113 protein-coding genes (2 of these 113 running past the window's edge) are annotated in these 109415 nt (G+C 69.7%); 39 read left to right on the top strand and 74 right to left on the bottom strand.

Features of this window, described 5'->3' with window-relative positions:
• From ACVFYP_RS02105 to ACVFYP_RS02085, 5 genes are all read left to right on the top strand, one after another.
• A protein-coding gene (locus tag ACVFYP_RS02105) for a TIGR04283 family arsenosugar biosynthesis glycosyltransferase (RefSeq protein ID WP_499198468.1) crosses the window boundary here: on the top strand, positions 1-343 show its 3' portion. Its footprint begins 329 nt before the window's first position; only the last 343 of its 672 coding nucleotides appear in the window; the start codon falls outside the window, past its left edge; the stop codon is at positions 341-343.
• Positions 340-1008 (top strand): TIGR04282 family arsenosugar biosynthesis glycosyltransferase, encoded by a 669-nt coding sequence (locus ACVFYP_RS02100; RefSeq protein ID WP_499198467.1) that lies wholly within the window; start codon positions 340-342, stop codon positions 1006-1008. The genes ACVFYP_RS02105 and ACVFYP_RS02100 overlap by 4 nt, the downstream gene beginning before the upstream one ends.
• The gene (locus ACVFYP_RS02095; protein WP_499198466.1) at positions 1008-1781 is read left to right on the top strand and encodes a class I SAM-dependent methyltransferase; all 774 of its coding nucleotides are present in this window, start codon (positions 1008-1010) and stop codon (positions 1779-1781) included. Before ACVFYP_RS02100 ends, ACVFYP_RS02095 begins: the two co-directional genes overlap by 1 nt.
• Positions 1782-1833: 52 nt before the next feature.
• A complete protein-coding gene (locus ACVFYP_RS02090; RefSeq protein ID WP_499198465.1) occupies positions 1834-2214 on the top strand; it encodes a hypothetical protein in 381 nt (126 codons plus the stop codon).
• A 95-nt stretch (positions 2215-2309) separates the two neighbouring features.
• On the top strand, positions 2310-3620 hold the full coding sequence (locus ACVFYP_RS02085; protein ID WP_499198464.1) for an NtaA/DmoA family FMN-dependent monooxygenase: 1311 nt from the start codon (positions 2310-2312) through the stop codon (positions 3618-3620).
• Positions 3621-3656: 36 nt separating this feature from the next.
• On the opposite strand, the gene ACVFYP_RS02080 is transcribed toward ACVFYP_RS02085, so the two are convergent.
• From ACVFYP_RS02080 to ACVFYP_RS02070, 3 genes are read right to left on the bottom strand one after another with little or no spacing between them, the layout of a single operon-like run.
• Positions 3657-4877, bottom strand: coding sequence for a serine hydrolase domain-containing protein (locus ACVFYP_RS02080; protein WP_499198463.1), 1221 nt, complete (start codon positions 4875-4877; stop codon positions 3657-3659).
• Positions 4878-4900: 23 nt separating this feature from the next.
• The gene (locus ACVFYP_RS02075; RefSeq protein WP_499198462.1) at positions 4901-6526 is read right to left on the bottom strand and encodes a hydantoinase B/oxoprolinase family protein; all 1626 of its coding nucleotides are present in this window, start codon (positions 6524-6526) and stop codon (positions 4901-4903) included.
• Complete coding sequence (locus ACVFYP_RS02070; protein WP_499198461.1) at positions 6526-8562, bottom strand: hydantoinase/oxoprolinase family protein; 2037 nt, start codon at positions 8560-8562, stop codon at positions 6526-6528. The genes ACVFYP_RS02075 and ACVFYP_RS02070 overlap by 1 nt, the downstream gene beginning before the upstream one ends.
• A gap of 161 nt (positions 8563-8723) precedes the next feature.
• Between ACVFYP_RS02070 and mdlC the strand changes: the two genes are divergently transcribed.
• From mdlC to ACVFYP_RS02055, 3 genes are read left to right on the top strand one after another with little or no spacing between them, the layout of a single operon-like run.
• Entirely contained in the window at positions 8724-10322 is a 1599-nt protein-coding gene (mdlC, locus tag ACVFYP_RS02065) for a benzoylformate decarboxylase (RefSeq protein ID WP_499198460.1), read from the top strand.
• Positions 10323-10357: 35 nt separating this feature from the next.
• Positions 10358-11323, top strand: coding sequence for a Bug family tripartite tricarboxylate transporter substrate binding protein (locus ACVFYP_RS02060; RefSeq protein ID WP_499198459.1), 966 nt, complete (start codon positions 10358-10360; stop codon positions 11321-11323).
• Between the two features lie 23 nt (positions 11324-11346).
• The gene (locus ACVFYP_RS02055) at positions 11347-12192 is read left to right on the top strand and encodes a cytochrome c (protein ID WP_499198458.1); all 846 of its coding nucleotides are present in this window, start codon (positions 11347-11349) and stop codon (positions 12190-12192) included.
• A 45-nt stretch (positions 12193-12237) separates the two neighbouring features.
• Here the strand turns inward: ACVFYP_RS02055 and ACVFYP_RS02050 are convergent, their stop codons facing one another.
• From ACVFYP_RS02050 to ACVFYP_RS02035, 4 genes are read right to left on the bottom strand one after another with little or no spacing between them, the layout of a single operon-like run.
• Entirely contained in the window at positions 12238-13206 is a 969-nt protein-coding gene (locus ACVFYP_RS02050; protein ID WP_499198457.1) for a Bug family tripartite tricarboxylate transporter substrate binding protein, read from the bottom strand.
• Between the two features lie 37 nt (positions 13207-13243).
• Complete coding sequence (locus tag ACVFYP_RS02045; RefSeq protein WP_499198456.1) at positions 13244-14272, bottom strand: amidohydrolase family protein; 1029 nt, start codon at positions 14270-14272, stop codon at positions 13244-13246.
• Positions 14269-14844, bottom strand: a complete 576-nt coding sequence (locus ACVFYP_RS02040; protein WP_499198455.1) for a carboxymuconolactone decarboxylase family protein — start codon at positions 14842-14844, stop codon at positions 14269-14271. The genes ACVFYP_RS02045 and ACVFYP_RS02040 overlap by 4 nt, the downstream gene beginning before the upstream one ends.
• A gap of 13 nt (positions 14845-14857) precedes the next feature.
• Positions 14858-15625, bottom strand: coding sequence for an IclR family transcriptional regulator (locus ACVFYP_RS02035; protein WP_499198454.1), 768 nt, complete (start codon positions 15623-15625; stop codon positions 14858-14860).
• A gap of 100 nt (positions 15626-15725) precedes the next feature.
• On the opposite strand from ACVFYP_RS02035, the gene ACVFYP_RS02030 reads away from it, so the two are divergent.
• Complete coding sequence (locus ACVFYP_RS02030) at positions 15726-16718, top strand: Bug family tripartite tricarboxylate transporter substrate binding protein (RefSeq protein WP_499198453.1); 993 nt, start codon at positions 15726-15728, stop codon at positions 16716-16718.
• Positions 16719-16750: 32 nt separating this feature from the next.
• Positions 16751-17551, top strand: coding sequence for an SDR family NAD(P)-dependent oxidoreductase (locus ACVFYP_RS02025; RefSeq protein ID WP_499198452.1), 801 nt, complete (start codon positions 16751-16753; stop codon positions 17549-17551).
• Positions 17552-17597: 46 nt separating this feature from the next.
• Here ACVFYP_RS02025 and ACVFYP_RS02020 read toward each other — a convergent pair whose 3' ends face one another.
• From ACVFYP_RS02020 to ACVFYP_RS02010, 3 genes are all read right to left on the bottom strand, one after another.
• Positions 17598-19700 carry an HWE histidine kinase domain-containing protein gene (locus ACVFYP_RS02020; protein ID WP_499198451.1) on the bottom strand — a complete coding sequence of 701 codons (2103 nt, stop codon included), beginning with the start codon at positions 19698-19700 and terminating at the stop codon, positions 17598-17600.
• A 115-nt stretch (positions 19701-19815) separates the two neighbouring features.
• Entirely contained in the window at positions 19816-20778 is a 963-nt protein-coding gene (locus tag ACVFYP_RS02015) for an ornithine cyclodeaminase family protein (protein WP_499198450.1), read from the bottom strand.
• Positions 20769-21509 (bottom strand): maleate cis-trans isomerase family protein, encoded by a 741-nt coding sequence (locus ACVFYP_RS02010; RefSeq protein WP_499198449.1) that lies wholly within the window; start codon positions 21507-21509, stop codon positions 20769-20771. The genes ACVFYP_RS02015 and ACVFYP_RS02010 overlap by 10 nt, the downstream gene beginning before the upstream one ends.
• A 103-nt stretch (positions 21510-21612) precedes the next feature.
• Between ACVFYP_RS02010 and ACVFYP_RS02005 the strand changes: the two genes are divergently transcribed.
• The 4 genes from ACVFYP_RS02005 (at position 21613) to ACVFYP_RS01990 (ending at position 25016) form a co-directional block, all read left to right on the top strand.
• Entirely contained in the window at positions 21613-22257 is a 645-nt protein-coding gene (locus ACVFYP_RS02005) for a GntR family transcriptional regulator (RefSeq protein ID WP_499198448.1), read from the top strand.
• Complete coding sequence (locus ACVFYP_RS02000; protein ID WP_499198447.1) at positions 22257-23576, top strand: dihydroorotase; 1320 nt, start codon at positions 22257-22259, stop codon at positions 23574-23576. Before ACVFYP_RS02005 ends, ACVFYP_RS02000 begins: the two co-directional genes overlap by 1 nt.
• A gap of 61 nt (positions 23577-23637) precedes the next feature.
• On the top strand, positions 23638-24669 hold the full coding sequence (locus ACVFYP_RS01995; RefSeq protein WP_499198446.1) for a Vgb family protein: 1032 nt from the start codon (positions 23638-23640) through the stop codon (positions 24667-24669).
• Positions 24666-25016, top strand: a complete 351-nt coding sequence (locus ACVFYP_RS01990) for a c-type cytochrome (protein ID WP_499198445.1) — start codon at positions 24666-24668, stop codon at positions 25014-25016. Before ACVFYP_RS01995 ends, ACVFYP_RS01990 begins: the two co-directional genes overlap by 4 nt.
• On the opposite strand, the gene ACVFYP_RS01985 is transcribed toward ACVFYP_RS01990, so the two are convergent.
• The 20 genes from ACVFYP_RS01985 to ACVFYP_RS01890 form a co-directional block, all read right to left on the bottom strand.
• A complete protein-coding gene (locus ACVFYP_RS01985; protein ID WP_499198444.1) occupies positions 25001-26482 on the bottom strand; it encodes a carboxypeptidase M32 in 1482 nt (493 codons plus the stop codon). The two genes, ACVFYP_RS01990 and ACVFYP_RS01985, sit on opposite strands and share 16 nt — an antisense overlap.
• Positions 26479-27147 carry an SURF1 family protein gene (locus tag ACVFYP_RS01980; protein ID WP_499198443.1) on the bottom strand — a complete coding sequence of 223 codons (669 nt, stop codon included), beginning with the start codon at positions 27145-27147 and terminating at the stop codon, positions 26479-26481. Before ACVFYP_RS01980 ends, ACVFYP_RS01985 begins: the two co-directional genes overlap by 4 nt.
• A 2-nt stretch (positions 27148-27149) precedes the next feature.
• Positions 27150-27524 (bottom strand): DUF983 domain-containing protein, encoded by a 375-nt coding sequence (locus tag ACVFYP_RS01975; RefSeq protein WP_499198442.1) that lies wholly within the window; start codon positions 27522-27524, stop codon positions 27150-27152.
• 8 nt (positions 27525-27532) lie between these two features.
• Complete coding sequence (locus ACVFYP_RS01970) at positions 27533-28369, bottom strand: cytochrome c oxidase subunit 3 (RefSeq protein ID WP_499198441.1); 837 nt, start codon at positions 28367-28369, stop codon at positions 27533-27535.
• 90 nt (positions 28370-28459) lie between these two features.
• On the bottom strand, positions 28460-29077 hold the full coding sequence (locus tag ACVFYP_RS01965; RefSeq protein WP_499198440.1) for a cytochrome c oxidase assembly protein: 618 nt from the start codon (positions 29075-29077) through the stop codon (positions 28460-28462).
• 1 nt (position 29078) lies between these two features.
• Entirely contained in the window at positions 29079-29207 is a 129-nt protein-coding gene (locus ACVFYP_RS01960; protein WP_499198439.1) for a cytochrome c oxidase system small membrane protein, read from the bottom strand.
• Positions 29204-30145 carry a heme o synthase gene (locus ACVFYP_RS01955; RefSeq protein WP_499198438.1) on the bottom strand — a complete coding sequence of 314 codons (942 nt, stop codon included), beginning with the start codon at positions 30143-30145 and terminating at the stop codon, positions 29204-29206. The genes ACVFYP_RS01960 and ACVFYP_RS01955 overlap by 4 nt, the downstream gene beginning before the upstream one ends.
• 6 nt (positions 30146-30151) lie before the next feature.
• Entirely contained in the window at positions 30152-31756 is a 1605-nt protein-coding gene (gene ctaD, locus ACVFYP_RS01950) for a cytochrome c oxidase subunit I (protein ID WP_499198437.1), read from the bottom strand.
• Between the two features lie 39 nt (positions 31757-31795).
• Positions 31796-32722: a cytochrome c oxidase subunit II gene (gene coxB / locus ACVFYP_RS01945; RefSeq protein WP_499198436.1), complete on the bottom strand. Its 927-nt coding sequence runs from the start codon at positions 32720-32722 to the stop codon at positions 31796-31798.
• A gap of 380 nt (positions 32723-33102) precedes the next feature.
• Complete coding sequence (locus tag ACVFYP_RS01940; protein ID WP_499198435.1) at positions 33103-33795, bottom strand: class I SAM-dependent methyltransferase; 693 nt, start codon at positions 33793-33795, stop codon at positions 33103-33105.
• Positions 33796-33885: 90 nt separating this feature from the next.
• A complete protein-coding gene (locus ACVFYP_RS01935) occupies positions 33886-34758 on the bottom strand; it encodes a DMT family transporter (protein WP_499198434.1) in 873 nt (290 codons plus the stop codon).
• A gap of 98 nt (positions 34759-34856) precedes the next feature.
• Positions 34857-35342, bottom strand: coding sequence for a GcrA family cell cycle regulator (locus ACVFYP_RS01930; RefSeq protein WP_499198433.1), 486 nt, complete (start codon positions 35340-35342; stop codon positions 34857-34859).
• A gap of 135 nt (positions 35343-35477) precedes the next feature.
• Positions 35478-36443, bottom strand: a complete 966-nt coding sequence (locus ACVFYP_RS01925) for an acetamidase/formamidase family protein (protein WP_499198432.1) — start codon at positions 36441-36443, stop codon at positions 35478-35480.
• An 82-nt stretch (positions 36444-36525) separates the two neighbouring features.
• A complete protein-coding gene (locus tag ACVFYP_RS01920; RefSeq protein ID WP_499198431.1) occupies positions 36526-37218 on the bottom strand; it encodes a hypothetical protein in 693 nt (230 codons plus the stop codon).
• 29 nt (positions 37219-37247) lie between these two features.
• Positions 37248-38237 (bottom strand): magnesium/cobalt transporter CorA, encoded by a 990-nt coding sequence (gene corA, locus ACVFYP_RS01915; RefSeq protein WP_499198430.1) that lies wholly within the window; start codon positions 38235-38237, stop codon positions 37248-37250.
• A gap of 58 nt (positions 38238-38295) precedes the next feature.
• On the bottom strand, positions 38296-38976 hold the full coding sequence (gene mtnC / locus ACVFYP_RS01910) for an acireductone synthase (RefSeq protein ID WP_499198429.1): 681 nt from the start codon (positions 38974-38976) through the stop codon (positions 38296-38298).
• Positions 38973-39512: a 1,2-dihydroxy-3-keto-5-methylthiopentene dioxygenase gene (locus tag ACVFYP_RS01905; protein ID WP_499198428.1), complete on the bottom strand. Its 540-nt coding sequence runs from the start codon at positions 39510-39512 to the stop codon at positions 38973-38975. Before ACVFYP_RS01905 ends, mtnC begins: the two co-directional genes overlap by 4 nt.
• On the bottom strand, positions 39509-40111 hold the full coding sequence (locus ACVFYP_RS01900) for a methylthioribulose 1-phosphate dehydratase (protein WP_499198427.1): 603 nt from the start codon (positions 40109-40111) through the stop codon (positions 39509-39511). The genes ACVFYP_RS01905 and ACVFYP_RS01900 overlap by 4 nt, the downstream gene beginning before the upstream one ends.
• Entirely contained in the window at positions 40108-42105 is a 1998-nt protein-coding gene (locus tag ACVFYP_RS01895; RefSeq protein WP_499198426.1) for a TRAP transporter permease, read from the bottom strand. The genes ACVFYP_RS01900 and ACVFYP_RS01895 overlap by 4 nt, the downstream gene beginning before the upstream one ends.
• Positions 42106-42272: 167 nt before the next feature.
• Complete coding sequence (locus ACVFYP_RS01890; RefSeq protein ID WP_499198425.1) at positions 42273-42542, bottom strand: twin-arginine translocase TatA/TatE family subunit; 270 nt, start codon at positions 42540-42542, stop codon at positions 42273-42275.
• 423 nt (positions 42543-42965) lie between these two features.
• Between ACVFYP_RS01890 and ACVFYP_RS01885 the strand changes: the two genes are divergently transcribed.
• Entirely contained in the window at positions 42966-44006 is a 1041-nt protein-coding gene (locus ACVFYP_RS01885; RefSeq protein WP_499198424.1) for a TerC family protein, read from the top strand.
• 95 nt (positions 44007-44101) lie between these two features.
• On the opposite strand, the gene ACVFYP_RS01880 is transcribed toward ACVFYP_RS01885, so the two are convergent.
• The 7 genes from ACVFYP_RS01880 to ACVFYP_RS01850 all read right to left on the bottom strand — a co-directional run bounded on the left by ACVFYP_RS01880 (position 44102) and on the right by ACVFYP_RS01850 (position 50596).
• Entirely contained in the window at positions 44102-45025 is a 924-nt protein-coding gene (locus ACVFYP_RS01880) for a manganese catalase family protein (protein WP_499198423.1), read from the bottom strand.
• Between the two features lie 137 nt (positions 45026-45162).
• A complete protein-coding gene (locus ACVFYP_RS01875) occupies positions 45163-46140 on the bottom strand; it encodes a Bug family tripartite tricarboxylate transporter substrate binding protein (RefSeq protein ID WP_499198422.1) in 978 nt (325 codons plus the stop codon).
• A gap of 57 nt (positions 46141-46197) precedes the next feature.
• Positions 46198-46701 carry a CHAP domain-containing protein gene (locus ACVFYP_RS01870; protein WP_499198421.1) on the bottom strand — a complete coding sequence of 168 codons (504 nt, stop codon included), beginning with the start codon at positions 46699-46701 and terminating at the stop codon, positions 46198-46200.
• Between the two features lie 64 nt (positions 46702-46765).
• On the bottom strand, positions 46766-47116 hold the full coding sequence (locus tag ACVFYP_RS01865; RefSeq protein ID WP_499198420.1) for an ASCH domain-containing protein: 351 nt from the start codon (positions 47114-47116) through the stop codon (positions 46766-46768).
• Positions 47117-47125: 9 nt separating this feature from the next.
• Complete coding sequence (locus ACVFYP_RS01860) at positions 47126-48040, bottom strand: hydroxymethylglutaryl-CoA lyase (RefSeq protein WP_499198419.1); 915 nt, start codon at positions 48038-48040, stop codon at positions 47126-47128.
• Complete coding sequence (locus tag ACVFYP_RS01855; protein WP_499198418.1) at positions 48033-49232, bottom strand: CaiB/BaiF CoA transferase family protein; 1200 nt, start codon at positions 49230-49232, stop codon at positions 48033-48035. Before ACVFYP_RS01855 ends, ACVFYP_RS01860 begins: the two co-directional genes overlap by 8 nt.
• 236 nt (positions 49233-49468) lie before the next feature.
• Positions 49469-50596, bottom strand: coding sequence for a YbfB/YjiJ family MFS transporter (locus ACVFYP_RS01850; protein WP_499198417.1), 1128 nt, complete (start codon positions 50594-50596; stop codon positions 49469-49471).
• A gap of 211 nt (positions 50597-50807) precedes the next feature.
• Here ACVFYP_RS01850 and ACVFYP_RS01845 point away from each other — a divergent pair, with 211 nt between their 5' ends.
• On the top strand, positions 50808-51320 hold the full coding sequence (locus ACVFYP_RS01845) for a TspO/MBR family protein (RefSeq protein WP_499198416.1): 513 nt from the start codon (positions 50808-50810) through the stop codon (positions 51318-51320).
• Between the two features lie 133 nt (positions 51321-51453).
• Here ACVFYP_RS01845 and ACVFYP_RS01840 read toward each other — a convergent pair whose 3' ends face one another.
• From ACVFYP_RS01840 to ACVFYP_RS01790, 11 genes are all read right to left on the bottom strand, one after another.
• Positions 51454-52278, bottom strand: a complete 825-nt coding sequence (locus ACVFYP_RS01840; protein ID WP_499198415.1) for an LOG family protein — start codon at positions 52276-52278, stop codon at positions 51454-51456.
• A gap of 92 nt (positions 52279-52370) precedes the next feature.
• Positions 52371-53249, bottom strand: coding sequence for an amidohydrolase family protein (locus ACVFYP_RS01835; protein ID WP_499198414.1), 879 nt, complete (start codon positions 53247-53249; stop codon positions 52371-52373).
• A complete protein-coding gene (locus ACVFYP_RS01830; protein ID WP_499198413.1) occupies positions 53246-54220 on the bottom strand; it encodes a Bug family tripartite tricarboxylate transporter substrate binding protein in 975 nt (324 codons plus the stop codon). The genes ACVFYP_RS01835 and ACVFYP_RS01830 overlap by 4 nt, the downstream gene beginning before the upstream one ends.
• 7 nt (positions 54221-54227) lie before the next feature.
• Positions 54228-55217 (bottom strand): Bug family tripartite tricarboxylate transporter substrate binding protein, encoded by a 990-nt coding sequence (locus tag ACVFYP_RS01825; RefSeq protein ID WP_499198412.1) that lies wholly within the window; start codon positions 55215-55217, stop codon positions 54228-54230.
• On the bottom strand, positions 55214-56437 hold the full coding sequence (locus ACVFYP_RS01820) for a CaiB/BaiF CoA transferase family protein (RefSeq protein WP_499198411.1): 1224 nt from the start codon (positions 56435-56437) through the stop codon (positions 55214-55216). Before ACVFYP_RS01820 ends, ACVFYP_RS01825 begins: the two co-directional genes overlap by 4 nt.
• Positions 56437-57282 (bottom strand): HTD2 family dehydratase, encoded by an 846-nt coding sequence (locus tag ACVFYP_RS01815; RefSeq protein ID WP_499198410.1) that lies wholly within the window; start codon positions 57280-57282, stop codon positions 56437-56439. The genes ACVFYP_RS01820 and ACVFYP_RS01815 overlap by 1 nt, the downstream gene beginning before the upstream one ends.
• A gap of 10 nt (positions 57283-57292) precedes the next feature.
• A complete protein-coding gene (locus tag ACVFYP_RS01810; protein ID WP_499198409.1) occupies positions 57293-58009 on the bottom strand; it encodes a PIG-L deacetylase family protein in 717 nt (238 codons plus the stop codon).
• Positions 58010-58186: 177 nt separating this feature from the next.
• Positions 58187-59101 carry a LysR family transcriptional regulator gene (locus tag ACVFYP_RS01805; protein ID WP_499198408.1) on the bottom strand — a complete coding sequence of 305 codons (915 nt, stop codon included), beginning with the start codon at positions 59099-59101 and terminating at the stop codon, positions 58187-58189.
• A 1-nt stretch (position 59102) separates the two neighbouring features.
• The gene (locus tag ACVFYP_RS01800; RefSeq protein ID WP_499198407.1) at positions 59103-59432 is read right to left on the bottom strand and encodes a non-heme iron oxygenase ferredoxin subunit; all 330 of its coding nucleotides are present in this window, start codon (positions 59430-59432) and stop codon (positions 59103-59105) included.
• Positions 59432-60361, bottom strand: coding sequence for a dihydroorotate dehydrogenase (locus ACVFYP_RS01795; RefSeq protein WP_499198406.1), 930 nt, complete (start codon positions 60359-60361; stop codon positions 59432-59434). Before ACVFYP_RS01795 ends, ACVFYP_RS01800 begins: the two co-directional genes overlap by 1 nt.
• The gene (locus tag ACVFYP_RS01790; protein ID WP_499198405.1) at positions 60355-61176 is read right to left on the bottom strand and encodes a dihydroorotate dehydrogenase electron transfer subunit; all 822 of its coding nucleotides are present in this window, start codon (positions 61174-61176) and stop codon (positions 60355-60357) included. Before ACVFYP_RS01790 ends, ACVFYP_RS01795 begins: the two co-directional genes overlap by 7 nt.
• A gap of 173 nt (positions 61177-61349) precedes the next feature.
• Here ACVFYP_RS01790 and ACVFYP_RS01785 point away from each other — a divergent pair, with 173 nt between their 5' ends.
• Complete coding sequence (locus ACVFYP_RS01785) at positions 61350-63710, top strand: ATP-binding protein (protein ID WP_499198404.1); 2361 nt, start codon at positions 61350-61352, stop codon at positions 63708-63710.
• Positions 63711-63713: 3 nt separating this feature from the next.
• On the opposite strand, the gene ACVFYP_RS01780 is transcribed toward ACVFYP_RS01785, so the two are convergent.
• Positions 63714-64736 carry a hypothetical protein gene (locus ACVFYP_RS01780; protein WP_499198403.1) on the bottom strand — a complete coding sequence of 341 codons (1023 nt, stop codon included), beginning with the start codon at positions 64734-64736 and terminating at the stop codon, positions 63714-63716.
• A 122-nt stretch (positions 64737-64858) separates the two neighbouring features.
• Here ACVFYP_RS01780 and ACVFYP_RS01775 point away from each other — a divergent pair, with 122 nt between their 5' ends.
• Complete coding sequence (locus tag ACVFYP_RS01775) at positions 64859-66160, top strand: Zn-dependent hydrolase (protein ID WP_499198402.1); 1302 nt, start codon at positions 64859-64861, stop codon at positions 66158-66160.
• On the top strand, positions 66157-66834 hold the full coding sequence (locus ACVFYP_RS01770; protein WP_499198401.1) for an orotate phosphoribosyltransferase: 678 nt from the start codon (positions 66157-66159) through the stop codon (positions 66832-66834). The genes ACVFYP_RS01775 and ACVFYP_RS01770 overlap by 4 nt, the downstream gene beginning before the upstream one ends.
• A gap of 1 nt (position 66835) precedes the next feature.
• On the opposite strand, the gene ACVFYP_RS01765 is transcribed toward ACVFYP_RS01770, so the two are convergent.
• From ACVFYP_RS01765 to ACVFYP_RS01730, 8 genes are all read right to left on the bottom strand, one after another.
• Complete coding sequence (locus ACVFYP_RS01765; protein WP_499198400.1) at positions 66836-67288, bottom strand: Pvc16 family protein; 453 nt, start codon at positions 67286-67288, stop codon at positions 66836-66838.
• 145 nt (positions 67289-67433) lie between these two features.
• Positions 67434-69014, bottom strand: coding sequence for an ABC transporter substrate-binding protein (locus ACVFYP_RS01760; protein WP_499198399.1), 1581 nt, complete (start codon positions 69012-69014; stop codon positions 67434-67436).
• Positions 69015-69103: 89 nt separating this feature from the next.
• The gene (locus ACVFYP_RS01755) at positions 69104-70930 is read right to left on the bottom strand and encodes a CocE/NonD family hydrolase (protein ID WP_499198398.1); all 1827 of its coding nucleotides are present in this window, start codon (positions 70928-70930) and stop codon (positions 69104-69106) included.
• 2 nt (positions 70931-70932) lie between these two features.
• Positions 70933-72492, bottom strand: coding sequence for an ABC transporter substrate-binding protein (locus ACVFYP_RS01750; protein WP_499198397.1), 1560 nt, complete (start codon positions 72490-72492; stop codon positions 70933-70935).
• A gap of 82 nt (positions 72493-72574) precedes the next feature.
• Positions 72575-73546 (bottom strand): Bug family tripartite tricarboxylate transporter substrate binding protein, encoded by a 972-nt coding sequence (locus ACVFYP_RS01745; RefSeq protein ID WP_499198396.1) that lies wholly within the window; start codon positions 73544-73546, stop codon positions 72575-72577.
• Between the two features lie 63 nt (positions 73547-73609).
• Entirely contained in the window at positions 73610-74458 is an 849-nt protein-coding gene (locus ACVFYP_RS01740; protein ID WP_499198395.1) for an IclR family transcriptional regulator, read from the bottom strand.
• Between the two features lie 117 nt (positions 74459-74575).
• Entirely contained in the window at positions 74576-75247 is a 672-nt protein-coding gene (locus tag ACVFYP_RS01735) for an SDR family NAD(P)-dependent oxidoreductase (protein ID WP_499198394.1), read from the bottom strand.
• Positions 75247-76020, bottom strand: coding sequence for an enoyl-CoA hydratase/isomerase family protein (locus ACVFYP_RS01730; protein WP_499198393.1), 774 nt, complete (start codon positions 76018-76020; stop codon positions 75247-75249). The genes ACVFYP_RS01735 and ACVFYP_RS01730 overlap by 1 nt, the downstream gene beginning before the upstream one ends.
• Positions 76021-76081: 61 nt before the next feature.
• On the opposite strand from ACVFYP_RS01730, the gene ACVFYP_RS01725 reads away from it, so the two are divergent.
• Complete coding sequence (locus tag ACVFYP_RS01725) at positions 76082-77545, top strand: class I adenylate-forming enzyme family protein (RefSeq protein ID WP_499198392.1); 1464 nt, start codon at positions 76082-76084, stop codon at positions 77543-77545.
• Here ACVFYP_RS01725 and ACVFYP_RS01720 read toward each other — a convergent pair.
• From ACVFYP_RS01720 to ACVFYP_RS01710, 3 genes are read right to left on the bottom strand one after another with little or no spacing between them, the layout of a single operon-like run.
• Positions 77542-78570 (bottom strand): membrane dipeptidase, encoded by a 1029-nt coding sequence (locus tag ACVFYP_RS01720; RefSeq protein ID WP_499198391.1) that lies wholly within the window; start codon positions 78568-78570, stop codon positions 77542-77544. The genes ACVFYP_RS01725 and ACVFYP_RS01720 overlap by 4 nt on opposite strands.
• Positions 78567-79163 carry a 2-hydroxychromene-2-carboxylate isomerase gene (locus tag ACVFYP_RS01715; protein ID WP_499198390.1) on the bottom strand — a complete coding sequence of 199 codons (597 nt, stop codon included), beginning with the start codon at positions 79161-79163 and terminating at the stop codon, positions 78567-78569. The genes ACVFYP_RS01720 and ACVFYP_RS01715 overlap by 4 nt, the downstream gene beginning before the upstream one ends.
• Complete coding sequence (locus ACVFYP_RS01710) at positions 79150-80589, bottom strand: NAD(P)-binding domain-containing protein (RefSeq protein ID WP_499198389.1); 1440 nt, start codon at positions 80587-80589, stop codon at positions 79150-79152. The genes ACVFYP_RS01715 and ACVFYP_RS01710 overlap by 14 nt, the downstream gene beginning before the upstream one ends.
• 209 nt (positions 80590-80798) lie before the next feature.
• On the opposite strand from ACVFYP_RS01710, the gene ACVFYP_RS01705 reads away from it, so the two are divergent.
• The 4 genes from ACVFYP_RS01705 to ACVFYP_RS01690 are packed head-to-tail and all read left to right on the top strand — an operon-like array spanning position 80799 to position 84906.
• Positions 80799-82199, top strand: coding sequence for a xylulokinase (locus ACVFYP_RS01705; RefSeq protein WP_499198388.1), 1401 nt, complete (start codon positions 80799-80801; stop codon positions 82197-82199).
• Between the two features lie 46 nt (positions 82200-82245).
• A complete protein-coding gene (locus tag ACVFYP_RS01700; RefSeq protein WP_499198387.1) occupies positions 82246-83211 on the top strand; it encodes an ABC transporter permease in 966 nt (321 codons plus the stop codon).
• A gap of 2 nt (positions 83212-83213) precedes the next feature.
• A complete protein-coding gene (locus ACVFYP_RS01695; protein ID WP_499198386.1) occupies positions 83214-84161 on the top strand; it encodes a sugar ABC transporter substrate-binding protein in 948 nt (315 codons plus the stop codon).
• A gap of 1 nt (position 84162) precedes the next feature.
• Positions 84163-84906, top strand: a complete 744-nt coding sequence (locus ACVFYP_RS01690) for an ATP-binding cassette domain-containing protein (RefSeq protein WP_499198385.1) — start codon at positions 84163-84165, stop codon at positions 84904-84906.
• Between the two features lie 13 nt (positions 84907-84919).
• On the opposite strand, the gene ACVFYP_RS01685 is transcribed toward ACVFYP_RS01690, so the two are convergent.
• The 7 genes from ACVFYP_RS01685 to ACVFYP_RS01655 form a co-directional block, all read right to left on the bottom strand.
• Complete coding sequence (locus ACVFYP_RS01685; RefSeq protein ID WP_499198384.1) at positions 84920-85894, bottom strand: ABC transporter ATP-binding protein; 975 nt, start codon at positions 85892-85894, stop codon at positions 84920-84922.
• Positions 85891-86883 (bottom strand): ABC transporter ATP-binding protein, encoded by a 993-nt coding sequence (locus ACVFYP_RS01680; RefSeq protein ID WP_499198383.1) that lies wholly within the window; start codon positions 86881-86883, stop codon positions 85891-85893. The genes ACVFYP_RS01685 and ACVFYP_RS01680 overlap by 4 nt, the downstream gene beginning before the upstream one ends.
• Entirely contained in the window at positions 86880-87806 is a 927-nt protein-coding gene (locus ACVFYP_RS01675) for an ABC transporter permease (RefSeq protein ID WP_499198382.1), read from the bottom strand. The genes ACVFYP_RS01680 and ACVFYP_RS01675 overlap by 4 nt, the downstream gene beginning before the upstream one ends.
• A complete protein-coding gene (locus ACVFYP_RS01670; RefSeq protein ID WP_499198381.1) occupies positions 87772-88731 on the bottom strand; it encodes an ABC transporter permease in 960 nt (319 codons plus the stop codon). The genes ACVFYP_RS01675 and ACVFYP_RS01670 overlap by 35 nt, the downstream gene beginning before the upstream one ends.
• A gap of 10 nt (positions 88732-88741) precedes the next feature.
• Positions 88742-90538: a peptide ABC transporter substrate-binding protein gene (locus ACVFYP_RS01665; protein ID WP_499198380.1), complete on the bottom strand. Its 1797-nt coding sequence runs from the start codon at positions 90536-90538 to the stop codon at positions 88742-88744.
• Positions 90539-90676: 138 nt separating this feature from the next.
• Positions 90677-91876: a M20 aminoacylase family protein gene (locus ACVFYP_RS01660; RefSeq protein WP_499198379.1), complete on the bottom strand. Its 1200-nt coding sequence runs from the start codon at positions 91874-91876 to the stop codon at positions 90677-90679.
• Between the two features lie 63 nt (positions 91877-91939).
• On the bottom strand, positions 91940-94213 hold the full coding sequence (locus ACVFYP_RS01655) for a xanthine dehydrogenase family protein molybdopterin-binding subunit (protein ID WP_499198378.1): 2274 nt from the start codon (positions 94211-94213) through the stop codon (positions 91940-91942).
• A 151-nt stretch (positions 94214-94364) separates the two neighbouring features.
• Here ACVFYP_RS01655 and ACVFYP_RS01650 point away from each other — a divergent pair, with 151 nt between their 5' ends.
• The 4 genes from ACVFYP_RS01650 to metW all read left to right on the top strand — a co-directional run bounded on the left by ACVFYP_RS01650 (position 94365) and on the right by metW (position 97184).
• Positions 94365-94577, top strand: coding sequence for a YMGG-like glycine zipper-containing protein (locus ACVFYP_RS01650; protein WP_499198377.1), 213 nt, complete (start codon positions 94365-94367; stop codon positions 94575-94577).
• 57 nt (positions 94578-94634) lie between these two features.
• Positions 94635-95462 (top strand): 23S rRNA (adenine(2030)-N(6))-methyltransferase RlmJ, encoded by an 828-nt coding sequence (locus ACVFYP_RS01645; protein ID WP_499199526.1) that lies wholly within the window; start codon positions 94635-94637, stop codon positions 95460-95462.
• An 8-nt stretch (positions 95463-95470) separates the two neighbouring features.
• Entirely contained in the window at positions 95471-96466 is a 996-nt protein-coding gene (locus tag ACVFYP_RS01640) for an NAD(P)H-dependent glycerol-3-phosphate dehydrogenase (RefSeq protein WP_499198376.1), read from the top strand.
• A gap of 118 nt (positions 96467-96584) precedes the next feature.
• Positions 96585-97184 carry a methionine biosynthesis protein MetW gene (metW, locus tag ACVFYP_RS01635; protein ID WP_499199525.1) on the top strand — a complete coding sequence of 200 codons (600 nt, stop codon included), beginning with the start codon at positions 96585-96587 and terminating at the stop codon, positions 97182-97184.
• Between the two features lie 12 nt (positions 97185-97196).
• On the opposite strand, the gene ACVFYP_RS01630 is transcribed toward metW, so the two are convergent.
• Complete coding sequence (locus tag ACVFYP_RS01630; RefSeq protein WP_499198375.1) at positions 97197-97373, bottom strand: hypothetical protein; 177 nt, start codon at positions 97371-97373, stop codon at positions 97197-97199.
• 298 nt (positions 97374-97671) lie between these two features.
• Here ACVFYP_RS01630 and phbB point away from each other — a divergent pair, with 298 nt between their 5' ends.
• From phbB to yddG, 4 genes are read left to right on the top strand one after another with little or no spacing between them, the layout of a single operon-like run.
• The gene (gene phbB, locus ACVFYP_RS01625; protein ID WP_499198374.1) at positions 97672-98394 is read left to right on the top strand and encodes an acetoacetyl-CoA reductase; all 723 of its coding nucleotides are present in this window, start codon (positions 97672-97674) and stop codon (positions 98392-98394) included.
• Positions 98395-98406: 12 nt separating this feature from the next.
• A complete protein-coding gene (locus ACVFYP_RS01620) occupies positions 98407-99051 on the top strand; it encodes a YciI family protein (RefSeq protein ID WP_499198373.1) in 645 nt (214 codons plus the stop codon).
• A complete protein-coding gene (locus tag ACVFYP_RS01615) occupies positions 99044-99415 on the top strand; it encodes a carboxymuconolactone decarboxylase family protein (RefSeq protein ID WP_499198372.1) in 372 nt (123 codons plus the stop codon). Before ACVFYP_RS01620 ends, ACVFYP_RS01615 begins: the two co-directional genes overlap by 8 nt.
• 26 nt (positions 99416-99441) lie before the next feature.
• Complete coding sequence (yddG, locus tag ACVFYP_RS01610) at positions 99442-100287, top strand: aromatic amino acid exporter YddG (protein ID WP_499198371.1); 846 nt, start codon at positions 99442-99444, stop codon at positions 100285-100287.
• 18 nt (positions 100288-100305) lie between these two features.
• Here the strand turns inward: yddG and ACVFYP_RS01605 are convergent, their stop codons facing one another.
• The 4 genes from ACVFYP_RS01605 to ACVFYP_RS01590 form a co-directional block, all read right to left on the bottom strand.
• On the bottom strand, positions 100306-100842 hold the full coding sequence (locus tag ACVFYP_RS01605) for a DUF4142 domain-containing protein (RefSeq protein ID WP_499198370.1): 537 nt from the start codon (positions 100840-100842) through the stop codon (positions 100306-100308).
• A gap of 86 nt (positions 100843-100928) precedes the next feature.
• Positions 100929-101222, bottom strand: a complete 294-nt coding sequence (locus ACVFYP_RS01600; protein WP_499198369.1) for a PGPGW domain-containing protein — start codon at positions 101220-101222, stop codon at positions 100929-100931.
• A 52-nt stretch (positions 101223-101274) separates the two neighbouring features.
• Positions 101275-101475 carry a hypothetical protein gene (locus tag ACVFYP_RS01595; protein WP_499198368.1) on the bottom strand — a complete coding sequence of 67 codons (201 nt, stop codon included), beginning with the start codon at positions 101473-101475 and terminating at the stop codon, positions 101275-101277.
• A 118-nt stretch (positions 101476-101593) separates the two neighbouring features.
• Positions 101594-102649: a LacI family DNA-binding transcriptional regulator gene (locus ACVFYP_RS01590; RefSeq protein WP_499198367.1), complete on the bottom strand. Its 1056-nt coding sequence runs from the start codon at positions 102647-102649 to the stop codon at positions 101594-101596.
• 116 nt (positions 102650-102765) lie between these two features.
• Here ACVFYP_RS01590 and ACVFYP_RS01585 point away from each other — a divergent pair, with 116 nt between their 5' ends.
• The 7 genes from ACVFYP_RS01585 (at position 102766) to ACVFYP_RS01555 (ending at position 108756) form a co-directional block, all read left to right on the top strand.
• Positions 102766-103809: a quinone oxidoreductase family protein gene (locus ACVFYP_RS01585; protein WP_499198366.1), complete on the top strand. Its 1044-nt coding sequence runs from the start codon at positions 102766-102768 to the stop codon at positions 103807-103809.
• Positions 103810-103823: 14 nt separating this feature from the next.
• Entirely contained in the window at positions 103824-104672 is an 849-nt protein-coding gene (locus tag ACVFYP_RS01580; protein ID WP_499198365.1) for a dioxygenase family protein, read from the top strand.
• On the top strand, positions 104672-104980 hold the full coding sequence (locus tag ACVFYP_RS01575) for a YciI family protein (protein WP_499198364.1): 309 nt from the start codon (positions 104672-104674) through the stop codon (positions 104978-104980). The genes ACVFYP_RS01580 and ACVFYP_RS01575 overlap by 1 nt, the downstream gene beginning before the upstream one ends.
• Before the next feature lie 5 nt (positions 104981-104985).
• The gene (locus ACVFYP_RS01570; protein ID WP_499198363.1) at positions 104986-105876 is read left to right on the top strand and encodes a beta-keto acid cleavage family enzyme; all 891 of its coding nucleotides are present in this window, start codon (positions 104986-104988) and stop codon (positions 105874-105876) included.
• Positions 105873-106619, top strand: a complete 747-nt coding sequence (locus ACVFYP_RS01565; protein ID WP_499198362.1) for an SDR family NAD(P)-dependent oxidoreductase — start codon at positions 105873-105875, stop codon at positions 106617-106619. Before ACVFYP_RS01570 ends, ACVFYP_RS01565 begins: the two co-directional genes overlap by 4 nt.
• Positions 106620-106769: 150 nt before the next feature.
• Positions 106770-107765 carry a tripartite tricarboxylate transporter substrate-binding protein gene (locus tag ACVFYP_RS01560; protein WP_499198361.1) on the top strand — a complete coding sequence of 332 codons (996 nt, stop codon included), beginning with the start codon at positions 106770-106772 and terminating at the stop codon, positions 107763-107765.
• 34 nt (positions 107766-107799) lie between these two features.
• Complete coding sequence (locus tag ACVFYP_RS01555) at positions 107800-108756, top strand: ABC transporter substrate-binding protein (protein WP_499198360.1); 957 nt, start codon at positions 107800-107802, stop codon at positions 108754-108756.
• 39 nt (positions 108757-108795) lie between these two features.
• Here the strand turns inward: ACVFYP_RS01555 and ACVFYP_RS01550 are convergent, their stop codons facing one another.
• Positions 108796-109005, bottom strand: a complete 210-nt coding sequence (locus ACVFYP_RS01550) for a hypothetical protein (RefSeq protein ID WP_499198359.1) — start codon at positions 109003-109005, stop codon at positions 108796-108798.
• A gap of 37 nt (positions 109006-109042) precedes the next feature.
• Positions 109043-109415: the final stretch of a multidrug effflux MFS transporter gene (locus tag ACVFYP_RS01545; RefSeq protein ID WP_499198358.1), read on the bottom strand. 776 nt of this gene lie beyond the right edge of the window; only the last 373 of its 1149 coding nucleotides appear in the window; the start codon falls outside the window, past its right edge; its stop codon occupies positions 109043-109045.

Below are 109415 nucleotides of genomic sequence, written 5' to 3'. Positions count from 1 at the left end.
TGCCGCGCCCCAGGCCCGCCGGCTGGAACGCGCCGTTGCCTGGCGCTGCCGGGTGCTGGGCCTGCCCTATGGCGACCAGGGCCTGCTGATCCATCGTGACTTGCTGGACCAGATCGGCGGCATGCGCCCGCTGCCGCTGATGGAGGATGTCGATCTGGTGCGGCGCATCGGCCGCGCCCGGCTGGTCGCGATGCCCGTCGATGCCATCACCTCCGCAGCGCGTTGGCGGCGCGATGGCTGGCTGGCGCGCTCCGCCCGCAACCTCACCTGCCTCGCCCTCTTCTACGCCGGGCTTCCGACGGGCATGATCGCCCGGATTTATGCGGGCCGGGGGCGCGGATGAGGGGTGACACGCTGCTGGTCTTCGCACGCGCGCCAAGGCTGGGCGCGGTGAAGCGGCGCTTGGCGAAGGGCATCGGCGCCATGGCGGCCCTGCGATTCTACCGCGGCCAGCTTGCCGCGCTGCTTGCCGCCGTCGGGCGCGACCGCCGCTGGCGGACGGAGCTGGTGGTGACTCCAGCCCGGGGTGGCGCGCGCTGGCCCGGCCATATGGCACGTTCCGCCCAGGCCAAGGGCGATCTCGGACAGCGCATGCAACGCGCCATGGCGCCGCATCGGCGGGTGGTGCTGGTGGGCAGCGATATTCCCGGCATCGGCACAGCGGATATCGCCGCTGCCTTCGCCGCCCTTGGCCGCGCCCAGGCGGTGTTCGGACCGGCGGAGGATGGCGGCTACTGGCTGGTCGGCTTCGGCCCACGCCGCCCGGCAAAGCCCTTCGCGGCGGTGCGCTGGTCCTCCGACCAGGCGCTGGCCGATACCCTGGCCAATTTCCATGGTCGCCGCATCGCCTTGCTGCGCACGCTGCGGGATGTGGACACGGCGGAGGATCTGGCCTGGCTGCGGGGCGATCAGGCCGCGGCGCCGCCCGACGCCCTGTCCCGCCTGACCGCCGCCCCCAAGCGCCGCGTGAAGCGCCCCACCCGCCCCGGCCGAAAGCCCCCCCGCTGATGACCCGCCCGAACTGGAGCGCGACCAGCGCCGATTACGCCCGCCATCGCCAGGGCTTCCCCCCGCGCCTCTATGACCTGCTGTGCCAGCAGGGTCTGCTGCGCCCCGGCATCGCCGCACTCGACCTCGGCACCGGCACCGGCACCCTGGCGCGAGGCCTTGCCGCGCGAGGCGCCACCACGCTGGGCCTCGACCCCGCCGCCGGCCAGGTCGCCGCGGCGCGCCGGATGGCGCAGGCCGAGGGCCTCGCCGATCGCGCCCGTTTCGAGGAAGGCATCGCCGAACGCACCGACCAGCCCGCTGCCGCCTACGACCTCGTCACCGCCGGCCAGGCCTGGCACTGGTTCGACCGCGGGCTGGCGGCGGCGGAGGCGATGCGGGTGCTGAAGCCCGGCGGCGCGCTGCTGATCTGCCACTTCGACTGGATCCCCCTGCCCGGCAATGTCGCCCATGCCACGGAATTCCTGATCGAGGCGCATAACCCGCATTGGCGCATGGGCCGCGGCACCGGCTTCTACCCGGCCTGGGCCACGGACCTCGCCTTGGCCGGTTTCCAGGACATCGGCTTCGCCGGGTTCGACCATGCCGCGCTGTACAGCCGCGAGGACTGGATCGGCCGCATCCGCGCCTCCGCCGGCGTCGGCGGCGCGCTGGGCGGAGAGGCGGTGGCGCGATTCGAGGCGGAGCTGACGGCGATGCTCGATGCGCGCTTCCCGCAGGACCCCTTGGAGGTGCCGCACCGCGTCTTCGCCATCTGGGGCCAGAAGCGCTAACGCCCTGGCAATGCCTGCCGGCGCAGCCTTCCGAAAAACGGAGGATGCGTCCATGCCTGACAGCGATCCCGGCCGCCCCGAACTGGCGCGGGAGATACGCCAATCCATCGCCCGCCACCTGGCGGAGCTGCACCGGCTGCACATCGCCTTGGCCGCCGATAGCCGCGCGCTGAAGCGCCTGACCACCGAGGGCCATGCCCTGTCGGAAATCGAGATCGCGGCGGAGATGCTGGAGCACTACATGGCCGCCAGCGGCGCCTTCCTGGAGAATATGCGCGGCCGCTTCGAGAGCCGCCTCGGCCTGCTGCGGCGCGGCGATCCGGTGGGGGTGGAACCCGTTCCGGGGCAAGGGGCGGTCGGGCACGGCCCCTTCTGGTACGCCTTTTCCCGACTCTGCGCCGCGCTGCGCCGGGCCGAGCGTGGCGTGCTGTGAGGGTGGAACGGCGGGGCTGCATCCCTGGCACGGAACCTGCTTAGTCTTGCTCCCGACACCGGCGCTCAGGCCGGTCCGTGATTCGGGAACATCGCATGGCCAAGCCCTTTCACCTCGCCTGGTTCCTCCAGGGCTCCAGCGTGCAGGCCTGGGGTGAGGCATGGACCGGGCATATCGGCACAAGCTGGATGCAGCCGCAGCTTTTCCTCGACATGGCGCGCAGCCTGGAACGCGCCTGCTTCGACTACATCCTGCTCGAAGACAGCTCCTATGTCGGCGAGAGCTTCAACGGCTCGACCGAGGTCTATCTGACCCACGGCCTGTCCGTGCCGCGCCAGGACCCCTCGGTGGTCGCGGCGCTGATGACGCAGGTGACCTCCCATATCGGCATCGTCCCGACCTTCGGCACCTTCGCCTATCCGCCCTATCTGCTGGCGCGGCTGATGGCGACGCTGGACCAGGTCTCGGCCGGGCGGGCGGGGTGGAACGCCGTCACCGGCAGTTCCGACATCGCCGCGATGAACTTCGGCTTGCCCGGCATGCCGGAACACGACCTGCGCTACGACATGGCCGATGAATACATGGCGGTGGTGCGCGGTCTTTGGGAATCCTGGGAGCCGGGGGCGATCATCGCCGACCGCGCTTCCGGCGTGCTGGTGGATCCCACCAAGGTCCATGCGGTGAACTTCGAGGGCAAGCACTTCAAGACGCGCGGCCCACTGAATTCCGGCCCCGCGCCGCAGGGCCGCCCGGTGATCGCACAGGCCGGAGGCAGCGCCCGCGGGCGTCGCTTCGCCGCGGCACATGCCGATACTATCGTGGTGAATGCGAAGGGCATCCCGGCCATGCGCGCCTATCGCGACGATGTCCGGCGCATGATGGTGGCCTGCGGCCGCGATCCGGACAGTTGCAAGGTGCTCTACCTGGTCAACCCGATCCTCGGCGAGACGGAGGAGGAGGCGCTGGAGCGCAAGGCGCGGCGGCAGGCGAAGGCCGAGGCGACGCTGATCCAGCGCCTGGCGCATTTCGGCAAGGTGACCAATATCGACTTCGGCCGCTTCGACCTCGACAAACCCTTGCCGGATGATGTGACAACCAACGGCCACCAGCAGAACCTGGCGCAGTTCCGCGAAAAGGCGGCGGGGCGCTCAATCCGGCAGACCATGTCGGACAACGCCACCGAATTGTCGGTCGAGCTGTGCGGCACCGTCGATTCGGTCGCCGCCCGGATGGGCGAGGTGATGCAGGAGGTCGGCGGCGACGGCTTCCTGCTCTCCATGCCCAATGTCAGCCGCCGCATCCTGGCGGAGATCGAGGACGGGCTGGTGCCCGCCTTGCAGGATCGCGGCCTTGTGCGCCGCGCCTATGAGCACGAGGGATTCCGCGACAACCTGCTGGCCTTCTGAGCCGGCCTCCGCCGGGAAAGACGGCCGTGATCGCCTTCAGTCGATCACGGCCTGATAGCTCAGCACCCGCAATTCCCGCCGCAATGGCCAGGTGGAGGAGGGCATGAGCTGGGTCAGCAGGATCACCGCCATATCCTCCGCCGGGTCCACCCAGAAGGCGGTGCTGGCGGCGCCGCCCCAGGCGCATTCGCCCGGCGTGCCGAGGATCTGCGCCCGCGCCGGGTCGAGCGTGACGGAGAAGCCCAGGCCGAAGCCGATGCCCTCCGCCGTGCTTTCGGACCAGCGCGGCTGGCCCATCGCCGCCATGTCGCCGCGCAGATGGTTCGACATCATCAGCTCGACCGTCTTGCGGCCCAGATAGCGCGTGCCGTCGAGCTCGCCCTTGTTCAGCAGCATGCGGCAGAAGCGCAGATAATCCGCCGCCGTGGAAACCAGCCCGCCGCCGCCCGAATGCACTTTTCGGGGCGACAGATAGCGGCTGGTGCTGGGGTCATCGATCAGCTTCAGACTGCGGTCGCTAGCCAGCGCGTAGTTCGCGGCGAAGCGCGCGCCCTGCCCCTCCCGCACATGGAAATCCGTGTCCACCATGCCGAGCGGATCGATCAGCCTTTCCTTGAGGAAGGTCGCGAAAGGCTGGCCGGAAATCACTTCGACCAGATAGCCCAGCACATCGGTGGACACCGAGTAATTCCACTCCGTCCCCGGCTCCGCGATCAGCGGCAGTTTTGCGAGTGCCTCCGTCACCTCGCCCAGCGAGGTTTCGGCGCTGCCATAGTCGATGCCCTGGTCGCGATACATCGCATCGACCGCGGTCGCTTGCATGAACCCATAGGTCAGGCCCGATGTATGCGTGAGCAAATCCCGGAAGGTGATGCCGCGCATGGCCGGCACCGTATCCACCTTGCCGCGTGCGCCGCCGGTGCAGACACGCTGGCCAGCAAAATACGGCAGGAAGCGGCTGATCGGATCGTCGAGCTGAAAGCGCCCCTCCTCATACAGCATCATGATCGCGGTGCTGGTGAGCGGCTTGGTCATGGAATAGATGCGATGGATCGTCTCCGGCGTCATCTCCGCGCCGCGCAGATCCGCCTTGCCGCTGCTGCCGCAATGCGCCACCTGACCGCGGCGCATCACCAGCGTGGTGGCGCCGGCGATCTTGCCATCGGCGACCAACGCGTCCCGCCAGGAATCGATGCGCGCCAGCCGCGCCGTGGAAAGCCCGACCGATTCCGGATTTCCGATGCTGATGCCACCCATGGCGCGCTCTCCTGCTGTCCCGCTCACAGATAGCCCATTCGGCGATCGCGTGAAGAGGCCTCCGGGTCGCGTGCCTCCACGGGGCCAAAGCCGCCGCCGCCGCTGGTCTCCAGCCGCACCACATCGCCCTTGCGCAGCGGCAGGTTGTCGGTCTTTGGCGGGATCGGTGATTCCAGGCCGTCGCGGCGCAGCACCAGCGCGCCCTTCGCCGCTTCGCCTCCGCCGGCCAGGCCATAGGGCGCGTGGTCGAAGCGGTCCATATTCGCGGTGAAGAAGCAGCCGGCGCTGTCGATGCGCCATTCGCGCAGCAGCCCCAGCCCGCCACGGAACTGCCCGGACCCGCCGCTGCCGCGCCGCAAGCCGTAGCGCAGCACGGTCAACGGCATCTGCGCCTCGATCATCTCGATCGGGATATTGGCGTTGTTGTGCATGCCGGAGGCATAGGCGTTCACACCATCCTTCACCGGATGCGCGCCCGACCCGCCGATCTCGATCTCCACCAGCACTTCCCGCGCCCCACTCTCCTGCACCGTCTGGAAGGTGGTGACGTAGCTGTTGCCGTAATAGGCGGCGGGAATGAGATCCGGCACAGCCTGGTGCAGCGCGCCCATCATGGCGTTCAGCAGGCGGTGCGTGACCGCGATGCGATGCGCGACCGGCGCGGGATGGCGCGCATTCACCACCAGCCCTTCGGGCGCCACCACGGTGATCGGGCGGTAGCAGCCGGCGCTCATATGCAGGGATGAATCGGCACAGCACATCAGCGCGAACATCACCGCCGCATTGGTGCTGGCCAGCGTCGCATTGGTCGGCCCCGCCACCTGCGGACCGCAGCCCGAGAGGTCGACCAGCGCCGTCTCCCCGGTGATGGTTAGCGTCACATGCAGGCGGATGCGCTCGCCGATGGCGATGCCGTCGTCGTCGAGGAAATCCTCGAATTCATAGACGCCGTCCGGCATGCGCCCGATGGCGGCGCGCATGCCCGCCTCGCTCATGTCCAGGATGCGCGCGCCGGCTTCCACCACCGCGGCCGCGCCGAAGCGCGTCGCCAGTCGCGACAGGGCGGCGGCGCCGACTTCCAGGCTCGCGAGCTGGGAGGACAGATCGCCCAGCAGTAGATCCGGCTTGCGGACATTCTGGCGGATCATCGCCCAGATGCCCTCATTGCGGCGCCCGGCCTCGATGATCTTTACGGGCGGAATCCGCAGGCCTTCCTGGAAGATTTCCGTGGCTTTCGCCGCGTAGCTGCCGGCCACCAGCCCGCCCACATCGATGTGGTGGCACAGCGTGCCGACGAAGGCGATCCGCATTCCGTCATGGAAGACCGGCCGGAAGGCCAGGATGTCCGGCAGGTGCTGGCCGCCGCAATAAGGGTCGTTGAAGATGACGACGTCACCCTCATGCCAATCCTCCGCCGGCACGTGGTCCGCCAGCAGCGTCCGCAGCGCATGCGTCATCGAATTGAGATGGCCGGGGATGCGCGCGGACTGCGCCAGGTTGCGCCCCTCCGCGTCGAAGACGGCTGTGGAGTAGTCCAGCAATTCGCGCACGATGGTGCTGCGGCTGGTGCGCCAGATGGTGATGTCCATCTCCGCCGCCGCCGCATTCAGCGCGTTGCGGATCACCTCGATTTCGATCGGACCCAACATCACGCCATCCTCCGCGCGATGATCGCGCCTTCGGGGTCGAGGGAAGCCTGCCAATGGCGGGCGATGACATGCGTCGCAAAAGCTTCCTCGATGATAGCGGGGCCTTCCAGCACATCGCCCAGCCGCAGCGCATCCCGCCGCCACACCGGCCAATCACTGGCCGCACCGCCCTGCCAGATACGGCGCGTGCCGGGCGTGGTGGCGGCATCCGGTGCCTCCGGTGCCGCTTCTGCCGGTTTGTCGAGGCGGCCGATGGCGGTGGCGCGCAGGGTGACGATCTCCACCGGATCGCCTTCCGCGGCGTAGGAGAAGCGGGCGCGGTGCGCGGTGTGGAAGCGCGCCACCAGCGGCGCCAGCGCCGGTGCCTCCGGCCAGGGCACCAGCAATTCGAAGGCCTGGCCGCGATAGCGCAGGTCTGCGGCAATCTCGACCGCGCGCCGATCCTCCGGCACCTCATCCGCCGCCAGCCGCGCCATGCCGTCGGCCCGCAGCGAGGCGACGGCCTCCGCCAGCAGCAGGGCCTGCGATTCAGCCGCCGCGTATAGCCGCGACCGCGCGATATCCTGCGCCAGGTCGGAGAACAGGATGCCGTAGGCCGATAGCGTGCCCGGCTCCCGCGGGAAGATCACCTCGGTGATGCCGAGTTCGTCGGCCACTTCCGTCGCATGCAATCCACCGGCCCCGCCGAAGGACAACAGGGAAAATTCGCGCGGATCGAGCCCTTTCTCGAACAGCGAAAGCCGCACGGCCGCGGCGAGCTGCGCATTGGTGACGCGCAGCACACCCTCCGCCGCTTCCTCCGTGCCCAACCCGAGCGGTGCGCCGATGCGCGTTTCCATCGCGTCCCGCGCCGCCGCCAGGTCCAGCGTCATCGCGCCGCCGAGAAAGAAATCCGGATCGAAGCGGCCGAGCACCGCATTGGCATCCGTCACCGTGGGTTCCACGCCGCCGCGCCCGTAGCAGACCGGCCCCGGCCTGGCGCCGGCGCTGCGCGGCCCGGCCGTCAGCCTGCCCGCCGCATCGACGGCGGAGATGGAGCCACCGCCGGCGCCGATGGTGCGCATTTCCACCATCGGCAGCCGCACCGGCAGCCCGCCCACCTCGCCCTGCGTCACCAGCCCGATGCGATGGTCCTGCACCACGCTGACATCGAAGCTGGTGCCGCCCATATCCACCGCGACGAGATTGGGCCGCGAGAGCCTGCGCGAAAGCCGCTCCGCCGCCAGCGCGCCGCCGGAGGGGCCGGAGAGCAGCAGCCGCGCCGGCTGTTCCGCCGCATGGCGCAGGCTGCACATGCCGCCATTCGACTGCACCAGGAAGATGCGCGGCTGGAAGCCACCCTCCCCCAGCCGCGACTCCAACCGGTCGAGATAGCGCCGTACCACCGGCATCAGCAGCGCGTTCAGCACGGTGGTGGAAAGCCGTTCGTATTCGCGGATTTCCGGGCTGACTTCGGAGGACAGGCTGATCGGCACGCCCGGCAACGCCTCCGCCACGGCATCCCGCAGCGCCAGTTCATGGGCGGGATTGGCATAGGCATGCAGCAGGCCGATGGCGACCGCTTCGGGTGCGGCCGCGCGCAGCCGCGCCATCACCGCGCCGAGGCCATCCAGCTTCTGTTCCACGCTGCCATCGGCGCGCAGCCGTTCGGCCACGCCGAAGCGCATGTCGCGTTCGATCAGGCAGGGAAAGGGGTCAGGCGCCAGGCCGTAGATATCGCGGCGGACGTGGCGCGTGATCTCCAGGACATCCTCGAAGCCTGCGGTGGTCAGCAGCACGCCGCGCGCCAGCTTGCGTTCCAGCACGGCATTGGTGGCGATGGTCGTGCCGTGCAGCAGCAGCCCCACCTCGGCCAGCGAAAAGCCGAAGCGCGCCGCCGCCTCCCGCACCCCGGTCAGCAGGCCCTCGGAGGGATCGGCGGGGGTTGTGGGGGTCTTCCAGGCCTGGATGCGGCCCTGACGGGCATCGAGGATCTGCAGATCGGTGAAGGTGCCGCCGATATCGACGGCGATGCGCACGGGCTTCGCGGCGCTCATGCGCGTGGTTGTTCCATCTGCGGGAAAACGGATTTCGGCATGGGCATTCTCCGGCTGCGGCGCGATGGAACACGAGGATGGCACCCGGATGGAAGCCCCCATGCCTGCGCTTGCCGTCGAAGGGCGGCGCCACCTATGCTTTTTCCAACAGGGGAAACGGAATGAACGGCATGACCACGGTGCGCCAGGCGGTGCTGGACCTGTTGCGGTCGCTTGGCGTCACCACGGTCTTCGGCAATCCGGGCTCCACCGAGATGCCCTTCCTCGACCGCTTCCCGGGTGATTTCCGCTACATCCTCGGCCTGCAGGAATCCTGCGTTGTCGGCATGGCGGACGGCTATGCGCGCGCCAGCGGCCAGGCGGCCTTCGTCAATCTGCATTCGGCGGCGGGCGTGGGGCATGCGCTGGGCAATGTCTTCACCGCGCATCGCAACCAGGCACCACTGGTGATCACCGCCGGCCAGCAGGTGCGCGCTTTGCTGCCGAACCAGCCCTTTCTGGGCGCGACGGATGCGGCGCAATTTCCCAAACCCTACGTAAAATTCAGCATCGAGCCGGCGCGGGCCGAGGATGTGCCGGCCGCCATCGCCCAGGCGCATCGCATCGCCCTGCGCCGGCCCTGCGGCCCCACCTTCGTCTCCATCCCCGCCGATGACTGGGGCCGGCCCTGCGCGCCGCTGGTGCCGCGTATCCTATCGCCGGACAGCGCCCCTGACCCGGCGCTGGTCGCCGAAGCGGCGAAGGCCATCGCGGCGTCGCGCCGGCCCGTGCTGGTGGCGGGGCCGGAGGTGGATCAGGAAGGCATGGGCGAGGCCTTCGTCGCCCTGGCGGAGGCGATCGGCGCGCCGGTGCTGACCAGCCCCTTCGCAAGCCGCATCGCCTTCCCCGAGGATCATCGGCTTTTTGCCGGCTTCCTGGCCGCCGCGCCGCAGGCGGTTTCCGACGCGCTGGCGCCTTATGACTGCGTGCTGGTGGTGGGCGCGCCGGTCTTCACCTTCCATGTCGCCGGCGAGGCCACGATCTTTGGGCGCGGCGTGCCGATCTTTCACCTGACCGCGGATGATGCCACCGCCGCCAGCGCGCCCGCCGGCACCAGCATTCTGGGCAGCCTGCGTTTCTCGGTCCCGGCCCTGACGGCGGCCTTGCCGGCGATGCACCGCGTGCCGCCGCCGCCCCGCATGGCCGCGACACCACCTTTGCCGGCTGACCCCATCCCCGCCGCCTGGCTGCTGCACCGCCTGCACCTCGCCATGCCCAAGGACGCGATTCTGGTGGAGGAGGCGCCGTCGCATCGGCCGGCCATGCAGGCGCAGATGCCGCGCAGCCAGTGGGGCAGCTTCTTCACCATGGCCAGCGGCGGGCTGGGCTACGGCCTGCCGGCGGCGGTGGGGGTGGCGCTGGCGAAGCCGGACCAGCGCGTGGTCTGCCTGATCGGCGACGGCTCCATGATGTACAGCCCCCAGGCGCTGTGGACCGCCGTGCAGCACGGGCTGCGCCTGACCACTGTCGTCATCAACAATGGCGGCTACGGCGCCATGCGCTCCATCGGCCAGGCCATGCAGGTGCGCGACATCCCCGGCATCGACCTGCCGGGCCTCGACTTCGTCCGCATCGCGCAAGGCATGGGCTGCCCCGGCCTGCGCGTCACCGACCCGGCGATGCTCGACGCCGCGCTGCACGAGGCCTGCCAGGCCGAAGGACCCATGCTGGTGGAGGTCGTCGTCGATGCGGCGATCCCCACCCTGTACCACAAGGCCTGACAAACGGGCCGGGACATTAGGGAGAGAGAATGCCCATGCCCATCGTCACCCGCCGCTTCACCCTGACCGCCGGGGCACTGCTCGCCACGCCGGCCCTTGCCCAGTCCTGGCCCTCGCGCCCGGTGCGCATCGTCGTGCCCTTCCCGCCCGGCGGGCTGGTGGACACGCTGGCCCGCGCCTTGGCGCCGCGCCTCTCCGAACGCTTCGGCCAGCCCTTCGTGGTGGAGAACCGGGCCGGCGCCGGTGGCAATATCGGCGCGGATGCCGTGGCGAAATCCGCGCCGGATGGGCACACGCTGCTGGCCAGCTCGCTCGGGCCGGTGGCGGTGAACCAGTACATCTACCGCTCCATGCCCTTCGACACGCAGACCGCCTTCGCGCCCATCGTGCTGCTGATCAGCACGCCGAAGGTGCTGTGTGTCGGCCCCGCACGGCCGTGGCAGGATGTGACGGCGCTGGTCGCGGCGGCGAAGGCCGCGCCGGGCACGCTGACGGGTGGTTCCGCCGGCCCGGGCACCAGCCTGCATCTGGCGCTGGAGCTGTTCAAGCAGACCACCGGCACGGATATCCAGCACATCCCTTATCGCGGCGCCGCGCAGGCGATCACGGATCTCGTCGGCGGGCAGATCGACCTCGTCATCGACAACCTGCCCAATATCCTGGGCCAGATCACCGGCGGGCAGGTGCGCGCCCTGGCTGCCGCCACGCCGCAGCGCCTGCCGCAATTGCCGCAGGTGCCGACCATGGCGGAGGCCGGCATCGACTTCGTCTTCGGCACCGCCTTCGGGCTGGTGGCGCCGGCCGGCACGGATGATGGCATCGTCCAGCGCCTGTCGGTCACGGTGACGGAGGCGCTGCGCGATCCGGCCATCGGCGGCCGCCTGGCGCAGCAGGGCGCCATACTGGGTGGCGGCTCGCCCGCCGATTTCGCCGCGCTGATCGCGCGGGAGAAGACCACACTGGAACCGGTGATCCGCGCCGCCGGCATTCGCGCCGAATAGGCGTGGCAGGAGAGACACGACCCATGCCCGCATACCGTCCCTGGCGGCCCGCTTTGGGCCTGATCCTGGCTTTCGCCTTCACCGCGCCAGGCGCCTTCGCCGCCCAGCTCATCCTCCATGACGGCACGCGTCAGGTGGAGATCGACACCCCCGCGCTGCTGGCGCGACCCGATCGGGTTGAGGTCGCGATCGAACGCGACCAGGCCTATGGCGGTGCCACGCGCTACCAGGCGGTGCCGCTGGCCGCGCTGCTGGAGAGCTTCCCGGCGGAGGATCCCGGCGGCACGCTGGAAGCCGCGGCGACAGATGGCTTTGCCGCGCAGATCCCGCTCTCCCTTGTGCGCAGCGCCGGCCCGGATGCCGCGCGCGGCTGGCTGGCGATCGAGACGCCGGAGGCCGCCTGGCCATCGCTGCCCGGCAAGCCGGTCAGTGCCGGGCCGTTCTACATCGTCTGGGAAAGGCCCTCGCTCTCCGGCGTTTCGCCGGAATACTGGGCTTATCAGCTGGCGGCGCTGCGCTATGTCGCCTCGCCGGCCCGGCGCTGGCCGCAGATGACGGTGGATGCCGCGCTGCCGGCGGATCATCCGGCACGGCTCGGGCAGGCCGCCTATACCGCCATCTGCCTGTCCTGCCACCGCATCAACGGCGCGGGTTCGGCCGAGATGGGCCCCGACCTGAACCAGCCGATGAGCCCGGTGGAGTATTTTCGAACCCCGGCGCTCCGCCGCTACATCCGCGACCCGGCCAGCCTCCGCAGTTGGCCTGACCAGAAGATGCCGGGTTTTACGGTCGAGCAGCTCAGCGAGGCGCAGCTCGACGGCCTGATCGCCTATTTCGAGCATATGGCGGCGCGCCGCCCGGCCCGATGAAGCAGGATGGCCGGACCCCATGGGGTCCGGCCATTTGAGAAAGAATCACTCGGCCTTGATGTTGTTGGCGCGGATGACCTCCGCCCACTTCTCCAGCTCCCGCCGCATGAAGGCACCGAATTCCGCGCGGCTGTTGCCACCCGGGATCGCGCCCTGGCCATCCAGCTGGCGACGCACTTCCGGGTCGTTCAACGCACCGGCCAGGGCGCCATGCAGCGCCACCAAAATCGGCTCCGGCGTGCGGGCCGGCGCCACGAAGCCGTGCCAGTTGCTGGCATCGACCGCCGGCAGTCCGACCTCGCGCATCGTCGGCACATCCGGAAGCCAGGACAGGCGCTCCGCCGTGCCCACCGCCAGCGCCCGCATGGTGCCGCCACGGATATGGCCGAGCAGCACGGGCAGGTCAGCGAAGCCGAGCTGCACCTCATTGGTCAGGATCGCCGTGGAGAGCGCGCCGCCGGAGCGGTAGGAGATATGGACGATGTCCAGCCCCGCCGCCGCGCGCAGCTGCTCCGCCGCCAGATGCGGCATGCTGCCCGACCCGGTGGAGCCGAAATTCAGCGCGCCGGGCCGCGCCTTGGCGGCCGCGATCAGGTCCTGGATGGTCTGGAAGCCGGTTGCCACGGGCACCACCAGCGGTTCCGGCACCAGCACGCCGAGGGTCAACGGCGCCAGATCGGTCAGCGGGTTGTAGGGTGTGCCCCGGTCGAGGCTCGGTGAAATGGCCAGGCCGCCGGCGCTGCCCATGCCGAAGATATAGCCATCCGGCGCGGCGCGGGCGATGACATCCAGGCCGGTCACGCCGCCGGCGCCGGCGCGGTTGTCCACGATCACCGGCTGGCCGAGGGTGGCGGAGAGCTTCGGCACCAGGATGCGGGCGACGATGTCGCTGGGGCCGCCGGCGCCGAAGGGCACGACCAGGCGGATCGGCCGGTCGGGCCAGGAGGACTGTGCCATGGCGGGCAGCACGGTGAGCGCGCCAAGCAGCGCGCCGAGGGCGAGACGTCGGATCATTGTTTTCCTCCTTGGTGGTGGCGTCGAAACGTCGTTGTCAGTCGAAATGGGGCAGGCGGTAGAAGCGGGCGGCACTGCGCCAGAACAGGTCGGCCTTGGCCTCCGCCGAAGCGCCCTGCGCCAGGCGCTTGAAGGCGTTCCAGCCGGCGGCATAGCCGAAGCCACCCTTGTCGACGGGGAAGTTGCTCTCGAACATGCAGCGATCCGTGCCGAAGCTCTCGATGCAGGCTTCCATCCAGGGCCGCCAGGCCTCGGCGAGCTGGGTGGAGGAAGGCGCGATCGCGCCGGCCTCGAAGCCGAAGCCCGGCTGCCGCATGCCGAGCCCGCCCAGCTTGACCATCACATTCGGGCAGGTGGCGAGATCGCGCATATGGCGCGACCATTCGGCGAAGACCTCATCCCGCTTCCCGGCATAGCGGCCAATCCCCAGGATGCCGCCACAATGGTCAAGGACGATCGGCGTCCCGGGAAAGGCGCGGGCCAGCGCCGTCAGGCGCGGGATCTGCGGGAAGAACATCCAGGCGTCGTAGCTGAGGCCGAGCGGCGCCAGCTGCGCAAAGCCGGCGCGGAATTCGGGGGAATCGAGCATGTCCTCCGCCGGCTGATAGGCCGGGTTCAGCATCGCCGGGTCGGGGTCCCAGGTGGCGATATGGCGGATGCCGCGAAAGCGATCACCGCCGGCGCGGATATGCGCCTCCAGCACTGGCCGCACCGCGGCACCGAGCCGCAGATCCGCGAAACCCACGATGCCGGCGCAGACCCGCACATCGCCATAGCCACCGCTGGCGCACATGGCGGCGACGCCATTGGCGAATTCGGTCTCCCCCACCGGCTGCATCTCCACCGGCCCGTCCGCACGGTGCATGGCGCGGGCCTGGATGAAGACGGTGGCGCGCACGTCGTGGCCGCTGCGGATATCGGCCAGCATCTCATCCAGCAGATAGCGCCAGCCCGGCCGGTCCCACAGGTGATGATGCGGATCGATGATGAGCTGGCCCGGGTCGAGGATCTCCTCCTTCCGCGCCGCCAGCCAGTCCTCCCGGACCGAAAGGTAGTGCGTGCTCATGGCCAGGCCGCCGCTTCCGGCTCCTCGCCGAGTTCCGGCGCCAGCGCATCGGGCAGGCCGATCTCGAAGGCGTTCAGCGTCAGCGCGACCATGGAGTAGTAGCCGACCAGCGCCACCAGCTCGACCATGCCGCGCTCGCCCAGCACCTGGGTGCCGTGGTCGTGCAACGCCTGCGGCAGGCGCGCGCTGCCGACCAGGATGCGCGCCACGTCGTAGACGGCGCGTTCGCGGTCATCGGCCAGCGCGGGTTCGCGGCGCGCGGCGATGGCGGCGATCACCTCCGGATCCATGCCGGCCTTCAGGCCTTCGCGCTTATGCGCCATCCATTCGTAGTGAGAGGTCCAGTGCCGCGCGGTGACCAGGATGGCGAGCTCGCTCAGCTTCGGCTCCAGCGTCGTCTGGTAGCGCAGCAGCTCGCCCAGCTTCTGGCCGCGGCGCGCCAGTTCCGGGTTGCGGATCCAGGCGAACATCGGCGCCGGCACGCGGCCGCGCAGGCCGGAGACGACCTCGGCGCAAACCTCCGCCTGTTCGGGCGTGCGGTCGGCTTCCGCCGGAAGTGTCAGTCGGGCCATGGTGTTTCCTCCTTCAGACAAGTTCGCGGATCGGCGTCGGGTCGCCGCCGAGCGCCGCCGTCACCGCCAACGCCTCCCGCACCACCAGCGCGGTGCAGAGCGCCTCGGCGGCGGTGTTGAAGCGATAGAGCGGCAGGGTGATGCCGATGGAACCGGCGAGCAGGCCGCCCGCCCCCAGCACAGGCGCGGCGATGGCGGCCACATCCTGCAGCCGCTCTCCCCGGCTGATGATCGGCAGGCGCGGACGCTGGTCCGGCGGCACGTCCAGCGCCAGCAGCGCGCGGCCATGCCCGCCGATGCCCAGCGGCTGCGCCTCCCCCACACGCGCAAAGTCGCGCACGGGATGCGGGCTTTCCAGGCGGAACAGGCAGCGTCGCCGGTCGCCGTCGCGGACGAAGAAGGTGGCGCTCTCGCCGCTTTCGGCGCGCAGCCGTTCCAGCGCCGGGCGCACATGGTCATCGAGCCGCAGGTTGCGCCGGAAGCGCTCCCCCAGCAGCAGCAGCGTGGCGCCCAGCACATAGCCGCCGGTCGGCAGCCGCTTGACGAAGCCATGGCTTTCCAGCGTGCCGAGCAGGCGCAGCGCCGTGGTCAGGTGCAGCCCGCTGCGCCGCGCCAGATCCGCCAGCGGCAGCGCCCCCTCCTCCTCCCGGAACGCATCGAGCAGGGCCAAAGCGCGGTCCACGGCGCGCACATTGCCCTCCAGCCCCGCCACTTCGGGCGGCGCTTCGACAGGGCTCGCACGGCGAGGCCGGGGCGTGGCGGTGTCCTTGGGCTTCCTCATTGGGCGGACCTTACCGGATACATCCACAGCATGGAAGTGTATTGCACTCTGTGGAGAACAGGGTTATCGCCGCCGCAACAGCAACAGGCCGGAGGACGCCATGCAGCCCATTTCCCGCCGCCTTGCCTTGGGCGCTGCCGCCAGCCTGTTGGCCGCGCCGGCCCTGAACCGGCAGGCCAACGCCCAGCCCGCCTGGCCGAACCGCCCCATCACCCTTCTGGTCCCCTTCGCCCCTGGCGGCGCCTCCGACATCGCCGCGCGGGCGATCAATGTCCGGCTCTCCGAACGCCTGGGCCAGTCCGTGGTGGTGGAGAACCGGCCGGGCGCCAATGGCCAGCTCGCGGCGCGGCAGCTGATGCGCGCGGCGCCGGATGGGCACACGCTGATGGTCGGCTCGATCGGTGTCTTCGCGCTGAACGCGGTGCTGTATCGCAATGCCGGCTACGACCCGCTGACGGATTTCAGCCCGGTGACGCTGGCCGTCACCACGCCGAACGTGCTGGTGGTGAACCCCGAGGTCGCGCCGGTGCACACGCTGGCGGAGCTGATCGCCTGGATGAAGGCGAAGCGCGGCGATGTGTTCCACGCCACCAGCGGCATCGGCTCCTCCCCGCATCTGACCATGGAGCTTTTCACCCAGCTGACGGGGACGGAGGCGACGCATGTTCCCTCCCGCGGCGGTGCCACGGCGGTGCTGGACCAGCTCGCCGGCCGCGTGCAGGTGTCCTTCCAGGGCCTCGGCACCATCATCGGCCCGGTGCGCGACGGCAAGCTGCGCGCCATCCTGGTCACCGCCGATCAGCGCAGCAAGCTGCTGCCGGATGTGCCGACCGCCGCCGAGGCCGGACTGCCCGATTTCAACGTCAGCTCCTGGCAGGCGGCGATGGGCCCGGCCGGCATTCCGGCGCCGCTGCTGGACCGCATCAGCACGGAAATGGCGGCGGTGCTGAAGGACCCCACCAATGCGGCGATCCTGGAGGAGGCCGGCTACAGCGTGGTCGCCAACAGCCCCGCCGAATACGCCGCCTTCCAGCGCGCCGAGATCGATCGCTGGCGCCGCGTCGCCCGCGCCGCGAACATCTCGCTCGATTGATTCCCCTTCCCCTCATATCGGAGTTCCCCCGCATGTCCGCTCGCTTCACCGGCAAGATCGTCCTCGTCACCGGCGCCGGTTCCGTCGGCACCGGCTGGGGCAATGGCCGCGCCATCGCGGTCGGCTTCGCGCGGGAGGGTGCGACGGTGATCGGCCTTGATCGCGACCTGGAATCAATGGTGGAAACCGCCGCGCGCGTGGCGGAGGTGGATGGCCGCTTCCAGCCGCTGCAATGCGATGTGACCAGCAGCGACGCCATCGCGAAGCTTGTCACCGGCATCGCCGCCGAGCATGGCCGCATCGACATCCTTGTGAACAATGTCGGCGGCTCCGCCGCTGGCGGCCCGGTGGAGATGGCGGAGGAGGTCTGGGACGCGCAGATCGACCACAATCTGAAAAGCGTGTTCCTGACCTGCAAGCATGTGATTCCGGTGATGGAAGCCGGCGGCGGCGGCGCCATCGTCAACCTCGCCTCCACCTCTGGCATCCGCTGGACGGGCGCGGCGCAGGTTGCCTATGCGGCGTCGAAGGCCGGCGTCATCCAGTTCTCTCGCGTCGTCGCCATCCAATACGCAACGCGAGGCATCCGCGCGAACACCGTGGTGCCGGGGCAGATGCACACGCCGATGGTGGAGGTGCGCCTCGCCGGCCAGCGTGCCGGCGGCGATGTGGAGGCGCTGATCAAGCAGCGCGTTGCCCGCATCCCGCTGGGCTTCGCCGGCGACGGCCGCGACACAGCCAATGCCGTGCTGTTCCTGGCCTCCGACGAAGCGCGCTTCATCACCGGGACGGAGCTGGTGGTGGATGGCGGCATGTCCGTGCGCTGCGGCTGACGCCCATCCGGGCGCTCGGACCGGTCATTCGACCGGTCCGCTGATATCAGGCCTTCGCCTGCACCCGCTTCAGCGGCAGCCAGGCCTGCCAGCGCAGACCCTCCGCCGGCCAGTCGGCGGCCAGCCGGCCGCCCAGTTGCCGCACCACCGTCGCCTCGATCAGGCTGGTGCCGAAGCCGCGACGGCCTGGCACGGCCACGGCCGTCCCGCCGGCCTCCTCCCAGTTCAGATGCAGGACCGGACCGGCGGCGTCCTCCTCCACCTTCCAGCCGATGGTGACCCTGCCTTGCGGGCATGCCAAGGCGCCATATTTGGCGGCGTTGGTGGCCAGTTCGTGGAAGGTCATGGACAGCGCCTGCACCGCGGGCGGCGCCAGGGACAGGGCCGGCCCGTCATAATGCGCGGCGGGGCCTGCGGCGCCCAGGAACGGCCCCAGCTCCCCCTCCACCACCGATCGCAGTTCCGCGCCGCCCCACTGCCCCTGCGCCAATAGCGTATGCGCCCGCGCCAGGGCCATCACCCGGCCCTCGATCGCCTGGGCAAAGGCGGCGGGGTCGTCGCGCGGGGTCAGGCGCAGCGCGGATTGCACCACGGCCAGCGCATTCTTGGCGCGGTGGTCGACCTCCCGCGCCAGCAGCGCCTGGCGTTCCTCCGCATCCCGCCGCGCCGTCACATCCTGCGCGGTGCCGATCATGCGCAGCGCCGCGCCGGTGGCCGGGTCCCGCTCAGCGGCGCGGGCGTAGCATTCCACCCAGCGCCACTGGCCGTCGGGCCGCTGGAAGCGATAGGTCATCTTGGCGCGTTCCGCGGCACCGGAGCGCACGCTGTCCAGCGCCGCCTCCAGCCCGTCCCGGTCCTGCGGATGCACATGGTCGCGCCAGGCCGGATAGGGGCCGAAGGCGCCCTGGCCGGAGAGCCCGAAAATCTCCAGCATCCGCGCATCCCGGACCACGCGCTGGTCGCGCAGATCCACCTCCCAGGTCGCCAGCTCCGCGGCCTCCAGCGCCAGGCGCTGGCGTTGCGCGCCGTCGCGCAATTCCATCTCCGAAGCGATCACCGCCTGGCGCAGCCGCTCGAACTCCCGCACCGTGGCGGCCGGCACCTCGACGGCGCTGGGCTGCAGGCCCCCCGTCGCCACCCCTTCGACCCGCGCCAGCAGCGCCTCCACCGGCCTCAGCAGGCGGCGGGACAGGGCGACGGCCAGGGCGAGGCCCAGCAGCAGCGCCAGGGCGCCGCCCCCGGCCAGCGCCGTCAGGGCGGCGCGCCGCCCCTGGTCGAAGCTGGCCTCCGGTTCATTCACCCAGACCATCCAGCCAGGGGCGGCGGACAGGCGATGGAAGGCGGTACGGATTGGCGCACCGTCCGAAAGGGCTCTGCCACGCAGCAGGCCGCCCTGGCCCAGCTGGCCATCCTCCGGCCGCGGTGGGCGACGCTGGCCGACCAGCCGCGCCTGATCCCGGGAATGAGCAACGATGGTCCCACCGCCATCGGTCAGGGCCGCGGCGCCGGGGCCGCCTTCCATCGGGCCGGCCAGCAGCGCCGACAGGCGTTCCGGCAACAAGGGCATGCCGGTGACGCGCCAGACCGCATTGTCGCGCCAGATCGGCACCAGGACGAAGGCGGCCGCCTGGCCCGACACGCGCCCGATGGCGAGGTCGGCGATGACGGGGCGGCCGGTGACGAAGACCTCCTCCACCCAGCGCCCGCCACCACCCGCCCCGATCGCGCCGCCCGGCCCGGGCAGTGGTACGGCGGTGGCGGCGACGGTGTTGAGCACCGGCCGCCCGCCGCGATCGAACACGGCCACCCAGCCACCGAAGGCTCCGCCGGTCTTGCGCGCCAGATCCTCGAAGGCGGCATCGGCCTGCCCGGCGCCGGGCGTGGCCGCCAGCACGGTCAGCGCGGCGCGGTAGCCGGCGATGTGGCTGTCAATGGTGGCGGCCAGGGCCTGGGCGGTATCGATCAGCCGCGCCTGGTTGGCGGCTTCCCGACCGCGCAGAGCCTCCCACGACACGGCCGCGCCGAAGGCCAGGGCCGGCAACAGCACCGCCAGGACGAGTGCCACCAGGTGGAAGCGCAGGCCGCGCAGCCGTTTCAGCGGCCTGGGAGCGTCCGGCCCGCCCTCGCCTGTCTCGCGTTGGATCTGCATCAGGTCACAATATGAGAGGTTGCGTCATGTGGCGCCACTACACGCCACAGGATACCCTGTTACTCGCAACGAACGATGCAGTCCCCCCCCAAATGCGGCGTCGATGGCCGGCGGGTCAGAGGCGAATGCGGCATCCCCTCGGATCGAAATGGAGCGCGGCGAAATCCGGCAGCGCCAGCGCATCCTCCGCCAGGCAGATATCCTGCGCGGCATTGCCGAGGGATTTGAACACTGTGACCTCGCCCGCATCCTGCCGCCCGCGCAACCGGCCTTCCAGCGCCGCGCCGATCTCGCCCAGCACGCGCGCTTGATCCAGTGCGCCATTCGCCAAAGGCTGCACGAGGTCGCCGGCGCGGGCCAGGCAGGCGGCCTCGCTGTCGCACCAGAACAGGCCGGAGCGTGCCAGATCGTCATCCGCCTCCCGCGTCTCCGGCCGGAAGGCGCCGCCGAGATTGACATGGGTGCCGGGTCGCAGCGCCGCCCCGGGAAAGACCGGGGTGTCCGAATTGGTCACGGTGGTGACGATATCGGCCTCCGCCACCAGGGCCGGATCGGTCACCGCCTCCGCCACCATGCCCTCCGCCCGCAGCGCGGCGGCCAGGGCCTCCGCCCGGGTGGCGCTACGACCGATGACGAGGGTGCGGGTGATCGGCCGCACCTTCGCCACCAGCCGCGCGCAGGGCCCCGCCAACCGGCCGGCGCCGAAGACGACCTGAGTGCGGGACTCCGGCCGCGCCAAAAGCCGTGTCGCCACGGCGATGCCGCCGGCGGTGCGCCAGTCCGTGAGGAAGTCGGCCGACAGCAGACCGAGCGGCGCCAGGCTTTCACTGTCGAACAGCAGCACCATGGCGGTGCTGGCACTGCCCCGCGTGGCGATCACCTTCAGGCCAAAGACCCGCCCGGGCAGATAGCCGGGCATGGCGAAGACCACGCCGGTGCCATCCGGCCGCGCAATCTCCGACCGCACCGGCACCAGGATCTCGCCACGCGACAGGGCGATGAAGGCGCGCTGGCTGCTTTCCACGGCGAGTTCCGGCGTCAGCAGGCGCCGCAACTCGGCCTCCGACATCAGGCGCATCGCGGCATCCCCAGCAGCTTGCCCAGGCCCGGCAGGGGCGTGGCATGGCCGGCCAGGCGCAAGGCCTGCCACAGCAGCGCGCTGTTGGAGGTCACCACGGGGATGCCCAGCTCCGCCTCCAGCGCCGCGATGCTGGCGAAGCTGGGCAGGTCGGTGGCCAGCAGCACGACGGCCTCCGCCCCCTCCCGCGCCAGGCCGCGCACGAAATCCCGCAGCCGGTCCGGCCGCACCTCCGGCACCTCCCGCATCGCCAGGATGTCGAGCGTGGCGTGGCCGGTCAGGTCGAAACCCTGGGCCTGGAAGAAGGGTGGCGTCAGGGCATGGATCGCGGCCGGATAAGGCGTGCCGAGGGCGATTTGGCGCGCGCCCAGCGCCTCCAGCGCCGCTTCCATTGCGGTCCAGGCGGAGGCGCAGGCAACGCCGGTGATGGCCTGCACGGCGGTGGTGCGGTGCGTGTTCCAGCCTGGCTCCATGATGAAGGTGGTGACCATGTCCGCCAGCAGGATCACGTCCACGCCCGTCGCGGCGAGTTCCGCGACGGCGCGGTCCATCTCGCCTTCCATGCTTCGAACCGCTTCCGCCGTCAGGTCGCCGCGCGCCAGGATCCGCGTGGCATAGAGGGCGGTGCCGGGCGGCAGGACCGACCAGAATTCAGGCTCGATGACCGAGTTGTTCGCCGGCACGACCAGACCGATGCGCCCTGGCGGGCCGAATTGCGGGGGGGTGGGCATCGGGCGCGGAGGGCCTCATACTGGATCCAAGAATCCACTAGAGGCGGTCACCCGCGGAGCGTCAAGGCGGGCACCGCGCGCAGCCGGAAGGACGCAGCTTCAGATGCCCAGCGAATCCGCCCAGGACCTGTGCCTGAGCTATCTGCGGGAGGAAATCCTCTCCGGCCGCCTGCCCCCCGGCACCCGCATCCGCCCCGAACAGATCGCCCTCCATCTCGGCCTCAGCCGCATGCCGGTGCGGGAGGCGTTGCACCAATTGGACGCGGAAGGGCTGGTGACGCTGCGCCCGAATCGCGGCGCGCTGGTCACCGAGTTGAACCGCCGCGACCTGCTGGAAATCTTCGAGATGCGCGCCTTGCTGGAGGGCCTCTGCGCCCGCCACGCCGCGCGCGAGGCCACCGCGGCGGATATCGAAGAGCTGGATGCCGAGGCGCAGGCGATGCGCCGCGTGGCGCGCGACCCGGCACGCTGGGTGGAGCGGCACGAGGCCTTCCACGACCGGCTGTGCACGCTCGGCGACCGCCCGCGCGCGGCGACGGAGGCGCGGCGGCTGCGGCTTCTGGTGCGGCCCTTGCTGCGCGGCTATGCGGCGGTGGAGCGCGACCCCGAAACGCTGGGCCATGAGCATGAGGTGATTGTCGACGCGCTGCGCGACCGCGATGCGCGGCGGGCGGAAAAGCTGGCGGTGCTGCATGTGCAGGCCAATGCCGAGGCGCTGCTCGGCCTGATCCCCGCCTCCAGCGGCTGATGATCGATAGGCTGATCCTGGGCGGCCGTATCGCCACGGCCGATGGCCTGGTCGAGGCCGGGCTGGCGCTGCGCGACGGCCGGGTCGTGGCCTGGCTCGCGCCCGGCGAAACGGTGGCGGCGGCGGAGGTGATCCAGGCCGAGGGTCTGGTGCTGCTGCCCGGGCTGATCGACGCCCATGTGCATTTCCGCGACCCCGGCCTCACCCATAAGGAGGATTTTTCCAGCGGCAGCGCCGCCGCCGCGCTGGGCGGCGTGACGACGGCGCTGGTGATGCCCACGGATGTGCCCGCCACGCTGACGGGGGATGATCTGCGCGCCAAGGCGGCGCTGGTGCCGGGACGGTCCTGGATCGATATCGGGCTGCAAGGCGCGGCGGTGGTGCCGGGCGAGGTGGCGGGGCTCGCCGCCGCCGGCGCCGTCTCCATCGAGGTGTTTCTCGGCGATATCGCGCCGCATCTGAAGCTGCGCGACGATGCGGCGCTGGCCGGCATCCTGGCGGAGGCCGCCGCCGCCGGACTGACGGTCGGCGTCAGCCCCGCCGATGACGTGGTGATCGGCCCGGCCGAGGCGGAGGCCCGACGATCGGGCGGCGACCCCCTCGCCTTCTACCGATCCCGCCCACCTGGAAGCGAGGCGCGTGGCACGGCGCGGGCGCTGGCCCTGGCGCGTGGCGCGATGCATCTGCGCCAGATCTCCTGCCGCGACTCGCTGGCCCTGCTGCGGGCCGCCCGCGCCGTCGGCCGCGACGTCACCGCCGAAACCACGCCGCACTACCTGCTGCTGGAGGAGGAGGAGATTCGTCGCCAGGGGCCCTTCGCCAAAATCCTGCCGCCGCTGCGGCAGGCGGCGGATCGCGCGGCGCTCTGGGCCGCGCTGCGGGATGGCGCTGTGGACATGGTGGCCACCGACCATGCGCCGCATACCGAGGCGGAAAAGATGGCGGATATCTGGGCGGCGCCGGGCGGCTTTCCCGGCGTGCAGACGCTGCTGCCGCTGATGCTGCAGGCGGTGGCGGAAGGCGCGATCGGCTGGGGCGAGCTGGTGCGGCTGTGCTGCGAGGCGCCGGCCCGGCGCTTTGGCCTGGCCCCGCGCAAGGGGTCCCTGTCGGTCGGCGCCGAGGCGGATATCGTGCTGGTGGACCCGGCGCGGCCCGGCGAAATCCGCGATGCCGACCAGGCCAGCCGCGCCGGTCGCACCCCCTTCGCCGGCCGCGCCATCACCGGCTGGCCCGTCGCCACCTTCCTGCGCGGCACCTGCATCATGCGCGAGGGTCTGCTTCAGGGCAGGCCGCTCGGCCGTGTGGTGGCGCCGGGCTGACCGGCTGTTTGAACGAAAGGCTTGCCAGCCTTCGCATTCCTCCCAAGATGACCATCGGTTCATGAGGGAGGATGCGATGTACCGCCGCCACCTGCTCAGCCTTGCCTCGGCCAGCCTGGCCGCACCCGCCTTGCTACAGACCCGCGCCGCACAGGCCAGCACGCCAGTGCCGCCGGGCTATCGTGTGACCTGGTTCGACGCCAAGGCCCCCGGCGTGACGGAGCGCGTCGGCTCCCGTGACATCACCGCCGTGGGCGATGGCACCTATTGGTTCTGCGGCCAGCGCAACGGCACGCTGAACCGGCTGGACCCGCGCAGCGGCGCGATCCGGGAGGTGAAACTCGGCCCCGGCGCCCGCCCGCATGGCGTCATCACCGGCCCGGACGGCGCCGCCTGGGTGACCGAGGGTGGGCAGAACGCCATCGCCCGCGTCGATCCGGCCGACCATCGCGTGCAGCTCTGGAAGCTTCCGGAGCGCTTCGCCAATGGCAACCTGAACACCGGCGTCTTCGACGGCCACGGGACCTATTGGTTCACCGGCCAGAACGGCATCTACGGCCGCTTCCAGCCCGCCAGTGAAAAGCTGGATGTCTGGGAGGCGCCACGCGGCCGCGGCCCCTATGGCATCACCCGCACGCCGCAGGGCACCATCTGGTACGTCTCCCTGGCCGGCAACCACCTGGCGCAGATCGAGGATCTGGAGACCGCCCGGGTCCGCATCGTCGAGCCGCCGACCCCCAACCAAGGCGCCCGCCGGGTCTGGACCGACAGCCAGGGGCGACTGTGGATCAGTGAATGGAACAGCGGCAACGTCTCCCTGCACGATCCGCGCGATGGGTCCTGGCGGGCTTGGCGCCTGCCGGGCGAAAGGCCACGCGCCTATTCGGTCTATGTCGATCCGGCCGACAAGGTCTGGCTGACCGACTTCCCGGCCAATGCCGTGGTCCGCTTTGACCCAGCCACCGAAACCTTCCTGTCCTTCCCCTCAGACCGGCCGGGCGCCAATGTCCGGCAGATGGATGGCGTGGCAGGCGAGGCCTGGGGCGGGGAGAGCGGCACGGACCGCATCGTCCGGATCGAATACGGGCTTTGAGGGGGTTGATGGTGCTGGCGCTGGCCCTGTCCAGCCCAGCGCTGGCGCAGGACGGACGCGCGGTGTTCGAGACCCACTGCGCCTCCTGCCACGCGGTGGAACGCGGGGCGGAGGCCGGGCCGGGGCCGAACCTCGCTGGCGTCATGGGGCGGCGCATCGGCGGCGATGCCGCCTTCGGCTATTCGCCGGCGCTGGAACAGGCCGGCCGAAGCTGGGATCGCGCGTTGCTGCTACGCTTCCTGGCCGATCCGGAGGAGGTGTTTCCCGGAACCTGGATGGGCGCCAACAGCCTCTCCAACCCCGCCGAACGGGCGGCGGTGGCTGATTTCCTTCAGTCGGTCAGGTAGCGCGCCGTCAGATGGGCGGTGAAATCCGCCGGGTCCAGCGGCTTTCCGGTGGCCGCGCGCAACAGATCCTGGAAGCCGAGGCGGGCGCCCTGGCCATGCACATGGGTGCCGAGCCAGCGCATCATCGGCGCCATGTCGCCGCGGGCGAGCTGCGCATCCAGCCCCGGCTCGGCCCGGCGTAGCGCCGCCATCAGCTGGGCTGCGGCCATGGCGCCCAGGGTATAGCTGGGGAAATAGCCGAAGGCGCCGTCATGCCAGTGGATATCCTGCAGGCAGCCCAGACCGTCATGCGGCGGGATGATGCCCAGCGCCTGGGACAGGCCGGCATTCCAGGCCTCCGGCAGCTCTGCGACCTGAAGGCGGTCCTCGATCAGCGCGCGTTCCAGCTTGAAACGCAGGATGACATGGGCCGGGTAAGTCATTTCATCCGCATCGACACGGATGAACCCCCGTTCCACCCGCCGCCACAGCTTTGCGAGATTCGCGGCGGCGTAGGGAGCCGCGTCGCCACCGGCCAGGGCGTGCAGGCGGGTGCCGAGAAACTGCAAAAAGGCGTCGGAGCGGCAGGCCTGCATCTCGACGATCAGGGACTGCGATTCATGCGCGGCCATCCCTGCCGCCTCCCCCACCGGCTGGCGGGCGAAGGTCTCGGGCAGGCCGCGCTCATACATCGCATGGCCAGTTTCATGCAGCACGCCGAGCAGCGCCTTGGCGACGTTGGATTCGTCGTAGAAGGTGGTGATGCGGACATCGGTCGGCGTACCGCCGCAGAAGGGATGCAAGCTTTCATCCAGCCGCGCATGGGCGAAATCGAGGCCCACCACCTGCGCCATGGCCCGGCACAGCTCCCGCTGCGCCGCCACCGGAAAGGGTCCCGGCAAGGGCAGTGCCGAGCCACGCTTCGCCTGGATCGCCTCCGCCTTCGGCAGCGCCTCCGCCAGCCAGGATTCGTAAGCCGCGAAGACCGGCTCGACATCGGCGGCGGTGACGCCGCGCTGATAGCCATCCATCAGCGCGTCATAGGGAGTCATGCCGAGCGCCTCGCCCAGCGCCTGGGCGACCTCCCGTTGCAGCTTCACCACCTCGGTCAAAGCCGGGCGGACCAGGGCGAAGTCGGCGGCGGCCTTGGCCTGGCGCCAGATCTTCTCGCAGGCCGAATTGGCGCGCTCCACCGCTTCCACCAGATCGGTTGGCAGGGCGGTGGCACGGCGGTGGGCGTGGCGCATCAGCTCCAGATTGGCCTGGCCCCACGCGTCCTCGGCTGTCGCATCGGAGAGATCCAGCGCCACATCGGGCGCCACCAGCAGGTCATGCCGCAGGCCCGCCAGCGCCGCCAATTGCTCGCCCCGCGCCGCGCCGCCACCCGGCGGCATCATGGCGCTGGCATCCCAATGCAGCATGCCAGCGGCCTCCCCCAGGGCGCCGATCCGGGTGAAGCGGGCGGTGAGGCGTTGATAGGCGGTCATGCGGGATCCTTCAGGCGGCGCCGGGCCCAGACGGCGAAGACGCCGAGCAGGGACAGCGCCAAGCCATACCAGGTGATGGCGTAGCCGAGATGGCTGTTGGTCGGGCGCGGCAGGCTGCGCGCCGGGTCGGGCAGGCCATTGGCGGTGCCGAGCGCCACCAGTCCAAAGGGCGCCACCTGTTCCAGGCCCAGCGCCGCGCCGATATCCGCCGGCACGAAGCTGTAGAAGCGACGGCCCGCGGTGTCGTTCTGCGCCGCGAAGGGGCCGGCTGTTTCGCCGGGACGGATATAGCCTTCCAGCGTCACCAGGCCTTCCGGGCGGCGGACTGGCTGGGCGCCTTCCAAAGGCACCCAGCCGCGATCCACCAGCAGGGCCGGCGCGCCGTCGCGCAGCAGCGGCACCAGAAGGTGACTGCCCAGCACCGGCCCGCGCACTTCCAGCCCCAGCAGCGCCTCCCGCGCATGATCCAGGCGGCCGGTGACGGCGACCTTGCTGTAGGGGGCGGGATTTGCGGTCAGGGGGATGGCGGGGCCGGCCTCGGCGGCGGCGATATCGGCCAGAAGCTGCGTCTTCCAGCGCAGCCGGTCCATCTGCCAGGTGCCCAGGGACAGCAGGATGGCCAGCGCCGGCAGCACGACCAGCAAAGGCAGAAGAAGGCGTCGCATCCTCAGCCCCGGCGCTGCCGCCAGGTCAGCGCGATCAGCGCCGCCTTGGCGAAGCGCATGGTCAGGATGGAGGCGGGGATCAGCAAGGCGGGCCAGAGCAGGGCATGCACCCAAAGTGGGGGCTCCAGCCGGAATTCCACCAGGAAGGCGCCGATCATGGTCAGCGCACCGAGCACGAAGATGCCCAGCACGGCCGGCCCATCGCCCGAATCCTGCGCCGAGAGATCCAGCCCGCACTCGCCGCAGGCCGGAACGATAGTCAGGAGCCCGGCGAAAAGCTTCCCCTGGCCACAGCGCGGGCAGCGGCCAAGGCCGGCAGCCCTCCAGAACGGCGCGACCCCGCCCGCGGCTGCGGACGGGGTCGGATCAGGCGTCATGGTCGGTCTCAGTGATGCGCGATCTCGCCGGCGCCCCACCAGTAGATGCTCACGAACAGGAACAGCCACACCACGTCGACGAAGTGCCAGTACCAGGCCGCCGCCTCGAAGCCGAAGTGCTTCTGCGGGGTGAACTGGCCGCGGATGGCGCGGATCAGGCAGACCGCCAGGAAGATGGTGCCGACCATCACGTGGAAGCCGTGGAAGCCGGTGGCGAGGAAGAAGGTGGAGGGATAGACGCCGCCGGTGAAGGCGAAGGGCGCCTCGATGTATTCCACCACCTGGAAGAAGGTGAAGAACATGCCGAGGAACACGGTCAGCGCCAGGCCGGTGATCAGGCTCTTGCGGTCATTCTCCAGAAGCGCGTGATGCGCCCAGGTCACCGTGCAGCCGGACAGCAGCAGGATCATGGTGTTCAGCAGCGGCAGGTGGAACGGGTCGAAGGTATAGGTGCCGGCCGGCGGCCAGACCGCGGTGGCGGCGGCACTGCCCGAGACGTGGTCCGGGAACAGGGCGAAGTGGAAGAAGGCCCAGAAGAAGGCGACGAAGAACATCACCTCCGAGGCGATGAACAGGATCATGCCATAGCGCAGGCCGAGCCGGACCACCGACGAATGCAGGCCGGCGGTGTTGCTTTCCTTCAGGATGTCGCGCCACCAGAAGAACATGGTGGCCAGCACGCCGGCCAGGCCGAGGCCCAGCATCCACCAGCTGTTGTAATGCGCCACCAGGACGATGCCCAACACCAGCGCGCCGCCGGCGAAGGCGCCGGCCAGCGGCCAAGGGGACGGGTCCACCAGATGGTAGGGGTGCTTGTAGGTCGGGTGGCCGGAGTCGCTTGCCATGATCGTCCTGGTATCCGTTCGGTCTGCCCGCATCCTGGCGGCTGCGTGCCAATCAATCCTCAAAGCCCCCGGCTTTTCAAGCCGGGAGGATCAAGGGGTGGAGGTGGTCCGGCGCCCGACATGCGCACCGGCATTGGCCAGGGCGCCGCTGCGTTCGGCGTCGCTCAGGCTGCGGAAGAAGGTGTAGCTGACGGTGATGGTCCGGATGTCGCGCGTATTCGGGTCCTGCGCGATGGCCGGGTCGATCCAGAAGGCCAGCGGCATGTCCACGCGCTGCCCGGGGGTCAGCGTCTGCTCCTCAAAGCAGAAACAGGCGGTCTTGTGGAAATACTTGCCCACCACTTCCGGGGTCACGTTGTAGGTGGAAATGCCGGTGGAGGGACGGCCGCCGGTGCTCTCGGCATTGTAGAAGGCCACACCCTCCTCCCCCACCCGCAGGCGGAGGGAGGGGACCGCCGGCTCGAACCGCCAGGGCAGGTTGGGCTGGGTATTGGCGTTGAAGCGGATGGTCATCACCTGCTCCCCGGCGCCGGGCGCCGCGGCGCTGCCGATCATCGGCGTGCCGTTGAAGCCGGTGACACGGCAGAACAGGTCATAGAGCGGCACGGCCGCGAAGCTGACGCCGACCATGCCGGCGACGCCGGTAAAGGCGGCGATGGCGGTGCGGCGGTTGCGTCGGGCCAGGGCGGCCTTGCGGTCCTCAGCCATGTCAGCCCCCCATCAGCCGGACGGCGGCGATGAAGTAGAACAGCACGACTAGGCCCAGCAGCGCCGCCAGCAGCGCCCAGTTGCGGCCACGGCGCCGCTTCTCAAAGGCCAGCTTCTGCTCCGGCGTCATCCGAGCACCAGACGGTCGATCGCGAGCGCGCCGAACAGGATGAACAGATACATCAGCGAAAAGGCGAAGGTGCGCCGCGCCGCCGCATCCTGAACCAGGCTGCGGCCTGTCTCATCCTGCGCTTCGCGCCAGGTGCGGATGGCATGATACAGGAAGCCGCCACCCAGCGCGGCGGCCACCGCGGCGTAGGCCGGGCCGGCGAAGCCGACGAACCAGGGCGACAGGCTCGCGATGGCCAGCACCACCGTATAGATCAGGATCTGCTTGCGGGTTTCCCGCGCGCCTTCCACCACCGGCAGCATGGGCACGCCGGCGCGGGCGTAATCGCCATGCGCCCAGAGCGACAGCGCCCAGAAATGCGGGGGCGTCCAGGCGAAGACGATGGTGAACATCAGCCAGGGCACCAGCGTCACGTCGCCGGTCACGGCGGCCCAGCCGATGATCGGCGGGAAGGCGCCGGCGGCGCCGCCGATGACGATATTCTGGCTGGTCCGGCGCTTCAGCCAAGCCGTGTAGACGACGACATAGAACAGGATGGAAAAGGCCAGCCAGCCGGCCGCCACCCAGTTGGTCGCCAGCCCCATGATGGCGACCGAGGCCACCGCCAGCACCACGCCGAAGCCCAGCGCCCCATTCGGCGCGATGCGCCCAGCCGGAATCGGCCGGCGCTGGGTGCGCCGCATCAGCGCATCGATGTCGCGATCGTACCACATGTTCAACGCGCCGGCCGCGCCCGCGCCGATGGTGATGCACAGCACCGCCGTCAGCCCCAGCACCGGGTGGATATGCCCCGGCGCCACCAGCAACCCAATCAGCCCCGTGAAGACCACAAGGGTCAGCACCCGCGGCTTGAGCAGCGCGACCCAGTCCCGCACCTCCGACAGATCACTGTCGGAGGAGACGACATCGGTGGCGACAGGGGCGGTCGTGCTGCTCATTTACTCTTACCGGACCCTCGGAAGTTCGTCGAAGGAGTGGAAGGGCGGCGGGCTGCTGACCTGCCACTCCAGCGTCGTCGCACCCTCGCCCCACGGGTTCGCCGGAACCTTCGCGCCGCGCGTGAAGGTCACGTAGATCACGTAGAAGAACATCAGGAAGGCGGCGACCGAGATGTAGGAACCGATCGAGACGATCATGTTCCAGCCCGCAAAAGCGTCCGGATAATCCGGGTAGCGGCGCGGCATGCCCTGGTTGCCCAGGAAGTGCATCGGGAAGAAGGTCAGGTTCACGCCGACGAAGGTGAGCCAGAAATGGATCTTGCCCAGCATCTCCGGATACTGGCGGCCGGACATCTTGCCGAGCCAGTAGTAGATTCCGCAGTAGATGCCGAACACCGCGCCGAGCGACAGCACGTAGTGGAAGTGCGCCACCACGTAATAGGTGTTGTGCAGGATCTGCGTCAGGCCCGCATTGGCCAGCACCACGCCGGTGACGCCACCCATGGTGAACAGGAAGATGAAGCCGATGGCGAAGAGCATCGGCGTGTCGAACTTCAGCGAGCCGCCCCACATGGTGGCGATCCAGGAGAAGATCTTGATGCCGGTCGGCACGGCGATGACCATCGTCGCCGCCATGAAGTAGGCACGCGTGTCGACGTCGATGCCCGACTGGAACATGTGGTGCGCCCAGACGATGAAGCCCACCACGCCGATCGCGACCATGGCGTAGGCCATGCCGAGATAGCCGAAGATCGGCTTGCGGCTGAAGGTGGACACGACATGGGAGACGATGCCGAAGGCCGGCAGGATCATGATGTAGACTTCGGGGTGACCGAAGAACCAGAACAGATGCTGGAACAGCACCGGGTCGCCGCCGCCAGCCGGGTCGAAGAAGGCCGTGCCGAAGTTGCGGTCAGTGATCAGCATGGTGATCGCACCGGCCAGCACCGGCACCGCCAGCAGCAGCAGGAAGGCGGTGACCAGCATCGACCACACGAACAGCGGCATCTTGTGCAGGGTCATGCCCGGCGCGCGCATGTTGAAGATGGTGGTGATGAAGTTCGCCGCGCCGAGGATGGAGGAGGCGCCGGCCAGATGCAGGCCGAACAGCGCCAGGTCCATCGCCGGGCCGGTCTGGTAGGTGTCATCCGACAGCGGCGGATAGATGGTCCAGCCCGCGCCCGCGCCGCCGCCGATGAACAGCGAGGAGCCGAGCAGCAGGAAGGCCGGCACCAGCAGCCAGAAGCTGATGTTGTTCATGCGCGGGAAGGCCATGTCCGGCGCGCCGATCATCAGCGGCACGAACCAGTTGCCGAAGCCACCGATCAGCGCCGGCATGATGACGAAGAACACCATGATCAGGCCATGCGCCGAGACATAGGCATTCCACATCTGGCCATCGGCGAAGATCTGCATGCCGGGCTGCTGCAGCTCGATCCGCATCAGCAGCGACAGGCCGATGCCGACCAGCGCCGCGATCAGCGAGAAGCCGATATAGAGGGTGCCGATATCCTTGTGGTTGGTGGAGAACAGCCACCGGTTCACGAAGTTCGGCTTGTGGTCGTGATGGTCATGGCCATCGTCGTGGGGCGCGTGGGTCGCGGTCGCCATCGGGGTGTATCCGCTTCTGGTGTTGGCTTCAGACCCGCCTTAGCGGCGGGCCTGGGCGACGATCATCTGGGCCTGCGCCGCATCGGCGCCAGGGGCGGCAATGGCCGGGGCCGCATCAGGCGCGGCGGCCAGAGCGCGCGGCGCGCCCGGCGGCAGGCCCTGGGCGAAGCGCGTGCGCGCCTCGGCGGCCCAGGCCTCGAATTCCGCCTGCGGCACGGCGCGCACCACGATCGGCATGAACCAGTGGTTCACACCGCAGATCTGGTTGCACTGGCCATAGAAGGTGCCCGGCCGGTCGGCGCGCATCCAGGTCTCCAGCGTGCGGCCGGGGATGGAGTAGCGCTGCACGCCGAGCGACGGGATGAAGAAGGAATGGATCACATCCTGGCCGGTGCTGAGGATGCGGACATTGGCGCCCACCGGGATCACCAGGGGGTTGTCGACTTCGAGGTTGCGCATCTGGCCAGCGGCCAGGTCCGCGGTCTGCACCGGGTAGCTGTCGAAGGTGAAGCTGCCGTTGTCGGGGTAGCCGTAGTGCCAGTACCACTGACGGCCCTGCACATTGATGGTCAGATCCGCATCCACCGTCCGGTCCTGATAGTAGATCAGGCGGAAGGAGGGGATCGCGATGACCACCAGGATCAGCACCGGCACCACCGTCCAGGCGATTTCCAGCACCGTGTTGTGGCTGGTGCGCGACGGGTTCGGATTGGACTCCGCGCGGAACCTCCAGACCACATAGGCCAGAAGCAGCGCCACGAAGATCGTGATGGCCACGATGATCCAGAAGACCAGCGTGTTGAAGGACGAAATCGCGTCCTTGATCGGTCCACCGGACTGCTGAAGGCCCATGCCCCAGGGCACCGGCGCGCCGACCATGCCGGCATCCTGCGCCAAGGCCATGCCCGGCGCGCCAAGGGCCACAACCGCGGCCGCCAGCAGCGCCATTCCCAGCAGGCCGGACATCCGACCCGTCATTTCCCGAAACGCACCGATCACGTGCCGCATCCTGTCATCTCGTCAGCGCACCGCGTCGCACGCTGAAACTGCCGCCGACCAGGGGGCGGCCCGCCCGCCCCAGGCCCCAAGCGCGCCTCTTCTGCCGCCGCCGCGGCAGGTCGCGTTGCGGGCGGGACCATAGTGGTGCCTCCCGCGCCGCACAAGTGACGCGCTTGGCCTTCCGCGAACGCGCCTGCTATTTGCGCATTGGGAAGGTTAACAAATTTGCCAACCAACCGTGACCAACAGGTCACGTTATGGGCCGGTCAGCCAGCATATCGGTGCTTAGTCCGACGCCGCCACCCTTACACCACCGAAGGCCCGCGACCCAAGTCCTCCCGGACCATTCAGGCCGCGACGGCGAGGTCCGCCTGGGGCTGGTTGCGCACGCGCACCAGGGTGAACAGCCCGCCCGGCTTGCAGGGCTCCATCGCCTCCACCTGCACCAGCGCCGGGTCCAGCAGGTCGTGCAGCGCGAAGTCCGGGTGCCAGCCCAGCAGGCGCGACAGCGGCGCCATGGCGCGCTCCACCCACCAGCGGGGCCCGTCCTCCGCCGCGAAGTGATTGACGAACAGTAGATGCCCGCCCGGCCGCACCACGCGCGACATCTCGGTGAACAGCCGCTTCGCATCCGGCACCACGCTGGCGGTGAACATCGCCACGGCGATGTCGAAGGCGCCATCGGCGAAGGCCATGTGCTCGGCGTCCATCTCCGCCAGGCCAACGACCTGGCCGAGTCGCTCGGCCCGCACCCGCTCCGCCGCCTTCTCCAGCATCTCCCGCGACAGGTCGATGCCGACGACGCGCTTGTCGCCGCGGTAGCGCGGCAAGGCGAGGCCGGTGCCCACACCCACCTCCAGCACCCGCGTGCCCGGCAGGCGATTCACCTCCGCCACCGCGCGCTTGCGGCCGAAGGCGGAGACGCCGCCGAAGACCGTGTCATAGACGCCGGCCCAGCGCCGGTAGGCGTCCCGCACGCCGGCGGCGTCGAGCGCCGCGCGGGGGTGGTCGCGATCAGGAGCATCAGTGCGGATGGTCATGCCAGGCCGTTTGCAGGAATGCTCATGGGGCTAGTCCCTTCGAGGCGGTTTAGGCAAGCCCGATGATGCAACGCTTTTGCAATCGTCATGTCACCCACCCGTCTTTCCCCGCCGTTCCGGCAGCGCCACCAGCACGCCACCCACCGCGATGATGGCGGCGCCGAGCGCGGTCCAGCCATCCGGCCAATCGCCGAAGACCAGCACCCCCGCCACCCCGGCCCAGAGCAGTTGCACATAGGACATGGGCGCGAGGACGGAGGCCGGGGTGCGGGCGAAGGCCAGGACAAGGATGCTGTGCCCCGCCGCCCCCAGCAGCCCGAGCGCCGCGAAAAGCGGCCAGTCCCAGGCCGCCGGAGCCTGCCAGACGAAGGGCTGCACGAGGCCGGTCACCACCAGCGCCGCGATCGAAGTATGGACGAAGGTGGTGTGCGGATCGTCCACCGCCGCCAGCTTGCGCGTCAGAAGCTGGTAGGCGGTATTGGCCACCGCAGTGACCAGCGGCAGCAGCATGGCCCAGTGCAGGGCCTGCCCGGTCAGGAAGGGCGGGCGCAGCGCCACCATGACGCCGGCGAATCCGATGCCGACGCCGATCCAGCGGCGCAGGGAGACCTTCTCCCCCAGCCAGAGCGAGGCCAGGGCCACAGTCATCACTGGGGCCGCGAAGGCCACTGCCGTGGCATCGGCGAGAGGGATATGGATCAGCGCCACGGCGATCGCCGCATTGGCGGTGGCTAGGCAGAGGCTGCGCAGGGTCTGCAGCCCGGGCGCGCGGCTGCGGAACGGCACCCGCCCCGTCATCAGCTTCAACGTGACCATCACCAGCACGGTGTGGAAGCAGAAGCGCACGAACATCAGCTGCGGCACCGGATGGCTCGCCACCAGCACCTTCAGCAGCGCGTCCATGGTGACGAACAAGGCGAGCGCCACGAGTTGCAGCAGCACGCCTTGGAGGGATCGTGACATATCCGATCCTATGCCACAGCCATGGCCGTAGCGGCACCTGTGACCAAGGCTTGCCCGCCCCGCAAGCCGGGCGGGGCGGTGTCACAGTCGCGGGATCGTCAGGCCGCGTCTTCGCGCCGGTCGCGGGCCTTCACATAAGCCACCGCGGCATGCTGCGAGCAGTAGGGCTTTCCGGACAGCGCCTCGGCCGTGCAGAAGCGGAAATCGGGCGTGCCGGGCTCGCCAATCGGCCAGCAGCAGCTGCGCGTGGACCCCAGGCGCGGGAAAGCCCGCACCACGGAGCTGGTCGCGGCGACCGGCGGCGGGGGTGGGGCCGGGCTGGCGGGGACGGCCGACGCGGCCGGTGCCAGGGTCGAGCGCGACACCACGCCCACCGGGCGCGGCAACCGCGGCGCCGAAGCCACAGGCCGTTCCGTCGCCGCCTCGCGCCGGATCGGGCTTGGCCGCGCCGGCAGGTTCAGGCGATGCGCCTTACCCACCACGGCATTCTTCGAAACGCCCATGCGGCGACCGATTTCGGCCGTCGAATGTCCTTCCGCCCAGAGCGCCCGAAGCCGCTCAATGGCCTCCGCCGTCCAATCCATGTGCTCTCTCCGAGCCCCCGCTGACACAACATACGGTAGGGCAACGCAGGGGGCGACCACAAGTTGTAGAATGGCGCCCGGCGCATGATTCCTGTGGACAGAGTCGGGATTGCGCTTCGCGTTTTTAACCTTCGATCAAAAAAGCAGCCCCTTCTTCAGGAGGCCGTGCACACCTTTCTCGCCGTTCACCGTCTGTGTCACCCGGAAGTCCACCGCGAGCGAACAGAGCTGATAGGCATCGGCGGCGGAGACATTCATCCGCGCCACGATGAAGCCGATCATCTCCCGCAACGCCTGCTTCATGGCAAGGTCGAGGTCCTCATTCAGCCCCATCGAGACGAAATGCGTCTTCGTCTCGGCGCGGGGGAAGCGCAGCGCGGGGTCGGCGGCGCCACCGCCCTTTTCCAGGGTCAGGCGGAAATGCCCGGTCAGGCACATCTCCAACGCATTGATGCAGACCTCGCCATCGCCCTGCACGCCATGGCCGTCACCCGCCGAGAAATTGCCGCCCGGGACATGCACGGGCAGCCACAGCGTGGTGCCGGCGGTCAGTTCCTTGTTGTCCAGGTTGCCGCCATGCGCGCGCGGCTCCTTGGTGCTGATCGCGCCCCAGGCGGGCGGCGGGGCCAGACCCATCACGCCGAAGAAGGGGCTGAGCGGCAGCGTCACGCCGGGGCCGACCGGCACCCGCCCCGTCATCGCCGCCTTGTCGACCGGGATATGCAGCATGCGGTGGTAGGGGAAATCCTCCGGCAGCGTGCCGCCCAGCGGGCGGAAGCCGCAAAAGCCCCAGTCGCAGCCCAGATCGATCTGCTCGATGTCGATTCGCAGCGCATCGCCGGGCTCGGCGCCGGCCACCGCCACCGGGCCGGTCAGGATATGCGGGCCGAGGCGCGGCGGCTTGGCGGCATGGATGGCGGCGAGCGCCGGCGGCGGCACCAGCCCGGTCTCCGGCTTCGGCATGACTTCCGGCGCGCCGGAGACGCATTCCAGCACCACAAGGTCGCCACTGGCGATGGTGGCCACGGGGGCGAAGCTGGCATCGAAGGCGCCCCAGCGGATGGTCTCGGGCGTGGCGGCGATGCGGTGGGTCTGGGGCATGGGGCGGACCTCGGCTGGGTGTGGCGCAGTGCAGCAAGGCGCGGGCCGGCGGTCAACGCATCCGGCCCGGATTAGGGGTGGATCAATGCTCCCGCAGGCGCTGGCTCAGCCGGCGCTGGTCGGCCGGGCAGACCCGGCCAAGCCGGCGATATTCGGCCGGCGTGTCGATCGCATCATGCCCCGCCTCCCGCGCCGCGCGCAGCCGGGCCAGCACCGGCTCCACGGCATCGCTCAGATCCTCCTGCAATTGCAGGGCGGCGGCGCCGGCATCCGGCGCCTGGGCCTGGGCGCGCGCGGCCCAGGCGCGGGCGGTGGCGCGCAGCCCCTCCGCCGCTTCCCGCAGGGTGCGGCGGTTGACCTCCGCATGGCGGCGCTCATGCGCCAGCACCTCCCGCGCCAAGCAGCCGCGGGGGGGAATTTCCCGCGCCAGGCGGATGCTGTGTTCGGCATGCAGCAGGCTGAGCCGGACCTCGGAGGGCAGGCCGCAGACCGGGCCATTGCCCGCGCCCTGGCTGCGGACGGTGATTTCGCTGCGCCATTCCACCCGGGACAGGGTCAGGCCGAGATGGTGCAGCACCATCCCCTGGCTGTAGGCCTCCTCCGGCAGATCGGCCAGGCGGCGCAGCGCATCGGCGCTGACCGGGTTCAGCACGCGCGGCTCGGGGTCGGAGATGGTGACGCGCACGGAGGGCGTGCCGCGCGGTGGGCAGGCCACCGGCGCGGGGGTGGGCGGTGGCAATGTCTGGGCCTGCCCCTGCCCCACGGCCAGCAGCAACAGCAGCGCGAGGAGCAGGGCGGGCAGGATCAGAACCAGCCCTTCCGCTTGAAATAGACGATGGGCAGCAAAGCGGAGATCACCATCAGCACCAGGGCGGCCGGATAACCCCAGGCCTGGCCAAGTTCCGGCATGTACTGAAAGTTCATGCCGTAGATGCTGGCGATCAACGTCGGCGGCATCAGCGCCACGGAAGCGACGGTGAAGGTCTTGATGATATTGCTCTGCTCGACGTTGACGATGCCGAGCACCGCGTCCAGCAGGAACTGCGCCTTGTCGTTCAGCACTTTCGCATGATCCACAAGGCTTCGCACATCCCGAACCAACGTCTTGATGAGGACCTGGTTCTCCTTGCGCACCGCATGGGATTTCTCAGCGCCGACGAAGGTGAGGATGCGCGACATGCCGAGCAGGGTTTCGGAAGCACGGGTCGTCACCTCACCCACCAGGCCGAGGGTGATCAACGTCTCCCGCAGATGGTCGCCACCCAGCGAGGCCTTGCTGCCGGTCTTGGCCCGTGCGCCCCGAAAAGTGGCGGAGGAGGCGCGGTCCATATCGGCGCCCAGCCGTTCCAGGATATCCGCCAGCCGGTCCACGATCTGCTCGAACAGATGCAGCATCACCCCATCCGGCGTGGAAACCAGCACCGGGTTGCGCTGGCAGCGCAGGGCGAAGACCGAGAAGGCCTTGGGCGTGGCGTAGCGCACGGTGACAAGGGTGTGGTTGCTGAGCACGAAGGTGATCGGGGTGGAGCCGTAATCCCCACCATCGACGCCATAGAGGAAGTTGGCGGTGAGAAACAACGCCTCCTCCTCCCGGTACAGGCGGGAGGAGCTTTCGATCTCCTGCATCTCCTCCCGGGTCGGGATTTCGAGTCGCAGAGCCTCCTGGACCGCCCGCTCCTCCTCCGGAGTCGGGTTCAGCAGGTCGATCCAGACTGCCTCAGCGATCCGTTCCGGCGACAGAACCCCGTCGCGCAGCGCGAGGCGTCCGTCGAGGACGGCATAGCTCGTCATCATGTTGATTGTCTCCCGCGCCCCGGGGGCCTCGGCATCTAGCCTGCCCGGCCGGGGGCTGTCACGCAGGCAGGGGCAGGCCGAAGCCTTTGGCGACGCCCGGAAAATCGGTGGCTTGCGGATGTCGCCCACAGGCCACAGTGCCGTCCCCCGCCCGCACAAGCTGGCAGGTGCCGAGGCCGGCGGCGGCGGCGGCATCCAGCTCCTCCGCCACGTCGGACAGGAACAGGATCTCGGCCGGCGGCAGCCCCAGCTGGCCGGCGATGGCGGTGTAGGATCCCGCCTCGCGCTTGCCGCCCACCCTTGTGTCGAAGAAGTCGGTAAACAGGGGCAGCAGGTCGCCCGCCTCCGAATGGCCGAACAGCAGTTTCTGGGCGCCGACGGAGCCGGAGGAATAGACCGCGAGCGCCACACCCGCCGCGTGCCAGGCGTGCAGGCAGGCCGCGACATCGGGCCAGAGATGGCCGCGCAGCCGGCCATCCCGGAAGCCGGCTTCCCAGATAAGGCCCTGCAGCGCCTTCAACGGCGTGACCTTGGCATCCGCCGCCATCCAGCCGCGCAGGGTGGCCGCCCGGTCCGGCCCGGGCACCTCCGCCAGGATCGCCGCCACCTCCGGCTCCGCACCGCGGGCGGCCAGGAAGGCGTCCAGCTCGGCCTCGGCGAAGGGAAACAGGCTGTCCTTGACGAAGGCGATGGCGCTGGTGGTGCCTTCGATATCCGTCAGCACCAAGCGCGGTGTCATGCGGTGGCGGCCGGGAAGCGGGTCGCCATGTCGGTGCCGGTGTAGTGTGGCGTCCAGCCGGAGGTGTCGGTGAAGACGCGCAGCACGGCGAAATTCGGGTTCTCACCCGCATCGAACCAATGCTTGCTGTCGGCCGGCACGGAAATCAGGTCGCCCGCCGTGCAATGCGCGTCGAAGACCTTGCCATCCACATGCAGCACGAAGTTGCCGGAGCCGGCATGGAAGAAGCGCACCTCATCCTCGGTATGGATGTGCTCCGACAGGAACTTGGCGCGCATCGCGTCCTTCTGGGGATGGTCGGGCGTCAGCTTGATGACATCGGCCGTGCCGGCGCCTGTCTCGCCCATGAAGGTGTCGAGTCGCGGGCGATAGGCCTCCAGCACCGCCTCCGCCGGGGCATTGGCGGGCAGATCGGCCAGCGGCCAGCGCTCGAAACGCACACCGATGGCGGACAGCGTTGTGGCGATCTCCGTGGGGTCCTCGGTGACCTGGATCTGCGCGTCGGTCGCGGCATCCCAGACGGTCAGACGGCTCATCGCAGGCTCCTTTCTTCCAGCGCGCATCGCAGCATGAATTCCAGCCCCTCCATGCGTGCCAGGGCGGAAGGCATGTCGGGCGCCCATACATAGGAACCGTGGCCTTGGATCAAGTAGCCCGGCGGGATGGCAGACATGCCGTCCCAGAGCGCATCCAACCCACGCTGCATGCGGGCAATGTCCTGGTCATTCGGCACCACCGGCACGGCCACCTCCGCGTCATGCGTCGGCAGCCCCGGAAACACCTTCAGCAGCTCGTAGCCCGCCAAGGTCAGGCTGTTGCCGGCGAGACGGGACAGCACGGTATTGGCGATGGAATGGCCGTGAAGCACGGCCCCGGCCTCGGGGAAGCGCCGGTAGATGCCGCAATGCAGAAGCGTCTCGGCGGAGCTTCGCTTCGCCGGGTCCTCCGCCACGCCGTCGAGGTCCACCACCATCACGTCGTCGGTGGTCAGAAATCCCTTGTGGCGGCCGGAAATCGTGACGGCGAGCCGCCTTGCATCCAGCCTGACGGAAAAATTGCCCGCCGTCGCCGGCACCCAGCCCAGCGCATCCAGCCGCCGGCCGGCGGCGACGATCGCCTCCGCCGCCATCCTCATGCCGTGCGCGCCTCGGGAAAGGCGCGGTGCTGCCAGGCCAGAAGGCCGATGCCGACGGCGAGGCCGCCGAGGTCAGTCAGCCCCTCCGGCACCATCAGCGCCAGGCCGGCCGCGCCCGCGACCAGGCGCAGCGGCAGCGTCAGCCGGCCATTCAGCATCCAGCCCTCCGTCGCGCAGGCCAGCAGGAAGACGCCACAGCCGGCGGTGGCCACCGATTGCAGGATCACCACCAGATCCCCCTGCGCCAGCAGCGCCGGAGAGAGCCAGAACATGAAGGGCACGATGAAGGTCGCGAGCCCCAGCTTCAGCGCGATCATGCTCGTCTTCCACATATCGGCGCCCGCCATGGAGGCGGCGGCGAAGGAGGCCAGGGCCACCGGCGGCGTGATCGCCGACAGGATGGCGAAGTAGAAGATGAACATATGCGCCACCAGGGCCGGCACGCCGATATTGATCAGCCCCGGCGCCACCACCGCCGCCGCGATCGCATAGGCCGCCGTGGTCGGCACCCCCATGCCGAGGATGATCGCCACCACCATGGCAAACAGCATGGCCAGGAATTCCGAGGAGGCGGCGATCTCCAGCAGCATATTGGCAAAGCGCCCGCCGACGCCGGTCAGCCCGATGACACCCGCCACCAGCCCGGCCGCGGCGCAGACGGCGATGAGCTGCATCACCTCCTTCGCCGATCCCGACAGGGCACGCTCGATCGCCTGCACCAGCTCGACCAGCGAGCCCGCCACGCCGGTGACAAGCCCTTCCCGTTGCAGCACCAGCCGGTGCACCAGGCTGGTGACGAACATGATGCCGATGGTGGCCGCGATGCCCGTGGCCGCGGCGCGGAAGGGCGAATAGCCCATCACCAGCATGGCAATCATCAGGATCAGCGGCGCGGCCATATAGGCGTGGCGGGCGAGATAGGCCCAGCGCGGCAGCTCGTCCCGCCGCAGGCCCATGATGCCGGCCTTGCGGGCGTTCAGGTCGCAATGGATGTAGTTGGCCAAATAGAACAACAGCGCCGGGATCAGCCCGGCCAGCGCGATCTCGGTGTAGGGAATGCCCAGCACCTCGGCCATGATGAAGGCGCCGGCGCCCATCACCGGGGGGGTGATCTGCCCGCCGGTGGAGCTGGTGGCCTCCACCGCCGCCGCCGTTTCCCGCGAATAGCCGACGCGGCGCATCATCGGAATGGTGAAGGTGCCGGAGGCCACGACATTGGCCACCGCGCTGCCGGAGATGGCGCCGAACAGGATGCCGGAGACAACGGTGACCTTGGCCGGGCCGCCGCGCAGCCGCCCGACCAGGGCGAGCGCGAAGTCGTTGAAGTACTCGCCGGCGCGGGAGGCCTGGAGGAAGGCGGCGAAGGTGACGAACAGGATGATGAAGGTCGCCGAGACCTGCACGATGGTCCCCAGCACCCCGTTATTGTTGAACAGCTCCACCACCGCCTGATCCCAGGCGACGCCCTGGTGGTACAGGATGCCGGGCATCCAGGGGCCGACGAAGCAATAGGCGATGAAGACCACGGCGATCAGCGGCATGATGAAGCCGGCGGTGCGGCGGGCGAATTCCAGCACCAGCAGGATGCCCAGCACGCCCACCGCCAGGTCCTGCCAGTTCGGTCCCATGAAGGACCGCATCTCGATCCCATCCGCATCGAGGATGTAGTGCAGCGGCACCAGCAGGCAGGCCGCCATCAGCAGCCAGTCGTGCCACGGCACGCTTGTGCCGGCGCCACCGGCGACGGAGCGGGGGGCGAATAGCGCGAAGCCCAGGGCGGCGCCGAGGAAGACATGCGCGGCCCGCGCCACCGTGGGGTCGATCGGCGCCACCAACAGGATCCACAGGTGCCAGGACACGAAGGCGACCGCCGCGGCCCGCCAGCCATAGCCCTGCCAGCCGGCCAGATCCCGTCGCGCGGAGGCGAATTCCATGTCGTCGATTTGGGTCACGGTCGCACCGCGCCCATCGCCGTCCATTGCCGGCTGGTTCATTCTGGAAGCCCCCCAAACGCAACGCGCCGGCCCCGTTTTCCAGGGTCGGCGCGCGACCCCACCTTATGGCGGGGCACGTCCAATACGCCTCGAAGCTAGTCCGGAGGCGCTTCCAGATCAACCAAGCGTGCGGCGCGCTTCCCGAGGAAGCGGCCGCGCCGCCTGATTCAGGCTGCCGGGCGAGAGGGGTTGGCCGTCTGCGCCGTGTTCGGCTGACCTGCCGGGGCGGCGATGGTGCCGGCCGGAGGCACCGGAGTCTGGCTGGCCGGATCGGCTGCCATCGAGGCGTCCTTCACCTCATCCTCCTTCATGTTCGCCTTGAAGGACTTGATGCCCTTGGCGAGGTCCCCCATCAGCCCGCTGATCTTCCCGCTGCCGAACAGCAGCAGGACGACAAGCAGAACGACAAGCCAATGCCAGATGCTGAACGAACCCATAGCGACGCCTCGATCCCGTGAGCGGCCCACCTTCGCAGGCGGCCGGATTGCCTCGTGGGCGGAGAGTAGTCCGCCCTTGCGTCTTCCGCAAACCGCAGATGGCCCGCCCGGATGGCGGAGACAACCGGGGGGGAAGCGGATTTCCCGCCGGGCGGCCCGATTCTGCATTCGCGCCAGATGGCCAAATTATTTCCGGACGTCCATCTGAAGGGGGTTGAAGCCTCGGGAGTGTCCCCTTACCTCGCCCCTTGATCCGGGCCCCTCTGGCGGCTCGGGCGGCGTCATGCCGCCCCCGCGATGTCGGATCGCCAGAGCCTGCCACGACCCCGGCCCGGATCGTGACACCCGTCGCCGGGGTGCCCTTGTGAACCCGTACCCCCTTCCGGGGGGCGCTGGTTCCGCATGACCCGGAGCGAAAAATTCATGGACTTTCTTCTGTTGGAATGGGTCGGCAAGCCGATCTGGATGTGGCTTGGCTTCCTGACCATCGTCTTCGGCCTGCTCGCCTTCGACCTTGGTGTCCTCCACAAGGAGGACAAGGAAATGGGCATCAGCGAGAGCCTGTGGCTTTCGGCCTTCTATATCGGCTTCGCCACGCTGTATGGCGGCGCCATCTGGTGGGCCTATGAAGCCGGCCATATCGCGACCGAGGACGGCACCCATGCCGGGGTGACCTATTTCACCGGCTTCTTCATCGAGAAGGCGCTGTCGATCGACAATGTCTTCGTCATCAGCCTGATCTTCGGCTTCTTCGCCATCCCCCGGAAGTACCAGTACCGCGCGCTCGTCTGGGGCATCATCGCGGTGATCGTACTGCGTGGCCTGATGATCGGCATCGGCGCGGCGCTGGTGCAGGAATATGACTGGCTGCTGTTCATCTTCGGCGCCTTCCTGATCGGCACCGGCATCAAGATGATGGTGGTGCCGGAAGGCGATGCCGATATCTCGAAGAACCCGGTGGTGCGCTTCCTGAAGCGCCACATGCGGGTGACGGATGAGTTGCACGACGAGAAGTTCTTCGTCCGCAAGCCGGACCCGAAGACGGGCAAGATCGTCGCCTGGGCCACGCCGCTGTTCCTGGCGCTGGTCGTCATCAACCTGGCCGACCTGGTCTTCGCGGTGGACAGCGTGCCGGCGATCTTCGCCATCACGACCGACACCTTCATCGTCTACACCGCCAATATCATGGCGATCCTGGGCCTGCGCGCCCTGTACTTCGCGCTGTCGGCCATGGTGCACCGCTTCCACTACCTGAAATACGCGCTGGCGATGGTGCTGGTCTTCATCGGCGCGAAGATCTTCTGGAACCAGATCTTCGGGAAGGTGGACCCGGCCATCTCGCTGGGCGTGACCGCGGCGCTGATCGCGGGCGGCGTGATCTACTCGCTCTACAAGACACGCAATGCACCGCCGGCGGAGAATGCCCTGGTGGCGGAGAAGGAAGCGATCGCGCGGGAGGGCTGACCCACAAAAAAGGCCGGCGCCCTGAGGGGCGCCGGCCTGATCTTCGCCAACTGGTGAGACCTGCACCCACCGAAGGCGGGTGAGGTCCGCACAGATCAGATCTTGGCGGTGAGCTTCTTCGCGATCTCGAACATCTCTTCCGGCGCGTAGTCCGGCGTGAAGGCAGAGGGCACGCCGGTCAGCTGGTGGATCTTGCCACCCTCCGGCATGCCGGAGACGACCTCCAGCTCACCCGGCGGATCGCCCGGCAGCGCCATCTCGCCATTGCCCCAGATCCCGGCGATCTCGGAATAGTCGTTCGGGCTGAAGCGGTAGAGCCGGCGATGTGACCCCTCATCCAGGTACTTCTGGCATTCGGGGATATTGCCCAGCGGGATGTTCGGCGTCGGCAGCATCTTGTGGATGTCCACGCCGGTGATGTTCTTCAGCGCCAGCGCATAGGCATGGGCATGGACCGAGCCGCGCACCAGAAGATAGCCGCAGACTTCCCGCGCGGTCGGGTCCTTCACCGTCTCATAGACCCGCAGCTTGTGCAACCGCGCGCCGCATTCCAGGTGGAAGTTGTGCAGCAGGTCCACCACCACGTTGCCCGTGGTGGTCACCATGTCGGCGTTCCAGGACATGGAGTTGCTGTTCACCGGCATGGAGCCGCCGCCATTCGACGCGAAGCTGGCGAAGGACCGGATATCCGTCATATCCGCGAAAGGCGCGCCGGAGATGTCGCCGCCATCGCCCGTATCATCGGCCTCGCTGTCCGGGCCGTTGTTCAGCATGGCAACGCCGTTGCTGACCAGCTCCACATGCCCCAGCTCCTCCGCCGTGATGGCGGCGACCAGGCTGTAGAAGGGGCGCAGCTTGGACTTGCTGCGGAAGTTGAAGCTCTGGAACAGGTAGTTCCCGAGGGTGGACATCTCGCCATACTTGCCGCCGAGCAGTTCCTGCAGCGCAGCGCCCTCATTCGGGTTCTGCAGCTTGGGCGGGGGCAATTCGATTTGCAGCTTGTCGACGCGCAAAAACATGGGACGTTCTCCGGGCTGGTCTGCCGGTTGGAACGGCGCCCGGGGCAACGGAGTTCAGGACCGATCTGCGTCGGTCCTACACCTCTGCGTGGTTCCGGGACCGGTTGGCGATGCCGGCCCGGATCGGTTGCAGAACCTTATCCTTCCATGCGGAGGCCAAGCTGGCGGATCATGCCGCCCCAGCGATCGGTCTCCTCCGCCAGGAAGGCCGCAGCCTCCTCCGGCGTGCTGGCCATCACCTCGAAGCCCGCCCCTTCCAGCCGCTGGCGCGCCGCCGGTTCGCGCAGGCCCTTCTGCACCTCCGCCGCCAGGCGCAGGATGCGGTCCTGCGGTGTGGCGGCCGGGGCGACCAGGATCTGCCAGCCATAGGATTCGGCGTTGCGCATCCCCTGCTCCGCCAGGGTCGGCACATCCGGCGTCAGGTGGAAGCGGTTGGCGGAGGTGACGGCCAGCGCGCGGATGCTGCCATCCCGCACCTGGCCCATCACCGCCGCGGTGGTGACGACCATAGCCTGGATGCGCCCGGCGACGAGGTCCAGCGTCGCATCGGGGAAGCCACGATAGGGCACATGCAGCATCTCCAGCCCCCCGGCCTTGTTCGCCAGATCGACCATGCCGAGATGCCCGCCGGAGCCGGCACCAACCGTGCCATAGGCGATCTTGCCCGGATTGGCGCGGACATGCGCCACGAAGCTGGCGAGGTCCGTGGCCGGCAGGTCCTTGTTCACCACCAGGAATTGCGGCCCGCGCACCAGCAGGGAGATCGCCTTCAGATCCCGCAGAGGGTCATAGGGCAGGTTGGGGAACAGCGCCGGGGCGGTGGAGAGCGGGCCGTTGATCGACAGGCCGATGGTGTGCCCATCCGTCGCCTTGGCCATGGCATCGGTGCCGATATTCCCGCCGGCCCCAGCGCGATTGTCCACCACCACCGGCTGGCCGAGCGCCGTCGCCAGATGCGCGGCGGTGACTCGGCCGGTGAGGTCTGGGCTCGATCCCGCCGGGAAGGGCACGATGAAGCGCAGCGGTCGCTCCGGCCAGTTCCCCTGGGCCCGGGCAGACAGGATGGGGGCGGTCGCCAGGGCAGCGACTATCAGGCCGCGGCGGGTCGTGTTCATGGTTTCCTCCGGAATCTTGCGAAACAGAATGCCTGCTGGGCGGGCCGGAGAGAAGTCTCAGCCGCCGGCGAAGCGGGTCGTGGCGTGGACAAAGCCCTGCGCCGGGAAGGCGGTGCTGCCGAGCGCATTGATCGGCGGATACCAGACCCGCACGCGCGTCCAATCATTGCCTGGCGACACATCGACCACGCGCTGGTCGGTCATGATCCGCCCCCGCGCCGCGCCGGTCGCCCAATTGGCATGGTCCACCAGGATGTCCCTTGGGCCGAGCACGCGAGACACGACGGCGACATGGCCAGTGCGCATGCGTGGCGTGCGGCCGATGACCAGCACGCTGCCCGGCCGCGGTGCTGCGCCCCGGTCATACCGCCCGGCCGCCGCATCCCACCACTGCCAGGCATCGCCCGAAAGCCCGATGCCCGACCGTGCGCGGGCATAGGGCACGCAGGATATCGGCTCCCCGAGATGCGGCCGCAGCGGCGCGACCACCGCGGGCGCGGTACGGGAGGTGCCGCAGGCCGCCAGGGCAAACAGCAGCAGCATGGCAAGGACGGGGCGCATCGCATTGAAACTAGCAGGATGCCCTTATCGAATCGAGCCTGAAGCGACGCGGCCTGGGGTGGGATCAGGGCCGGAAATCCACCTCATAGATCCGCCGCGCCGCGCGCAGTCGCCGGCCAGGGGCAAGCGGCCTCACATCCGTCAGCTCCCAGGCCAGCCAGCCTTCCTCGAAGGAGGTGGCGCAGGCGGCCGCCATGTCGGCGGGGGTGAAGGGGCGAATGGCGTTCACGCGGACCAGGGCAACGGCGACGCCATCCGCGTCTTCCTCCCCCTCCCCGGTCAGAAAGCGGCCATTCTCGACGATAAGCAAATCGTCGGATGGGCGCAGTTCCGGCACCCAACGCCGCACCTCGAGCGTCTTCAGCCCGGCGGCAATCCGACTGCCGCCGGGCCGGACGATGGAGAGCGCGCGCATCCGCGGACGCTACGCCGCCCGTCGCGCCGCCGGCACCGCCCGCATCCGCCCGCCCGGCAAAGCGCCGGGAATGGCCGCGGCGAAATCCGCAGCCTCCAGCAGCCCCGGCCAATCCACCCCGGTCGCCACGCCCATTCGGGAAAACAGCCAGGCTACATCCTCCGTCGCCACATTGCCCGTGGCCCCCGGCGCGAAGGGGCAGCCGCCGAGGCCGCCGGCCGCACTGTCGAAGACGCGGCAGCCGGCCTCCCAGGCCGCGGCGCAATTCGCCACGCCCATGCCGTAGGTGTCATGGCCGTGGAAGGCGAAGCGCGGCTTGCCATCCGGGTCGGGCCAGCTGCGGATCGCATGGGCAAAGACGCGGCGCACCTGGTCCGGCGCGGCATTGCCGGTGGTGTCGCAGATGCTGATCTCGATCTCCTGGTCCAGCGCCTGCACCCGCTCCACCCAATCCAGCGCATCCTCCTCCGGCACCACGCCCTCAAAGGGGCAGTGGAAGGCGCAGGACAGGTTGAACCGCACCTTCATCCCCGCCGCGCGTGCGTCACCCACGATGCCGGACAGATCGACAAAGCTGTCCATGCGGCTGCGATTCACATTGGCCTTGTTGTGGCTTTCGGTGACGGACATGAAAACGCCGACGCGATGCGCACCCGCCGCCTTCGCCATCTCGAAGCCCCGCCGGTTCGGGGCCAGCACGGTGCATTCCAGCCCGGGCAGTTCGAGCGCCGCCGCCAGCACCGCCCCGGTATCGGCCATCTGCGGGATCGCCTTCGGGCTGACGAAGGATCCGATTTCCATCCGCCGCAGCCCGGCGGCGTAGAGCTTCCGGACTAATTCGATCTTGGTCGCGGTCGGCACGAAGGGGCCGATGGATTGCAGCCCGTCGCGCGGCGCGACTTCCGAGATCACGGCGCTATGCATCACGGGCTTCTCCCAACAATTCGCCAAAGACATGGTCGTTGTGCGCGCCCACGGCGGGTGCCGTCCAGCGCACCATGTCGCGCGGGGGCACGCCGTCGAAGCGGAAAGGCGCGGCGGGGTGCAGCAGGGTGGTGCCGATCAGCGGGTCCTCCACCTCCATCACCGTCTGACGCGCGCGGAAATGCGGATCCTCAGCGCAGTCGCGGATGTCATACAGGCGGGAGCAGGGAATGTCGGCCGCCTCCAGCACCGCCTCCGCCTCCGCCGCCGGCAGGGTGCGGGTCCAGCGTCCGATTTCCGCGTCGATCTCCGCCATGTTCGCGCAGCGGCCGCGATTGTCGGCGAAGCGGGGGTCCGCCCCCATCGCCGGGTTGCCGATGGCATCGCACAGCCGCTTGAAAATCGGGTCCGAATTGCCGCCGATGCACAGCCACTTCCCATCGGCGCAGAGATAGGTGTTGGTCGGCGCCGCGGTCAGGATTGCGGAGCCGGCCGGCTGACGGATCGCCCCGGTCAGCCCGTATTCCGGCAGCATCCCCTCCATCAGGCTGAACACCGCGCCCACCAGGTCCACATCGATGATGCGGCCCTTGGCCTCCGGATCGCCCTTGATGCCCCAGCAGGCGCTGGTCACGGCCAGCGCCGCATACATCCCCGCCAGGTCATCGCTGATCGAAACCCCGCAGCGCGGCGGCGGGTGGTCCGTCACGCCCGGCGTCGCCGTCAGGTGCCGCAATCCGCCCATCGCCTCCCCGATCGAGCCGAAGGCGGGCTTGTCGCGATAGGGTCCATCCTGGCCGAAGCCGGAGACGCGGGCGATGACCAGGCGCGGATTCGCCTGGTGCAGCACCTCCGGCCCCAGCCCGATGCGCTCCAGGAAGCCCGGCCGGAAATTCTCCACCAGCGCATCGGCGCGCGCCACCAGCTTCAGGATGCGCTCGCGGCCCTTGGGCGATTTCAGGTCGATCACCACCGACAGCTTGTTGCGGCCATGGATGCTGAACCAGACGGGATGCCCATTGTGACGGCTGCCCCAGCCACGGATCGGGTCGCCCTCCGGCGGTTCGATCTTGATGACCTCCGCACCCAGGTCCGCCAGCAGCCGCGTGGCGAAGGGCCCGGCGATGTAATGGCCCAGCTCAATCACCTTCAGCCCGCTGAGTGGCAGCCCCGCCGAACCATTCCCCGCCATGCCTGCTTCTCCCGATCCTGCCAAAGGGGCTTACGGCAGGGCCGCGCGCGCGAAAAGACCGCGCAACCCGCCCGGATGGAAACCACTGCGAAACCATTTGGGGTGCATAACGTCCCTGGGGTTGCCGAGCTTCCGCACCCCGTCTCTCCCTCTGGATGCCGGCCGCCTCCCCCCGATCCCGCCGGCATCCCCAACTCGGCGGAGTCCCTTTCCCCAGGGGCTCCGCCTTTTCTTTTTCAGCGCCTTGCCAGGGATATCGCGAGCGCGGCGAAGGACAGCAGCAGACAGGCGCCGAAGACGGCGGCGTGGCTGTCGCCTGTCGCGGCGAACAGCGCGGCCAGGGCGAAGGCGACACCGGCCTGGGTCACCGCATAGCCGGCCGTGGCGCGGATCCACACCACCCCCGCCTGCGCACCCGCCACCTCCCGCGCCGCGGCGAGCGTCACCGCCGTCGCGCCGATCCCCGCAAAACCGCCGAGCGGCGCGGCCAGCAGCAGCGCCGGCCACCAGGGCAGCAGCGCCGCCGCCAGCGCCACCACCTGCACGCCGAGCCAGATCGGCAGCGCCCGACGGCCGCCGATCCGCCCGGCGACCCGCCCGCCCAGCAGCGTCCCCGCCACCGCGCCCAGCCCGAACAGGACCCAGACGAGGGAGGCCGCCTCCACCACCAGGCCGCGTCCGCGCACGGCGAGGTCCGCCAGATAGACCATCGGCGCCACCATCCCGGCCCCCGACAGGCCGTAGGCCAGCAGCAGCCGCCAGGCGGGCGGCACCGCCTGCGCCACTTCGGCGGGCGCCAGCGCCGGCGGCCTCGGCCAGAAGGGCCGCGCGCCGAGCCAGAGCAGCCCGACCACTACGGCCAGTCCCGCCCAGGCAAAGGCCAGGCCGCCGAGCAGCAGCAGCGGTACCAGCAGCCCCACCGCCACCACGCCGCTGCCGGCGCCCGACATCACCACACCGCCCGCCATGCCGCGGGCCTCCGGCGCCACGCTGGCCTGTACCGCCGGCCCGACCAGCGCCATCAGCACGCCGCCCGCCGCGCCCGCCAGGCCGCGCCACAGCACGAACCACCACAGCCCGCCCTGGAGGGCACAGGCGGCGAAGGCGAGCAGGGCCAGCGCCATGCCGGCATCCAGCGCCCGCGGCACGCCGATCCGCGCCGCCAGCCCGCGCCCGCCGAGCACCCCCAGCAGATAGCCCGCGAGATTGGCCGCCCCGAGCAGCCCGGCGCCGCCGCCATCCACCCAGCCGGCACCGACCATGGCCGGGAACAGCGGCACATAGGCGAATCGCGCCAGCCCGATCCCGGCCAGCACCGCCGTGGCGCCGGCCAAAGCGGGCGGCCAGAAGCGCGTGCCCGTCACCCAGCGGAGCCTGTGGCGAATCCATCAGGACAGGTCGTCATGCGGCGGGCTCCGAGGCGCGGGGGACGTGATCCGGCGGCGAACTTATACCCTGGCCCGGTGTTTCACAGGCCCCGACCCAAGCCTGCGATGGACAGGGCGGGCGGAGGCGTTCATCTAGGATGTCGCCCCTTCCAAATGGGGCAAGCCGGCCAAACCACATGAGGAAGCCATGGACTGGTCCTTGATCCTTGGCGCCCTGGGCTGCCTCGCCATCTGTTTCGCGGCGGCCTCGACCGGCGCGTTGTTCAGCCCCGGCGACTGGTATGAGGGGCTGCGCAAGCCGTCCTGGAACCCGCCAAACTGGCTGTTCCCGATCGCCTGGTCCCTGCTCTACCTGATGATCGCCGCCGCCGGCTTTCTGGTCTGGCGCGCCGATGGCCTTGGCCTGCCGATCGCGGTCTGGGCGGTGCAATTGCTGCTGAACGCCGGCTGGTCGGCGGTGTTCTTCGGGCTGCGCCGGCTGGGCTGGGCAACGGTGGAAGCGGCGGCGCTGTTCCTGTCCATCCTCGCCTGCATCCTGCTCTTCGCGCCGATCTCCACCACGGCGGCCTGGCTGATGGCGCCCTATCTGCTCTGGGTCGGCTTCGCGACGTTCCTGAGCTTCACCATGTGGCGGCTGAACCCCGGCCCGCATCCGGTGATCCGGCGGGCCGAGCTGGGCCAGCGCCCGAAGCGGGCTTAAGCTCACCTCAGTCGCCGGCGCGGGCTGAGGCCGCTTGGCTCGCCACATTGGCGGCGGCGCCCATTCGGGCGCCCGGCCCGCGATGCGGGCCGCGGATCTCAGCAGGAAGGCTCGGAGGCAGGGGCGCTGGTCCCTACGGCCTTGGCACCTGGGCAGGCGGAGTGTGCGCGCGCAGGCCACGGCGCACCAGCGCGGCCCAGCCTTCCTCCGGTTCATCGACGATCTCGAACAGATCGAGATCCGCCTCGGCGATCATGCCGTGCTCGACCAGCGCCTCGAAATTCACCACCTGCCGCCAGTAGTCGCCGCCGAACAGCACGATGGGCAAAGCCGGTGCCTTGCGCGACTGCACCAGGGTCAGCAGCTCGAACAGCTCATCGAAGGTGCCGAAGCCGCCCGGAAATACCGCCAGGGCATTGGCGCGCATCGCCAGGTGCATCTTGCGCATGGCGAAGTAGTGGAAGCGGAAGGTCAGCGCCGGGGTGGACCATTCATTCGGCGCCTGTTCATGCGGCAGGGTGATGTTGAAGCCGATGGAGGGCGCGCCGACCTCCGCCGCGCCACGATTGGCCGCGGCCATGATGCCCGGGCCGCCGCCGGTGGCGATCACATTGTCCCGTGGCGCGCCGCTTTCGGCCAAGGCGCCGCCGCGCAGGCTGACGATGCGGGCGAAGGCGCGTGCCTTCTCGTAATGCGCCGCCAGCGCCACCTGCCGCCGCGCCAGCTTTTGGGCGTCCTCCGTGTCAGCGGCCTCCAGCGCGCGGGCTGCCGTCTGCGCGTCCGGCACGCGGGCGCTGCCGAAGACGACCACCGTGGAGCGCACGCCCCAGTCGCGCAGCGCCAGCTCCGCCTTCAGATATTCCATGCCGAAACGCGCCGCGCGCATCTCGTCGCGCAGCAGGAAGTCCATGTCCTCCACCGCCAGCAGCGTGCTGGGATGGGGCTTCTTCGTGACCATGGTTTTCGCAGTCCAGATTCAAAAAGGGCGGGGCCGGCCATGTTTCGCCCGCCCCGCCCCCTTCGCAACGCCCGCCGTACCAAAAGTTCCGGTCAGTCGGCCCAGTAGAGCCGGGTTGGATTGTCCACCGTCACCTGGCGGATCAGCGCAGGATCGTCCGTCATGGCGCCCAGCAGGTCCACCAGGTCGCCGTCATTCGGCATGTCGCCCGCGATATTCGGATGCGGCCAGTCGGTGCCCCAGAGGCAGCGATCCGGCGCGGCGGCCAGCAGCGCCTGGGCGAAGGGCACGGCATCGAGGAAGGGCGCGCCGGCCGAGGAAATCCGCTCCGAGCCGCAGATCTTCACCCAGGCCAGCGGGTTCTTCATCAGCTCCAGCAACTGCCGGAAGGCCGGCTGGTCCACACCCTCCTTCGCCTTCACCCGCGCCATGTGATCGATGACGAAGGGGATTCGGATGGAGGAAATGGTGTCGGCCAGAGGCACGATGTCCTGCGCATCCAGATGCAGCACGACATGCCAGCCGAGCGCCTCGGCCTGTGCCAGGACGCGCTGGAAGAAGGCCATGTCCGGCATGCCGCCCAGGTGCCGGACAAAATTGAAGCGCACGCCGCGGATGCCGCCCGCATGCAGCCGGGCCAGCTCCGCATCCGTCACCCCCGGCTCCACCACCGCGACGCCGCGCATGGTGCCGCCGGAGCGGGCGATGCCGTCCAGCGTCACCGTCATGTCGCTGCCGTGGCAGGAGGCATGAACGATGACGGCGCGGGAGACGCCGAGCTTGCGGTGCAGCGCCACCAACCCCTCGAACGGCGCGTCGGGGGGCGTATAGGCACGGTCCTCGGCATAGGGGAAAACCGCGCCGGGGCCGAAGACGTGGCAGTGGCTGTCACAGGCGCCGGGTGGCAGCACCAGGCGCGGGGTGCGGGTATCGGGGTCCGGGCCTTTGCAGGTCGGGATTTCTTTTTTCACTGGCGCGGGATTCCTGCCTTCTCGATGACTTCGGTCCAGCGCGCGGTGTCGGCGCGCAGCAGCTCGCCCATGGCCTGGGCCGTGCCGCCGCGCGGCTCGACCCCCACCTCGGTCAGCGTCGCGCGCAGGTCCGCGCTGCCCAGCGCCTCGTTCACCGCGGCGTTGATGGCGGCGATGGCCTCGGGCGGCGTGCCGGTGCGCGCCATCAGCGCATTCCAGGAGGCGACGTCGTAATCCGGCACGCCGGCCTCCGTCAGCGTCGGCACATTCGGCAGGTTCTGCGCCCGGGTGGCGGAGGTCACGGCCAGCACGCGCAGCGCGCCGGCCTGGATCTGGCCCATGATGGGGCCGGTGATCTCGAAGGCCGCATCGACATCGCCGCGGATCAGCGCCGTGGTCAATGCCGGCGTCGCCGGATAGGCGATGGTCTCGAAGCGCGTGTCGGAGCGGATTTTGAACAGCTCCGCCGACAGGTTCTGGGTGCTGCCGGCGGTGATGCTGCCGATGTTCAACCGCCCGGGATTGGCCCGAAGCCGCGCCAGCAGGCCGGCGATGTCGCGATCAGGCGAATTCGGCGCCACCAGCACCGCGATCGGGAAGGCGCCCATGGTGACGACCGGTGCGAAATCCGCGATCGGGTCGAAGGGCAATTGCCGGAACAGCGCCTTGCTGATCGCCGTGCCGTTGGACGCGACGAGCAGCGTGTGCCCATCCGCCGGCGCCGCCATCAATTGCTGCCCGGCGACGATGCCGCCGGCGCCGGGGCGGTTGTCGATCACCGCCGGCTGGCCCAGCCGTTCGGAGATGCGCTGCGCGACGGCGCGGGCCGTCAGATCCGCGACGCCGCCGGGGCCGAAGGGCACGACGATGCGGATCGGGCGGCTGGGGGACCAGGCGGCTTGCGCGCGGGCGGTGCCGATCGCGGGCAAGGCCAGCGCCGCGCCCAGCAGGGCGCGACGGGTGCTGTGCATCACGGCGCTATTCATTCGTCACATTGGCGCGGCGGATCACCTCGCCCCAGCGGTCCCGCTCGGAGATGATCATGTCGCGGAACTGCTCCGGCGTGCCGGGCGCGGCATCGGCACCCTCGGCGGCCAGGCGCGGCTGCAGCTTCGCGCCACGCAGCGCGGTGGCGCTGGCGGCGTTCAGACGGTCGATGATCGGGCGCGGCGTGCCGGCAGGGGCGACCAGCCCATACCACTGCACCGCGTCGAAACCTGTCACGCCCTGCTCATCCAGCGTCGGAATATCCGAAGCACTGGACAGGCGCTGGAGCGAGGACACACCGATGGCGCGCAACAACCCGCTGCGCACCGGCGGCAGGATCGGCGGGCCGCCGGTCATCGTCATGTCGATCTGGCCGGCGATCAGGTCGTTCATCATGGGGCCGGTGCCGCGATAGGGCACATGGGTCAGCTCGATGCCGGTCGCCAGGCAGAAGGCGACGACCGCGGTATGGGCGGCGGAGCCGTTGCCGCCGGAGCCATAGGTGATGGCGCCGGGATTGGCCTTCGCCCGTGCGATCAGTTCCTGCGCCGTGGTGATGGGCAGCTTGCGCGTGTTCACCGCCAGGATGTTCGCGACATTCGCCACCAGCACGATCGGCGCGAAGGAGGTCACGGTGTCGAAGGACAGGTTGCGGTACAGCGCCGGGTTCACCGCCAGCGTGCCGATATGGCCCATCATCAGCGTGTAGCCGTCCGGCGTCGCACGGGCGACGATCTCGCTGCCCAGCGTGCCACCGGCACCGGCGCGGTTTTCCACCACGAAGGGCTGGCCGAAGGTCTCCTGCAACTCGGCGCCGAGCGCGCGGGCCAGGATGTCGGTGCTGCCGCCAGGGGTGAACGGCACCACCAGCCGCACGGGGCGCTCCGGGTAGTTGCCCTGGGCACGCAGGATGCCGGGGGCGGCGAGCAGGCCGGCGCTGGCGCCGAGAAGCGTGCGCCGGGCGAGGGTCTTCGGGGTCATTCCTGGTCCTCCAATTGTTTCAGCGCGCCTTCGCGCGCCAGTTCGGTGATTTCTTGGGCCGAGAGTCCGGCCTCCGCCAGCACGTCACGCCCCGCCGCGCCCAGCCGCTGGGCGGCGGGCAAGGCGGGAGCCATGCCGCCCGACAGGATATTGGGCGCACCGATGGCGAAGGTGGCGCCCTCGGTCGGATGCTCCTCCTCCCGCACCAGGCCGGTCGCGCGCAGATGCGGGTCGGTCAGCAGGGATTCGAGGGTGTTGTAGGGCATCGCCGGCACGTCGTGCTGGGTGAACAGCTCCAGCCATTCGGCGGTGGGCCGGCCGACCAGCGCAGTGGCGCGCAGCGCGAAATAGTCCTTGGTATGGGCCGTGCGCGCCGCGACCGTGCCGAAGCGCGGGTCCTCGATCAGCTCCGGCCGGCCGATGGCGCGGAAGAAGCCATGCGCCTGGCCATCGGTATTGGCGGAGACGCAGACAAACCCGTCCGCCGTCTTCAGCGGCCGCGCCTCCGGGCTCAGCACGCGCTGGTCGCCGGGCGGGCCGAGGGCCGGCCGGAAGGACATCGGGCCGAGATGTTCCTGCAGCACGAAGGCCGCCATGTTCTCGAACATCGGGATTTCGAGGCTTTCGCCGCGCCCCGTCTTCTCCCGCCGGTAGAGGGCGAAACCGATCTGCTGGGCGGCGATCAGCCCGCAGACATGGTCGGCCACCAGCATCGGCACGTAGCGAGGTTCGCCGGTGGAAGCCTCGAAACAGCCGGCGATGCCGGAGACGCCCTGGATTACCGTGTCGTAGGCCGGCTTGCCGGCATAGGGGCCGTCGGTCCGGAAGCCGACGATCGAGCAATGGATCAGCTTCGGCAGTTTTTCCGCCAGGGTCGCCGCATCCACGCCAAGACGCTTCTGCGCATCCGGGCGAATATTGGTGACAAGGATGTCGCAGCGGGCGGCGATGCGCGCCAGCACCGCCTTGGCACGAGGGTGCTTCAGGTCGAGGCAGATGGAGCGCTTGCCGCGGTTGAAGTTCAGGAACTTGCCGGCCATGCCGGTCGTGCGGCCCTTGCCGCCCAGCTTGCGCAGCAGGTCGCCTTCCGGGCTTTCCAGCTTGATGACCTCCGCCCCCTGCTCCGCCAGCACGCCGGTGCAGACCGGGCCGACGACGACGGAGGACAGGTCCAGCACACGCAGTCCCGCGAGCGGCCCGGCATTGGGGGATGCGGCCATCAGATGAACCTCGCCTGGATGCGCAGCGCCATGGCGCCGCTTTCGTCCTCCGCCCAGAGAAGCTGTCCGCCCTCGCCATCCGGCGCCGCGCCGGCCAGCCGGGCGGGGCGGCCGCAGCTCAGCGGGCGCAGCGTGCGGATGTCGGTGCTGTGCAGCCGGGCGCCGGCGGGCGCGTGGCGCAACCCGGCCTCCAGCAGCATCATGGTGGTCAGCCCGCCATTCACGACCAGGCCGGGATAACCTTCCTCGGCGCGCGCATAATCCACGTCGTAATGGATGCGGTGGCCGTTGAAGCAGAGCGCCGAATAGCGGAACAGCAGCACCGGATCGGGCCTGAAATCCTCACGCCAGATGGCTTCGGGCAGCGGCGCCGCCTCGGCCTTGGCGGCGGCCTCGCCGGTCGCCGCCTCGCGATAGGCGATGTCCTGCTCCTCCACCGCCACGATCCCGTCCGGACCGGACATGCTGTGGCGGACCGTCACGAAGACCAGCCGGCCGGTGCGGCCCTGCTTGGGCGTGATGGCGGTGATCTCCGACCGCCGGACCAGCGCGGCGCCGATCCGCACCGGCTTGCCATAGGTGATGCGGCGCCCGGCCAGCATGCGGCGCGGCAGATCCACCGGCGGCAGGAAATCACCCTTGGCCGGATGGCCATCCGGGCCAAGCTGCGATTGCGGCTGGGCATCGTCGAACAGGATGGCCAGCCAATGCGGCGGCACCTCCGCCCCGATGGCCAAGGCCGGCGGGGCCCGGTCCAGCATCGCGGCCAGACGGCGCGCGGCGGGGGCCGTCATCTGGTCCTCCACCTCGCGCCAGTGGCCGACCCATTCCTGCAACGCCTGCATGGTCAGACGCTCAGACCAGTTCTTCGAGGGCCTGCGGGAACAGGCGCATATAGGCCTCCCCATGCACCATCGGCTTGCCGGAATTGCGGCCGCCCTGCATGCCGCGATTCAGCGCCACCCGCTCATAATAGGCCCAGAGGTGCTTCTGCGCCGGCAGGCACTGGAAGGCCTTGAACTTGGTCTCCCACACCTCGGAGATGTTCAGCAGCACATCCGGCTTGAAGTCGCATTGTTCGGGCTGATGCGGCTCGAACAGGAACATGGCGGGGGCGGAGTAGGTGTAGTCGGCCTGCGGCTTGTGGCCCATCGCCTGGGCGATGACGCGCGCCTGCTGCGCGAAATGCGCCGCCTCGGGGTGGTCGAAATTGTAGGGGTCCTTCAGCGCATGGCTCAGGACGAAGCTGGGATTCAATTCGCGGAAAATGTCGATGGCGCGGTCGAGCATCTCCGGCGTGTTGCCCAGCGGGTAGTCGCCGGCATCCATGAACTCGATCTCGGCGCCGAGCACCGCCGCCGCCGCCTCGGCCTCCGCCTTGCGGCCGGCCTTCACGCCTTCCAGCGTCGCGCCCTTTTCCTTCCAGGCGAACTGGCTCTCGCCACGCTCGCCATAGGACATGCAGAGGATCTTCATGCGGTAGCCGCGCTTGGCATGCAGCGCGATGGCGCCGCCAGCGCGCCAGACGAAATCGCCCGGATGGGCGGTGATGACGAGACCGGACTTGGACATGCGATTCCTCGGGATGGCGCGATTTCGCCGGAGAATGCCCGCGCCGCGCCCATGCGACAAATGGAAAGAATGGCGCGACTATGCTGTTTTATGCACATGCTTGACCCTCAAGCGCCGGGCGCCCCCTCCGGGGGCTTGGCCGCTCGCCCGCCTTGGCAGGCGCAGGGTGTGCACATTTCAGGAGGCGATGCGGTCCTTCGGCCGCGCCCGGAAATGCCGGCGCAGCAGTGCCAGCAGCGCCTCCGCCACGGGCGACAGTGGCACCCCGCGGCGGGACACGACACCGAGGCGGCGGATCACCCCGGGATCGCGCAGCGGCACCGCCACCACACCGGGCGATCCGCTGGCATCCACCGCCAGGCGCGGCACCACGGCCAGGGCGAGGCCGGATTCCACCATGCTGATGGCGGTGGCCAGGTGCTGCACCTCATACCGCCAGTCCATCGCATCCCGCCGCGCGCCCAGCGCCTCATCCAACAGGGCGCGATTGCCGGTATGCGGCGCGACACGGACCAGCGGCTGACCCTCCAGCTCCGACCAGGCGAGGTGCGGGCGGGCGGCGAAGACATGGCCCACCGGGCAGGCGACGACGAAGGCCTCTGTCATCAGCGGCACGATATCCAGGTCCCAGCGATTGGCCGAGACGATGGTGATGCCGAATTCTGCCTCCCCCCGCGCCACGCGCTCGGCGATCTCGCTGGCCGAATTGTCGAAGACCTTCACCGTCACGCCGGGATGGGCGCGGGCGAAATCGACCAGAAGGCGCGGGATATGGTGCACGGCGATGGTCGGCAGGCAGCCGATGGTCACGCTCTGCTCCCGCCGCCCGGCCCCCGCGCGCAGCTCCGCCAGCGCAGCCACCAGCGTGTCCACCGGCCCGCGCGCCCGGCCCGCGAGTTCCAGCCCGGCCGGCGTCAGTGTCACCTGCCTGGTGCTGCGCGCCAGCAGGCGGCAGCCCAGCGCATCCTCGAACTTGCGGATGCGGTGGGACAGGCCCGTCTGCGACAGGTTGAGATGCGCCGCCGCCTTGCGGAAGGAGCCGCGCTCGGCGATCGACAGGAAGGCTTCCAGCCCCAGGAAATCGACGGCCATCTCAGTCCGCCACCCGGCCCAGCTCGGGGTCGATCCAGATGGCGCCGTCCCGCAGCACCGCGTCCCAGACCTGCACCGCCTCCCGGCACGGCAGGCGGGTGGCGCGGCCGGTGCGGATGTCGAAGCGGCCGCGATGGGCCTCGCAGACCACCTCCCCGCCCTCCACCGGGCTCAGGCCGAGATGGCCGGGGCCATGGGTGCAGGCATTGGCCATCACGAAGAAGGCGCCATCGAGCCGGAAGACGGCGAAGTCGCCGATCTCCGTCTCCACCCGCCGCCCCTCCCCTTCCGGCACCTCCGCCTGGGCACAGAGCCGCAATGCCTCCGCCATCACTCCGCCGCCGGCCGCAGCCGCCCCGGCAGGGCCAGCCCGGTCAGGTCCGACACGCGCGCAAAACCGCGCCGGGCGCAAAAGGCCGAAAGACCGTCGAGCACGGCCAGCAAGGCGGTGGGGCTGACAAAGCTGGCGGTGCCGACCTGCACCGCGCTGGCGCCGGCCATCAGGAATTCCACCGCATCCTCCGCCGTGGTGATGCCGCCCACTCCGATCACGGGAATCCGCACCGCCTGGGCGCATTGCCAGACCAGACGCAGCGCGATCGGCTTGAAGGCAGGCCCCGAGAACCCGCCCATCCCGGCACCCAGCTTCGGCGCCATACGGTCGATGTCGATGGCGAGCCCCAGAATGGTATTGGCCACCACCACCGCATCCGCCCCCGCCGCCTCCACCGCGCGGGCCACGGCGGCGATATCGGCGGTATTGGGCGACAGCTTGGCCCAGATCGGCAGGGCGCAGGCAGCGCGCATGGCGGCAATGGCCGCACCCGCCGTCTCCGGATGCATGGCGAAGGCGCGGCCATCCTCCTCCAGATTCGGGCAGGAGATATTGGCCTCGATCGCCGCCACCCCGGGGGTTGCCGCCAGCCGCGCCGCGGCTTCTGAGAAGGCGGCCACGGTATCGGCCGAGAGGCTGACCACCAGCGGCGCGGCGATGCGGCGCCATTCCGGCATGGCGTGTTCGATGAAATGCGGCAGCCCCTTGCCGGGAATCCCGATGGAATTCAGCACCCCGGCCTCCGTCTCGCAGAGCCGCGGCAGGGCATTCCCCTCCCGGTACTGGGGCGTGACGGATTTGGTGACCAGCGCGCCGAGCCGGTTCAGGTCGAAGACCTGCGCCAGTTCCGGCCCGAAGGTGCCAGAGGCCGGCATCACCGGATTGGCCAGCGTCATCCCGCCGATGCGGACGGCCAGATCTACCATGCCAGCGCCGCCTGCAGGTCGAAGACCGGCCCCTCGGCGCAGACCCGCAGATTCACCACCTGGCCATCCGGCGCCCGGATCTGCCGCACGCAGCAGAAACACATGCCCAGCCCGCAGCCCATCTGCTGTTCCAGCGCGATCTGGCCGGGAATGCCGTATTCGGCCGCCAGCCGCTGCAACAGCAGGAACAGCCGGTTGGACCCGCAGGTGAAGACCGCGTCCGGCCGCGTCGGACCCTCGAAGGCTTTCCGCAGCAGGGCCTCCATCGCCGGCACCGCGCTCGACCTGTCGCTGTCGAAGACGGCGGTGATGGCGGCACCGGATTCGCCCACGAATTCCGCCGCCATCAGATCCTCCGGCGCCTGCGCCGAGAGCACCGCCTGCACCGCGATGCCCTGGGCGGCTGCGGCCTCCGTCAGCGGCGCGAGGGTGGCGAGGCCGACGCCGCGCGCCAGGATCAGGATGCGCCGCCAGGCCGGGTCCAGGGTGAATCCCTGCCCCAATGGCCCGACCACGGACAGCTGGTCCCCCGGCCGCAGCGCCGCCAGCGCCGTGGTCCCACGCCCCTTCACATGCAGCAGGAAGCCCAGCTCCCGGCCCGGCCCGCAGCGCCAGATGCTCATCGGCCGCCGCAGATAGGGGCCGTTGCCCGCCCCGTCCCGGCACAGCAGATGAAAAAACTGCCCGGGACGGCTGGCCGCCGACAGGGCTGGCGCGTTGAGCATCAGCCGATGATAACGCCGCCCGACCGGCGCGCTCTCCAGCACCGGCAGTGCTGCCTCCGTTACGGGAAAGCCAGTCGGGCCGAGATCCATGCCTGTCCCATCCATTTGCAGCCCGGATGTTCGGGCCGACGTGGGCGAAGTCAAGCAAGAGGGAGGCCGCATGCCACCGGCATGGATGACGCGGCTTCCCATTATCGGCATCCTGGCGGTCCCGAGGGTCGGTCCGGTCCCGACTGGTCGGGATGGGTTGTGGAAAGGTGATGATGGCCGGGACGATGCAAGCGGAACCGACACGGCCGCATACGCCGCTGGCGGCGGCCTTCGCCCGGATCGAGCGCCTGGCGCGCGCCGTGCCGGGGGTGGAGGAGGCTCGCATCCTGCTGCGGCAGGACAGTTTCGACACCGCCGGCCCCGGCATCACCGAGGATGTCCCGCTGTGCCTGCCGGATGGCACCCGGCTGGGCACGCTGCGCCTGCGCCATGCTGCGCCGCTGATGGCGGCACAGCGGGCCGCCATCGCCGATCTGGCCGCCATCGCGATGGATGCGCTGGACCTGCAGGCCGAAGTCGCCACCCGGCAGCGCGAATTGGACCAGCTGGCCCTGCGCGAGCGGCTGCTGCGCCTGGTGGCCGATGCGCCCAGCCTGGCCCAGGCGCTGGACGCCACCATGGCGGCGCTGCGCGAGGCCACTGACAGCGTTCTGTGCCTGTGCTTCCGCATCGCCCAGGACGGCGAACATCTGCAACTCGTCGCCGGCCAGGCCAGCACGCCGGAGCTGACCGAGGCCTATCTCGACCACCTCCGCCACACCGTGGTGCGCATCGACAACTCCCTGGCGGGGCTGGTCGCCAGCAGTGGCGAGCAGCAGGTCATCCGCGCCATCGATGCGGCGGTGCAGCGCCGCTTCCCGAACATCAGCCTTTCGGTCCGATCAGGAATCAAATCCCAGATCATCACCCCGGTATCACTCGGCCCGGAACGCTTCGCCTTCAGCGTCGGCTTCGCCACCGAACGCGCCGAGTTGGAAGACATCGCCGGCATGCTGCTGGGCCTGGCCGGCAGCCTGCGGCCGCTGCTGCGCCGCCTGCACGATGCCGAGGAAATCGCGCTGAGCGAGGAAAGGCTGCGCCTGGTGGCGCGCGCCACCGGCGAGGTCATCTGGGACTGGGACCTGGCGGAGGACAGGCTGAGCTGGGGCGAAGGCCTGGAAGCGCGATTCGGCCACGTCCTGCCGCCCGGCCCCTGCGAGACGGGATGGTGGGAGGCACGGATTGCGCCGGAGGACAGGGATCGTGTGGTCGCCACAAGGCGCGCAGTGGCGCGGTCCGGCGACACGCTCTGGTCGGCGGAATACCAGTTCCGCAAGGCGGATGGCGGGCTGGCCCTGGTGGCCGATCGCGGCTTCGTCATCCGCGACCCGTCCGGCCGGTCGCGGCGCATGGTGGGCAGCATGCTGGACATCACCCAGCGGCGGCAGATGGAAGACCAGCTTCGGCAGTCGCAGCGCCTGGACGCCATCGGCCGGCTGACCGGTGGCGTGGCGCATGACTTCAACAACCTGCTGGCGGTCATCATCGGCAATGCGGAGCTGTTGCAGGAGCAGCCCGGGCTGGATGCCGAACTCCGGCACGGAATCGACGTGATCCATGCCGCCGCCGAACGCGGGGCGGAGCTGACCAGCCGGCTGCTCAGCTTCGCCCGGCTGCATCCGATCGCGCCCCGCAGCACCGATGTGAACCGGCTGCTGGCGCAGATGCAGCCCCTGCTGCGCCGGCTGTTCGCGGCGCAGATCCAGCTGGAGCTGGTACTGCCCGAGGCGCCGCTGCCGGTGGTGATCGACGGGCCGCAACTGGAGAATGCGATCCTCAACCTCTGCATCAATGCGCGCGACGCCATGCCCGAAGGCGGCACGCTGCGCATCGAGGCCAGGCCAGTGCCCGCCGGCAATGCCGCACCGCCCCTGCCGCCGGGGGAGCATGTGGCCATCACCGTCAGCGACACCGGCGCCGGCATGAGCGAGGAGGTCGCCGCCCGCGCCTTCGAACCCTTCTTCACCACCAAAGCCTTCGGCAAGGGCAGCGGCCTTGGGCTCAGCATGGTCTTCGGTTTCATCAGCCAGTCGAATGGCCATGTCACCCTGGCCTCCGCACCCGGCCAGGGCACCCGGGTGACTCTGCACCTGCCGCGCGCCAGCGAGCCCGCGGAAACCGAGGCCCAGGCGCCATCGCAAACCGCATCCGCCGCGCCGGCCAGCGCCTGTATCCTGCTGGTGGAAGACGGCCCGGCGCTGCGCCAGACCGCGACGGCGCAGCTGCAGCGGTTGGGTTATGAGGTGCTGGCGGCGGAGGATGGGGACAGCGCGCTGGCGCTGCTGGAATCCCGCCCCGGGGTCGATCTGCTGTTCACCGATATCGTCATGCCGGGTCGGCTGAACGGCTATCAACTGGCCCGACTGGCGACGGCGCGGCAGCCGGGGCTGCGGGTGCTGTTCACCTCCGGCCATCACGACCAGGCGCTGACCCATCACGCTGGCCACGACTTCGCCGCGCCGCTTCTGTCCAAGCCCTACCGTTTCGCGGAGCTTGCCGAACAAGTCCGCAAGGTGCTGGACGCGGCGAGCTAAGCCTTACCGCATCAGGCTGCGGTTGCGGCGCGGGGTCGGGCCGCGGAAGCGCGCCGGCGGGGCCTCCCCCAGCGGGAAGCGGAGGCCGAGCCGGCGCAGGCGGGCCTTGCGCCAGGCGATGGCGGCCAGCGCCAGGTCGCCGATCGCCAGCCCCTGCACCAGCGCCAGCAGATTGGCGGCAGGGTCCTCGCGGCCCGGTGCCAGCCCCGCCGCCAACAGCCCCAAATCCGGCCCGGCGCGTTCCGCCAGCGCCGCGGCGCTGGTGGCGCCGGCGGCGATCCAGGCGGCGGCATTGCCGTTGGGATGGCTGAGGTCGGCGGCGTCGGAGACGACCGACTGCGCCCAGCCCAGCACATCCGGCGCCAGATCGGCCTGCCCCAGCGCGATGACGGTGGCGCCGGGGCGGAGATCGGCGGCGGCGACCACCGGGGACGCGGCGCTGGACAGGGTGATGACCAGTTCCGCCTGCCGCGCCGCCTCGGCGGGGCTGGCAGCCGGGGTCAGGGCCAAGCCGTCCTGGCCCTTGGCGCAGAATTCAGCCACAGCCTCCGCGCGCCTGGCCGCCACATGCAGCGTGGTCAGGCCCGGCAGGGCCAGCGCCAGCACGGCGGGCAGATGGGCCGCGATGCGGCCGGCGCCGATCACCGCGGCGCTGGTGATGCCGGCCGGGGCCAGAAGCTTGGCGGCCAAGGCGGCGGTGGCGGCGGTGCGCAGCGACCGCAGCCACCGCGCCTCGATCAGCGCCAGCGGGCGGCCTTCCAGATCGGCCAGCCAGAACCAGTCCCGGGCGGCCTCCCCTTCCGACATCAGCCGGAAACCGGCCAGCCCGGATTCAGGCAGCACGGCACCCTTTACCCGGAACGTCGCCACCGGCGTCGCCAGGGACAGGGTGGCGGGGGTGGAGAGCACCTGCCGTGCGGCGCCGTATTCCTTCCAGGCCTCCGACACGGCATCCAGCGCCTCCTCCGCGGTCACCAGGCCATCGGCCTCACCCGTGCGGAGGATAAGAAAGTCGAGATTGTCCATGCGGCGCCCGGCCCGTTGTCGGGGCGGATGGTGGGGTGGCGGCGCGCCGATGCCAAGGGGCGCTGCCGCAGGCCTTACCCGTGCCGCTTGCGCGGCTTACGCCGCTGGGCGAGCCTGCGGCGATGGATCTGCCCGGCGCTCCCCCTCTGCCCCGAATCGCCCCCGACCTCGCCGAACTCGCCAGCCGGCTTTTTGCGGAGATGCGCGCCACCGATCATGACGGCACCGGCATCACCCGCGAAACCTATGGCCCGGCCGAAACCCTGGCGATGCGGCGGATCGAGGCGGTGGCGCGGGAGGCGGGGCTGGAGATCACCTGGGACGCCGCCGGCAATCTGCACATCACCCTGCCCGGCACCGACCCCACTTTGCCCGCCGCCGCCTGCGGCTCCCACCTCGACAGCGTGCCGCAGGGCGGCAATTTCGATGGCGCGGCGGGGGTGATCGCGGGGCTGCTGGCCCTGCTCGGCGCCCAGCGGGCCGGGCCAAGGGCGCGCAGCCTGAAGCTGCTGGTGCTGCGGGGGGAGGAAAGCGCCTGGTATGGTCGGCCCTATCTCGGCTCCTCCGCCCTGTTCGGCAGCTTCGATCCGACCTGGCTCGACCTGCCCTGCCTTCAGGACCCGTCCCTGAAACTGCGCGACGCCATGGCGCGGGAGGGGGTGGATGTCGCCACCGTCGCCGCCCGGCAACAGCTGCTGGACCCCCGGAGCCTGTCGCATTTCGTGGAACTGCATATCGAACAGGGGCCGGTGATGGTGGCGCGCGGCGTGCCGGTCGGCCTCGTCTCCGGCATCCGCGGCAATTTCCGGCACCCGGCGGCGCGCTGCCTGGGGGAGGCCGCACATTCCGGCGCGGTGCCGCGCTGGCTGCGGCGGGATGCGGTGCTGGGGGCGGCCGACCTCGCCATGCGGCTCGACGCCACCTGGCGCACCCTGCTGGAACGCGGCGAGGACCTGGTGATGACTTTTGGGATTTTCACCACGGACCCGCGCGAACACGCCATGACGCGGGTGCCCGGTGAAGTGCGTTTCACCCTGGAATACCGCAGCGAAAGCGAGCGCACGCTGGAGGATTTCCGGCAGCTTGCCGAGGCCGAGGCCAGCGAGATCGCGCGGGAACGCCGCGTGCGGATCGAATTGGGCGCGGCCGTGCGCACGCCACCCGCCGTGATGGATGCGCGGCTGCTGGAGCTGGCGCGGCACATCTGCACCGAAGGCGGCATGCCGCACGAAGTGCTGGCCAGCGGCGCGGGCCATGACGCCGCGATCTTCGCCAATGCCGGCGTGTCCAGCGCCATGGTCTTCGTGCGCAACGAGCACGGCAGCCACAACCCGCATGAGGCGATGGAGATGGCCGATTTTCTCGAAGGCGCCGCGGTGCTGCAGGCCATCCTGCTGCAAGGCGCGGAGGTGTTGCGCGCATGACCCCGGACCCCGAGATCGGCCGCCGCACCGCGCGCATCCTGCTCGACACCGGCAGCATCCTGCTGCGGCCGGATCGGCCCTTCATGCTGTCCTCCGGCTGGGCCAGCCCGGCCTATCTCGACATGCCGCGGGCACTCTCCTTCCCGCTGGCGCGACGGGCGCTGCTGGCGGGGGCGGAGGACCGCATTCTGGCGGAAGTCGGCTTCGACGGCTTCGACGCGGTGGCGGCAACGGAGCAGGGCGGCATCGCCATCGGTGCCATGCTGGCCGAGCGCTTTCATCTGCCTTTCGTCACCGTGCGCAAGCGTGCCCAGGGATTCGGGGCCGATGCCCATATCGAGGGCGCCCTGAAGCCCGGCGCGCGCACCCTGCTGGTCAGCGACGTCACCACGGACGGCCGCAGCAAGGCCGGCTACAGCCGCGCCTTGACCCGCGCCGGGGCGGAGGTCACGCAGATCTTCGTGCTGTTCAAATGGGGCATTTTTGACCGCGTGGTGACCGACATCGCGGATGTCGGCGCGCGGTTGTTCGCGCTGGCGACCTGGGAAGACGTGCTGCCGGAGGCCGAGGCGCGCGGCGCGCTGCCGCCCGCGACCCTGGCGGAGCTGCGGCGCTACCTGGCCGATCCCTTCGCCTGGTCGGCGGCGCATGGCGGGCTGGCAGCGCCAGGCTGAGTCAGCCCTTCACCTCCACGCCGGAGACCGCGATCAGCGCGCCGCAGCGCAGCGTCTCCCGCAGCGCGGTCCAGGCCATGGCCATCTCCGCCAGCGGCGCGGACAGCAGCGACACGTTGAGCCGGGCGCCGGACGGCGTCTCCAGAACCGGGTTGCCATGCAGCACGGCCAGCGCCGCGCCGAGGGCGGTCTGCGCCGCCATTTCCTCCCCGTCCTCCGCCGTCAGCAGATAGACCAGTTCCAGCCCCAGATCGGGCCGGGCGGCGCGGGTGCCCTGCGGATCGAAGCCGAGCGGGCGGTTGGCGTGGCGCGCATCGGGCCGCAGATGCAGCAGCCGCAGCGCGATCCCCTCCGCCCCCTCCGCCGGGGAGAGCATGACCGGATGCGACGGCTCCAGCCGGTCGCGCAGCAGCGCGACCAACGCGGCGGAGGCCTCGGCAATCGCCCCGCTCATCGGACGCCCGTTTGGTCGTGGCCGGTCATCGCCTGGTCTCCCGCTGTGTCACGCCATGCTGCGGCCGGCCGGCCGGCCCGGCAAGCGCGCAGCAAAAAGGCCCGCCCTTGTGAGGGCGGGCCTTCGCGGATGGCGCAAGCGTCGATCAGCGCCGCATGCGGACGTGGCGCAGTTCGAGATCCTCATTCGACCGCAGCGGCAGTTCCGCCACCGTGTCGCGCACCGCAAAAATCTGCGGCTCCTGGTGCAGCGGGATCATCGGCAGCAGTTCCTGGAACCGCGCCCAGTACTGGCCGGACAGGTCCTGGCGCTTTGCCTGGTCGGTCTCCACTGCGATCTGGCGCAGCAGTTCCGCCATGCGGTCGTCCTGGAAACCGCCCCAGTTGAACGACCCCTCGCCCAGCAATTCGCGCCCCGGATTGGTGATGTCGAAATTCCCGGGCGTCCAGCCGAGCATGTAGAACATGTATTCCTTGTTCGCGCCGCGCTGGAGGAAGCGGGTGAAGGGAATGCTGTCCAGCCGCGCCTGGATGCCGACGCGCTGCAACATGCCGATCACGGCCTGGCAGATCGCCTCGTCATTCACGTAGCGGTTGTTGGGGCAGCTCAGCGTGATGGGGAAGCCATTCGGGAAGCCGGCTTCCGTCAGCAGGCGTCGCGCGGCCGCCGCATCGAAGGGTAGGCGCTGGTTCTGCGATTCGACGAAACCGCTGATCGCGGTGCCCACCGGCAGGCCGGCGGCGATGGTGGAATTGCGCAGGATCACGCGGGTGATCGTGCCCATGTCGATCGCCTGGTACATGGCCCGGCGGACGCGCACGTCGCGCAGCGGGTTCGGCGTGCCGGGCGCATCCGCATTCTCGGCACGGTTCACGTCGAAGGCGAAGTAGATGCTGCGCGCCGTCGGCCCCTGGATCAGGCGGAGGCCGGGCGCCTGGGAGATGCGCTGCACATCCTGCAACGGCACATGGTACATCGCGTCCAGCTCCCGCGACAGGATCGCGGCGACGCGGGTCGGCGGGCTGGCCACCGGGCGGAAGACGGCGCGGGTGATGCCGTGCTGGGCGTTGTCCCACCAGCCCGGATTCGGCACCAGCACGGTGCGCTCATCGGCCAGGCGTTCCGTCACCCGGAAGGGGCCGGTGCCGTTGGCGTTGAGCTGGACGAAGGTGCTGGTGGCGCCCGGCTGGCCGGCACGGGCCACGGCCATGGCGTTGTTCGCCTCGATCCAGGCCTTGGAGGTGATGAAGAACAGCGTCAGATCCTGCAACAGGATCGGATTCGGGCCGCGCGTCTCGAATTCCACCGTGTGGTCGTCGATGGCGCGCACCGCGGCCACGGACTGCACGACATAGGCCATGTCGTTCTGCTTCACGCGCTCCGCCGCATGCACCACATCGGCGGCCGTGAAGGCCTCCCCGCCATGGAACTTCACGTTGCGGCGCAGGTGGAAGCGCCAGGTGGTGGGGGAGGTCATCTCCCAGCGTTCGGCCAGGGCCGGGGAGAGGGAGCCATCCGGCTCGCGCCGCACCAGGGGCTCATAGACGTTGGATTTCATGGCGTTGGTCACGCCATGATTGTTGGCATGCGGGTCCAGGCCGAGGATGTCGTTGGCGGTGGCCCAGGTGAAGGTGCTGGCCTGGGCCGGCGCGCCGCCGAGCAGCGCGCCCAGCGCCAGCGCGCCGATGGCGCCGCGCAGCGTCATGCGAGTTGATTTAAGCAACATTGTGCCTTTGTCCCTGTCTTTGGCAGGGCGGCAGGATGCGCAAGGCGCTGGCATTCTGTCCAGCGCATCGCGGCATCCCCGGCCGGGCATCACCCCGCTTCGGGTGGCGCCAGCGGCAGCAGCAGGGCGGAGGGGCGGCTGGCGTCGCAGAACAGGCTGTTCACCGCCACCCGCATCCGCCGCGCCGCCCCCTCCGGCTCCCCGGTCTGGGGGTTCACGTCGTAATGGGGGAACTCGCTGGAGGCGATGTCCAGGCGGATTCGATGGCCGGCCAGGAAGCGGTTGGCGGTGGGGAACAGCTCCACGGTGATCCGCGTCGGCTCCCCCGCCACCATGGGGCGCGGCGCCGCCGGGTCGTCGCGGTAGCGGCAGCGCAGGATGCCCTCGCAGAGGTTCATGGCGAAACCCTGGGGGTAGTCGGCGCTGGCCGGATGCACATCGACCAGCTTCGCCGTGATGTCGGTGTCCGGCGCGTCGGTGGCGATCCACAGCTCCGCTGTCACCGGACCGATCACCTCCACATCGGCCTCCAGCGGCGGGGTTTGGAACACCAGCACATCGGCGCGGGAAGCGAGCGGCAGATAGGGCGGGCGGCAGCCGAAATGTCCCTCCCGTTCCCGCTGATCCATCGGCCCGCCGGTGATGACGGGCTCCATGGAGGTGATGGCGCCGCCGATGGTCGGCACCGGATGGCGCGGGTCCGAATCCCATTCGAGCGGCGGCGCCTCGGCGGCGGGCGGCGCCTCCGCCAGCCGGCCATCTGCATGCAGGTGAAACCGCGCCATGCGGGTGCCCGCAAAAGGCCAGTCGCTGCCGCTGCGCCAGCGCCCGCCATGCTCCAGCAGGCCCGCCGCGTTGCGCCGGCCGCTGCCGCCACCCATGACGAAGACGCGCACCGCCGGCTCGTCCTGCACGCCGTTGTCCTGGCCTTTCAGCCAGCGGTCGAAGAAGCGCAGCCGGAAGGCGCGCCAGTCGCCGGCCCAGGAATCGATGGTGGCCTCCGGCCCGAACTCCACCTCACCAAAGGCCGTCTGCGAGCGGTTGCCATGGGTCCAGGGCCCGAGAATCAGTGATGGTGCCCCACGGCCATGCTGCCGCAATCCGCAAAAATTCTCGGTCGCGGTGCGCGGATAGGGATCGTACCAGGACGACATATGCACGCTCGGCACCGCCGCGTAGCGGTCATGCCAACCCATCGCGAAAATGCCAAGGCGCTGCCAGTAGTCGTCGCGGGCGCCGTGTTCCCATTGCTCGAACAGGTAGTCCTCATAATCCGGCGCGTGGCGCACCGGGGAATGGCCGCGCTTCCAGGGGAAGCGGTGGAACCAGGTGACCAGATCCTCCGCCTTCAGCGCGGCTGCGCGGACGGGATCGGCCTTGGTCTCCGGCGCCAGCAGCGCCTGGTTGAAGGCCCAGCTCGCCTGCTTCAGCTCGAAAGCGCCACCCCGGCGGATGCCGCCCTGCCAGGCGTCCGAAAAACCGCCGGAATCCAGGATCTGGGCGGCGAGGCCCGGCGGGTCCAGGCAGCCCAGCGCGGCCTGGGTATGGGCGGCATAGCTGAGGCCCATGGTGCCGATACGGCCATTGCAGAAGGGCTGCGCCACGATCCAGGCGCAGCAGTCATAGCCGTCCTCGCCATCGGACAGGTATTTGACGAATTCACCCTCGCTGCCGTAGCGGCCGCGGCAATCCTGGTAGACCACGGCATAGCCGTGCTGGACGAAATACGCGGCAATCACCTCCCGCCGCTGTGGCGTCGGGTCGGCTTCCGTGCGTTCCGATCGGGACACTTCGCGCTTGCCATAGGGCGTGCGTTCCAGGATCACGGGCCAGGGGCCGTCGCCCTCCGGCAGATAGACATCCGTGGCCAGCCGCACGCCGTCGCGGCAGGTGACCATGAATTCCTCGCGGCGCATGTTCACTGCCTCGGCCGCAGGAAGGGGGCGTAGACCGCCTCCTCCACGCCGCCCTCATAGGTGAAGTTGGCGCGATGCGCCCAGACATTGTTGGGCACATGCAGGGGGATGATCGCCGTGTCCTGCTCGAAGGCCAGCCGCTGCGCCCGGCGCAGCATCGCGTCGCGCTGCGGCACATCGACCACGTTGCGCGTCTCATTCATCAGCGCGTCGAATTCCGCGCTGGCATAGCGGCCGCGATTGAGCCCGCCGAGGCCACGCGCCGCATCGAAGCTGTGCAGCACCTGGGACATGCCCAGCCAGGCATCGCCCGTGGTATGGCCGAAGCCGATCAGAAACACCGAAAATTCGCGCCGCCCGGCGCGGGTGAAGAAGACGTTGGAGGGCATCACCTCCACCCGCGCATCCAGCCCGATCCGCGCCCAGAACTGCGCCACGGCCTGCGATGTCTTGTCATCCTCGACATAGCGGTTGTTGGGCGAATGCAACGTGATGCGGAAGCCGTCTGGATAGCCCGCCTCCGCCAGCAGCCGGCGCGCCGCGGCGGCGTCGAAGGCCGGTGGGGCGAGGTCCGGATCGTAGCCGATCTGCCCTTCCACCGCGATCTGGCCGGTGGCGCTGGCGGCGCCGGAAATCACGCGATCCACGATCAGCGGCCGGTTGATGGCGATGGACAGCGCACGGCGCACGCGCGGGTCGCGCAGCGGATTGCGGGCCAGCGGGCTGCCATCCTTCGCCGTGATGAAGGGCGTCACCTCATTGCCCTGGTCCAGGCCCAGATAGATGAAGCGGGAGGAGGCGGCGCTGGTCACGCCGATCCCCGCCCGCGCCCGCAGCCGCGCGATCTCCCCAGGTGGCACCGCATCGATCAGATCCACATCGCCGGCCAGCAGCGCCGCCATGCGCGCAGCGTCATTGGACACTGGGCGGATGCTGACACGCTCGAAGGCCGGGGCCTCGCCCCAATAGGTCGGGTTGCGCTCCAGGCGGAGCTGCGACCCGGGCTGCCATTCGACGAAGCGGAAGGGACCGGAGCCGGTATTGACCCGCCCCGCATTGAAATCCTGCGTCGTTGCCGTGGCGGCGGCCCGGGCGGAGACGATCCAGGCGGTCATGCCGTTCAGCGGCACGGAGGGATCGGGCCCGCGCGAGCGCAGGCGGATGGTGCGCGCATCCACCACCTCGATCGCCGTCAGGCTGCCGGCCAGGCGAATCTGCGGCGCCGGGCTGTTCGGCACGCGCGGCATGCGTTCCAGGGAGAAGCGGATATCCTCCGCCGTCACCGGGCTGCCATCCTGGAAGCGCGCATCCGGGCGGATGCGGAATTCCCAAACATCAGGCTCCGGATTGGAGAATTCGGTCAGACCCGCCACCGGCCGCATGAAGCGGTCGGAGGCGACCAGCGGGTCGAAGACATGCCGCGCGATGGCATGGTTGGCACCGACCACGGCGAAATGCGGATCGAGCGAGGAGGTCTCGGTCTGGATCGCAATCCGCGCCTCCTGCCCCAAGGCGGGGAACGACAGCGCGGCACTGGCGAGCAGCAGGGCAAGACGGCGCATTGGGGGGTGGACTCCGTGACCAGGCGGCGAGCCTAGCCGCCCCCACCCCCGCTGTGCAGCCTGCCCGTGGCGTGATGCGCGATCAGACGGGTTCGTAGTTGACGCTGCGCAGCAATTCGCTGGCGCGGGTGATTTCCCGCCCAATGAAGGCGCGGGTGTCGGCGATGCTTTCCGTCACCGGCTCCAGCACCTGCTGGGTCAGACGCTGCACGATGGCGGGCTCGCGCATCGTTTCCTGCATCAGGGCATTCACCCGGCCGCAGATCTCGGCCGAGGTGCCCTTCGGCGCCCAGGCGCCGTACCAGGACTGGAATTCGTAGCCGGGCAGCCCGGCCTCCGCCATGGTCGGCAGGTCCGGCGCCAGAGTGGACCGGCGCGGCGCGGCGATGCCCAGGGCACGGATGCGGCCATCCGTGGTCGCCGGCAGCAGCGCGAAGGTCGGGTCGATCAGCAGCTGCGCATTGCCGCTCATCAGATCCGTCAGCGCCGGCTGCGTGCCGCGATAGGAGACCATGTTGAGATCGGCGCCGGTGCGGCGGTTGAATTCGATGGTCGCCAGATGCCCGGCGGAACCGAGCGAGGAGATGGCGATGTTCCAGGCGGCCGGGTTGGCCTTCGCGGCCGCCACCACCTCCGTCACATTGCGTTCCTGCCGGTTGCCGCTGATCACCATCACCAGCGGCGCCTGGGCGGTACGGGCCATCACCTCCAGATCCGTCATCGGATCGAAGGTCGCGCCCTTCAGCACCAGCGGCATCACCGCCGTGTTGAAGGCGGAGGCGAGGATGGTGAAGCCATCCGGCGCGGCGGAGAGCACGGCCTGGGTGCCAACCAGCCCGGCGCCGCCGGTGCGGTTTTCGGCCACCGCTGTGGCGCCCAGCTTTTCCGAGAGCTTCTGGGCGAGAAGCCGCGCCAGTGCGTCATTGGCCGCACCAGGCGGCCAGGGGCAGATCACGCGGATCGGGCGGCCATGCGGCCAACTGCCCTGGGCCTGGACGGCAGGGGCGGCCAGAAGGCCCAGCCCCGCGAGCTTCATCATCGAACGGCGTTGCATGGATGTGTCCTCCTCCGGTCTGTCAGCCGCTCGCCCCTTTGGGCTTGAAGCGGGTCGGCGTGGTTACGATCGGCCGCGCACGGCGATGGCGCCGAGCGACAGCCGCACCCCCTCCGCCAGTTCCCGCGCGATGCGCAGGGCGGCGGGGGCGGCTTCGGCGACGAAGGCGTCGATGGGCTGGCGGCTGGCGGCGATGGTCAGGCTGATGCCGGCGATGGGCGCGCCGCGCGCATCCAGCACCGGCGCGGCGACGGTGCGCAGCCCATAGGCATTCTCGCCATCCGAAACCGCGATGCCCCGCGCCCGCACCTGCGCCAGCCGGTCCTGCAGCGCCGGCAGATCGACCAGCGTGCGCTCGGAGAGCATGACGCGCGGCACCGCCTCCAACTGCGCGAGCTGGGCGTCCGGCGGCAGGAAGGCGAGCATCGCCTGGCCCAAGGCGGTGGCATAGGCGCCGATGCGGCTGCCTGGGCGGCGCACGATGCCCTGGCGTTCCAGCCCGGCCTCGACCCGCGCCAGATAGACCACCTCCCCCCGTTCCAGCACGCCGAGGGAGGCCGCATCGGCGGCGCCCGGCACCACCTCCCGCAGCAGGGCCGTGGCATGGCCGGGCAGATCGTCGGCGGAGAGCGCAGCGAAGCCCAGCTCCAGACATTTCAGGGTCAGGCGAAAGCGGCGGCTGTCCGGCACGGGGCGCAGATAGCCGAGGTCGACCAGGGTATGGACCAGGCGATAGGCGGTGCCGCGATCCAGCCCGCCGCGGGCGGCGACCTCGGCCAGGGTCAGCTCGGTGGCCTCGGCGGTGAAGGCGCGCAGCACGGCGAAGACCTTGGCGGCGGATTGCACCTGGTTCTTCGGATTGTCGACGGCCCTGGGCCGCGCTGCCGCGATCGACTTTGCCGCAAGCCCCATCTGCCGCCGTACCCCCTCACCGACGCTTATCGTATTCCGAACTTTTGTTCGGAGTATCCGGGCGAGGATGCCGCCACGCGCCCCGCGCTGTCAATCGCCCCGTCGCACGGCGGGCAATTACAAGGAGGCACCGCCACAGATCATGATCTGCTGCCCGGTGATGGCCGCCGCCTCCTCCCCCAGCAGGAAGGCGGCCAGGGCGGCGACCTCCGCCGGCGCGATATAACGGCCGATCGGTGGGGTGCGCGGTGTGTGATGGGCGCGGGCGGGGTCGCGCAGCATCGGCGTGTCGGTGACGCCGGGGGCCACCACATTCACCGTGATTCCGCGCGGCGCCAGCTCCGCCGCCCAGGACCGCGCCATGCCGACCACGGCCGCCTTGGTCGCGGCATATTGGCTGCGCCCGGCGGAGCCGCCGGAGGTGCGGCTGCCCACCAGCACCACCCGCCCGCCGGCAGCCATGCGCGGCACCAGCACATCGGCCAGCTGCGCCGCGACATCCACATGCAGGCGCCAGAGCAGCGCGCCGATCTCCGCCTGCAATTCGCCCAAGGCGGCGGCGCGCATCATGCCGGCGGCATGCACCAGCGCGGTGGGCTGCAAGCCTTCCAGCGCCGCCGGCAGGGCGGCGGCATCCAGCAGGTCCACGCTGCGATGGGTGTAATGGGGATGCTGCCAATCCGGTGCACCGCGGCTGAGGCCGGTCACCTGCCAATCATCCCGCAGCAAGCGCTGGGCGATGGCTTCCCCGATACCGGAACTGGCGCCGGTGACGATGGCGTGGCGCATCAGGCTTTGTCCTTTTCCAGAAAGCGCTGCATCACCTTCTGCGATTCGCCGTCGCTGAAGGCCTGGCGATGCAAAGCGCGGGCGGCGGCGAAGGTCTCGTCGAAGCCGGGCTGCGTCGCCTCCCGGAACCTTTGTTTGTTCAGGCGGAAGGCGAGCTTCGGCTTGGCGGCGAGTTCCTGCGCGATGCGCAGCGCCGTGGCGCGCACCTGATCCGCCGGCACCAGGTGGTGCAGCAGGCCGAGACGGTGGCATTCCTCCGCCTCCGCCATGCGGCCGGTCAGCACCATCTCGATGGCGCGCGACAGGCCGAGCATTTCGCGGATGATCCAGAAGCCGGTGGCGCTGACGATGCCGGAATTGATCTCCGGCTGGCCCATCTTCGACCCCGCATGACCGACGCGGATGTCGCATAGCAGCGCGACCTGGAAGGCGGAGCCGGCGGCGAGCCCGTTCAGCGCACAGACCAGCGGCTTCTGGAAGGCGCGTATGGCGCCATAGAGGGCACGCCATTCCTCGATCCAGTCCTCGGCCCGGTCGCCGTCGAAGGTCTTGCCTTCATTCAGGTCCTGGCCGGCGCAGAAGGCGCGTTCGCCGGCGCCGGTCAGCACCACGGCCTGCACCGCGTCATCCGCCGCCGCATCGGCCAGAAGTTCCAGCAGGCAGGCGCGCATCGGCGCGTCCCAGGCATTCAGGCGCTTCGGGCGATTCAGGGTGATGATGCGGATGCCCGCTTCCGTGCTGGCCAGCACATGGTCTTCGACGGTCTCGGACATGTTGCTCCTGCCTCTGCGCGGCGTTACCCCATCGGATAGCCGCAAACGAAGGGCGATCAAAGTGGCCGAGGGCTTTTTGGAAGTGCTGCGCCGCGAAGTGGCGGCCGAGCCGGACCGGATCTTCGCGCGCGACGGCGCGGCGCAGCTGACACTGGCGGCACTGGATGCACGGAGCGATGCGCTGGCGCACGCATTCCGATCACGCGGCATGATGCGCGGCGATCGGGTGGCGGCGGTGCTGCCGAATGCGCTGCGCTCCCTGCCCCTCGCCTATGCACTGGCCAAGGCGGGCATCGCCTGGGTGCCGCTGAACCCGCAATTGGTCGGCAATGGGCTGCGCCATGTGCTGGCGCTGACGCGACCGAAGATGATCCTCTCCGACACACCACTCGACACGACCGCTGAGGTTCTGCCGCTGGCGGCGCTGGAAGCGCCGACGGGCGCACACTTTGCGGAGCCTGTGCCGGAGCCGGCGGAGGATTTTGCCATCTGCACCACCTCCGGCACCACCGGCCCGCCCAAGGGTGTGCGCGTGTCGCACCGCATGCTGCGTCTGGCCGGCGAAGGCGTGATGCTGGTGGCGGATGCGCGGGATGGCGACGTGTTCTTCATGTGGGAGCCGCTGCACCATATCGGCGGCGCGCAGATGCTGGTGGCGCCGCTGCTGCGCCGCGTGTCGCTGCATCTGGTGCCGCGCTTCAGCGCCAGCCGCTTCTGGGACGAGGTGACGGCGGCCGGCGCGACGCATATCCATTATCTCGGTGGCATTCTGCAGATCCTGCTGAAGCAGGACCCTTCGCCGAAGGAGCGTATGCATGGGGTCCGCATCGCCTGGGGCGGCGGCTGCCCGGCGGAGCTCTGGCCGCAGGTGCAGGCACGCTTCGGTGTGAGCTTGCGCGAATGCTATGGCATGACGGAGGCTTCTTCCTTCTCCACCTTCAACGCGGATGGCGTGCCAGGATCGGTCGGCCGCGCCATGCCCTGGTTCGACGTCTCCATCTGTGACGCGGCAGGGAAGGCGCTGCCGCCCGGTGTGCGCGGCGAGATCGTGGTGCGCGCGAAGGAATCCTTGGCGCTGACGCAGGGCTATCTCGACAACCCCGCGGCGACCGCAAAGGCGTTGCGTGAGGGTGCGCTGTACACGGGCGATTCCGGCAGCCTCGACACCAACAAAAATCTGTTCTTCCACGGGCGCATGACCGACAGCGTGCGGGTGCGCGGCGAGAATGTCTCGGCCTGGGAGGTGGAGGCGGTGGCCGCGCAGCATCCCGATGTCGCGGACTGCGCCATGATCGGCGTCGCCGCCGACATCGGCGAGCAGGAGATCAAGCTGTTCCTGCAAGCGCGGGAGGGCGCCGCTATGGACCTGGCCGAAGTCTGTGCCTGGCTGGCGCCGCGCCTCGCCCGCCACCAGCGGCCACGCTACCTGGCCGTGGTCCAAAGCTTCCCGCGCACGCCGAGCCAGCGCATCCAGAAATTCGCGCTGCCGACCGGGGTGGAAGACTGTTTCGACGCGGGGCGCTAGCCGCCCCAGACGCGCTCCAGCAGCCGCAGCCAGTTGCCGCCCAGCAGCTTCAGGATGGTCTCCTCCGACCATCCGCGCCGGACCATCGCCGCGGTGATGTGCGGCATCTCGTGAATGCGGCGGATGCCGAGCGGCTTGCTGATCTTGGCATTGGCGTATTCGGTCAGCTCCCGCGCATGGCCTTTGTCGCGGCTGGCATAGATCTGGTAGGGGCCCGGGCGCGGGTGGTCCAGGCTGAAGTCGCAGCCGAGGCCCACATGATCTTCTCCCACCAAGGCGATCACATGCGCCATCGCGTCGATATAGTCCTCGACGGTGGAGTCATTGCCGCGCGCCAGGCCTGGCGAGAACAGGCTGATGCCGATAAGCCCACCGCGCGCGGCGCAGGCCTCCAGCAGCGCATCGGTCTTGTTGCGCGCCACATCATGCAGCGCGCGCGGCAGCACATGGCTGATGCAGACGGGCGCATGCGAATGAGCGATGGTGTCGAAGGCCGTCTTCTCCCCGACATGGGACAGGTCACACAGCACCCCGGCGCGGTTCATCTCATGCACCACCTCGCGCCCGAATCCCGTCAGCCCGCTATCCTGCAGTTCGAGATAGCCGGCCCCGGAGTAGTTCTGGGTGTTGTAGGTCAGCTGCATGATGCCGACGCCGAGATCCCGAAAGATCCCGATATCCTGCAACCGGTCCTCGATGGGGGAGGTGTTCTGCCAGCCGATGCTGATGCCGGTGCGGCCTTCCGCCTTCGCGGCGTGGATATCCGCCACCGTCTTCACCGGCCGCAACAGATCTGCATTCTCCTCCAGCATCCGCCGCCAGGCGAGGATGTTGTCGAGGCCGCCGCGAAGATCCTCCCAAAGCACGGAGGCCGCATTCACCGCAGTGACACCGCCCGCCGCCATCTCGGAGAAGATGGTGCGCGACCAGTTGCAGGTGGACAGCCCGTCGAAGACGACGGCGCGCGCATGCAGCGCCTTCGCGCGCGCCATGATCTCGGGGTCTTCATGCGCGAGGCCAGTCATGCGGACAGCGCCCGGTCGAGGAAGTCCAGCCGGTCCTGGCCCCAGAACAGCTCGTCGCGGAACACATAGGTCGGCGTGCCGAAGATCTTTCGCGACTCCGCCTCGGCCAGGTTCGCGTTCCAGGCGGCGACGTGTTGCGGCAAAGCGGGCTCACGCATCAGGGGCACACCGGCCTCGCCCACCGTCGCGCGCGCGATGGCGCGCAGCGTGTCCAGATCGGCGATGTCGCGATCCTCGGCCCAGAGCGCGCGCTGCACGGCGAAGCAGAATCCTTGCGCATCCAGCCCCGCTTCCTGCACCGCGATCACCGCCTGTGCCGCCGTCTCGATGGTGCGGCAGGGGTAGAATTTCGGCGTGAGCTGCAAGGGCATCCCCAAAAACTTGCGCCAGCGATCCAGCTCCAGCGCGTGATAGTCCTGCCGCGCCTGCGCCCGTGTGCGCAGCGGGATGCCGCCATTGGCCTCGATCACCTTGATTGGCCGCAGCACCAGCTTCGCGCCATGCTTCTGGGCGATCTGATACAGCTGCGGCGCGCCGAGATAGGCCCAAGGGGAGGAAATGCCGAAGAAGGCGAGGATTTCAGGCGGCTGCATCTTCGATCTTTCCCGCAAAGGGCGTCCACTCATCGCCGAGCAATTCCGGCGTGTCATAGGCTTCGAACGTCGCATAGATGCGCGCGCGGTCTTCGACGAACAGGCTGCGCACCATCGCCTCCGCGAGCCTGCGCGCGCCATCGCTGACGGAGGGGATACCGCTTGTCAGCTTGCCGTGGGTCAGCACCGCCGGGAAGGCGAAGCAGACGATGCGCTCCAGCCCCGGGCAGGCGCCGGGCGCGCGTTGCTGGAATTCGAAACCCGGGGCGAGATCGGGGGAAGTGCCGAGCATCGCATCGGCCTCCGCCGCCGGTGGCGTGTAGCTGTCCGACCAGCGGCGGATGTGCGGCGCGATACGGCGCAGCTCCGGCCGGCGCGCCGGGTCGATGTCAAAGCCCGTGGCCAGGATGAGAAAATCCAGGGTGAGCTCGAAGCGGGGCGTCACCACGCGCAGCGCGTCGTCGTCCGCGCGCGCGGACAGGATTGGGCTGGCGAAGTGAAACCGTGCATTCGCATGCCGCGACACGCGCTGCACGCTCGGGCGCGGCGCCGGCAGTTGCGCGGCATTGGCCAGCCGGAAGAAGCGCCACTTGTCGTCCATCGGCAGGCCGAGAAAGCCATGCGCCATGCCCTTGCTGCCGATGCCGGTGAACTTGTCCACGCGCGGCATTTCCGCCCGGCGGATCAGCAGATCGACGCTCGCCGCCCCCGCCTCTAGCGCGCTCGCCGCATTGTCCATGGCCGAGGCACCGGCGCCGACCACGCCAACGCGCTTGCCGGCCAGCGCCGCCATGTCGATCTCGTCGGAGGAATGTGACCAGAGATGGCGCGGCAGGTCGCGCAGCACGGCGGGCACGCCTGGCCCGCCCATGCCATCGATGCCGGTGGCCAGCACCACGCGCCGCGCCAGGATCGGCGCGCCCTCTGCCAACTCGATCCGCACAGGCGCCGTGCCATCGGGGATGATGTCGGTCACCGCCACACCATTGCGCACCGGCAGGTCCAGCACGCGACGGTACCAGACCATGTAGTCCATCCACTGGCCGCGCGGGATGCGGACCATGGCGTTCCAGGCCTCGGCGCCGAACTGCGCCTCATACCAGGCACGGAAGGTGAGCGACGGAACGCCCAGCGCGGGTCCCGCCACCTCCTTCGCCGTGCGCAGGGTGCGCATGCGCGCGGTGGTCACCCAGGGCCCTTCCCGCCCCGCCGGCGCGCGGTCCAGCACCAGCAGCCGCGTGACGCCGAGGAAGCGCAGGGCTGCGGCGGCGCAGAGGCCGGACAGGCCGGCGCCGATCACCACCACATCCAGCACGCCGGGCGGTGGCTCCGGCACCCAGGCCTTCGGCGGCAGGTTCAGCAGGGCAAGGTCGCGGGCCAGTTGCGCTTCCAGCGCCGCCAGGCCTGGGGGAGAGGCGTCGGTCATGGCGGAAAGTTTAGGCCAGCGCTGCGTCGGATGGAACTGCTTCGTCCGGCGCGAAGAAAGGAAAATACATCCTCATATGGCGATGTAAGTGGCATTTAATGCCACGATCTGCCCGATCTATAGGCCAATACATCCCCGACCGTGGGGCTGCGCGACACGCGCTGCCACGGCTTGTGCGCCCGCCACCGCCGGTCGATGGTCGCGCCGCCATGCCAGATTCCTGCATCCTCGCCTTCGACCTCGGCGGTTCCTCGCTGCGCGCCGCGCTGGTCGGGCGCGACGGCGCCCTGCTGGCGCGACACGACCAGAAGCAGCGCCTGGGGGTGGAGGCCGATGCCGAGGCCTGGTGGCACGACGTGCAGCAGGCCACCGCGGCGCTACGTGTGCAGGATGCTGCGGCCTTCGCCCGGATCGCCGCCATCGCCATCAGCGCCATCACCCGCAGCCTGGTGCCGGTGGATGCGGCGGGCCGCCCCACGCACAGGGCGCTGCTGTTCGGCGATACCCGCGCGGCCGAAACCCTGCCCGCGCTGCTGGCCCAGCTGCCGGCCGACCATCCGGAGCGGCCGCATATCAACGCCTTCCACCCGCTTGCCCGCCTGGCCTGGCTGCGCCAGACGGCGCCGGAGGCACTGGCGCGCAGCGTGGCGATTCTCGAGCCCAAGGATTTCCTCAACCTGCGCCTGACCGGGCGCGTCGCCTCAGACCGCGTGTCCTCCGCCAGGCTCGCCGCCGCCGCCGCCGCGCTGCTGCCGCGGCTGGGCCTGCCCGAAACCCTGCTGCCGCCGCTGCTGGCGCCCAGCGCCATCCTCGGCCCGCTGCTGCCCGGCGCGCTTCCCGGTCTCGGGCCGGTCCCGGTGCTGGCCATGGGCAATGACAGCTGGGCCGCCGTCGCGGGCCTCGGCGCCCTGCGGGATGGGGAGGCCTATTGCATCTCCGGCACCACGGAGGTGCTGGGCCTGCTGCATCAGGCACCGGCCACGGCCCCGGGCCTGCTGACGGTGGATTGGGACGGACTGTTCCAGATCGGCGGCCCCAGCCAACACGGAGCCGATGCGCTGGCCTGGCTGGCCGGGCTGGGTGTGGAGGTCGGGCGCGGCGACCCGCCGCCGGGCGACCCCATTCCTCTGCTGTTCCTGCCGACGCTGGCCGGGGAACGCGTGCCGCATTGGGACCCCGATCTGCGCGGTGCCTTTCTGGGGCTGCGCCGTGACCACTCAGCCCCTGACATGGCCCGCGCCGTGATGCAGGGCATCGCCTTCAACAACCGCACGGTGCTGTTGCGGGCGGAGGCGGCGGCCGGCCGCCAGGCGCGTGCACTGCGGCTCGGCGGAGGCGGCGCCACGCCGGGCTGGGCGCAGATCCGCGCCGATGTGCTGGGGCGGGACGTGCTGCTGCCCGCCACCGCCGAGCCCGGCCTGCTCGGCGCCGCCATCGTCGCCTTCGCCGCGCTGGAAGGCACCGGCCTGACGGCGATGCAGGACCAGCTCGCCCAGCCCGCCGCGCGCTTCCGGCCGGACCCGGCGCGGCACGCCACGGCCACGCGCCTGCATGCCATCTTCCAGGCGGCGGAGGCGGCCGTCGCGCCCATCTCGCGCCTGCTGGCTTGACGCGGCCGCCCCACCGCTGAGGATGGCGCCGATTCACGAGGGCGGGATGTCAGGGTTTCTCACACGCTATGGCGCGGCGATCGCGGGGCTTCTTGTCTTCGCCGGCTTCGCCCTCGCCTCCCCGGTCTTCCTCACCCCCGGCAACATGGCCGTGGTGTTCAAGGAGACGGCCTTTCTCGGCATTCTAGCGATTGGCTTCACCCTGGCGCTGACCACGGCCGAGATCGACCTGTCGGTGGCCGAGGTCGCCTCGCTGGCCGCCGTGGTGACCGGGGCGCTGGTGCATGGCGGTCACGCACCCTGGGTCGCGATGGGCGCCGGGCTGGCGGTGGGCACGGCCTGTGGCGCGGCCAATGGCATCGCCGTGACGGTGCTGCGGGTGCCGTCCCTGATCGCGACGCTGGGCACGGCGGCCATCGCCAAGGGGTTCGGCTTCATGCTGACCCAGGGCGTCGCCTTCGTCGGTCGCTGGCCCACCAGCTTCACCGGCCTGGCGCGGGGCAGCATGATGGGCCTGCCGAACCTGATCTGGTGGCTGGGCGGCGTCGGACTGGCGGCCTGGGTGCTGGTGAAATGGACCCGCCTCGGCGCGCATCTGGTCGCGACCGGGGAGGCTGATGAGGCCGCGCGGCTGGCCGGCATCCGGACCCTGTCGATGAAGCGCCTGGCGCTGACGCTGGCCGGCGCCTGTGCCGGGCTGACGGCCGTGCTGCTGGCCTCATCTCTGTCCTCCGCCGCGCCGGGCATGGCCAACGACCATTTCCTCTATGCCATCGCCGCGGTGCTGCTGGGCATGTGCATGTTCGAGCCAGGGCGGCCGAACATCCCGGGCACGATCTTCGCGGCGCTGACGCTGAAGGTGCTGGGCAATGGGCTGGTGCTGCTGGGCGCCGAATACTACTGGCAGGACATCGTGCTGGGCGCGATCATCCTCGCTTCCGTGGCCCTCTCGGCCGCCGGCATGGGCCGCGCGCCCTTCGTGAAGAAGCTGAATTTCCGGACGGGGAAATGACCATGACCGAGACAACACGCCGCGGCGTCCTGCTGGCCGGCGCCAGCCTGCTCGCCGCGCCCGCCTTGGCCCAGGCCAGCACGGATATCGCCATCGTCGGCTTCCAGATGAGCAGCGAGACCCATGCCCGCGCCGCCAATGCCGCCGCCACCGCCGCCCGCGCCAAGGGCTGGACCGCCACGGTGCTGAACAGCGAGGGCGCCCTGCCCCGCCATGCCGAACAGCTCGACACGCTGATCCAGCGTCGCCCGAAGGCGATCATCGTCGCCATGGGCAAGCCGGTGGAGGCGGAAGCGCAGTTCCAGCGCGCCAAGGCCGCCGGCATCCCGGTCATCACCATCATGGCAGGTGCCTCCCCGCACACCGTCTTCGATATTCAGGTGAACGAGTACAAGGTCGGCGCCGATGCGGCGCTCTGGCTGCTGGGGGAGTTGGGCTATCAGGGCAATATCCTGACCCAGCGCTTCGAGGGCAATGTCGGCACCCGCATCCGCGGCAAGGTGCTGGATGCCGTGTTGTCGGAGAATACCGGCGTGCGCGTTCTGGCCACCCACACCATGGCGCGCACCGCATCCTGGCGCGACGATGTCCGCCAGGGTTTTTCGGGCCTGCTGCTGCGCCATGCGGCGAATACCCAGGGCATCTGGGCGAGCTTCGACGGCCAGGCCTTCGTCATCGACGACCTGCTGCAGGCGCGAGGCGTGAAGAAGGGGCAGGTGAAGTTCGTCTCGATCGACGGCGGCGCCGAGACCTATCGCCGCATCGCCGATCCCGAGAGCACGCTGATGGCCACCGTCACCATCCCCTTCGAGGAGATGGGCAACAAGGCGGTGGAGGCGGTGGACCGGATTGTCCTGAAAAACGAACCGAAGGGGGTGATGGCCTCCGGCCCCTACCTGTTCCTCGATTCCGTGCTGGTGGACGGCAACAACGTGCAGCGCTTCCTCTGACATGGCGCTGCTGTCCCTCCGCGGCATCGGCATGCGCTACGGCGCCGTGCAGGCGCTGACCGGCATCGACCTGGATGTGACGGAGGGCGAGGTGCTGGCGCTGTGCGGCGACAATGGCGCCGGCAAGTCCAGCCTGGTGAAGATCCTCTCGGGCGCGCAGGCGCCAAGCGAGGGGAGCATGGTGCTGGATGGCGACGCCACGCGCTTCCGCGGGCCGCAGGACGCCCTGCGGCGCGGCGTCGCCACCATCTACCAGGACCTGGCCGTCGCGCCGCGCCTGTCGATCTGGCAGAACGTCTTTCTGGGATCCGAACTGACGCGGCCCCCCTTCGGCCTGCTCGACAAGCGGCGCATGGCGGAAGCGAGCCGGGGCTATCTGGCGCGGCTGGCGGTGACGATCGCCGATATGGACACGCCGGTGGAACGCCTCTCAGGCGGGCAGCGGCAGGCGGTGGCGATCTGCCGGGCGCTGCGCTGGGACGCGCGCATCATCATCATGGACGAGCCCACCGCCGCGCTCGGCGTGAAGGAGACGGCGCAGGTGCTGGACCTGATCTGCCGCCTGCATGCGGAAGGCCGCACCGTCATCCTGGTCAGCCACGCCATGGGCGATGTGGTGGCCGTGGCGCAGCGGGTGGTGGTTCTGAAGGGCGGGCGTAAGGTCGCCGACCGGCCGGTGGCGGATGGCGGCGGCCGGCTAGAGGCGGCGGACCTCGCCCAGATGATCATCCGCGGCAATGGCTGAGAGGCGCTATCCCTCAGCCTCGCAGATGGCAGGCGACGCGATGGCCCGGCGCGACCTCCCGCAATTCCGGCACCTGCGTCTGGCAGGGCTCCGCCTTCGCGATCGGGCAGCGTGTGTGAAAATGGCAGCCGCTTGGTGGGTTCAGCGGGCTCGGCACATCGCCCTTCAGCATGATGCGCTGGCGCTTCACCGTCGGGTCCGGAATCGGCACGGCGCTGAGCAGCGCTTCGGTATAGGGATGCAGCGGGTTGGTGTAGAGGTCCCGCGCCGAGGCGATCTCCACGATCCGGCCGAGATACATCACCGCCACCCGGTCGCTGGTGTGTTCCACCACCGACAGGTCATGCGCGATGAACAGATAGGTCAGGCCGAATTTCGCCTGGAGATCCTCCAGCAGGTTCACCACCTGCGCCTGGATCGAGACATCCAGGGCCGAGACGGGCTCGTCGCAGACCACCAGCTTCGGCGAGACGGCGAGCGCGCGGGCGATGCCGATGCGCTGCCGCTGGCCGCCCGAGAATTCATGCGGGAAGCGGCGCATCTGGTCGGCGTTCAGCCCCACCGTCTCCAGCAGCTCCACCACCCGGTCTTCCCGTTCCTGCCGCGTGCGGCCGAGATTGTGGATGATCAGCGCCTCGCCAATGATCGCCCCCACCGTCATGCGCGGATTGAGGCTGGCAAAAGGGTCCTGGAAGATGATCTGCATATCGCGCCGCAGCCGCCCGAGCTGCTGGCGATCCATCGCCGTCACTTCCTGGCCTTCGAACCACACGGAGCCCGCGCTGGGTTCCATCAGCCGCAGGATCAGCCGCCCCGTGGTGGATTTGCCGCAGCCGGATTCGCCGACCAGGCCAAGCGTTTCGCCCGGCGCGATGTCGAAGCTGACGCCGGAGACGGCGTGCACCTCCTCGACCTTCCTGCCAAACAATCCTCCGCGCACGGAAAAACGCTTCTCCAGATCCTGCACGCGCAGCAGCGGCTCGGTCATGAGCGGACTTCCGGATACAGGATGCAGGCCACCTTGTGGCCGGGTGCCACCTCCCGCAATGGCGGTTCCGCCGCGGTGCATTCGGGCATCGCGTGGCGGCAGCGCGCGGCGAAGCGGCAGCCGGTGGGCGGGTTGAGCAGGGAGGGCACAGTGCCCGGAATCGCCTCCAGCCGCGCATGGCTGATGGCGGCGCGGTCGATGCGGGGGATGGAGCGGATCAACCCCTGGGTATAGGGATGCATCGGCGTGGCGAACAACGCGCCGACCGGCGCTTCCTCCACCACCTTGCCCGCATACATCACCACCACGCGCTGCGCGACTTCGGCGACCACGCCCATGGCGTGCGTGATCAGCAGCACCGCCATGCCCAGACGCTGCTTCATCTCCGCCAGCAGTTCCAGGATCTGCGCCTGGATCGTCACATCCAGCGCCGTGGTCGGCTCATCCGCGATCAGCAGTTTCGGGCCGCAGGACAGCGCCATGCCGATCATCACGCGCTGACGCATGCCGCCCGAGAACTGGTGCGGATAGTCATGCACTCGGCGCTGCGGGTTCGGGATATTGACCAGCCGCAGCATCTCCGCCGCCCGGTCCATGGCGGCGCGGCGGGACAGGCCTTCGTGCTGGCGCACCGCCTCCGCGATCTGATGGCCCACCGTGTAGACGGGGTTCAGGCTGGTCATCGGTTCCTGGAAGACGAAGCCGATTTCCTTGGAACGGATCTTCTGCATCGCCTCCGAGGGCAGCGGCACCAGGTCCCGCCCCTCGAACATCACCTGGCCGGCGGCGATCTTCCCCGGCGGCATGTCGATCAGCTTCAGCACGGTCTTGGCGGTAACGGTCTTGCCGCAGCCGGATTCGCCGACGATGCAGACCGTCTCCCCGCGATCGACGCCGATATCGATGCCGTCCACTGCGCGCACCCAGCCATCATCGGTGCGAAAATGCACCTTCAGGCCCTGGATTTCGAGAAGGCGCTGACCGGTCACTGGACGCGCCTCGGGTCGAGCGCGTCGCGCAGCCCGTCGCCGACGAAGTTGATGCTGACCACGGCAAGAAAGATGGCGAGCCCTGGGAACAGCGCCCAATGCGGTGCGAAATCCAGATTGTCCTTGGCGTCGAACAATAGCCGCCCCCAGGTCGGTACATCCGGCGGAAAGCCCAGGCCGAGGAAGGACAGCGTGCTTTCGGCGATGATCGCGCCGGCGACATCGATGGTGGCGGCGACAATCACCGGCCCCAGCGCATTGGGCAGGATATGGCGCAGCACCAGCCGCAGCCGGCTGGCCCCCAAGGCACGCGCGGCCTCCACGAACTCCTTCTCCCGCAGGGAGAAGAACTGCGCGCGCACAAGCCGGGCGACAGGCATCCAGTTGAAGATGCCGATCACCGCGACGACCAGGATGAAGACCCCCATCTCCAGCCCGACGATGCTGGTGAGGGATTCGCGGAACAGGTAGATGATCAGCAGCAGCAGCGGCAGTTGCGGCAGGGACAGGAACAGGTCGGTCAGCCACATCAGCGCCGCATCCAGCTTGCCCCCCGCCATGCCGGCGACGCTGCCGACCAGCACGCCAAGTCCGACCGCGACCAGCATGGCGGTGAAGCCCACCGCCAGCGAGATGCGCCCGCCATAAAGGATGCGCGCCAGCAGGTCCTGGCCGAGATCATCCGTGCCCAGCGGATGCGCCCAGGAGGGGCTTTCGAGACGGGCCGTGAAGTCGATCTCGTCGATCGGCAGCGTCCAGATCAGCGGGCCGAACAGCACGGCGAAGACCAGGATGAACAGCACCACCGCGCTGACCACCGCAAGCCTGTGCTTGCGGAAGCGGCGCCACGCCTCGCCCCATGGACCGATATGGGGCTTCCGGGCGGGGCTAGCGGTAGCTGATACGGGGATCGAGCCAGCCATACAGAATATCCGCCACCAGGTTGAAGAAGATGACCAGGATCGCGAAGACGAAGGTGACGGCCATGATCACCGGCGTGTCGTTCGACAGGATCGAGGTGACGAGCAGCGAGCCGATGCCGGGGATGCGGAAGATCTGTTCCGTCACGATGGCGCCGCCAAAGACCGCAGGCATCTGCAAAGCCACCAGCGTGACCACCGGGATCATGGCGTTGCGCACGACATGCAGGATGGTGACGCGCGATTCCGGCAGGCCCTTGGCGCGCGCCGTGGTCACATGGTCCAGACGGATCACATCCAGCACCGCGGAGCGCACATAGCGCGTCCAGGCCGCGCCCTGGAACAGGCCCAGCACCATGATCGGCATGATGGTCTGGCGCAGCATCTGCCACCACCAGTTCAGGCCCGTCGCCTCGATATCCGTGCGGAAGACGAAGGGCAGCCAGTCCAGATGGATGGAGAACAGCAGGATCATCAGCAGCCCGGTGAAGAAAGTGGGCAGCGAGAAGCCGATGAAGGCCAGTGTATTGGCCACCTGGTCGAAGATCGAATAGGGCCGCGTCGCCGCATAGACGCCGACCGGCAGCGCGATGCACAGCGCCACGATCTGCGCCAGGCCGATCACCGCGATGGTGGTCGGCAGGCGTTGCAGAATCAGCTGGTCCACCGGGATGCGGCTGACGAAGGAATAGCCCCATTCGCCGCGCAGCATCGCCGTCAGCCAGGACAGGTAGCGTTCATGGATCGGGTCATCCAGCCCGAGGCTGGCGCGCAGATGCGCGCGCACATCTGGCGGGATGGCGGGGTTGGATGCCAGCTCCTCGAAGGGATCGCCCGGCGCGAGCGCCAGGATGGTAAAAAGGATCACGCTGATCCCGAGCAGGCTCGGGATCGCGATCAGAAGGCGACGGGTGAGGTAGTTGCCCACGCGAGGAAGATCAGGTCTCGCGCCACCAATCGCTGAGCAGCCATGTGGTGCCGTCCCAGCCGCTCAGCACATGCCGCAGGTTGTTCAGGCTGGCGCTGACGAGGGGCCGCTTCACCAGCGGGATAACGTGGTTGCTGGAGACAACGATGTCGTTCATGCGGATGAACAGCGCGGCGCGCTTCACGGGGTCCAGCTCGCCCTGCGATTCGCGGAAGATGCGGTCATACTCCTCCGACCGGAAGCGAAGGATGTTGCGGCCCTGCCAGTTATTGGCCTTGGACGACGCCTCCCAGGACACGTACTGGTTCATGAAGCGCTCGGGATCCGCCTGCGGCATCGTCGTCGTGTACATCTGCATGTCAGCGAAGAACTTGACGTAGGTGTCCGGGTTCGCGACGTCGGAGGAGAAGAACACCGAGGCGGTCACGGACTTCAGCTCCAGGTCGATGCCGGCGCGCTGGGCCGCCTGCTTGTAGACCGCCTGGGTGCGCTGACGCGGCGCATTGACCGAGCTCTGGTAGATGAAGCGCAGCCGCACGCCGTCCTTGGCGCGGATGCCGTCCCGCCCGCGCACCCAGCCGGCGGCGTCCAGGATTTCGTTCGCCTTGGCGATGCTGAATTCCCAGCGCATGTTGGGGGAGGTGAAGCGCGGCGGCGCATTCAGGAAGTTCGCCGTCGCCGGGCCACCACGGCCGTAGATGAACTGCTCCAGCGCGTTGCGGTCGATCAGCAGCGCCATCGCCTCGCGCACCTTGGGGTCGCGGAAGGCCGGGTGTTCGGACTTGACCGAGGCGCGCTCGCCATCAACTTCCCGGTGCGGATCGGTGGTGTTGAGCTGCACGAACTCGATATTGGCGCCTTCGACAATGTTCACCTTGCCGCGGCCCGCGGCTTCCAGACGCTTCAGGATCTCGTCTTCCACCTGAAGGTTCCAGGCATAGTCGAAATCCGCCGTCTGCATCACCGCCCGCGCGGCGGAGACCGCATCGCCGCCGCCCTTGATTTCCAGCGTGTCGAAATAGGGGCGATTGTTCTGGTGATAGTTCGGGTTCAGCTCCGCCCGCAGATTGTCGCCGGGCGCGAAGGAGACGAATTTATAGGCGCTGGTGCCCACCGGCCGCAGGTTCGTCGGCGCATCCCGCGCATTGGACCCGGCGTAATCCTTGAACAGATGCTTCGGGATCAACTGCCCGATGGAGGCGACGAAAGCGTCCGCCCAGAAGGGTGAGGGCTGGGCGAATTCGACCCGCACCGTGTGGTCATCCACCTTCACGACATTGACGTCGCGATAGGAGCCGGAGGAGACCGCGGCGACAGCCGGGCTCTTCGCATATTCCCAGTTGAAGATGACATCGTCGGCCGAGAAGTCCTGGCCGTCATGCCACTTCACGCCGCGCTTCAGCTTCCAGGTGACGGAGCGGCCATCGGCCGACAGCCCGCCATTATCAGTGGAGGGAATCTCCGCAGCGAGGATCGGGTGCAGCGTGCCATCGGCGGCCCAGCCGGCCAGCGGTTCATAGAAGACGCGGCTGGCGTCCGAATTGGTGGTGCCGGACCCGAAATGCGGGTTCAGCAGCGTCGCCGCCTGCCAGTACAGGATCTTCAGCGCCCCGCCGCCGCCGCGACGCGACGGCGCATAGCTCGGCACGGATTGCGCGGAGGCCGGCGAGATGCCGTGCAGCGCCAGAAGCTGCGTCGCCATCGGCGCCGTCAGCCCCACCGCCGCCATCCGCTTCACGAAGCCGCGGCGCGACAGCGCGCCGCGCTGGACGCGCCCGATCATCTGGCGCAGATCGTCCTCGTTCATGCCCAACTCTCCCAAGCCTCAATTGTGCCCGCTGGCGCCAGGTCTGTTCGACCGCCCGGCTGCCTTCGGGAAACCCCTGTGGCGGGAACGCTACAGCATGAAGCCGAGCTGTCTAACCCCTTTTTTCGCAGCCCATCCTCAGCGCCGCTGCTGGCCGAGCTCCTGGTCCACGACACTGACCCAATAGGCGACGCCCATCGGGATGATCGCGTCGTTGAAGTCGAAATGCGGCGTGTGCAGATTGGGCGAGGTGCCGTCCGGCCCCGAACCACCGCCCAGGAACATGAAGGCGCCCGGCCGCGCTTCCAGCATCAGCGCGAAATCCTCGCCACCTGTCACCGGCGGGAAGTTCGCATCCACCGCCTTGTCGCCGACCAGCGCGGCGGCCGCGCTGATCGCCAGCTCGGTCTGCTCGGCATGGTTCACCAGCGCCGGCACGCCGCGCTGATAGGTGACCTCCGCCGTGCAGCCATGCATCGCCGCCAGGCCCTGCGCCAGCTCCCCGATCCGGCGTTCCAACAGGTCGCGCACCGCCGGGGTGTAGCTGCGGGAGGTTCCGGTGACGGTCAGCTCCGCCGGCATGACGTTGGAGGAGACCGGCGAGCCGCCCTGGATCGAACCAACGCTGAGCACGGCGGCATCCACCGCCGCCACGTTGCGCCCGACGATGGTCTGCAAGGCCAGCACGAAATGCGCCTGCACGATGGTGATGTCGGTGGCGAGATGCGGCGTCGATCCGCCATGGCCGCCCGTGCCACGGAACACCACGGCGAAACGGTCGGCGGCGGCGAGCGCCGGCCCCTTGCGCGTCGCGAACTGCCCGGCCGGCAGGGTCGGCTTGTTGTGCAGGCCATAGATTGTGTCGCAGGGGAAGCGATCGAACAGCCCATCCGACAGCATCGCCTTGGCGCCACCGCGGCCTTCTTCGGCAGGCTGGAAGATCAGATGCACCGTGCCGGCGAAATCCCGGTTTTCCGAAAGCCAGCGCGCCGCGCCGAGCAGCATGGTGGTGTGCCCGTCATGGCCGCAGGCATGCATGACGTCCGGATTGGTGGAGGCATAGGGCTTGCCCGTCGCCTCCGGGATCTGCAGCGCATCCATATCGGCGCGCAGGCCGATCACCCGCTGGCCCGGCCGTGTGCCGCGGATGGTGCCGACCACGCCAAAGCGGCCGATGCCCTCCTCCACCTCCACGCCGTAGTCGCGCAGCTGCTTCGCCACCAGGGCGGAGGTGCGCACCTCCTCCATCCCCAGCTCGGGGTGGGCGTGGATGTCCTGCCGGATGGCGGCGAGTTCCGCCTGCCAGGCCTTCACGCCCTCGATCACCGCCTCGTTCATGCTGCGCCCCTGTCGGATGAGGCGCGCAGCATGAACCGGGGCGGCCGCGCTGGCGAGGCCGCTCTACGCCCCTTGCAGCGCCCGCCAAACCCGTTCCGGCGTCATCGGCAACTCCACCCGCGCCCCGCCCAGCGCATCCGCCACGGCATTGGCCAGCGCCGCCGGGGCGCCATTGGTCGGCAGTTCCCCCACCCCCTTGATGCCCAGCACGTTGTTCGGCGTCGGGCTCGGCAGGGAGAGCAGCGTGAAATCCGGCAGCTCCGCCGCGCGCGGCATGGCGTAGTCCATCAACGTGGCGGCCAGCATCTGTCCCTCCGCGTCATAGCGCGCATCCTCCGACAGGGCCTGGCCGATGCCGGCGACCCAGCCCCCGTGCAGCTGCCCGGCCAGCAGCATCGGGTTCACCACCCTGCCGGCGTCGAAGGCGCAGGCGAAGCGGTCGAGCACCACCGCGCCAGTCTCCGGGTCGATCTCCACCTCGCACAGCGCGATGCCGGCGGGCCAGCTTTCCACCGTGGCGTCGAATTCCGCGAGACCCCGCAGCCCACCGGCCCGCGCCGCCACCTCCACCAGACCGATGCGTCGGTCGGTGCCTGCAATCTCATAGCCGCCGTCGCGCCAGGCGATATCGGCCGCCGCCGCCTCCAGCAATTCGGCCGCCGCATCCCGTCCCTGCTCGATCGCCGCCTCCGATGCCCGCGCCAGGGTAGTGCCGGAGATGATGGTGGAGGACGATCCTCCCGTGCCACCGCCGCGCGGCAGGGCGGCGCTGTCGCCCTGGATCACCCGCACCCGCTCCGGTGCCACGCCGAAGCGGGCGGCGATGATCTGGGCATAGGCGGTGGCATGGCCCTGCCCCTGGCTCTGCGTGCCGGTACGGGCCTCGATGCGCCCATCCGCGAGAACCTCGACGACGGAGGTCTCGTCGCCCCAGCCGCCGGAACCGTGCAGATGGCAGGCCAGACCCCGCCCGCGACGCCGCCCGGCGGCGGCGGAAGCCGCGCGCCGTGCCGCGAAGCCCGCCGCATCGCCGAGGTCCAGCACCGCATCGAGCAGCGCCGGCGGGTCGCCGCTGTCGTAGCGGTAGCCCAGCGCGGTGCGGAACGGGTAGTCGCCGGGGCTCAGCAGATTGCGGCGCCGCAGCTCCACCGGGTCCCAGCCGCCCTCTTGCGCCGCGACATCCACCACACCTTCCAGCAGCACCAGCGCCTCCGGCTTGCCGGCGCCGCGCACGGCGTCCACGGGGGCGGTGTTGCTGAAGGCGCCGCGCAGAGCGATGTGGATGGCGGGGATGCGGTAGAGGCCGCCCAGCACCTTGGCCATGCCGCCGGTCGGGATGGTGGGGGCGACGGTGGACACGAAGGCGCCGAAATTCGCCACCCCCTCCAGCTTCAGGGCCAGGAAGCGGCCCTCCGCATCCAGGGCCAGCGACGCCTCCGCCACCAGGTCGCGGGCATGGGTATCCGCCAGGTGATGCTCCGCGCGGTCCTGCACCCAGCGCACATCGCGCCGCAATTCCCAGGCGGCGAAGCAGGCCAGAGCCTGTTCGGGATAGGGCGGCAGCTTGGGGCCGAAGCCGCCGCCGACATCCGGCGTCAGCACCCGCAGCCGGTCCCTGGGCCAGCCCAGTATGTGATCGCACAGCACCCGGTGCAGCAGATGCACACCCTGGGAGGGGGTGGTCAGCTCCACCTGCCCGTTCTGCCACCGCGCCAGCGCGGATCGCGTTTCCAGATAGCCAGCCAGAATACGCGGGGACCTGGCGGAGAGGCGCGCCACCTGCGCGGCGCCCGCGAAGGCAGCCTCCACCGCCGCCGCATCGCCCTTGGTCCAGTCGCAGACGAGGTTGCCGGGCGCCTGGTCGTGCAGTTGCGGCGCGCCGGCGCGCAACGCGTCGTCACCGCGCACCACGGCGGGCAGCGCATCATAATCCACCGCCACCATCTCCGCCGCGTCGCGCGCCGCCGCCAGGCTCTCCGCGACCACCATGGCCACCACCTCCCCCACATGGCGCACGCGGTCGGTGGGGATGGGCGGCCGGTGCGGCTCCACATGACGGCGGCCGGCCGCATCGTGGATTTCCGACACGGCCGGGTTGTGACCGAGCCCCGCAACCTCCGCCGCGGTGAACACCGCCACCACCCCCGGCAGCGCCCGCGCGGCCGCAGTGTCGATGCCCAGGATGCGCGCATGGGCATGGGGCGACCGGACGAACACGGCCTGCAAGGCGCCATCGGCGGCGATATCGGCCGTGAAGCGGCCGCCGCCGGTCAGCAGGCGTGGGTCCTCCAGCCGCCGCAGTGGCTCGCCCAGGCCTGGAAGAACATCGAACGCCATGTCGGCCCCCTGTTGATCGCCCAAACTGGCGGAATCCGGCGGGAATGGGGAGGGGTGGATCTGCGCCGCATGGACCGGCCGGAACCGCCCCCCCGGAACCGCCCCGGCCTCTCCGCGTTTCGCCACCTGTCACATTAGGAAGGACGCTCCGATGACCATGATCCCCCGTCTCGCTGCCGCCCTGGTTCTCACCGCCGCCGTCGCCGCCTGCGGCCAGACGCCTGGTCAGCGCGCCGTTTCCGGCGGCCTGCTCGGTGCCGGCACCGGCGCGGCGGTCGGCTCGCTCTCCGGCAATGCCGGCACGGGCGCGCTGATTGGTGGTGGCGTGGGCGCCGTTGGCGGCGCTGTCACCGCGCCACGCTAACAAGGCCATGCGACAGGCGGGTTGCGTCGCCGGTCCGGCGGCGCTACCCGCTGCGGCGTGAATTACCGCCACGCCTTTCACGCCGGCAATGCCTGTGACGTCGCCAAGCACGCGCTGCTGGTGGCCCTGCTCCAGGCCTTGCGAGCCAAGGAAAAGCCCTTCCGGGTCCTGGATACCCATGCCGGGATCGGCAGCTACGTCCTGGCCTCCTCCGAGGCGGAACGTACGGGTGAATGGCGCGCCGGAATCGGATTGGTGGCGGATGTCACCGAGGGTTCGCTGGCCGATTATACGAGCCAGGTGCGCGCCGCCGGCTTTCCGGACATCTATCCAGGCTCCCCAGAACTCATCCGCGCCCTGCTGCGGCCCCAGGATCAGTTGACGCTCTGCGAGTTGCACCCGGAAGACCACGCCACGCTGCGCGCCCGCTATCGCGGTGACCGGCAGGTTGCCGTGCATGGTCGAGATGCCTGGGAAGCGCTGGAAGCCCTGACCCCCTTCCCGGAGCGCCGTGGCCTGGTGCTGATCGACCCGCCCTTCGAACAGCCGGGCGAATTCGAGCGGTGCGCGACCGCCCTGGCACGGCTGCGCCACCGCTTCCGCGCCGGCATTGTGGCCGTCTGGTATCCCATCAAACACCGCGCCCCGCCCCGCGCCTTCCACACCGCCTTGCAGGATGCCACGGTGCCGGATTGTATCGCTGCCGAATTGCTGCTGCGCGAACCCACTGACCCCACCCGCCTGAATGGCTGCGGGCTGCTGGTGGCCAATGCGCCCTTTGGCTTCGCCGAGCAGGCGCAGGCCATTCTGGGCGCGCTGGTCCCGCTGTTGGCGCCCGGGGAGCCCGGGGCCGGCGCGCTGGTCACCCGTATCACCCCGGAATAGAGGCCAGCATGCCGCCACGCGCCCGTCGTCGCATCGCGGTTCTGGGCGCCGGCGCCTGGGGCACGGCACTGGCCTTGCAGGCGGCACGTGCCGGCAATGCCGTGACGCTGTGGACCCGCGACGCCGATCGCGCCGCCGCCATCGACCAGGCGCGTGAGAACGCGCGCTACCTGCCCGGCCATGTGCTGAGCCCGGCCATCAGCCTGACCGCCGATGCGGCGGCGGCGATGGAAGGCGCGATCTTTGCCCTGCTGGTGGTGCCGGTGCAGCATCTGCGCGGGGTGCTGGACGGTTGGCCCGAAACCGCCTGCCCGCTGGTGGTCTGCGCCAAGGGGGTGGAGCGCGGCACGCTGCGCCTGCCGCTCGAAATCGTTTCGGAGGCGCGCCCCAACAATGCCGCCGCGGTGTTGTCGGGGCCCAACTTCGCCGGCGAGGTCGCGCGCGGCCTGCCCGCCGCCGCCGTGGTGGCCAGCCCGGATGCGCGGCTGCGCGGAATGGTGGCGGATCTGCTCGGCACCGCCGGCTTCCGGCTCTATGGCGGGGACGACCCGCTGGGCGTGCAGGTCGGCGGCGCCGCCAAGAATGTCATTGCCATCGCCGCCGGGGCGGTGATGGGCGCCGGGCTCGGCGAGAATGCGCGCGCCGCGCTGGTCACGCGCGGCCTGGCGGAATTGTCGCGGCTGACCGTGGCGCTGGGCGGGCGGGCGGAGACGGCGGCGGGGCTTTCGGGCCTCGGCGACCTGCTGCTGACCACCACCGGCCCGGGCAGCCGCAACACCTCCCTCGGCATGGAACTGGCGCGCGGCGCGTCGCTGGAAGCCGCCCTGGCCGGGCGGGTCAGCGTGGCGGAGGGGGTGGAAACCGCGCCGGCTCTGGTGGCGCGGGCGGCGGCGGCGGGGGTGGAACTGCCGATCTGCGCGGCGGTGGCGGAGCTGCTGGCCGGCGACCTGACCATCGGCGATGCCATGGGCCGGCTGCTGGCGCGGCCGAGACGCGACGAATAGGGCGCACCCCGCGGCAGCGATTCCCTCCCACGCCGCCTTGCTGTAAAGCAGGCGCGCCAGTCACCCGAGGGGGATGCGCGTGCCCGACGCGATGGAAGTGCGGTTCGTCGCCAAGAACATGCGGCTCGATCTCCGCCTGATCGCGGAGATGGTGGAGCCTGGCACGCGGGTGCTGGATATCGGCTGCGGCGACGGTCTGCTGATCGAGCATCTGACCCGCGAAAAGCGCGCCGATGCCCGCGGCATCGAGATCGACATGGCCGAGGCGACGGAGGCCGTGGCCGCCGGCCTGCCGGTGATTCATGGCGATGCCGATGCCGACCTGGCCTTCTACCCGGACGGCGCCTTCGACTATGTGGTGCTGTCCCGGACCCTTCAGGCGGTGGAACGGCCGAGGGAGGTCCTGCGCCAGATGCTGCGCATCGGCGAAAGGGCCATCGTGTCCTTCCCCAATTTCGGCCATTGGCAGCTGCGCATGCGGCTGCTGCTGACCGGCCGGATGCCGGATAACGAGACCTGGGACCGCCCCTGGTACGAGACCCCGAACATCCACCCCTGCACCATCCGTGACTTCTTCGAACTGTGTCGGATGGAGAACTACGTGGTGGAACGCTGGCTGGCGGTTGATGAGAAGGGGCTGCGTTCCCCCTGGAAGCGCTCCCCCTGGCTCGCCAACCTGTTCGGCGAACAGGCGCTGTTCCTGCTGCGGCGGCGCTGAGGCGCCCTTCCGTCAGTTCAGATGCACCCCGGAAGGTGGGATGGTGGGCATGAGCTCCGCCGCGATGGCGGCATGCCGGGCGGCGTCTTCGGCGCCGAGGCGCCGACATTCGGCCTCGACATAGGCGAGTAGCAGCATGATGGCGTTGCGATCCGTAGCTTCAGCGGCTGCGCGCTTGCGGGTCGGCATTTTTTTATGGGTCCTGGTCGGTACGGGAAATTGAGACGTGGCCGATGCCATTATGGCATGTCGGGTTTGGGGCGCGAGTTCAAAAATCAAAAAAATCGACATTACTAGCGTGGCAGTGCTCAGCTTGTGGAACGCAGGCTCTGGAATTGATGGCGCGGGTGGGAATTGCGCCGCCAGTCTGGCCGGGCGAGGATGGCCAGCGGGCCGTTTGCCGGCCACGATATGGACGGGACGGCGGCCGGCTCGGCGCACGGCGCGGACACCGACAACAGTGCAACGAACAGGGAAGGATGCCAGCATGGCACGGGTGGCTTTGGTGACGGGCGGGCAGCGCGGGATCGGCGCCGCCATCAGTGAGGCGCTGCAGGCCGCCGGCCGCAAGGTCGTCGCCTCCTATGCCGGGAATGACGCCGCGGCGCAGGCCTTCACCGAACGCACCGGCGTCCCCTGCTACAAGTTCGATGTCGGCGACTTCGACGCCTGCCTCGCCGCGGTGGCGAAGATCGAGGCGGAGGTCGGCCCGATCGAGATCCTGGTGAACAATGCCGGCATCACCCGCGACGCCATGATGCGCAAGCTGACGCGGCAGATGTGGGACGACGTCATCGATACGAATCTCGGCTCCTGCTACAACATGTGCAAGGCGGTCTGGGATGGGATGAGCGCCCGCAAGTTCGGCCGCATCGTCAATATCGGCTCGATCAACGGCCAGGCCGGCCAGCTCGGCCAGGTGAATTACGCCGCCGCCAAATCGGGCATCCACGGCTTCACCAAGGCCCTGGCCCTGGAAGGCGCGCGCAGCCAGATCACGGTGAACGCCGTCGCCCCCGGCTATGTGGACACCGAGATGGTGCGCGCCGTGCCGCCGGACGTGCTGGAGAAGATCATCGCCCGCATCCCGCGCGGCCGGCTCGGCACTGCCCATGACATCGCCCGCGGCGTCACCTTCCTCACCGCCGATGATGCGGACTTCGTCACCGGCTCGACGCTGTCCATCAATGGCGGCCAGCATATGTATTGAGGGGTTTCCGCCGTGACCTATGCGATCCTGGCCTGGGACGGGACGGATGCGGAAGCGCCCGCCCGCCGCGCCGCCGCCCGCGCCGCCCATGTCGCCTTCATCACGGCGGAGGCCGCGGCCGGGCGACTGCTGCTCGGCCTGCCGCTGCACGATGAGGCCGGGCGCAGCCTGGGCTCGTTGATGATCATCGCGGGGGATGCGGCGGCACGGGACGCCTATCTGGCGTCCGAACCCTTCGCCACCTCCGGCGTCTGGCGGAAGGTGGAGGCGCATCCCTTCGGCCTCGCCCCCCTGCCCTACCAGCCCTGGCCCTCGCCGGATGCGCCGGGGCCGACGGGTCGCACCCATTCCGTGCTGATCGGCTGGGATGGCACCGATGCCGCCGCGCTGGACCGGCGCATGGCCGCAAGGCCGGCGCATTTCGCCCGCGTGAAACCGATGGCCGCCGATGGCACGCTGCTGTTTGGCGGCGCGATTTTCGACGCGCCCGGCGGCCGCATGATCGGCTCCATCGCCGCGACGAACCATACCAGCCATGCCGCCGCCCGCGCCTGGGTGGAGGCCGATCCCTATTTCACCGGCGATGTCTGGCGCGACATCACGATCCAGGCCACCGCCTTCCGCGCCCTGCCCTACGTGCCCCTGCCCCATGGCTGAGGATTTCGCCCCCGAGGCCCTCGCGGTCTTTGAGGAGATCAAGGCGGCGCGCGGCGTGCCGGAGGTCAACAACTTCTGGAAAGCGCTCGCCGTCGATCCGGTGCTGCTGCGACGGACCTGGGAGAGCCTGTCGGCCGTGATGGCGCCGGGCGCGCTGGATCCGCTGGTGAAGGAGATGCTGTATCTCGCCGCATCGATGACCAGCGGCTGCGCCTATTGCACCGCCAGCCATACCGCGGCGGCCCGCGCCAAGGGCATGACGACAGCGCAGTATGGGGAATTGCTGGCCGTGATCGGCATGGCGGCCGAGACCAACCGGCTGGCCGAGGCGCTGCGGGTGCCGATCGACCCACAATTCCAGTGACCGGCCCGCCGTCGTAGAAGCAGCGCATGTCTCCCGCCACCCTTGCCGGCTGCGGCGCGCTCGCGCTGTGGGCCTTCCTCGCGCTGCTGTCCCGGCTCGCCGCCGGCCTGCCGCCCCTGCAGCTCACCGCCATGGGTTTTTGCGTGGGCGGTCTGGTGGGCCTGGCCGTCGTGCTGGCCAAAGGGCGACAAGCGCTGCTCCGGCAACCGCCCATCGCCTGGCTGCACGGTGTCGGCGGGCTGTTCGGCTATCACGCGCTGTATTTCATCGCCCTGGCCCTGGCCCCGGCGGTGGAGGCGAATCTCATCAACTATCTCTGGCCGCTGCTGATCGTGCTGCTCTCCGCGCCATTGCGCGGGCTGCGGCTGGGGCCGGCGCGGCTGGCCGGCGTCGGGCTGGGCTTTCTGGGCTGCGCCCTGCTGGTGGGCACAGGCGCCCGCTTCCCGGCGGAGGCCCTGCCCGGCTTCCTGGCGGCGCTGGGCTGCGCGGTGGTCTGGGCGGTCTATTCCGTCACCTCCGGCACCCGGCGCCTGGCGACGGTGCCGACCGAGGCGGTGGCGAGCTTCTGCCTGGGCACCGCAGCCCTGGCAGCGCTGACGCATCTGGGCTTCGAGACGACGGTTATCCCCGATGCGGGGCAATGGATGGCGGTGCTGTTGCTAGGCCTGGGGCCGGTCGGCGCCGCCTTCTTCCTGTGGGATATCGGCATGAAGCGCGGTGACCCTCGGCTTCTGGGCACACTGGCCTATGCCGTGCCCGTCGCCTCCACCCTGCTGCTGATCCTGGCGGGGGAAGGCGTTTTCACCACCAAGGTGGTGGTCGCGACGTTGATGGTGGCGGGCGGCGGCTTCATCGCCGCCCGCGCAAGTTAAGTCACGCCGGACGCATCATCACGCCGGACGGGGCGCCTGCAGGGCCTCGGCACGCTGCAGGAAGCTGCGGATCGTGCCCTGATGCTTCACGGCGAAGGCCTTCAGCGCCGGCACTTCGCCATTCTGGGCGTAGGAGTCGAACAGCATCACCGCTTCCTTGTAGGAATCGACCTGCATCTGGACCCACCAACGGTTCAGCTCGTCCCCATCCAGCCCGCGCAGCCGCTCCAGCCGCGCCAGCATCGGGCCGTCGCCGGCGGAGGGCAGCCGCGTCGTGGCTTCCGGCATCGCCCGCAGCTCGGCCGCCATCGCGGCATGCGCGGTGGTGATGTCCTGGGCCAGCTGGCGGATCTGCGGATGCGCGCTCTTCTCCAACAGCATCTGGCTGGACTGCGCGGCGAAGGTATCGCCGATCGTCGCCTGTTCCACGAAGCGGTTGGCGCCGACGCTGGTGGTGTTCAGCAGGTCCAGCACGCCGGTCGGGCGATCCTGCGCCATCAGCGGCAGGGCAGGAAGCAGCATGGCACCGGCGAGAAAAAGACTGCGGCGATTCATCGTGTGGTCTCCTGGCTGGTCTCGTTGTGCCCCAGGAAACGTCGCAAGGCGGCGCAGGTTGCTCGATGCGCCAGCTTTGGTGACATTCAGCTACGTCTCAGAACGCGCCGGGTTGTGGCGCGGAGACTTTGCCAGCCGGCCTCACTGCGCAGGATGAGACGGGTTTCCATCACCTCCACCTTCGCCACCACCTTGGGCCAGCGCTGGTCGGCCCAGCTCAGCCCGCGATGCGCCCAATGGTACTGGTGACGCAGCACGAACAGGCCCAGCGCGAAGCAGACCGCCCCCGGCAGAATCGGCAGCACGCCGCCGATCGGACTGATGACGATAAGCGACCACCCGGCGCATTTGCGCCGGATGGAGGGACGGTATTCCATCATGCGCCGCAAATGGCCCTTCGCCCTTGGCAAAGCAACGGCCAGAAGCGCCGGGTCAGCCCAGCGCCGTGATGATCACCGCGATCAGGATGAACAGGGCGGAGAGTGCGCCACCGGCGCGCACCAGCTCACCCGCCTTCTCCCGCGTGACAAGGGGACCGGCAGGCGGACGCTCCACCGGCTTGCCGGCCGGCGGGTCGCCATAGGGGTCATGCAGACCCAGGAATTCGGAGCGCGGCCTGTTCGCCTGCGACATGGGTACCCTGTGACTTGGAAGCAGGGCGAGGTTAGCCGCCAAGGCCCGCCACCAAAACCAACCCGGGGTTGCGCGAAACTGAAGTGAAACACAACCGAAACGGGTGCGACCGGCCGTTCTACGCAGCCGGCGGCGGTCGGGTGGAGGCGCGGATCACCAATTCCGGCACCAGCCGGATGTCGCGCCGCGGCAGCGCGGGGTCGGCCATTTCCGCCAACAGGATCTCGGCCGCCTGCCGGCCCATGGCGTCGTGCTGAATGCGCACCGTGGTCAGGCCGGGATGGATGCGGTCGACGAAGGGCATGTCATTGAAGCCGGTGACGGAGATGTCCGCCGCCACGCGCAGCCCCGCCGCCTCCAGCGCGTCATAGACGCCGAGGCAGAGCATGTCGTTCGCCACCGCGACCGCGGTGAAAGGCGTGCCGGCCAGCAGCGCGGCCATCGCCACCTGTCCCGCTTCCCGCGTATAGGCCGCCGCCGGCACCACGCCCGCGGGATCCAGCCCATGATGCCGCAGCCGGTCCAGGAAGCCGGTGCGGCGGTCGGTGGCGGTGGAAACGCCCTCCGGCCCCGCCAGATGGGCGATGCGGCGATGGCCGAGCGCCACCAGGTGGTCCACCGCCAGGCCGATGCCGTGCCGGTCGTCATTGGTGACGGCGGAGGTCGCGGCGCAATCGGCGCCCTGGGGCATGCGCCGGTTGATCAGCACCGCCGGGATGCCGAAGCGGGCGCAGAGCGCGAGCGCCCCGGTGCCGGCCGCCGCCGAGGCCAGCATCAGCCCATCGACCAGATGCGTCGCCATGCGCTCGATCAGCAGCGCCTCCCGCGCCGGGTCGTTGTCCGTGTTCGCGACCAGGGTGGCGTAGCCGCGCGCGGCCATGACGGTTTCCACCGCATGCAGGATCGGCGGGAAGATCGGGTTGATGAGGTCCGGCACCAGGATGCCGATGGTGCGGGATTTCCGCGTGCGCAGCCCGGCGGCGACGGCGGAAGGGCGCCAGCCCAGGCGGTCCGCCACCTCCGTCACGCGCTGGGCCACCGCCTCCGTCACCATACCGCGCGTCGCGGGGTTGAGGGCGCGGGAGACGGTGGAGGCATGGACCCCGGCCTCCCGCGCCACATCGGCGATGGTGGCGCGGCCCGGCGGGGCGGTCTGGATCGGTGGGGGCAGCATCGGCTCGTCTGTAGCGCAAATACGCCCGGCGCGCCCAATGCAATCGATTGCAGATTTTGCTTGACCCCTCCCGGCGCAGGGCTTACCCAACCCACCAACAGAGGAAACGAGCGAGCATGACCGACGCACCCCTCGTCGCGGGAAAGGCGCCCACGACCAGCCTGCCTGCCAGCCCGCCGCCCCACGCCGCCGCCCTGCGCTTCGCGGCCTTTGGCGGGCCGGAGGTGCTGTCCTGCCAGGATGTGGTGCCGACGGCGCCGGAAGCCGGGGAAGCGCTGCTGCGGATCCATGCGGCTTCCGTGAATCCCTCGGACGTCAAGAACGTCGCCGGCCGCATGCGCCAGACCGTGCCGCCGCGCACCCCGGGGCGCGATTTCGCCGGCGTGGTGGTGGATGGGCCGGCGGAGTGGCTCGGCCAGGAGGTCTGGGGCACCGGCGGCGATATCGGCTTCACCCGGGATGGCAGCCACGCCCAGTATCTGCGCCTGCCGGTCGCCGGTCTGGCGCGCAAGCCGGCCAATCTCAGCTTCGAACAGGCCGGCGCGGTGGGGGTGAACTACGTCACCGCCTGGATCGGACTGGACTATGCGCAGCTCAAGGCTGACGAGACGCTGTTGGTGCTCGGCGCCACGGGCGGCGTCGGCGGCGCGGCCTGCGGCATCGGCGCGGCGCGCGGCTGTACGGTGATTGCGGCGGTGCGCGGCGAGGCGCCAGCTGACAGCCCCGCCCGCCATGCCACGGCGCATTTCGTCGATGTGACGCGCGATGACGTGGCCGCGCAGATCGCCGCGCTGACCGGCGGGCGCGGCGTCGACGTGGTCTATGACTGCGTCGGCAAGCCGGCCCTGACCGAGGTGGCGCTGGCCGCCCTGGCCTTCGGCGGCCGCATGATCGTCATCGCCGGCACGCCGGGCGAGCAGGTGAAGTTCGAGCTGATTCCCTTCTACCGGCGCGAATGCAAGCTGCTCGGCGTCGACAGCCTGAAGCGCACCGCCGCCGCCTGCGCCCCGATGATGGAGGCGCTGCGGCCGGGCTTCGAATCCGGCGCCTATCCGGCGCCCGCCATTGCCGAAACCTATGATCTGGCGCGTGGCGCCGAGGCCTATGCTGCCGTCGCCCGCGGCACGCGCGGCCGCGTCGTGCTGACCATGGGCCGCTGAGAGGGAGACGCATCATGCCCGAAGGCCACATCACCTATACCAGCGACAACCTGACCGATGCCGTGCTGGCCCGCATCTCGCCCGAGGCCAGCCCGCGTATCCGCCAGGTGATGACCGCGCTCGTCACCCATGTGCATGACTTCGTGCGCGAGGTCGAGTTGACGCCGGAGGAATGGGAACAGGGCGTCGGCTTCATCACCGAACTCGGCCGCTGGTGTGACGACAAGCGGCAGGAGGTGATCCTGCTGTCCGACATCCTCGGCGTGTCGATGCTGGTGGATGCCATCGCGCATCGCAGCCATGCCAGCGTCAGCGAGACCACCGTGCTCGGCCCATTTCACCGCGAAAACCCGCCGGTGATGGCGAATGGCCAGAACATGTCGCCGGGCGTGGCGGGGGAGCCGCTGGAGGTCGAGGTGCATATCCTCGATGAGGCCGGGCAGCCGCTGGAAGGCGCGCAGGTGGATGTCTGGCACACCTCGCCGGAGGGCTTCTACGACAGCCAACTCGGCGAGGAGCACAATATGCGCGGGCGCTTCGTCACAGGGCCGGATGGGCTGCTGGCCTTCCCGACCGTGATGCCGGCCTCCTACCCCGTGCCGCATGATGGGCCGGTGGGGCGCGTGCTCTCCGCCATGGGGCGCGGGCCGATGCGGCCGACGCATGTGCATTTCTGGATCAAGAAGCCCGGCTACCGGGATCTCATCACCCACATCTTCAAGGATGGCGACCCTTACCTGCATGATGATGCGGTGTTTGGCGTGAAGGCCAGCCTGGTGACCGACTGGGATGCGCCCAAGGCGGCAGGCAAGCCGGCCAAACTCGTCTACGAATTCCGCATTCCAAGGGAGGATGCCGCCTGATGCTGTTCCTGATCCACTGCACCCAGAAGCCGGATGGCCAGTCCATCCGCGACACCTATTACGACGCGCATCGCGCCTATCTGAAGGCGAGCCCCGTCGACATCAAGCTGGCCGGCCCGACGGTTTCGGATGATGGGGAGGCGCGCACCGGCAGCGTCTTCGTCGTCGACGTGCCCGACCGTGCGGCCGCCATCGCCTTTTCCGATGGCGACCCCTTCACCGCCAACGGCCTGTTCGAAAGCCGCACCGTCACCCGCTTCCTCGACATCACCCGCGGCAAGCCCGCCTTCGGTCCGGCGAAAGATTGATCACGATGCGCCGCAAATACATCCTGACCTGCGCCGTCACCGGCAATATCACCACGCCGGAACAGACGCCGCATCTGCCGATCACGCCGGAGCAGATCGCCAATGCCGCGATCGAGGCCGCGAAGGCCGGCGCCGCCGTGGCGCATATCCATGTCCGCGACCCGGAGACGGGCCGGCCGAGCATGGAAATCCCGCTGTACCGGGAGGTGATCGATCGCATCCGTTCCTCCGGCACCGATGTCGTCATCAACCTGACCACCGGCCCCGGCGGGCGCTTCGTCCCCTCGCTCGACAATCCCCGCCAGGCGGCGGCGGGGTCCACGCTGATGTCGCCGGAACAGCGCGTGGCGCATATCGTCGAGCTGAAGCCGGAAATCGCGACGCTGGACCTGAACACCATGTGGTCGGGCAGCGCCGTGGTGATCAACGCGCCCTGGTCGGTGACCAAGATGGCGGAGCTGATCTATTCCGTCGGCACCATCCCGGAACTGGAGGTGTTCGATTCCGGCGATATCGGCCTGGCGAAGAAGTTGATGGCCGATGGCGTGCTGAAGGGCCCCTGCCTGTTCCAGGTCTGCATGGGCATCCGCTACGGCTTCGACTGGGATCCGGCGACGCTGAACTACGCCAAGTCGATCCTGCCTCCTGGCAGCCCCTGGGCGGCGTTCGCCATCGGCCGCATGGAATTCCCGATGCTGGCGCAGGCCTGGCTGCTGGGCGGGCATGTGCGCGTCGGCTTGGAAGACAACATCTACCTCAACAAGGGCGAGCTGGCGGTCAGCAACACCGTCCTCGTCGAACGCGCCGTGCGCATCCTGGCCGAGCTGGGTGCGGAGCCGATGACGGCCGCCGAAGCGCGCGCGGAACTGTCCCAGGTCGGCGGGTGGAGCCGATGAGCGACAAGGGCGTTCTTGTCGTCACCGGTGCCGGTCGCGGCATCGGGGCTGCCATCGCCAAGGCCGCCGCGGCGGATGGCTGGAACGTGGTGGTGAATTACGCCCGCGACGCGGCCTCGGCGGAGGCCACGGTGGCCGCCATCACGCAGGCCGGCGGTCGTGCCCAGGCGGTGCAGGCGGATGTGCAGTCCGAGGCCGGCATCGCGGCGCTGTTCGCCGCCGCCGATGCCATCGGCCCCGTGAAGGGGCTGGTGAACAATGCCGGCGGCAGCGCCCAGGCGCAGATCGCCGACATCAAGGCTGCTGATTACGACCTGATGATGGACGGCAATCTGCGCACCACCGTCTTCTGCTCCTCCGCCGCCGTGCGGCGCATGGCGACGGATCGTGGCGGGTCGGGCGGCGTCATCGTCAATATCGGCTCGCGCGCCTCCGTGCTCGGCGGCCAGCCCGGCCGGGTGATGTATGCGGCGGCGAAGGGCGCGGTGGACGGATTCACCGCAGGTCTCGCCAATGAGGTCGGGAAGCTCGGCATCCGCGTCTGCTGCGTGCGGCCGGGCGTGATCCGCACCGAAAGCCATGAGGCGCGTGCGGGGGCCGACCGGCTGAAGGCCATGACCTCCGCCATCGCGCTGGGGCGGCCGGGGGAGCCGGAGGAGGTGGCGAGCCTTGTCACCTTCCTGCTCTCGCCGGGCGCCGCCTACATGACCGGCACGCTGGTGGATATCGGCGGGGGACGCTGAGGGTTTTCGCGCGACTGGCCTGATCTGAATACGGCCTGCGCAGCCCCCCTCACTCGATAAGGGGGGGGCGATGCAGGATCAAGACTCACCGCAAGCAACCAGGCCGGCAAACCGGCCACCCCAAAAACGTCCAAGGGAGAATTGAAGAAGATGACTATCCAGACCACACGCCGAAGCCTGCTCGGCGCAGCCCTTGCCGCACCGGTCGTCCTCGCCGGCACCGCCCACGCGCAATCCGCCTGGCCCGGCGGCCAGCCCATCACGCTGATCATCCCCTTCGCCCCCGGCGGCCCCACCGATGCGGTCGGTCGCATGCTGGCGGAGGCGATGTCGCGCGACCTCGGCGTGAATGTCGTGGCCCAGAATGTCGGCGGCGCCGGCGGCACCATCGGCGTGAACCGCGTGGCGCAGGCGCGCCCCGATGGCCACACCATCCTGCTGCACAATATCGGCATGGCCACCGCGCCGACGCTGTATCGCCGCCTGCCCTACAACCCGCTGACCGCCTTCGAGATGCTGGGCCTGGTCACCGCCACGCCGATGGTCTGGCTGACGCGCCCCGACTTCCCCGCCGCCAATTTCGGCGAGATGATCCGGCTGATCCGCGAGGGTGGGGAGCGCATCAATCTCGGCAATGCCGGCCTGGGCTCCGCCAGCCAGCTCTGCGGCACGCTGATGCAGGCCAGCCTCGGCACGCGCTTCACCACCGTCTCCTATGCCGGGTCCGGCCCGATCTATCCGGAGCTGATGGCCAACCGCCTCGACATCTATTGCGACCAGACCACCAGCGCGATTCCCTTCATCCAGTCGAACCAGGTCAAGGCGCTGGCGGTGACGACGCCGGAGCCGCTGCCGGCCGTGCCCGGCGTGCCCACCGCCGTGCAGGGCGGCCTGCCGGGCTTCGAGGTGGCGATCTGGCACGGCCTCTATGCGCCGGTCGGAACGCCGAAGCCGGTGCAGGACCGGCTGAACCAGGCGCTGCGCGCGGCGCTGGCCGATGCCCGGGTGGTGGAGCGGATGACCGGCCTCGGCAGCCCGCCGGAGCCCGTCTCGCGCCAGAATGGCGAGGTGCATCGTGCGCATCTGGCCGCCGAGATCGAGCGCTGGCGCCCGGTGCTGCAGGCCGCCGGCCAGTTCGCCGATTGATGCCGCCATGCACCCCATCACACGGAGAACCGCCATGACCGTCGCGGGCGCGCTCGCCGCCGGGGCGGGACAGGCTCAGACCCTGGCGAAGCTCAACGTCGTCGCCTTCGCCGGTGCCTCCAACCTCGCCATCTGGGCCGCCCAGGCCCAGGGCATTTTCGCGCGCCATGGGGTGGAGGTGGCGCTGGAGCTGACGCCGAATTCGCGCGCCATGGCGTCTGACCTGTATTCGCAAAAATACGACCTGGCGCTGACCTCGGTCGACAACATCGTCGCCTACAACGAAGGTCAGGGGGAGGCGCAACTGCCCGGACCCTCCGACTTCACGGCCTTCTTCGGCGTCGATGACGGGATGCTCTCCGTCATGGCCGCGGCGGATGTGCCGGATCTCGCCGGGCTGCGGGGCAAGGTGGTATCGGTGGATGCGATGACCACCGGCTTTGCCTTCGTGCTGCGCGAAGTGCTGGGCCAGGCGGGCATCGCTGATCAGGTGGAATGGGTCGCCGTTGGCGGCGGCGCGCAACGCCTGGCGGCGCTGCTGGAAGGCAAGCAAGCGGCCACCCTGCTGAACACGCCGCTGGACCTGGCGGCGGAAGCGCGTGGCTTCCGGCGGCTGGCGCGGGGCACGGATGTGGTGGGGCGCTACCAGGGCATCGTCGCCGCGGCGCGGCGGGGCACGCTGGCATCGAAGCGGGATGCGCTGGTCGGCTTCACCCGCGCCTTTCGCGACAGCCTGGTCTGGCTCGACGCCAACCGCGCGGAGGCCGCCGCGATCCTGACGGCCCGCGCCAATATGCCGCCGCCGGTCGCGGCGCGCGCCGCCGCGGCGCTGCTGGACGCCGATCGCGGCATTTTCCGGAATCTGCGGATCGACGAGGACGGGTTGCGGACCGTGCTGCGGCTGCGCAGCAAATACGCCCAGCCGACCAAGGAGCTGTCCGACCCGTCGCGCTATATCGACCCGTCGATTCGCGCGGCGGCGCTGGGCTGACAGGGCGGCGTCGGAGGGGTCGGGCGCCCCCGCGCGGGGCTACCGGCCCCGCGCCTTGTTGGTCCCGACATTCTCATTCCACTCCACCGGCAGCCCGTCCCAGCTCGTCATCGGCTTGCCCGGCCACTTCTTCCGCAGGAACACCCGGTACCCGTCCGCGGTCGCTTCCACATAGCCGGACTTGCCATCCGTCAGCCGCAGGTGCTGCGCCAGCGCCTCGGCCTGTTCCTGCATGTAGCTGTCGCCCATCGCCATCTCTCCCTGAATGCCGTTACCGGCGCCCGTCTCAGCCGCCGGAACGCCGCGCGCCCCGCAGCGCCAGCAGGCAGCCCACCCCGGCACCGGCCATGGTGAGCGAGGTGCCGATGCCCGTTCCGAACTCCACCAGCCCCACCACGAAGGTCAGCAGCGCGCCAAAACCCATCTGCAAGGCACCGACCAAAGAGGAGGCGGTGCCGGCCAGCTGCGGCCGGGCGCTCAGCGCCCCGGCGATGGCATTGGGCTGGGTCATGCCATTGCCCACCGCCACCGCCGCCATCGGCACGAAGAACACCAGGATATGCGGCGGAAACGCCACCATGGCGAGGGCGGCGCCGATCGCCCCCAGCGTGGTGATCATCGTCCCCACCCCCAGCATGCGCAGAATGCCGAGCCGCCTG

Source organism: Roseomonas sp. F4, from assembly GCF_053891155.1.
The sequence above is the reverse complement of the archived record's forward strand: the minus strand, read 5'-3'. Positions and strand labels throughout refer to the sequence as shown.

Excerpts from the sequence above, each read along its gene's own strand:
- ACVFYP_RS02100 (WP_499198467.1), top strand. The coding sequence starts at position 340 with ATGAGGGGTGACACGCTGCTGGTCTTCGCACGCGCGCCAAGGCTGGGC.
- ACVFYP_RS02095 (WP_499198466.1), top strand. The coding sequence starts at position 1,008 with ATGACCCGCCCGAACTGGAGCGCGACCAGCGCCGATTACGCCCGCCAT.
- ACVFYP_RS02090 (WP_499198465.1), top strand. The coding sequence starts at position 1,834 with ATGCCTGACAGCGATCCCGGCCGCCCCGAACTGGCGCGGGAGATACGC.
- ACVFYP_RS02085 (WP_499198464.1), top strand. The coding sequence starts at position 2,310 with ATGGCCAAGCCCTTTCACCTCGCCTGGTTCCTCCAGGGCTCCAGCGTG.
- ACVFYP_RS02080 (WP_499198463.1), bottom strand. The coding sequence starts at position 4,877 with ATGGGTGGCATCAGCATCGGAAATCCGGAATCGGTCGGGCTTTCCACG.
- ACVFYP_RS02075 (WP_499198462.1), bottom strand. The coding sequence starts at position 6,526 with ATGTTGGGTCCGATCGAAATCGAGGTGATCCGCAACGCGCTGAATGCG.
- ACVFYP_RS02070 (WP_499198461.1), bottom strand. The coding sequence starts at position 8,562 with ATGAGCGCCGCGAAGCCCGTGCGCATCGCCGTCGATATCGGCGGCACC.
- mdlC (WP_499198460.1), top strand. The coding sequence starts at position 8,724 with ATGAACGGCATGACCACGGTGCGCCAGGCGGTGCTGGACCTGTTGCGG.
- ACVFYP_RS02060 (WP_499198459.1), top strand. The coding sequence starts at position 10,358 with ATGCCCATCGTCACCCGCCGCTTCACCCTGACCGCCGGGGCACTGCTC.
- ACVFYP_RS02055 (WP_499198458.1), top strand. The coding sequence starts at position 11,347 with ATGCCCGCATACCGTCCCTGGCGGCCCGCTTTGGGCCTGATCCTGGCT.
- ACVFYP_RS02050 (WP_499198457.1), bottom strand. The coding sequence starts at position 13,206 with ATGATCCGACGTCTCGCCCTCGGCGCGCTGCTTGGCGCGCTCACCGTG.
- ACVFYP_RS02045 (WP_499198456.1), bottom strand. The coding sequence starts at position 14,272 with ATGAGCACGCACTACCTTTCGGTCCGGGAGGACTGGCTGGCGGCGCGG.
- ACVFYP_RS02040 (WP_499198455.1), bottom strand. The coding sequence starts at position 14,844 with ATGGCCCGACTGACACTTCCGGCGGAAGCCGACCGCACGCCCGAACAG.
- ACVFYP_RS02035 (WP_499198454.1), bottom strand. The coding sequence starts at position 15,625 with ATGAGGAAGCCCAAGGACACCGCCACGCCCCGGCCTCGCCGTGCGAGC.
- ACVFYP_RS02030 (WP_499198453.1), top strand. The coding sequence starts at position 15,726 with ATGCAGCCCATTTCCCGCCGCCTTGCCTTGGGCGCTGCCGCCAGCCTG.
- ACVFYP_RS02025 (WP_499198452.1), top strand. The coding sequence starts at position 16,751 with ATGTCCGCTCGCTTCACCGGCAAGATCGTCCTCGTCACCGGCGCCGGT.
- ACVFYP_RS02020 (WP_499198451.1), bottom strand. The coding sequence starts at position 19,700 with ATGCAGATCCAACGCGAGACAGGCGAGGGCGGGCCGGACGCTCCCAGG.
- ACVFYP_RS02015 (WP_499198450.1), bottom strand. The coding sequence starts at position 20,778 with ATGCGCCTGATGTCGGAGGCCGAGTTGCGGCGCCTGCTGACGCCGGAA.
- ACVFYP_RS02010 (WP_499198449.1), bottom strand. The coding sequence starts at position 21,509 with ATGCCCACCCCCCCGCAATTCGGCCCGCCAGGGCGCATCGGTCTGGTC.
- ACVFYP_RS02005 (WP_499198448.1), top strand. The coding sequence starts at position 21,613 with ATGCCCAGCGAATCCGCCCAGGACCTGTGCCTGAGCTATCTGCGGGAG.
- ACVFYP_RS02000 (WP_499198447.1), top strand. The coding sequence starts at position 22,257 with ATGATCGATAGGCTGATCCTGGGCGGCCGTATCGCCACGGCCGATGGC.
- ACVFYP_RS01995 (WP_499198446.1), top strand. The coding sequence starts at position 23,638 with ATGAGGGAGGATGCGATGTACCGCCGCCACCTGCTCAGCCTTGCCTCG.
- ACVFYP_RS01985 (WP_499198444.1), bottom strand. The coding sequence starts at position 26,482 with ATGACCGCCTATCAACGCCTCACCGCCCGCTTCACCCGGATCGGCGCC.
- ACVFYP_RS01980 (WP_499198443.1), bottom strand. The coding sequence starts at position 27,147 with ATGCGACGCCTTCTTCTGCCTTTGCTGGTCGTGCTGCCGGCGCTGGCC.
- ACVFYP_RS01975 (WP_499198442.1), bottom strand. The coding sequence starts at position 27,524 with ATGACGCCTGATCCGACCCCGTCCGCAGCCGCGGGCGGGGTCGCGCCG.
- ACVFYP_RS01970 (WP_499198441.1), bottom strand. The coding sequence starts at position 28,369 with ATGGCAAGCGACTCCGGCCACCCGACCTACAAGCACCCCTACCATCTG.
- ACVFYP_RS01965 (WP_499198440.1), bottom strand. The coding sequence starts at position 29,077 with ATGGCTGAGGACCGCAAGGCCGCCCTGGCCCGACGCAACCGCCGCACC.
- ACVFYP_RS01960 (WP_499198439.1), bottom strand. The coding sequence starts at position 29,207 with ATGACGCCGGAGCAGAAGCTGGCCTTTGAGAAGCGGCGCCGTGGCCGC.
- ACVFYP_RS01955 (WP_499198438.1), bottom strand. The coding sequence starts at position 30,145 with ATGAGCAGCACGACCGCCCCTGTCGCCACCGATGTCGTCTCCTCCGAC.
- ctaD (WP_499198437.1), bottom strand. The coding sequence starts at position 31,756 with ATGGCGACCGCGACCCACGCGCCCCACGACGATGGCCATGACCATCAC.
- coxB (WP_499198436.1), bottom strand. The coding sequence starts at position 32,722 with ATGTCCGGCCTGCTGGGAATGGCGCTGCTGGCGGCCGCGGTTGTGGCC.
- ACVFYP_RS01940 (WP_499198435.1), bottom strand. The coding sequence starts at position 33,795 with ATGACCATCCGCACTGATGCTCCTGATCGCGACCACCCCCGCGCGGCG.
- ACVFYP_RS01935 (WP_499198434.1), bottom strand. The coding sequence starts at position 34,758 with ATGTCACGATCCCTCCAAGGCGTGCTGCTGCAACTCGTGGCGCTCGCC.
- ACVFYP_RS01930 (WP_499198433.1), bottom strand. The coding sequence starts at position 35,342 with ATGGATTGGACGGCGGAGGCCATTGAGCGGCTTCGGGCGCTCTGGGCG.
- ACVFYP_RS01925 (WP_499198432.1), bottom strand. The coding sequence starts at position 36,443 with ATGCCCCAGACCCACCGCATCGCCGCCACGCCCGAGACCATCCGCTGG.
- corA (WP_499198430.1), bottom strand. The coding sequence starts at position 38,237 with ATGATGACGAGCTATGCCGTCCTCGACGGACGCCTCGCGCTGCGCGAC.
- mtnC (WP_499198429.1), bottom strand. The coding sequence starts at position 38,976 with ATGACACCGCGCTTGGTGCTGACGGATATCGAAGGCACCACCAGCGCC.
- ACVFYP_RS01905 (WP_499198428.1), bottom strand. The coding sequence starts at position 39,512 with ATGAGCCGTCTGACCGTCTGGGATGCCGCGACCGACGCGCAGATCCAG.
- ACVFYP_RS01900 (WP_499198427.1), bottom strand. The coding sequence starts at position 40,111 with ATGAGGATGGCGGCGGAGGCGATCGTCGCCGCCGGCCGGCGGCTGGAT.
- ACVFYP_RS01895 (WP_499198426.1), bottom strand. The coding sequence starts at position 42,105 with ATGAACCAGCCGGCAATGGACGGCGATGGGCGCGGTGCGACCGTGACC.
- ACVFYP_RS01890 (WP_499198425.1), bottom strand. The coding sequence starts at position 42,542 with ATGGGTTCGTTCAGCATCTGGCATTGGCTTGTCGTTCTGCTTGTCGTC.
- ACVFYP_RS01885 (WP_499198424.1), top strand. The coding sequence starts at position 42,966 with ATGGACTTTCTTCTGTTGGAATGGGTCGGCAAGCCGATCTGGATGTGG.
- ACVFYP_RS01880 (WP_499198423.1), bottom strand. The coding sequence starts at position 45,025 with ATGTTTTTGCGCGTCGACAAGCTGCAAATCGAATTGCCCCCGCCCAAG.
- ACVFYP_RS01875 (WP_499198422.1), bottom strand. The coding sequence starts at position 46,140 with ATGAACACGACCCGCCGCGGCCTGATAGTCGCTGCCCTGGCGACCGCC.
- ACVFYP_RS01870 (WP_499198421.1), bottom strand. The coding sequence starts at position 46,701 with ATGCGCCCCGTCCTTGCCATGCTGCTGCTGTTTGCCCTGGCGGCCTGC.
- ACVFYP_RS01865 (WP_499198420.1), bottom strand. The coding sequence starts at position 47,116 with ATGCGCGCGCTCTCCATCGTCCGGCCCGGCGGCAGTCGGATTGCCGCC.
- ACVFYP_RS01860 (WP_499198419.1), bottom strand. The coding sequence starts at position 48,040 with ATGCATAGCGCCGTGATCTCGGAAGTCGCGCCGCGCGACGGGCTGCAA.
- ACVFYP_RS01855 (WP_499198418.1), bottom strand. The coding sequence starts at position 49,232 with ATGGCGGGGAATGGTTCGGCGGGGCTGCCACTCAGCGGGCTGAAGGTG.
- ACVFYP_RS01845 (WP_499198416.1), top strand. The coding sequence starts at position 50,808 with ATGGACTGGTCCTTGATCCTTGGCGCCCTGGGCTGCCTCGCCATCTGT.
- ACVFYP_RS01840 (WP_499198415.1), bottom strand. The coding sequence starts at position 52,278 with ATGGTCACGAAGAAGCCCCATCCCAGCACGCTGCTGGCGGTGGAGGAC.
- ACVFYP_RS01830 (WP_499198413.1), bottom strand. The coding sequence starts at position 54,220 with ATGCACAGCACCCGTCGCGCCCTGCTGGGCGCGGCGCTGGCCTTGCCC.
- ACVFYP_RS01825 (WP_499198412.1), bottom strand. The coding sequence starts at position 55,217 with ATGACCCCGAAGACCCTCGCCCGGCGCACGCTTCTCGGCGCCAGCGCC.
- ACVFYP_RS01820 (WP_499198411.1), bottom strand. The coding sequence starts at position 56,437 with ATGGCCGCATCCCCCAATGCCGGGCCGCTCGCGGGACTGCGTGTGCTG.
- ACVFYP_RS01815 (WP_499198410.1), bottom strand. The coding sequence starts at position 57,282 with ATGCAGGCGTTGCAGGAATGGGTCGGCCACTGGCGCGAGGTGGAGGAC.
- ACVFYP_RS01810 (WP_499198409.1), bottom strand. The coding sequence starts at position 58,009 with ATGTCCAAGTCCGGTCTCGTCATCACCGCCCATCCGGGCGATTTCGTC.
- ACVFYP_RS01805 (WP_499198408.1), bottom strand. The coding sequence starts at position 59,101 with ATGGCCGTCGATTTCCTGGGGCTGGAAGCCTTCCTGTCGATCGCCGAG.
- ACVFYP_RS01800 (WP_499198407.1), bottom strand. The coding sequence starts at position 59,432 with ATGGCGGAGGCATTGCGGCTCTGTGCCCAGGCGGAGGTGCCGGAAGGG.
- ACVFYP_RS01795 (WP_499198406.1), bottom strand. The coding sequence starts at position 60,361 with ATGGTAGATCTGGCCGTCCGCATCGGCGGGATGACGCTGGCCAATCCG.
- ACVFYP_RS01790 (WP_499198405.1), bottom strand. The coding sequence starts at position 61,176 with ATGGATCTCGGCCCGACTGGCTTTCCCGTAACGGAGGCAGCACTGCCG.
- ACVFYP_RS01785 (WP_499198404.1), top strand. The coding sequence starts at position 61,350 with ATGGCCGGGACGATGCAAGCGGAACCGACACGGCCGCATACGCCGCTG.
- ACVFYP_RS01780 (WP_499198403.1), bottom strand. The coding sequence starts at position 64,736 with ATGGACAATCTCGACTTTCTTATCCTCCGCACGGGTGAGGCCGATGGC.
- ACVFYP_RS01775 (WP_499198402.1), top strand. The coding sequence starts at position 64,859 with ATGGATCTGCCCGGCGCTCCCCCTCTGCCCCGAATCGCCCCCGACCTC.
- ACVFYP_RS01770 (WP_499198401.1), top strand. The coding sequence starts at position 66,157 with ATGACCCCGGACCCCGAGATCGGCCGCCGCACCGCGCGCATCCTGCTC.
- ACVFYP_RS01765 (WP_499198400.1), bottom strand. The coding sequence starts at position 67,288 with ATGAGCGGGGCGATTGCCGAGGCCTCCGCCGCGTTGGTCGCGCTGCTG.
- ACVFYP_RS01760 (WP_499198399.1), bottom strand. The coding sequence starts at position 69,014 with ATGTTGCTTAAATCAACTCGCATGACGCTGCGCGGCGCCATCGGCGCG.
- ACVFYP_RS01755 (WP_499198398.1), bottom strand. The coding sequence starts at position 70,930 with ATGCGCCGCGAGGAATTCATGGTCACCTGCCGCGACGGCGTGCGGCTG.
- ACVFYP_RS01750 (WP_499198397.1), bottom strand. The coding sequence starts at position 72,492 with ATGCGCCGTCTTGCCCTGCTGCTCGCCAGTGCCGCGCTGTCGTTCCCC.
- ACVFYP_RS01745 (WP_499198396.1), bottom strand. The coding sequence starts at position 73,546 with ATGCAACGCCGTTCGATGATGAAGCTCGCGGGGCTGGGCCTTCTGGCC.
- ACVFYP_RS01740 (WP_499198395.1), bottom strand. The coding sequence starts at position 74,458 with ATGGGGCTTGCGGCAAAGTCGATCGCGGCAGCGCGGCCCAGGGCCGTC.
- ACVFYP_RS01735 (WP_499198394.1), bottom strand. The coding sequence starts at position 75,247 with ATGCGCCACGCCATCGTCACCGGCGCCAGTTCCGGTATCGGGGAAGCC.
- ACVFYP_RS01730 (WP_499198393.1), bottom strand. The coding sequence starts at position 76,020 with ATGTCCGAGACCGTCGAAGACCATGTGCTGGCCAGCACGGAAGCGGGC.
- ACVFYP_RS01720 (WP_499198391.1), bottom strand. The coding sequence starts at position 78,570 with ATGACTGGCCTCGCGCATGAAGACCCCGAGATCATGGCGCGCGCGAAG.
- ACVFYP_RS01715 (WP_499198390.1), bottom strand. The coding sequence starts at position 79,163 with ATGCAGCCGCCTGAAATCCTCGCCTTCTTCGGCATTTCCTCCCCTTGG.
- ACVFYP_RS01710 (WP_499198389.1), bottom strand. The coding sequence starts at position 80,589 with ATGACCGACGCCTCTCCCCCAGGCCTGGCGGCGCTGGAAGCGCAACTG.
- ACVFYP_RS01705 (WP_499198388.1), top strand. The coding sequence starts at position 80,799 with ATGCCAGATTCCTGCATCCTCGCCTTCGACCTCGGCGGTTCCTCGCTG.
- ACVFYP_RS01700 (WP_499198387.1), top strand. The coding sequence starts at position 82,246 with ATGTCAGGGTTTCTCACACGCTATGGCGCGGCGATCGCGGGGCTTCTT.
- ACVFYP_RS01695 (WP_499198386.1), top strand. The coding sequence starts at position 83,214 with ATGACCGAGACAACACGCCGCGGCGTCCTGCTGGCCGGCGCCAGCCTG.
- ACVFYP_RS01690 (WP_499198385.1), top strand. The coding sequence starts at position 84,163 with ATGGCGCTGCTGTCCCTCCGCGGCATCGGCATGCGCTACGGCGCCGTG.
- ACVFYP_RS01685 (WP_499198384.1), bottom strand. The coding sequence starts at position 85,894 with ATGACCGAGCCGCTGCTGCGCGTGCAGGATCTGGAGAAGCGTTTTTCC.
- ACVFYP_RS01675 (WP_499198382.1), bottom strand. The coding sequence starts at position 87,806 with ATGGCTGGCTCGATCCCCGTATCAGCTACCGCTAGCCCCGCCCGGAAG.
- ACVFYP_RS01665 (WP_499198380.1), bottom strand. The coding sequence starts at position 90,538 with ATGAACGAGGACGATCTGCGCCAGATGATCGGGCGCGTCCAGCGCGGC.
- ACVFYP_RS01660 (WP_499198379.1), bottom strand. The coding sequence starts at position 91,876 with ATGAACGAGGCGGTGATCGAGGGCGTGAAGGCCTGGCAGGCGGAACTC.
- ACVFYP_RS01655 (WP_499198378.1), bottom strand. The coding sequence starts at position 94,213 with ATGGCGTTCGATGTTCTTCCAGGCCTGGGCGAGCCACTGCGGCGGCTG.
- ACVFYP_RS01650 (WP_499198377.1), top strand. The coding sequence starts at position 94,365 with ATGACCATGATCCCCCGTCTCGCTGCCGCCCTGGTTCTCACCGCCGCC.
- ACVFYP_RS01640 (WP_499198376.1), top strand. The coding sequence starts at position 95,471 with ATGCCGCCACGCGCCCGTCGTCGCATCGCGGTTCTGGGCGCCGGCGCC.
- metW (WP_499199525.1), top strand. The coding sequence starts at position 96,585 with ATGCGGCTCGATCTCCGCCTGATCGCGGAGATGGTGGAGCCTGGCACG.
- ACVFYP_RS01630 (WP_499198375.1), bottom strand. The coding sequence starts at position 97,373 with ATGCCGACCCGCAAGCGCGCAGCCGCTGAAGCTACGGATCGCAACGCC.
- phbB (WP_499198374.1), top strand. The coding sequence starts at position 97,672 with ATGGCACGGGTGGCTTTGGTGACGGGCGGGCAGCGCGGGATCGGCGCC.
- ACVFYP_RS01615 (WP_499198372.1), top strand. The coding sequence starts at position 99,044 with ATGGCTGAGGATTTCGCCCCCGAGGCCCTCGCGGTCTTTGAGGAGATC.
- yddG (WP_499198371.1), top strand. The coding sequence starts at position 99,442 with ATGTCTCCCGCCACCCTTGCCGGCTGCGGCGCGCTCGCGCTGTGGGCC.
- ACVFYP_RS01605 (WP_499198370.1), bottom strand. The coding sequence starts at position 100,842 with ATGAATCGCCGCAGTCTTTTTCTCGCCGGTGCCATGCTGCTTCCTGCC.
- ACVFYP_RS01600 (WP_499198369.1), bottom strand. The coding sequence starts at position 101,222 with ATGATGGAATACCGTCCCTCCATCCGGCGCAAATGCGCCGGGTGGTCG.
- ACVFYP_RS01595 (WP_499198368.1), bottom strand. The coding sequence starts at position 101,475 with ATGTCGCAGGCGAACAGGCCGCGCTCCGAATTCCTGGGTCTGCATGAC.
- ACVFYP_RS01590 (WP_499198367.1), bottom strand. The coding sequence starts at position 102,649 with ATGCTGCCCCCACCGATCCAGACCGCCCCGCCGGGCCGCGCCACCATC.
- ACVFYP_RS01585 (WP_499198366.1), top strand. The coding sequence starts at position 102,766 with ATGACCGACGCACCCCTCGTCGCGGGAAAGGCGCCCACGACCAGCCTG.
- ACVFYP_RS01580 (WP_499198365.1), top strand. The coding sequence starts at position 103,824 with ATGCCCGAAGGCCACATCACCTATACCAGCGACAACCTGACCGATGCC.
- ACVFYP_RS01575 (WP_499198364.1), top strand. The coding sequence starts at position 104,672 with ATGCTGTTCCTGATCCACTGCACCCAGAAGCCGGATGGCCAGTCCATC.
- ACVFYP_RS01570 (WP_499198363.1), top strand. The coding sequence starts at position 104,986 with ATGCGCCGCAAATACATCCTGACCTGCGCCGTCACCGGCAATATCACC.
- ACVFYP_RS01565 (WP_499198362.1), top strand. The coding sequence starts at position 105,873 with ATGAGCGACAAGGGCGTTCTTGTCGTCACCGGTGCCGGTCGCGGCATC.
- ACVFYP_RS01560 (WP_499198361.1), top strand. The coding sequence starts at position 106,770 with ATGACTATCCAGACCACACGCCGAAGCCTGCTCGGCGCAGCCCTTGCC.
- ACVFYP_RS01555 (WP_499198360.1), top strand. The coding sequence starts at position 107,800 with ATGACCGTCGCGGGCGCGCTCGCCGCCGGGGCGGGACAGGCTCAGACC.
- ACVFYP_RS01550 (WP_499198359.1), bottom strand. The coding sequence starts at position 109,005 with ATGGGCGACAGCTACATGCAGGAACAGGCCGAGGCGCTGGCGCAGCAC.